Consider the following 112,900-nt stretch of genomic DNA (forward strand, 5'->3'; position numbering starts at 1 on the left):
GCGCTGTGCGTGCACCTGAACCTGCGCGCCGCCGACCGGCGCCAGCAACTGGCCGCGCTGGCCGACTATGCCAAGGCGCACATCCCGGCCGAAGCCGCGCTGATCGTGGCCGGCGACTTCAACGACTGGCGCCAGGAGGCCTGCGGCTACCTGCAGGACACGCTCGGTCTGCGCGAGGCCTTCCACACCGCCCACGGCCGGCTCGCCGCCAGCTTCCCGGCGCGCATGCCGATCCTGACCCTGGACCGCATCTACCTGCGCGGCTTCTCGGTCCAGCAGGCGCAGGTGCACGTCGGGCCGGGCTGGCAGGGCCTGTCCGACCACGCGCCGCTGTCCGCCATCGTCAGGGCCCACTGATGCAGGACAAGCGCGGCAAACTGCTCGACGCCCCGTTCGACTACCTGGCCTGCAAGAACGGCAGCGTGCAGCTGCGCCAGCACGGCCGGGTGGTGAAGACGCTGTCCGGCCGCGAGGCCGCGCGCTTCCTGGCGCGCGCCGCCGGGCTCGACGCGGCGGCGCTGCAATTGCTGCTGGCGCGCGAGACCGGCCAATTCAAGTTCGGCAACGAGAAAGCGCATGCGCTGGCGCGACGGTAACGCGCTGACCCTGCTGCGCAACGGCGCCGAATACTTCCCGGCGCTGCTGGCCGCCATCGACGCGGCGCGGGCCGAGATCCTGCTCGAAAGCTATCTGTACGAGGCCGATGCGACCGGCCGGCTGGTATCGGCGCGGCTGATGCGAGCGGCGCGGCGCGGGGTGAAAGTCTCGCTGCTGCTCGACGGCTTCGGCGCGCGCGACCTGCCGGCCCACCTGGTCCGCGCCTTCGAGCGCGCCGGCGTGCGGCTGCTGCTGTTCCGGCCCGAGACGCGCAGCTTCTTGCCCAGCCTGCGGCGCCAGCGACTGCGCCGCATGCATCGCAAGCTGGCGGTGATCGACGGCGAGATCGGTTTCGCCGGCGGCATCAACGTGATCGACGACCTCAACGACCCCGGCGCCCAGGTGCCGCGCTACGACTACGCGGTGCGCGTGCTCGGCCCGCTGGTGGCCGACCTGCGCGACGCCATGGCGATCCAGTGGCGCCATACCTGCTGGACCCAGTTGAAGCAGGACTGGTCGCACCTGCCCAAGCATTTCCCGGCGCCGGCGCGGCAGGGCGAGATGGCGGCGCGGCTGGCGCGGCGCGACAACCTGCGCCATCGCCGCGACATCGAGCACAGCTACCTGGCCGCGATCGCGCAGGCGCGCCACGAGATCGTGCTGGCCAACGCCTACTTCCTGCCCGGCCTGACGCTGCGGCGCGCGCTGCTGGCGGCGGCCCGGCGCGGCGTGCGGGTGGTGATCGTGCTGCAGGGGCAGATCGACCAGCCGCTGCTGCACTACGCCACCCGCGTGCTGTACCGGCCGCTGCTGACCGCCGGGGTCGAGATCCACGAATACGTGGCCGGCTTCATGCACGCCAAGGTGGCGGTGGTGGACAGCCATTGGCTGACCGTCGGCTCGTCCAATATCGACCCGTTCAGCCTGCTCACCGCGCGCGAGGCCAACGTCGAGGCGCGCAACCTGCAGCTGGCGGCCGAGCTGCGCGCCGATCTGCAAAGCCGGATCGACAGCCATTCGATCGCGGTGACCCACACCACGCTGAACACCGGCCCGTGGTGGCGCCGCGCCCTGCCCTGGCTGGCCTACCAGCTGGTGCGCGGCCTGCTCGGCCTGACCGGCTACGGCCGGCAGGAGTACCGCGAGTAATCCTCGATGCCTTGGCTCGGCCTTCGGCTCACGGCCATGGATTGGCCGTAACAGCCTTGTACAGCCCATGCCTATTCATTTGTCACATTACAGACACAGTCAATTACCCATTTGGCCTAATTGATTCGCATATATTCGTAAACGTCAGTAGCCTCCGGCCTCCCCACGCATTTACATCTATTTACATCGTGGGCGATGGATTCGAATCACCACTCGGAGTGCTACACCATGACTTTGCCCCGTGCCCTGCGGCTCACCCCTCTCGCCGCGGCCGTCGCCGTCTTCGGCCAGGTCGCGCTCGCGGCCGACGCCGATCCGTCCGCTGAACGCATCACGGTCACCGGCTCCAACATCAAGCGCATCGCCAAGGAAGGCCCGGCGCCGGTCCAGGTGATCTCGCGCCAGGACATCGACAAGAGCGGCGTCGCCACGGTGGCCGACCTGCTGCGCAACCTGCCGGCCAACGCGACCGGCAACTACAACGAGACCTTCACCAACAGCTTCTCGCCCGGCTCGTCGGCCATCTCGCTGCGCGGCCTGGGCTCCAAGTCGACGCTGACCCTGCTCAACGGCCGCCGCCTGGCCAACTACGGCTTCGCGCAGAACCTGCAGGAGACCTCGGTCGACCTCAACAGCATCCCGCAGGAAGCGGTCGAGCGGATCGAGATCCTCAAGGACGGCGCCTCGGCCATCTACGGCGCCGACGCGATCGCCGGCGTGGTGAACATCATCCTGCGCAAGGACTACACCGGCCTGCAACTGACCGCCAAGGCCGGCGGCACCACCGAAGGCGGCGCCGAAGAATACGGTGCCTCGATCGCCGGCGGCTTCGGCTCGCTGACCGAGAACCGCTTCAACGCGATGGGCGTGCTGCAGGTGTTCAAGCGCGAGAAGCTGATGTACAGCGACCGCAACGACATCTACAACGACGGCGATGCGCGCGAGCTGGTACCGGGCTCGACCGTGAACTGGTCGTCGTTCAGCGAGTACCCGACCTACCGCAAGCTGTCGAGCGCCGACACCATCTTCGCCGGCTCGACCCGCCCGGCCGCCAACTGCCCGGCCGACCGCATCATCGTGCTGCCCGGCGGCTCCGCGCCGGTCTGCTACACCGACCTGACGCCCTACGGCGTGCTGATCCCCTCGACCGAACGCGTCGGCTTCACCGGCCGCGCGGTGTTCGCACTGAGCGAAGACACCCAGCTGTTCGCCGAGGCGCTGTTCAACCGCAACACCACCGACACCCCCGGCGCACCGCCGACCTGGGGCGCCTCGACCACCTTCTCCAGCAGCGGCGCCAGGCCGTTCCCGCTGACGCTGCCGGTCGGCCACCCGAACAACCCGTACAACCGTCCGGTCGGCCTGAGCTACCGCTTCACCGATATCGGCACCAGCGACTCGACCGTCAAGGCTGACCTGTACCGCCTGCTGGTCGGCGTCAAGGGCAGCTTCCACGACTGGGACTGGGAAGTCGCCGCGCTCGACTCCAAGGGCAAGACCGAGCGGACCCAGGTCAACCTGCTGTCGGTCAGCGGCCTGACCCAGGTGCTGAACGACCGCAGCTACGACTTCCTCGACCACAGCAAGAACACCGCCGCGGTGCTGAACCGCATCCGCGCCAACACCGTGCGCACCGCCGACACCACCTTCCGCCAGGTCGACGCCAAGGTCGCCGGCACGCTGACCGAGCTGCCGGCCGGCCCGCTGCAGCTCGCCGCCGGCGTCGAATTCCGCAAGGAGTCGCTCGACGACGTGTCGTCCGACAACCTGACCAAGTTCGACGTGCTGGGCCTGGGCTACACCACCAACAAGGCCGACCGCGACGCCAACTCGGTCTACGGCGAGCTGAACATCCCGGTGTTCAAGGACGCCGAAGTCCAGCTGGCCGTGCGCCGCGACGACTACGACGACTTCGGCAGCGCCACCACGCCCAAGGTCGCCTTCCGCTTCCAGCCGCTCCGCCAACTGCTGCTGCGCGGCAGCTATACCGAGGGCTTCCGCGCGCCGACCTTCGCCGAGAACGGCACCGGCGTGTCCTACTCGTTCCAGACCATCACCGACAAGCGCCGCTGCGACCTGACCCGCGTCGACCCGAACGACACGAGCAAGGGTTTCAAGATCGACCCGGTCACCGGCCGCCCGTACACCGCGGCGAACTATTGCCAGGGCGCCTCGATCAGCACCCAGATCGAGCCGAACCGCAACGTCAAGCCGGAGAAGTCGCGCAGCTACGCGCTCGGCTTCGTGTTCGAGCCGAACAGCAGCTTCAGCGCCGCGGTCGATTGGTACGACATCCAGCAACGCGACCTGATCATCCGCCCGGCCGGCAACGACGTGGTCAAGAAGGAGCTCGAAGGCAACGCCGACAAGGTGCTGCGCGACGTACCGACCGCCAACGACCAGATCCGCGGCATGCCCGGCCCGATCATCTTCGTCAAGCGCGTGTATGCCCAGCTCGACCAGAAGACCACGGTCAAGGGCATCGACCTGGACCTGAAGGGCCGCACCTCGGCCACCGCCTACGGCCGCTTCAGCGTCAGCTCGAACATCGGCTACACCATCTCGCGCAAGTCGCAGGACGAGCCGGGCGCCGAGCTGGAGTCGACCAACGGCGTCGACGGCAACCCGCGCATGCGCGCGCGCACCAGCTTCGGCTGGAGCCGCGGCGACGTGGACCTGACGCTGAGCCACAACTTCATCGACAACTGGCGCTATACCGAGCCGACGCTGGACACGGTCGAGCACGTGCCGTCGTGGAACACCTACGACCTGCAGGCCAACTACACGCTGTTCAAGAAGACCCGGCTCACCCTCGGCGCCAACAACGTCTTCGACAAGCAGGCGCCGCTGAACGCCAACGAAGGCACGATCCTGTACAACTACACGCTGTACGATCTGCGCGGCCGCTACGTCTACGGCTCGATCTCGCATCAGTTCTGATCGGCCGGGAAGCCGGACGGAGAGCGGCCCGCGCCGGTTTCCGTCCGGCTCGAATGCAAACAGGCTCCTGGAAACAGGAGCCTGTTTTTTTTGGTGCCGATCCCTTTAAGTCCCTTCTTTCGCGCCAACCGGGGCCAGCGTGACGGCCGCCATGGCCGCAGTCGCTACTCGCCGCCGCTCAAGCCGTATTTCTTCACCTTGTCGTACAGCGTCTTGCGCGGCAGGCCGAGCGCCTCGCTGGCGGCGCTGACCTGGCCGCCGGCGCGGTCGAGCGCGTCGACGATCAGGCTCTTCTCGAAACGCTCGAGCAGCGCCGGCAGGTTCAGCGGCGTCTGGCCGGCGGCCGGCTCCAGCAGGCCCAGCACGAAGCGGTCGGCCACGTTGCGCAGCTCGCGCACGTTGCCGGGCCAGGGCTGGGCCATCAGCTCGCGCAGGCGGCCGGCCTCGAGCAGCGGCGCCGGCCGGTTGTAGCGCAGCGCGGCCTGCAGCACGAAATGCTCGAACAGGAGCGGGATGTCCTCGCGCCGCTCGCGCAGAGGCGGCAGCACGATGCTGACCACGTTGAGCCGGTAGTAGAGGTCGGCGCGGAATTTCTGCCGGTCGGCCAGCTGGCGCAGATCGTCCTTGGTCGCCGCCACCACCCGGCAGTCGACCGGCACGCTGGCGTTGCCGCCGAGCCGCTCGATGGTGCGCTCCTGCAGCACGCGCAGCAGCTTCACCTGCAGCGCCAGCGGCATGCTTTCGAGCTCGTCGAGGAACAGCGTGCCGCCGTCGGCATGCTCGACCTTGCCGATGCGCCGCTTGGTGGCGCCGCTGAAGGCGCCGGCCTCGTGGCCGAAGATCTCGCTCTCGAACAGGCTCTCGGGCAGCGCGCCGCAGTTGAGCGCGACGAAGGGCCGCGCGGCTCGGCCGCTGCACTGGTGCAGGCAGCGCGCCACCAGCTCCTTGCCGCTGCCGGTCTCGCCCAGCACCAGCACGTCGGCGCCGGTATCGGCCACGTTGGCGATGGTGCGGCGCACCTGTTCGATCGCCTCGCTGCGGCCCAGCAGCAGGGCCTGGATGCCGTCGCGCCGCTCCAGCTCGCGCCGCAGCTGGCGGTTCTCCAGCACCAGCCGGCGCTTGTCCAGCGCGCGGCGCACCACCTCGACCAGTTGCTCGGACGAGAACGGCTTCTCGATGAAATCGTAGGCGCCGTCGCGCATCGCCTGCACCGCCATGGCGACGTCGCCGTGGCCGGTCACCAGCACCACCGGCAGCTCCGGGTCGAGCGCCGCGGCCCGGGCCAGCAGCTGCAGGCCGTCCATGCCCGGCATCCGCACGTCGCTGACCAGCACGCCGGCGAAGTCGCGGCCGAGCAGGCCAAGCGCCGCCTCGGCGCGGTCGAAGGCGGCGACCTCGAGGCCGGCCAGTTCCAGCGTCTGCGCGCTGGCGTGGCGGATCAGCGGTTCGTCGTCGATGAACAGGACTTGCATGGCGGCCTCGGGATGCGATGGATCAGCCTGCCGGCGCGGCGGGCAGCTCGATGGTGAAGCAGGCGCCGCCTTCGGCGCGGTTGGCGGCGCTCAGGCGGCCCTGGCAATCGCGCAGGATCGACAGCGAGATGGCGAGGCCGAGCCCCAGTCCTTCGCCGTCCTTGGTGGTGAAGAAGGGCTCGAACAGGCGGCCGAGCGCTTCGGCGGCGATGCCCGGGCCATTGTCGCAGACCTCGATGCGGACCCGCTCGCCCAGCGTGTCGACCCGCACCTCGATGCGCGGCGCGGCGATCTCGGCCACCGCGTCGAGCGCATTGCGCAGCAGGTTGATCAGCACCTGCTCGAGCCGCACCTGGTCGCCGAGCACCGCCACGCCCGGATCGGCCAGCGTCAGCTGCAGCGCCACCCGGCGGCGGGCGAAGCGGTCCTCCAGCAGCAGTCGGGCATTGGCCAGCGCCTGCGCGACCGGCACCGCCACGGCCGGCCGGTCGGCGCTGCGCTTACGGGCGAAGGCGCGCAGCTGGCCGGTGATCCGGCCCATGCGCTCGACCAGGCCGGCGATCATGCCGAGGTTGCCGCGCGCCTGTTCGGGGCGGCCGCGGTCGAGCAGGGTCACCGCGTTGTCGGCCAGCGTGCGCATGGCGGCCAGCGGCTGGTTCAGCTCGTGGGTGACGCCGGCCGCCATCTGGCCCAGCACCGCCAGCTTGGCGGCTTGCACCAGCTCGTCCTGGGCCGCGCGCAGCTCGGTCTCGGTGCGCTTGCGCTCGGCCACCTCGCGTTCGAGCGCGCGGTTGCTGTCGATCAGGTCGCGGGTGCGTTCGGCCACCTTGCGTTCCAGCTCGTCGTGGGCGCGCCGCAGCGCCTCGCCGGCCGCCAGGTTGTCGCGGATGCGGCGGCGGCGCTGGCGCCAGTACAGCAACAGCAGCCACAGCGCGATCAGGCCGAAGCCGGTGGCGACCAGGGCGTTGCGCACGGTCTGGCGCAGCGGCGCCAGGTCGGACAGCAGCAGCACGCGCCAGCCGTGGTCGTCGAGCGCGACCGTCTGCGCCAGCCAAGCGCTGCGGCCGCGGCCTTCGGGCAGCGCCACCACGCGCGCATCGGCATCGAGCGCGGACAGCTCGACCAGTCCCAGCGGACTGAAGCTGCGGCGGTCGTACTGGCTGGTCTGGCGGATGTAGTCGAGCGCCGGCGCGGCGACCGGCGCCAGGCTGCGCAGCTTCCAGGCCGGCACCGCCGAGAGGAAGGCGATGCCGGCGCGGTCGGCCACCAGCACGCGGTCGCCGGCGCGCTGCCAGCTGGTCTCGAGCGCATCGAGGCTGACCTTGGCCACCACCACGCCGGCCACGCCGCGCGCATCGAACACCGGCTGCGACAGGAAGTAGCCGGGCTGGCGGGTGGTGGCGCCGACGCCGTAGAAGCGGCCCGGCCGGCCGGCGCGCGCATCCTGGTAGTAGGGCCGGAAGGCGTAGTTGTTGCCGACATAGCTCTGCGGCGTATTCCAGTTGCTGGCGGCGATCGCCTCGCCGTGCGCATCGAGCAGGTAGAGCGCCGACGAGCGGGCGGAGCGGTTGACGGTCTCGAGGTAGCGGTTGACGCGCTCGCGCCGCGCGGCGTCCTGCGGCCGGGCCAGCAGGCCGGCCACGTCGTCGTTGATCGACAGCACGTAGGGCAGGTAGGCGTACTTGTCGACGGCGTTGCGCAGGCTGCCGACATAGACCTCGAGCCGGTGGCCGCCGGCCTGGCGGATGCGCGCCAGCTCGCTCTGCTCGGCCAGCCGCCCGGCCAGCCACAGCACGGCCGCGCCGGCCAGCAGCGCGGCCAGCCACCAGGGCATCCTGCGGGCCAGGCGGCGCGGTTCGGGCATGCGGAGGCGTCCGGTCGGAGTCGGGAGAAGCGGCGCCGCGATCGGGGCGCCGCGAAGATCAGGCGTCGAACAGCTCCTCGGCCGTCGCCACCGCGGTGCCGAGCTTGCCGACCACGATGCCGGCGGCGCGGTTCGACCATTCCATCGCCTGCGCCAGCGGCAGGCCGGCGCCGAGCATGGCCGCCAGCGTGGCGATCACGGTGTCGCCGGCACCGGAGACGTCGTAGACCTCGCGCGCCACGGTCGGCACGTGATGGGCGCCGCCGGCCTCGTACAGGCTCATGCCCTCCTCCGAGCGCGTCACCAGCAGCGCGTCGAGCGCCAGGTCGGCGCGCAACGCCTGGGCACGCGCCTCGAGGTCGGCGTCGTCGCGCCACTTGCCGGTCACCTGGCGCAATTCGGAACGGTTCGGCGTCAGCAGCGTGGCGCCGCGGTAGCGGCTGTAGTCGTCGCCCTTGGGGTCGATCAGCACCGGCTTGCCGGCCGCCCGGGCCGCTTCGATCATGGTGGTGACGTGGGTCAGGCCGCCCTTGCCGTAGTCCGACAGGATCACCACGTCGTGCTCGGCCAGCGCGGCCAGGTAGGCGTCGAGCGTGGCGGCCAGCACTTCGTGGCTCGGGCTGTATTCGAAGTCGAGCCGGATCAGCTGCTGCTGGCGCGCCACCACCCGCACCTTGACGGTGGTGGTGATGCTGGCGTCGCGGAACAGCGAGGCGGCCACGCCATGCTCGACCACCAGACGCTCGAGCGCCGCGCCCGGCTCGTCGGCGCCGACCACCGACAAGAGCGTGGCGCGGCCGCCGATCGCGGCGATGTTGCGCGCCACGTTGGCGGCGCCGCCGGCGCGCTCCTCGGTGCGCCGGACCAGCGCGACCGGCACCGGCGCCTCGGGCGAGATGCGCTCGACGTCGCCGAACCAGTAGCGGTCCAGCATCACGTCGCCGGCGACCAGGACGCGGGTTCGGGCCAGGGACTGGCGGAGGGAATCGTGCTTCATTGCGGGGTCTTTCTAACGATCGGCGGGGCCGGTACCGACCGGCCGCCGCGGCATTCGGTTCCTGCCGGCGCCGGCCGGCAGGACGGGTGGGATCACCGGCCTATGGCGTCGTAGACGAAGCCCAGCTCGCGCATCAGCTTCGGGTCGTACAGATTGCGGCCGTCGACGATCAGCGGCTGCTTGAGCGCCTGCTTGATCGCCTCGAAATCGGGGCTGCGGAATTCCTTCCACTCGGTCGCGATCAGCAGCGCGTCGGCGCCGGCCAGCGCCGCCATCGGGCTGTCCGCGCAACGGATGCGGCCGCCGAGCAGGCGGCCGGCCTCGTGCGCCGCCACCGGGTCGTAGGCGGTGACGGTGGCGCCGCGCGCCAGGAGGCCCTCGATCACGGTCAGGCTCGGCGCCTCGCGCATGTCGTCGGTATTGGGCTTGAAGGCCAGGCCCCACAGCGCGAAATGGCGGCCGCTCAGATCGCCGCCGAGGTGCTTCACGACCTTGGCGACCAGCCGCTGCTTCTGCGCCGCGTTGGCGGCCTCGACCGCGCCGAGCACCTGCAATTCGACGCCGTGCTCGCTGCCGGTGCGGCGCAGCGCCTGCACGTCCTTGGGGAAGCAGGAACCGCCGTAGCCCAGGCCCGGGTAGAGGAAGTGGTAGCCGATGCGCGGGTCCGAGCCCATGCCGCGGCGCACCAGCTCGATGTCGGCGCCGAGCACTTCGGCCAGGTTGGCCAGCTCGTTCATGAAGGAGATGCGGGTGGCCAGCATCGCGTTGGCGGCGTACTTGGTCAGCTCGGCCGAGCGCACGTCCATCACCAGGAGGCGGTCGTGGTTGCGCTGGAACGGCTGGTACAGCGCGCGCAGCAGCTCGGTGGCGCGCTCGTCGTCGCTGCCGACCACGATGCGGTCCGGCCGCATGAAGTCCTCGACCGCGGCGCCTTCCTTGAGGAATTCGGGGTTGGACACCACCGAGAACGGCACCTCGGCGCCGCGCGCCGCCAGTTCCTCGGCGATCGCCGCGCGCACGCGGTCGGCGGTGCCGACCGGCACGGTCGACTTGTCGATCACCACCTTGTATTCGGTCATGCGGCGGCCGATGTTGCGCGCCGCCGCCACCACGTACTGCAGGTCGGCCGAGCCGTCCTCGCCGGGCGGCGTGCCGACCGCGATCACCTGCAGCGTGCCGAAGGCCACGGCCTCGTCGATGTCGGTGGTGAAGCGCAGGCGGCCGGCAGCGGCGTTGCGGCGCACCATCTCCTGCAGGCCCGGCTCGTAGATCGGGATGCCGCCCTCGCGCAGCGTGGCGATCTTGGCCGGATCCAGGTCGAGGCAGAGCACGTCGTTGCCGACCTCGGCCAGGCAGGTGCCGGTGACGAGGCCGACGTAGCCGGTGCCGACGATGGTGAGCTTCATGGGATGTTCCTGTTGCGTTGGTCAGGCGGCGGCCAGGCTGGCGCGGATCGATTCCAGCACCGCGAGCGGATCGGCGCTCTGGGTGATCGGCCGGCCGATCACCAGGTAGTCGGCGCCGGCCGCCAGCGCGGCCTCGGGCGTCATGATCCGGCTCTGGTCGCCGGCCGCGCTGCCGGCCGGCCGGATGCCCGGCGTGACCAGCTTGAAATCCTGCCCGCACAGCTTCTTCAGCACCGAGGCCTCCTGCGCCGAGCAGACCACGCCGTCGAGGTCGCAATCGAGCGTCAGCCGCGCCAAGAGCGGCACCAGCACCGCCGGCTCGGGCAGGCCGAGCTCGGCCAGCGCCTCGCCGTCCATGCTGGTCAGCACCGTCACCGCGATCAGCAGCGGCCGGTGCTGCTGCGCGTCGAGCGCCTCGCGCGCCGCGCTCATCATCTTGCGGCCGCCGAGCGCGTGCACGTTGACCATCCATACGCCGAGCGCGGCGGCCGACTTCACCGCCTGCGCCACGGTATTGGGGATGTCGTGGAATTTGAGGTCGAGGAACACATCGAAGCCGCGCTTCACCAGTTGCTCGACCAGTTGCGGCCCTGCCGCGGTGAACAGCTCCTTGCCGACCTTGAGGCGGCACAGCCCGGGCGTCACCCGGTCGGCGAAGGCCAGGGCCGGGGCGGCTTCGTGGTAGTCGAGGGCGACGAGAATCTTCGGATCGGGATGCGGGCTCATGGTCGGGTTCTCAGCGCGGGTCGGTCGGAGGGTGGAAGGCGGCCGGTGCTGCGAGGCCGGCCGCTGCGGCGGGCGTCGGCACTCAGGCCTTGGCCTGGCCGCGCGCCGGCAGGAAGCTTTCCCACTCGTTGCAGGCCGGGCAATGCCAGAAATACTGGCGCGCCTTGAAACCGCAGGCGGCGCAGTGGTACATGCTGAGCCCGCGCGTGGCTTCCTGGGTCAGGCGCAGCATGGTGTCGGTCTCGGCCCGCCGCTCGGGCGGCGCGTCGGCGGCCTGGGCGGCCAGCAGCTTGACCAGGCCGGCCTGGGTCGGATTGCGGCGCAGCTCCTCGCGCAGCCAGCCGTAGGCCGCTTCGGCGCCCTCGGTCGCGGCGATGCGTTCGTACACCACGTCGAGCATGTCGAGCTCGGGATAGGTCGACAGGAAGCCGCGCAACAGCGCGGTGCCCTCCTCGGCCCGGCCCTGGCGGTCGTAGGCGTCGAGCAGCTTGCGCGCGGCGAACGGCAGGAAGCGGTGATCCTGCGACTCGATCCGCAACCAGGCCTCGATCGCGGCCTCGTACTGGCCTTCGCCGGCGGCGAGGTCGCCCAGGATCAGGTTGGCGCGCACGCACTTGCGGTGCTCGGCCAGCGCCTGCTGCAGGTACTGGCGCGCCTCGGCCGGCTGCGAGCGGGTGATCGCGGCGGTGGCCAGCTCGCAATAGAACTCGGCGATCTCGTGCTGGTAGGTATGGCTGGTGTCGCGCAGCTGCTGGGCCGCTTCGATCGCCTTGTGCCATTCCTTTTCCTGCTGGTAGATGCCGAGCAGGTGGCGGCGCGCGGCGCGGCTCAGGTCGGTCTCGCCGAGCTGGCCGAACAGCTCCTCGGCGCGGTCGAACAGGCCGGCCTTCATGAAGTCGAGCGCCAGCTCGTACTGTGCGTTGTGCTTCTCGTGCTGCTTGAGCTCGGGCCGGCCCAGCAGCTTCTGGTGCATGCGGATCGCGCGCTCGATCTCGCCCTTGCGGCGGAACAGGTGGCCGAGCGCGAACTGTAGCTCGATCGATTCGCTATGGTTGCGGGCCAGGTCGACGAACACCTCGACCGCCTTGTCGGTCCGGTCGTTGAGCAGGTGGTTCAGGCCCTCGAAATACTGGCGCGGCAACAACCGCGAATCGGCGAGCACGTGCTTGATGTCGACGCGCGCGGCCAGCCAGCCGAGGCCGAACACGGCCGGAAACAGGATCAGCCACCAGGCTTCGAATTCCACTTGGGTCCCTTCTGTCGGAGGCGATCGGGGTCAGAGTACCGCGTCGAGCGGCGCGGCCGGCTCGACCCGGTCGGGCAGCACTTCGTCGAGCGGCGCGCTGCCGTCCTTGCGCCGCTGCCGCCGCAATTCCTGCAGCTCGCGCCGCATGCGCGTGTAGGGCAGCACCATGGCCAGCGCGCCGGCCGCCACGCCGAGGGCGAAGGCAGCGAGCACCACCACGATCAGCGGCATTTCCCAGCGCGATGCCCACAGGCCGTGCAGCGTCACCGGATCGGTGTTCTTGATGGCGAAGGCGAACAGCAGCAGGAACAGCACGATCCTGACGAACCAGGCGAGATAGCGCACGGCGGCATCCTCGGAGATGAACGGTGCGCATTTTACCCGAGGGGCCGGCAAAGCAATAAATCAGCGCTGCTGATATTCAATCGGCACAGCCGATGGAATTGGCGGAACCTACCGATCGGCCCGGTGCGCCGAGGCGATCCGCAAAAGATCCGCAAAAGAAAACGCGACGCCCGAAGACGTCGCGTTCCCTATCGGCGGTGGTGCGCTGCGGCCGGCCTTACATCTCGCGGCCGTCCACGCGCTCCCGCAACTCCTTGCCTGCCTTGAAGTGGGGCACGTACTTCTCCGGCACCGCAACCTTGGTGCCGGACTTGGGATTGCGCCCCGTCCGCGGCGGACGGTAGTTCAAGTCGAAGCTGCCGAAACCCCGAATCTCGATCCGCTGGCCACTGGCGAGACTGGTCGCCATCGCGTCGAGGATCGTCTTCACGGCCAACTCGGCGTCCTTCGCCACGAGCTGCGGGTACCGCTCCGCAAGCTTGGCGATCAGCTCGGACTTGGTCATGGGGCTTCCTGAAGACATCATGGCTTACTCGGACTGGTTGCCCGACAGCTTGGCCTTCAGCAGCGCACCCAGGCTGGTCGTACCGGCATTGCCGGCCGATTCGGCGCTGAGCTTGGTCATGGCGCTCGACTCGTCCGACATGTCCTTGGCCTTGATCGACAGGTTGATCGAACGGTTCTTGCGATCGATGTTGATGATCATGGCCTCGACCTGGTCGCCTTCCTTCAGCACCGAACCGATGTTCTCGACGCGGTCGCGCGAGACTTCGGTGGCACGCAGGTAGCCTTCGACTTCTTCGGTCAGCGCGATCACGGCGCCCTTGGCGTCGAGCGACTTGACGGTGCCCTTGACCACGGAACCCTTGTCGTTGGTCGACACGAAGTTGTTGAACGGATCGCCTTCGAGCTGCTTGATGCCCATCGAGATGCGCTCGCGCTCGACGTCGATCGACAGCACCAGGGCCTCGACTTCGTCGCCCTTCTTGTAGTTGCGCACGGCTTCTTCGCCCGGCAGGTTCCACGACAGGTCCGACAGGTGGACCAGGCCGTCGATGCCGCCCGGCAGGCCGATGAACACGCCGAAGTCGGTGATCGACTTGATGGCGCCGCGGATCTTGTCGCCCTTCTTGAAGGTCGCCTGGAAATCGTCCCACGGGTTGGCCATGCACTGCTTCATGCCGAGGCTGATGCGGCGGCGGTCTTCGTCGATCTCGAGGATCATCACTTCGACTTCGTCGCCGAGCTGGACGACCTTGGTCGGGTGGATGTTCTTGTTGGTCCAGTCCATTTCCGACACGTGCACCAGGCCTTCGATGCCTTGCTCGATCTCGACGAACGCGCCGTAGTCGGTGATGTTGGTGACCTTGCCGAACAGGCGGGTGCCTTGCGGGTAGCGGCGGCCCAGGCCCACCCACGGATCTTCGCCGAGCTGCTTGAGGCCGAGCGAGACGCGGTTCTTCTCTTGATCGAACTTGAGCACCTTGGCGGTGACTTCGTCACCGACGGTGAGCACTTCGCTCGGGTGCTTGACGCGGCGCCAGGCCAGGTCGGTGATGTGCAGCAGGCCATCGATGCCGCCGAGGTCGACGAACGCACCGTAGTCGGTGATGTTCTTGACGATACCCTTGACCACGGCACCTTCTTGCAGCGTGGACAGCAGCTTTTCGCGCTCTTCGCCCATGGTCTCTTCGAGCACGGCGCGGCGCGACACGACGACGTTGTTGCGCTTGCGGTCGAGCTTGATGACCTTGAACTCGATGTTCTTGCCTTCGAACGGCGTGGTGTCCTTGATCGGACGGATGTCGACCAGCGAACCCGGCAGGAAGGCGCGGATGCCGTTGATCATCACCGTCAGGCCGCCCTTGACCTTGCCCGAGATCAGGCCGGTCTTGATGGTGCCCTTTTCCAGCGCGTCTTCGAGGTCGATCCAGGCGGCGAGGCGCTTGGCCTTTTCGCGCGACAGCTTGGTTTCGCCGAAACCGTTCTCGATGCTGTCGATGGCGACCTGGACGAAGTCGCCGACCTTGACGTCGATCACGCCCTGGTCGTTCTTGAATTCGTTGATGTCGATCAGCGACTCGGACTTCAGGCCGGCGTTGATGACGACAAACTTGTCTTCGACCGCGACGACCTCGGCGGTGATCACTTCACCGGTGCGCATTTCCTGGCGCGAGAGGCTCTCTTCGAAGAGGGCGGCGAAACTTTCCATCATGGGGGAAACAGCGGTAGTCATGTCGGATATTCCAGATATTCACCCACGATGCTGCCTGTGGGGGTTCGTTGAAAAATGCCCTGGCCGCGTTGCGCGGCCAGGACGCTGGGCCTGCCTCCCGATCTGGCGACGGGAGACCGGCTCGCCCGATCAGCGCGGCAGCAGTTGCCGCCACCAGTCGAGCACGGTCCGGACCGCTTGCTCGACCGTCAATTCGGTCGTGTCGAGCAGCTGGGCATCCGGTAGTTGCTGGAGCGGAGCCACGCTGCGCGCACGGTCGCGCGCGTCGCGTTGCTCGATGTCCTGCAAAATCTGCTGGATTTTAACGGCTTCCCCTTTTGCAATCAACTGCTTATAGCGTCGATCGGCGCGCACCTGGGCGCTGGCGGTCAGAAACACCTTGAGCGACGCGGTCGGGAAAACCACCGAGCCCATGTCGCGGCCATCGGCCACCAGGCCGGGCGGGCGGCCGAAATCGCGCTGGCGCTGCAGCAGCGCGGCGCGCACCGAGGGCAGCACGGCGACGCGCGAGGCGCCCTCGCCGACCGCTTCGGCACGGATGTCCTCGGTCGCATCGTCGCCGTCGAGCAGGATCGCGCCTTCGAGAAAGGCCGCGTCGAGCGTGGCCGCCACCGCCGCCACCGCCGCCTCGTCGTCGAGCGATACGCCGCGCCGCGTCGCCGCCAGCGCGGTGAGCCGGTAGATCGCGCCGGAATCGAGGTAGTGCCAGCCGAGCTTGGCCGCCACGCGGGCGGCGACGGTCCCCTTGCCCGAAGCGGAAGGGCCGTCGATGGCGATCACGGGAATATGGGGATGCGTATCCATCGAAAGGCTCCGGGGCGACGGCGACCTGTGCCTGACGAGGTCGCGGGTTGATTCGAAACGGGCGCGATTCTGCCGCGCAGGGGCGCGCTTGTCGACCTGCCGCCGCCCGCCCCCTGGCGACGACACCGCCGCATAACTCGATGGGCCGGCTCATCGCCGCCGGGTTCCGGCCATTCGGCGGCACGCGCGGCGAATGAAAAAGGCAGCCTGCAGGCTGCCTTCCCCACGACTGGCCCGGCGGCCTATTCGCGCCGCCAGGTCGTCCCCTGCGGACCATCTTCGAGCACCACGCCATGGTCGGCCAGCTCCTTGCGGATGCGGTCCGATTCGGCGAAGTCGCGCGCCTTGCGCGCCTCGGTACGCGCCACGATCAGCGCCTCGATGCGCTCGGCCGAATACTCGCCCTCGCCGCCGGCGCTGGGACCGGCCTGCAGGTACTCGACCGGATCGCGCTGCAGCAGGCCGAGGATGCCGGCCAGGCCCTTGAGCTGGCCGGCCAGCTCGGCCGAGCCGCTGCGGTTCACCTCGGCCGCCAGTTCGAACAGCACGGCGACCGCCTCGGGCGTGTTGAAGTCGTCGTCCATCGCCGCCTTGAAACGGCGGCCGTGCGGGCTGTCCCAGTCGACCGCCGCCCGGCCGGCCGGCGGCGTGTGGCGCAGCGCGGTATAGAGCCGGTCGAGCGCGTGCTTGGCATCGCGCAGCAGCTCTTCCGAATAGTTGAGCGGGCTGCGGTAGTGGGCGCGCACGATCAGGAAGCGCACCGCCTCGCCGTCGAACTGGCGCAGCACGTCGCGGATGGTGAAGAAGTTGCCCAGCGACTTGGACATCTTCTCGCCGGCGAACTGCAGGAAGCCGTTGTGCAGCCAATAGTTGACGTAGGTGTGGTCGTGGCAGCCCTCGCTCTGGGCGATCTCGTTCTCGTGGTGCGGGAACTGCAAATCCTCGCCGCCGCCGTGGATGTCGAAGTGGCTGCCCAGGTGGTGCTCGGACATGACCGAGCACTCGATGTGCCAGCCCGGCCGGCCCGGCCCCCAGGGCGAATCCCAGTGCGGCTCGCCGGGCTTGGCGGCCTTCCACAGCACGAAGTCGAGCGGATCGCGCTTGTGCGGATCGACCTCGACGCGCTGGCCGGCCTGCAGGTCGTCGAGCGACTTGCCCGACAGCTTGCCGTAGCCGGGAAACTCGCGCACCGCGTAGTAGACGTCGCCGTTGGCGGCGGCATAGGCGCGGCCCTTGGCGATCAGCCGCTCGGTCATCTCGATCATGCCGGCCACGTGCTCGGTCGCGCGCGGCTCGTGGGTCGGCGGCAGCAGGTTGAGCGCGGCGAGATCGAGGTGCATGTCGGCGACGGTCTGCTCGACCAATTGTTCGGGCGTGATCCCGCGCTCGAGGGCGCGCTTGATGATCTTGTCCTCGATGTCGGTGATGTTGCGCACGTAGTTGACCGCGTAGCCCGAGGCATGCAGCCAGCGGTAGACGATGTCGAACGCACCCAGCATGCGCGCATGGCCGATGTGACAGAGGTCGTACACCGTCATGCCGCAAACGTACATGCGCACCCGGCCGGGTTCGATGGGCGTAAAGACCTGCTTTTCGCGGGCCAGCGTGTTGTAGACGGTGAGCATCAAGCGACTCCGTGGGGGAAAACATTTCGGGACCGGCGATTCTAGCAAAACCGCCTTGCCGCAAGCCGGCGGCGTAACGGTCGAGCGTGCGTCGCGGCAACGCTCAAACAAATGTCATATTCGGAATTTCTAATTTATACTGCGGGCAGAGCCGAGCTCGGCCGTATCCCGGCGGCAGACCGAACGTCACGGGCCATGGAGATCCGCACGATGAAACCGAGGCAGCAGCCCGCGACCGCCGAAGGCATGCGCGCATGAAGCGGCCCGTTTTCGTCCCTCGCCCGGCGGCGGCCCGGCACGGCCGGCCGGCGAGCCGCCATGGAAAGGCCGCGCGATCGCGCGGCCTTCATTGCCCCGGATTCCGGGGCCGGCGTGCGGCATCGGCGCCGCGTACGGATGCTCAGCCGAGCAGCACGTCGCGCGATACGCCCTGGCGCCGCAACAGCCGGCGCAGGCTTTCCAGCGCTTCGATCTGGATCTGGCGAACCCGTTCGCGCGTGAGCTGCAGGTGCGCGGCCAAGTCCTCGAGCGTACAGATGTCGTAGCCGTTGAGACCGTAGCGGCGCTCGATCACCATGCGCTGCTTGTCGTTGAGCTGCTTGAGCCAGTCGCGCACGTAGCGCTGGATCTCGGCGTTCTGCAGGATCATCTCCGGGCCGTCGTGCTGCTCGTCGGGGATCGACTCGCCGATCGACAGCATCGGGTCGATGTCGAGCGGAGCGTCGAGCGAGGCCATGCGCTCGTTGAGGTTCATGACCCGGCGCACTTCCTCGACCGGCTTGTCGACCTGGTAGGCGATCTCCTCCATGGTCGGCTCGCGGCCCATCTGCGCCTCGAGATGGCGCTGGGCGCGCAGGTAGACGTTCAGTTCCTTGATCACGTGCACCGGCAGGCGGATCGTGCGCGACTGGTTCATGATCGCGCGCTCGATGCTCTGGCGGATCCACCAGGTGGCATAGGTCGAGAAGCGGAAACCGCGCTCGGGATCGAACTTCTCCAGCGCGTGCATCAGGCCGATGTTGCCTTCCTCGATCAGGTCGAGCAGGGCCATGCCACGGTTGATGTAATGCTTGGCGATGTTCACCACCAGCCGCAGATTGTGCTCGATCATCTTCTGCCGGGCCGCGAAATCGCCCTGCACCACGCGCCGCGCCAGGCTGCGCTCTTCGTCCGGCGTCAGCAGCGGGTTATGGCCGATGTCGTTGAGGTAGATCTGCGTGACGTCGCCGGTCGATTCGAGCGGGTAGTGGCCTGCCTCGGCTTCCGGCTGCGCCTCTGACTCGCCTTCGCCTTCGGCCTCGGAGGACTCCTCGTCCTCGTCCAGCAGCTCCTCGTCCAGCATATCCTCTTCGATCGTGTCCATGGATTGGTTCATGATCAGCCCGCCGTTAGATATTTGGATGGATCGACCGGCTTGCCAAAGCGCCGGATTTCGAAGTGCAGCTTGACCTGCTCTGCGTCGCTATTCCCCATTTCGGCAATTTTGTCTCCCTTCTTCACGTTGTCCCCTTCTTTGACCAACAACTGACTGTTATGCGCATATGCCGAGAGATAGGTCTTGTTGTGCTTGATGATGACCAGCTTGCCATAGCCGCGTAAGCCGCCGCCCGCGTACACCACGCGGCCGGCACCTGCGGCCAGCACCGGTTGGCCGGTCTTGCCACCGATGTCGATGCCCTTGCCCATGTCGGAGAACGGGGTGATCACCTTGCCGACCGCCGGCCAGCCCCAGGCGATCTCTTCCTCGGCCGTGGTCGCGGCCGCGGGCTTGGGATCGGCCGCGGGCTTGGAGTCGACCGGCTTGGCTTCGGGCTTGGTGTCCGTCTTCGCTTCGGATTTGCCTTCGGCCTTGGCCTCGGGCCTGGATTCGGTCCTGGCCTGCGCGGCCGGCTGCAGCGGGCCTTCGGCCTGGCGCGCCACGGTGGCGGCATCGCTGCTGTAGGAGAGTTTGAGTGCCTTGGGATAGCCGACGGTCGCCACTGCGGCCGGCGAGGCGGCGCTCGTTGCGGTGGTCGGCGCGGCCTCGGGCTTGGCCGGGCCCGCGGCCGGCGCATCGCCTTCGGGCCTGAGCGGCTTGACGACCACGCCCGAGGGTTCGGCCGAGGCCACGGCCTCGGCGGCAACGGCGGCGCTGCCCGGCTCGGTGAGCTGCAGCACCTGGCCGATCTTGATCAGGTTCGGGTCGGGCAGCTGATTCCAGGCCGCGACCTCGCGGTAGTCGAGGCCGTTGTCGAGCGCGATGCTGTAAAGGGTGTCGCCGGCCTTGACGGTATAGGACTTGCCGCGCGCATCGGCCGGCATGGACTTGGCGACGCCGGACGGCGTCGCGGGCTTGGCGGCCGGGACGGCGCCAGGGCGCGTGCGGTCGACCACGGGAGCGGGGGAACGGGCCGGCCCGGTCGCGCAGGCGACCAACATCAGGGTGGACAAAAGACCGGCGGTACGGCGGACGTTCAACTCGTTACTCCCTCGATTTGGAATGGTCTGTAGCGAGTGGCACGGAAAAGTACCGCACCACGATGACAGTTTTGCTGATGTTAGGCAAGGCCCGGCAGCATGGGCACGAAACGCACTTTTTCGAGTTTCGACTCGACGTAGGAATCTTCAGTACGTTCGATTATTCGCAACTCTTGTTCGGTGTTTCCGATCGGGAACACCATGCGTCCGCCGACCGCCAATTGCTGCAGCAAGGCGTCCGGCACGTAGGTCGGCGCGGCGGCCATCACGATGGCGTCGAACGGCGCCGCCTCGGCGATGCCGATGAAGCCGTCGCCGTGGCGCAGCCGGGTGTTGGTGAGACGCAACTCGCGCAGCCGGGTACGGGCGCGGTCGAGCAGCTGAGCGATGCGTTCGACCGAATAGACGGTCTTGAACAGTTGCGCCAGCACCACGGTCTGGTAGCCGCAGCCGGTGCCGACCTCGAGCACCTTGTCGCGGCGGGCGGCGCCGACCGCCAGCTCGACCATGCGGGCGACGATATAAGGCTGCGAGATGGTCTGGCCGAGGCCGATCGGCAGCGAGACGTCGTCGTAGGCACGGTGCGACAGCGCCTCGTCGATGAAGATGTGGCGCGGCGTATTGCCCATCACGCCGAGCACCTCCTCGTTGCGGATGCCCTGCTGGCGCAGGCGCTCGACCATGCGCGTGCGGGTGCGCGCCGAAGTCATGCCGATGCCGGCGAAGTCGTGCTTCATGCTTGCAACCAGGAGGAGATGAAATCGAGCTGCTTGTAGGCCGTCAGGTCGATCTGCAGCGGCGTCACCGAGACGTAGCCCTCGGAGACCGCCCAGAAATCGGTGTCCTCGGCCGCATCCTGCGCCTGGCCGACCGGGCCGACCCACCAGATGGTCTCGCCGCGCGGATTCTGCGCGCGGATCACCGGTTCGGCCTTGTGGCGCCGGCCCAGCCGGGTCGTGCGCCAGCCGCGCAATTCCTCGTAGGGCAGATCGGGCACGTTGACGTTGAGCAGCACCGCGCCGCGGAACGGCTCGCGGCGGTGGCGCTCGGCCAGTTCGGCGGCGACCCGCGCGGCGGTGTCGAAATGGCGGCCGCCGCGGCGGGCCAGCGAGACCGCGATGGCGGGCAGGCCGAGCAGGTAGGCCTCGGTCGCGGCGGCGACCGTACCGGAATAGATGGTGTCGTCGCCCATGTTGGCGCCGTCGTTGATGCCCGACAGGACCAGGTCGGGCCGGCCTTCGAGCAGCCCGGTGACGGCCAGGTGCACGCAGTCGGTCGGCGTGCCGTTGACGTAGTGGTAGCCGCTCGGCGCGCGCCGCAGGCTCAGCGGCCGGTCGAGCGTGAGCGAATTGGACGCGCCGCTGCGATCGCGCTCCGGGGCGACCACGGTGACCTCGCCCAGCGCGGCCATCGCCTCGGCCAGCGCAGCCAGGCCCGGGGCGAAATAGCCGTCGTCGTTGCTCAACAGGAACTTCATGCGTCTCCCTTGCGCGGCTTGCCAGCCCGGCATCCGCGATGCCGCCGGCCCCCGTGGGCCACCTCGGCATCGATAGCCGAGCAGCGCTGCGCCGCGTCAGAGGCGGCATTTTAGCGTTGCGCCAGCGGCGGCGGAAAGCTGCCGCTTCCGGCCACGCCGGCGAGGCCGTCGCCCCGCTCCGCAATTAGTAAGGCTTCCGGGCCGGAATCGGGACGCGGATAATCGCGCCATCGCACGGCCGCCGCTCCCGGCGGCCATCCATCCGCATTCGAGGTCGAACCATGAACACCCCCTGCCCGGCCGGCTGCTGGCCGCCACCGCCGTCGCGCTCGCCACGCTGCTGTCCGGCTGCGCGAGCGACCGCTCCGCCAATGCCTACCTGCCGTCCGAAGCGCTCAACGAGGCGCGCGTACGCAACGGCGAGGTCGAATCGGTACGGCCGGTGAAGATCCGCTCCGACAGCGACCTGGGCAAGATCATCGGCGCCATCGTCGGCGGCGTCGCCGCCAGCGACAACATCGGCCGCGGCGGCGGCTCGGCCGTGGCCGGCGTGCTCGGCGCCACCGTCGGCGGCGCGGTCGGCAATGCGCTGGGCAAGGAGGTCAACGCCAAGGACGGCGTCGAGATCGTGTTGCAGATGGACAACGACGAGACCATCGCCATCGTGCAGGAGGCCGACGTCGAGTTCGTGCCGGGCCAGAAGGTGCGCGTGATCACCCGCGGCCGCGTCAGCCGCGTGGTGCCGATCCCGCAGCCGGAGAAACCGGCCAGGATCGAGCAGGCGGACGAGCACCTCTACGACAAGTGAGCGCCCGGACCCGATGAGCCGGGCCCGGCGGACGGCCGGGCCATCCGGACGAAATGGATGAAAAAAGGGGCCGGTCGATCCGGCCCCGAATCTTTCCTGCTCGAGGAAGGGGAGAGAAGGAAAGCGGGGTTCAGCCCTGGGCCGGCGCGGCGTCCGGCCGGTGGTGTTCGCGGAAGCGCTCGCGCCGTTGCTCGAAGCGGGCCAGCTTCTGCTTGAAGCGCTCGCTGACCAGGCGCTTCTGCTCGACGGTCAGGCTTTCGTAGACGGCCAGCCACTTGTCGCGCACGGCTTCGTGCTGCTTGCGGCCCTGCTCGCGGATCGCCTCGGATTCGCGGCTCAGGCGGGCCAGGTCGACCACGTCCTTCTTCTTTTCGGCGTCGACCAGCGTCTTCATGCGTTCGCGGTTCTGCCGCATCGATTCGCGGGCGGCGCGGCCGGCCGCTTCGGCATCCTGCCACTGGCCCAGCTGCGCGGCGCTGAGCTTGAGCTCGGCCTTGAGCTTGGCCAGACCGGCCAGCCAGCCGGCCTGGCGATCGCCGTGCGGACCATGGCGGAAATGACGCGGCGGCTTGTCGGCGGCCGACGGCGCGGTCTCGGCGTAGGCGGCGACGGTGACGACGGCCAGCGAAGCGGCCAGCAGATGGGTCAAGGTCTTCTTCATGCTTCGGTCTCCGGTTGGATCGCCGCGGGGCGGCGCACGGTTGCCACTGTAGGCGCCAGAGGTAAAAGAACGATTGCCCCTGGCCGGCACGATGTAATGGTGTGTAAAGCCGGTCGCGCGCCGACACGGTTTTTTACAGCCGCACCGCCCTGCCCGGCCTGGGCCGGACCTTTCGACCGCGACCTGGCGACGATCTGCCGCGGCCGGCCTCAAGTTCGGCGCGAACGTTCCGATAAGTGGACTGTGCAGGCGCCATTGCGCGCCGGCCAGGAAACCGAGGAGCCGCCGCCATGCTGGCAAAGATCAAGACCGACGACCGCGCAAGCGCGATACAGGACCGGGTGCAGCAGCACTATGGCCGGGTCGTGCGCGCAGGCGACGAGGCGAGCCGGATTTCGATCGACCAGCCGGGCAGCCGCGCCGCCAACGATGCCTCGGCCCAGCAGTCGTGGCAGCAGGCGCTGACCGCGGCGATGGACCGCTCGACCGCGCTGATGAGCGCCCAGGCCCAGTTGCAGGCGCGCGAAGCCGAGCTGGCCCGCCGCGAGCAGCAGCTGACCCAGCGCGAGCAGGCCAGCCGCTCGGGCAAGGATGCGCTGCTGATCTCGCTGTTGTTTCCGCGCAGCTGAAAATCCGGACGACTTGGTCCGACTGGAATCCAGAAACAGACAAGGCCGGCGCAATGCCGGCCTTGTCGTTTCCAGGTCGATTCCGAACGGCGTCATGCTCAGCGCCGGCTGAACAGCCAGCCTGCCAGCACCATCAGCAAGGCCAGCGGCACCAGCACCGGCGACAGCGCGAACAGCACCGCCCCGATCGCGAAGGCGCCGGCGAGGCCGAGCAGCAGCGCGACGATCAGCACGACCGCCAGCGCCACCGTCAGGCCGACCAGCGCGGCCAGCACGCCGACCGCGATCGCCAGCAGCACCGCCCCCACCGCCGCGACGCCGCCGACCTGGCCGCCGTCGACCACCACCTCGATGCCGCTGTGGCCGAGCCAGCTCAGCGTCAGCGCGACCACGGCGGTCAGCAGCAGGCCCACCGCCAGCAGGCGGATGCCCCTGCCGTGGCGCGTACGGCGCGGCTGGGCGGGCTTGGCGAAATCGAGGGCGGGTTCGGCGTGCGTCATGATTGTTATCCTGGCTGAAGTGAACGGTCCGCCCGGGTCCCGGCCGGGCGGCGCGTTCGCCGTCGATCTCGAACGCCAGGCCAGCTTAGGCCGCGTCGCCGCGTCGTACGAGGCCGCGCCGATGCAACGCGGCGCGCGCCGGCTGGAATGCGGCGGACGGCGACGAAACGCAAGCGATGCAGGCCGGATGCCGTGGCGGCGAGGAAGCTGCGATAATCCGCGCCTTCATATTCCCGTAACCAATCCTTCATGTTCGACATCTTCAGCGGGCTCGATTTCTGGGTCGTCGTCAGCCTGTGCCTCGCGCTCGGATTCGTGCTGGCCTTCGAGTTCATCAACGGCTTCCACGACACGGCCAACGCGGTCGCGACGGTCATCTACACCAAGTCGATGCCGCCCAATACCGCGGTCGCGCTGTCCGGCCTGTTCAACTTCCTCGGCGTGCTGCTCGGCGGCGTGGGGGTGGCCTACGCGATCGTCCACCTGTTGCCGGTCGAGCTGCTGATCGCGGTCGACACCGGCCACGGCCTGGCGATGGTGTTCTCGCTGCTGGCCGCCGCCATCGTGTGGAACCTCGGCACCTGGTATTTCGGCATCCCGGCCTCGAGCTCGCACACGCTGATCGGCTCGATCCTCGGCGTCGGCCTCACCAATGCCGTGATCACCGGCATCCCGCTGGCCGACGGCATCAACTGGAAGAAGGCGGTCGACATCGGCCTGTCGCTGGTGGTGTCGCCGGTCACCGGCTTCCTGCTGGCCGGCCTGATGCTGTGGCTGCTCAGGCGCTACCTGCCGCTGTCCAAGATGCACAAGACGCCCGAGCTGCGGCGCGAGGTCGACGGCAAGAAGCATCCGCCGTTCTGGAACCGGCTGGCGCTGGTGCTGTCGGCCATGGGCGTGAGCTTCGTGCACGGCTCCAACGACGGCCAGAAGGGCATCGGCCTGATCATGCTGGTGCTGATCGGCATCGTGCCCGGCAAGTTCGTGCTCGACCTCGACAGCACCACCTACCAGATCGAGCGCACCCGCGACGCGGTGGTGCACCTGAGCCAGTTCTACCAGCGCAACAGCGCCAGCCTCGGCGCCTACCTGGCGCTGGGCCGCGGCAACGGCAGCGAGATGCCGGCCCGCTTCAAGTGCGAGCCGACCCAGACCTCGCCGACCATCCTGAGCCTGCTGTCGGTGCTCAACGGCGTGAAGGACTACCGCGACCTGGCGCCCGAGACCCGCGCCCAGGTGCGCCGCAACCTGCTGTGCCTGGACGACACCGCGCGCAAGGTCGGCAAGCTGCCGCAGCTCGACGGCCGCGAGAAGGCGGACCTCGAGAAGCTGCGCAAGGACCTGACCGCCACCACCGAGTACGCGCCGCTGTGGGTGATCGTGGCGGTGGCGCTGGCGCTCGGCATCGGCACCATGGTCGGCTGGAAGCGGGTGGTCGAGACGGTCGGCGAGAAGATCGGCCGCCAGGGCATGACCTACGCCCAGGGCATGTGCGCCCAGATCGTGGCCGCCAGCGCGATCGGCATGGCCAACCTGTTCAGCCTGCCGGTGTCGACCACCCACGTGCTGTCGTCCGGCGTGGCCGGCACCATGGTCGCCAACGGCAGCGGCCTGCGCGGCAGCACCATCCGCAACATCCTCTTGGCCTGGGTGCTGACGCTGCCGGCCACGATGGGGCTGTCGGCGCTGCTGTTCTGGCTGGCGACGACGCTGTTCGTCTGATCGCAGCCGCTGCTGAATGTCAGCCGCTGCTGAATGTAATAAGGCCACGCCGATGCGTGGCCTTATTCATGGGCACCGTGCGTCCGATATGCGGACCATGGGCGAAATGGTCCCGAACGAGCGCCTCGCGGCGGCGAGGACGGGGGCGTAGGCATCGATCAGGGCGCCGCTGCATGAGTCCGAACCGCCGGTGAACACCCGGCATTGCCGGGTGCTCGCACAAACCGACGGGGAACATCGGCCCGCCGTCAGAACTCGTAGGCGACCGAGAAACGGCTCTCGGTATCGAGCCGCCGCGTCAAGCTGTCGACCGGCTCGCTATAGGTCCAGTCGACCCGGAACTTGACCGAGAAATGCTCCGACAACTTGCTCTTGAGCCCGACGCCGAGCTCGGCCAGGTCCTCGTGGCGGCTGTATTCGAGCTGCAGGGTCTGGAAGAAGTCGATGCTGTCGCCGATCGGATAGTCGAACCGGTTGCGCACCACCAGCAGCGGCGCGTTGCTGCGCGTGTCGTCGCTGTGGACGGTGCGGCGGTAGCCCGGCCCGACTTCGAGCGTCAGCTTGCCGCGCTCGAACACCGCGTCGCGCAGGCCGGCGCCGACGATCAGCGAATTGCGGTGCTTGAGGTAGCTGAAACGGTTGTACTTGAGCTCGGGGTCGACGAAGCCGTAGTAGCGGTCGTCGCCGTCGCGCCAGCGCTCGTACTTGGGCGACACCAGGTAGCGCTCGTTGACCAGCTCGACCGCGCCCTCGTCCGAGGCGGCCCGCTCGCGCCGCGCCTCGATCAGCATCGACGAGCGGTCGTGATCGGTGCGCTTGGCCACGTCGAGGTCGACCCGCCAGGCATCGCTGCGGCTGTTGCCGCGCGAGAAATCGGCGCTGGCCTCGGCCTCGCCTTCCCAGCCGGCGTGGGCCGCGAGCGTGGCGGACAGCAAGAGGACGGGCAGGCAGGTACGGATCGGGACGGGCATGGTACGACGGGCGGGAAGACCGGGGAAACGGCGCGGCGAACCGCGCGGGCGAGCCGAAGCATGCCGAAAATCGCCGCGAGCGTCGATGCCGGATACCGGCAGCGCGCGGCGGTCGTGCCGGAAGGCGGCCGGCGGGCCGCGGCGTTTCGCCGCCGCCCACCGGCGGAGCCGGCCTCAGGCGGCGTAGTAGTCGAATACCAGCACCTTGGCCAGCACCGGCTGCAGGCTGGCGACGAAGCGCTGGTGGGCCGGGTGCACGCGGTAGCGCTCGCAGGCGTCCGCATCGGCGAAGGTGAGCAGGAAGGCGTGGCTGAAGCCGCGGTCGAGCTGCTCGGGGCTGACGTTGACGCCGGCCTCGAAGGCCTGCACCTCGTCGATCTCGGCCGGCAGCGCGCGGAACGCCGTACAGGCCGCCTCGACCTCGGCCGGGCCGGCCTCGGGCTTGAAGGCGAACAGCACCAGGTGGCGCAGGGACGGGACCGCCATCATTCGCTCACATCGTAGAAGACGCCGTCGTCGCCGCGGTCGAACGCCGCGCCGACCGGCGACCCGAGCAGCGGCACGATGGCGGCGTCGTAATTGGCGATCACGTTGACGTCGAGCAGGCTGAAGTTCTTCGGATTGTCGATGTAGCGGTCGTCCTCGCCGCCGGTGAAGAAGCGCCAGCCGCTGTCCTCGTCGTCCTCCGGTTCGTCGCGGTACATGTAGCCGATGGTCTGCCCCTCCACCGCGATCAGGTCGGTGACCACACACAGGCCGAGGCCGGTGGCGATGGGGCGGATGTCCTTCGGGTCGATCTTGTAGCGTTTCTGCATGGTGCGGCTCCTGGCGAGATGGCCGCCAGCATACCGCCCATGCGCCGGTTTTGCCCGTATTCGGCTAGCCGACGGGCTCGCCGTCAGACCCGCCGCCAGCCGTCCCAGGCGGTCAGCGCCGCCGCCGTCATCAGCAACAGACCGACCCCCTGCGCCAGCCGGCGGTTGGCTTCCGGCTTGGCCGCCAGCCAGCCGCGCGCCCGCGCCGCCAGGAGCGCCAGGCCGCCGTAGACCGAGACCTGGGTGGCCGCGGTGATCAGCCCGAGCACGCCGGCCTGGCTCCACAGCGCCTGGCCGGGCCGCACGAACTGCGGAAAGATCGCCAGCATGAAGACGTAGGCCTTGGGATTGAGCAGGCTGGTCAGCACCGCGCGGCGGAAACTCTCGACCATGGTGCGGCCGCCGCCGGTGATCTCCGGCGCGAGCACCATGCCGCTGTGCATCAGCGCCCAGCCGATCCAGATCATGTAGCCGGCGCCGATCAGCAGCATCAGGTTGAAGGCCGCCGGCAGCCATTGCAGCAGTGCGCCGATGCCGGCTGCCGTCATCAGCATGTGGCAGACGCCGCCGGCGACGATGCCGGCCACCGCGGCGAAGCCGGCACGGCGGCCGCCGACCAGCGCGCTGCCCATCACGAACGCCATGTCCATGCCCGGCAGCACGATCACGCCGAACACCACCACGAAATACAGCCACAGATTGGCCGCCTCACTCATTGCCGTCTCCCCGTCCAGGTCGCCGCCGCGGGCACCCTGCCCCGGCCGTCGCTGAGCGGCACTCTAGGCGGCAATCAGGACGGATTCCGCCCGGATTGAAACTAGAATGGCCGGCATGACCCGACCCACCACCCGCGTGCTCGCGCTGCTCGAGCTGCTGCAGAACCACGGCCTGATGAGCGGCCCGGAATTGGCGCGCCGGCTCGAGGTCGATCCGCGCACGCTGCGGCGCTACATGGTCGCGCTGGAGGAGCTCGGCATCCCGATCACCGCCGAGCGCGGCCGCGACGGCGGCTACCGGCTGATGCAAGGCTTCAAGCTGCCGCCGATGATGTTCACCGACGACGAGGCGCTGGCCCTGGCGCTGGGCCTGCTGGCCGCGCGCGGACTGGGCCTGGCCGACGCCGCGCCGGCGACCGAGAGCGCCCGCGCCAAGCTCGAGCGGGTGATGCCGGAGCGGCTGCGCCGCCAGGTGCGCGCGCTCGATGCCACGGTGACGCTCGAGCAATCGAACGCCCAGCCGCCCGGCGACAACGTCGCGCTGGCGGTATTGAGCCAGGCGGCGCAGGCGCAGCAACGCGTGCGGCTGCATTACCGCGCGGCCAGCGCCGCCGAGACCGCGCGCGAGGTCGACCCTTACGCGCTAGCCCATCGCGACGGCCGCTGGTATCTGGTCGGCCACTGCCATCTGCGCGGCGGCCTGCGCTCGTTCCGGCTCGACCGGATCGGCGCGGTGCAGCCGCTGCCGGCCAGCTTCCTGCGCCCGACCGGCTTCGACGCGCTCGGCCACCTGGCCGATTCGATCGCCACGCTGCCGCGTGCGCATGCGACGCGGGTACGGCTGCACACCGATCTGGCCGGCGCGCGTCGCGCGGTGTTTTCCTCGCTCGGGGTGCTCGAGGCGGTCGACGGCGGCGTGCTGCTGCACAGCCAGACCGACGACCTGGGCTGGATGGCGCTCCAATTGGCCGCGCTGCCGTTCGGTTTCGAGATCGAGGCGCCGGCCGAGCTGGGCGAGGCGCTGGCGGCGCATGCAAGGGGATTGCTGGCCGGGCCGGCGGCGATGGGTAGACCGGCTGTGAAAGGTGAAATGGTCGTGAAAGGTGAAACGTGAAAGGTGAAAGGTGAAACGTGACCCCATCCCCCTCCCAGCCTCCCCCTTGAAGGGGGAGGAGCAGGACTGCGCCAGTTCTACCGGCCGCGATCGTGCAACCGACTTCGAGGCGCTCCCTTCCCTTCAAGGGGAGGACTGGGGTGGGGATGGGGTTTCACATTTCACATTTCACATTTCACATTTCACATTTCACATTTCACATTTCACATTTCACATTTCACATTTCACATTTCACATTTCACATTTCACATTTCACATTTCACAGCCCCTCAGGCATTGCCCCCGTCATCGCCAGCGTGCACAGCACCTGCGATCCGCCGCTGTTGAGCGGCACCAGCACGCCGTTCAGGTCGACCAGCACGTGCGGCGCGTCGTCCTCCCCCGGCGGGGTGGTGGGGTTGTAGAGATACCAGCCGTCGGCCTGGCGGGCGACGGTGATCGGCGCGGCCTGGATGCCGGCCTGCAGTGCGGCGAAGAAGTCGGTGTACATGCGGATTTCCGGAGACGACGGACGCAGCCGGCAGGCGGCGTCCACTCATCGCTCCAGATGGGTGCGCCGATGGCCGCAATCAAGAGCGCGGCCGCCGCGAACTACTCTTCGAGCAGCGCGCGCTTGAGGTGCTCGGGCACGTCGTACAGCACTAGCGTGTCCGAATGCTTGTCGTAGATCACCGCGCCCGAGCGCAGGCTGCTGCGGTCGAACTCGACCTTCCACTTCGGCGCGCTGGCCTTGAAGCGCACCAGCGGCTTGATCGCGCGGCGGTCGGGCACGAAGCCGCCGGCCAGCTCCAGCGCTTCGTCGCCGAAGGCGCCGCGCAGCCGTTCCGGCGCATCGGGCCAGAGCTGCTCCGCCGCGGCGTCGAGGCTCAGCGGCTCGCCCTCGCCGCCGAGCGCGTCGAGATAGCCGTGCGCACGTTCCATCAACTGGTCGCGCGCTTCCGGCTCGAGCTTCTGCGCCTCGGCGAACCGGCCCAGGCCCTGCACCAGCTTCTGGGTCTCCTTCAGCGCGATCACCACGTCGTTGCAGCCGAGGAAGAGCTTGAAGTACTGCGCCACGTCGGCGCGGCCCTTGAGGAAGCTGATGTAGCGTTCGGCGCCGCGCTGCCAGGCGGTCAGGTCGATGCGGCCGGCCACCCGCAGGCTGGCGAGGTCGAGGTGCGGCTGGTCGACGATCTCCAGCCCGGCGGTGATCGCGCTGCCGACCGTCTCGGTGACCAGCGCCACCAGGAGGCAATCGCTGGCGCCGTTGTGCACCCGCGCGATCAGCACGTAGCCGCCGCTGGCGAGCTGCTCCTGCTCGGCGCGCACCTGCAGGTGCTGCATCATCAGCTGCGCCAGCGTGGCGAAATCGATGCGCTGCTCGATCACGTGCTGGCGCACGAAGCGCGCCATCGGGAAGTTGTCCTCGTCATCCTCGAAACGGCCGTAGCCCTTGCCCAGCCGCTCGGCATAGTGCTGGCAGAGCTGGTCGACCAGGCGCTGCGCCGACGGCGTCAGCGGCATCGGGCCGGCATGCAGCTCGATGGCGGCCGGACCGTGCTGGTCCTTGATCAGCTTGTGGACGACGAGATCGGCGATGGTGTGCTGGAACGGGGTCATGCGCGGCTGGAAACGGGGAAGTGCGGGCCACGATTGTCCCACGCCGGGTGGCGCCATGGCGTCGCGGCGCGGCAAACCGGCTAGAATTTTCCCTCCCCGCCCCGGAGCCCTCCCATGTTCAAGGCATTGCTGGCCGGCCTGGCCGCCCTTTCGCTCTCCACCGCCGCCCACGCGATCGACCTCGCCGACCTCAGCAACAAGGACGCCGGCGCCGGCCTCAAGGAAGCGCTGAGCCGCGCCGCCTCGGCCGCGGTCGGCCAGCTCGGCCGCACCGATGGCTACCTCGGCGACGAACGGGTCAAGATCCCGCTGCCCGGTAATCTGCAGAAGGCCGAGAGGCTGCTGCGCAACTTCGGCATGGGCGACCGCGCCGACGAGCTGGTGACCGCGATGAACCGCTCGGCCGAGCGCGCGGTGCAGGAGGCGCGGCCGATCCTGGCCGACGCGGTGCGCAAGATGAGCTGGCAGGACGCCAAGGGCATCCTGGCCGGCGGTGAGACGGCCGCCACCGAGTATTTCCAGCGCACCACGCGCGACAGCATCGCCGCCAGGTTCCTGCCGATCGTGCAGAGCGCGACCGCCAAGGTGAAGCTGGCCGAGACCTACAACCGCTACGCCGGCCAGGCCGCCCAGTTCGGCCTGATCAAGGCCGGCGACGCCAACCTCGACCAGTACGTCACCCAGAAGGCGCTCGACGGCCTCTACCTGATGATCGCCGACCAGGAACGCGCGATCCGCCAGGATCCGATCGGCCAGGGCAGCAAATTGCTGCAGAAGGTGCTCAGCGCCCGCTGAACCGCGACCTGGCACAAGCCGGCGGATGATGCGATGCAACATCCGCCGGGAACGATCGTTCCGGCCGCGCGTCCCATGTCCGGCGGCCTGCGCCGCCGCGCCGCCTGTTTCGACACCCCATCCCTCAACACCCGGAGCCTCCGAGCCGATATGCGTCGTGCCGACTGGATTGCCTTGCCCCACTGCGGCCTTGCCGCCGCCCTGCTCGGCGCCGCGCCGGCCTGGGCCGCGCCGCCGGCCGACGCCGGCTCGCCGCTGCAGCTGTCGGCCGGCGTGCGCGCAGTGCACGACGACAACCTGACCCGCACGCCCGAAGCCCAATCGGACCGCTACCTCCAGTCCAGCGCCCTGCTCGGCTACGCGCCGCGCTTCAGCGGCCAGCAGCTGAAGCTGGCGGCACAGCTGAGCCACTACGACTACGATCGCCGCAGCGACCTGGACGGCAGCGCCTACGACCTGTCGGCCGGCTGGAGCGGCCGGCTCGGCGAACGCTTCGGCGGCGAACTCGGCCGGCGCCAGCGGCGCGACCGCGTCGACCTGTCGGACGCGCCGGCCAAGGACTGGCTGCGCCAGCGCAACGATCGCGCCGGCCTGCGCTACGGCATCGACGGCGCCTTCAGCGCGGGCCTGGCCGCCGAGCGCGTCGCGCAACGCCACAGCCTGGCCGAACGGCAGCCGCTCGACTACGACGACCGTTCGGCCAAGGCCGACCTGCGCTACCGTTCGGGCCGCGGTTCGGCGGCCAAGGTCACGCTCGCCCAGGGCCGGCGCGATTACCGGATCGGCCCGGCCAGGAGCGGCCCCGGCACGCCGGGACCCGCCCCGCTCGATTACGACTATCGCGAACTCGGCGCCGAAGTCGACTGGCAGGCCGGCGCACGCACCCGCCTCGAAGCCGGGCTGACCCGTTTCCGCCGCGAAGACGCGGCCGGGACCGACGACGGCACCGACGCCAATGCCTCGGCGCACTGGGCGCCGACGGCAAAGCTCGCCTTCGACCTCGGCTACGCGCTGACCCATCCGGCCAGCCGCAACGACTTCAGCGACCCGGCCGAGGAAACCGTGCTGACGGCGGCCGCCAGCTGGCAGTGGCGCGCCAAGGTCGCGCTGCGCGCCAGCGTGCACGCCAACCACCGCGATTACCGCGAACAACCGGCGGGTACCCGGGCGGATCGCCTGCTCGGCGGCAAGCTGGGCATGCTCTACCAGCCGCTGCGGACGGTCGAGGTCGACGCCGAGATCGGGCACGAGCGGCGCGATTCGAACTTCGATCTCTACGATTACGAAGGCGAGATCGTCAGCCTCGGCCTGCGCTACCGCTACTGAGCCGCGCGCGCCCTGCCTACGCCGGCGCGCCCGCCGGTTCATCGCCCGCCCCGGTTCTGCGGAATCCTGATTCCGTCGGCCCTCCCCTCGAACGGGATCACCGCCTGCGCCATGGCCAGCATGTCCTCGACGTGAGCCAGGGTGTAGAAGATCCGCGCCGCCCGGTCATACTCGCCGGCCCGCTCGGGCTTCACGATCAGGATGGGGATGGCGGCCTTGGCGTGGACATTCAGTTCGATCGCGAGCCGTTCGGCGTGATCGGCCTGGATGATGGCCAGGTCGGGCTTGCCGCCGCCGTCGCCGCGCAGGAGCGCGCCGGCATGGGCCGCCGCGTAGGCGGTATAGCCGCGCGCGGCGAAATGATCGGCGATCATGCGCGCGCACCGCGGATCCCCCTGCATCAGCACGCCGACCGTGCAGCGCTCGCGCGGTGCCGGCCGGGTCGTGAGATAGAGATGGGCGACCGTATAGGTGGGCAGGCCCGGATCGGCCTCGGCCAGCGGCATCAGCGCCCAGTTGCCTTTCAGCGGTTCCTGCAGCACCAGCTCGGTGTCGCAGAGCGGCTTCGAGGGCAGCGTGGCCCGTACCGCGGAAACGCAGTATTCGCCGCCGGGCAGGCGCATCGTAGCGCGGACCACGTGGCGGTAGTCGGCTGCCGGCTTGAGCAGATCGGTGTAGTCCACGCCCAGCGCCTGCCCGACGCAGGTCAGGTAGTGCAGGCTGTCGGTGCCTTCGTGCAGGATCTGCCAGCCGGTCTTGTAGGAGATGCCGAGCAGCGTGCTCAGGTAATGCGCGGCACGCAGCCTCGGCGGCCTGCCCGGGCATGCTCGAGGGCGACGCGCAGATTGTGCGCAATCACCCGGTGGATGGGATTGTCCGTGCCCAGACCGCGCTTGCCAGCCATTTTTCCTCCAACTCATGAGTATGGAAGCGGTCTGCGCGATCGGGCGATTCGGCTGCGAAGACGGTGGATTGCCGTCCCATTCCAGCCGGATCCGATTCTCGATTATTCGAAACCCAATTCAATATCGCAAACAGCTTCTTATGCTATTTGAAAAGTTCATCAAGAATATAAACTATATATCACGTGTTTCATTCCATGCAAGCGGATCATCGCCGCTGCACTATTCTTCGTACCGGCAATCGATCGAGGCATCGTTGACGGGCAATTTATTACCTTTTTCGTAATGAATCTCCATGAATACGGCCTGGCGTTTTGGCTATGATTTCAATCACCACATACCCGGCTGCCGTATGGCGATTGCCCGCATCGTCCCCTGCGTGCAATCGAATTATCGGTGACCGGGTATGCGGTCCCTGGCCGGTGGCTGACAAAGCCAAGGGGCACAGCGGCGTGAAACGTGAAGGGGGCCGTTCACACGAGCACCAGGGTTGCAATTCATTCCCGGCGTATTTCCAATCAGATAGACAATTGCAAACTCGCTTTCGAATCCGGGAGCAGGAATATCCCGTTCGGCATTGCGGCAAACCGACGGCGGCATTCGAAGCGAAGGTAGATCCAGGTATCCATACGGCCTCGACGACAAGAAGGCCGATGCTATCCGGCCAGGTGCAGCAGACTTGGCCGGCCTGACGAGGATGGCCAAGATTAGCCATATATTCGTAGCCAGTTCATCTATGTCATTCGATTGAATGGAGGCATCGGCAGAGGCTCGGCTCTGCCGGTCCTTCAATACAGGATCATTCCATGCGAAAACAGGCGGCAAAGCCGATTGAAATCGCAGTGCCGGAGTGTGGATTGCGCGGTCCCGGTCAGCGGCCCCCTCGTCCGTCCGATTCCAGTCGTCGTCGGCCAGGATACTCGCCCGATTCCGGACGAATCGCGGATCTCGTCCCATGAGCGCGCCGAATCCCGGCCGACGGCAGGCCGATCCGGATCTCACCTATGCTTTCGGCGATTTCATGCTGCAGTCCAGGGAGCGCCAGATATGCAATGGGGGCCGTACGGTCCATCTCGGCTCACGCACCTTCGACCTGCTGGTAGCCCTGGTCGAGCGCGGCAATCGCCTGGTCACCACCACGGTCCTGCTCGAGCAGGTCTGGCCGGGCTTGGTGGTGGGCGAAAACAATGTCCAGGCTCATATCTGCATCCTGCGCAAGCTGCTCGGCTCCGCCGCCATCGAGACCGTGCCCGGCCATGGCTATCGCTTCGTCCTGCCCGTCACTGTCCGGCCGGATGCCGCGATCGATGCACCCGGCGGTCCGGCCGCGCCGGGCCGGTGCTTCCCGCTGCTGGGCCGGGAAGACGATATCGCCCAAGTCCGGCAACGGGTGTCGAAGCATCGGCTGGTCACCGTGACCGGTGCCGGCGGCATCGGCAAGACCCGGTTGGCGCAGGCGGTGGCGCAGGCCGTTGCGACCGATTTCGCCGCGGGCGTGGACTGGGTCGACCTGTCGACGCTGACCGACCCCGAGCAGCTTCCCTGCCGGACGGCGGCGGCGCTCGGCATCCGGTGGACCGGCCGGCACGCGCCCGAAAGCGAGCTGCTGCGGGCATTGAAGGATCAAGCCCGGCTGATCGTGCTCGACGGCGCCGAACACCTGCAGCAGCACACGGCGGCGCTGGTCGGCCTGCTCGGCGCGGCGAATCCGCGGCTGCACTTCCTGGTCACCAGCCAGGCGCGGCTGCAACGGGTCGACGAGCAGGTCTTCCGGCTGGCACCGCTGCCGGTCCCCGGCCCGTACGTCACCTCGGACGAGGCGATGGAGCACGGCGTGGTCGCGCTGTTCGTCTCGCGCATCCGCGCACTCGGCTGCCCGTTCACGCTGCATGCGGGCAATCTCGCCGCCGTGCTGGAAATCTGCCGCCGTCTCGACGGCCTGCCGCTGGCACTCGAGCTCGCCGCGGCGCGCGTGCCGGCGCTCGGCCTGGCCGGGCTGGCCCGCCGCCTGGACGAGCGCTTCCAGCTGCTCACCGACGGCAACCGTGGCGCTCCGCCGCGCCAGCAGACGCTGACCGCCGCCCTGGCGTGGAGCTATGGCCTGCTCGATGCCGATGCCCAGCGCATCTTCCTGCGCCTGGGCAGCTGGCCCGGCGCCTTCGGGCTCGACGACGCGATCGCGCTGCTCTGCGACGACGCACTCGACGAATGCCGCTTGATCGACATCCTGGCCGAGCTGGTCGAACGCGCGCTGATCGTCCTCGATGAAGACGATCCGCCCAGCTACAGGCTGCTCGAATCGCCGCGGCTGTTCGCGCAACGCGAGCTCGGGCGCCATGGCGAAGCGGTAGCGCCGCGCTCGGCCGACCCGTATGCGGCGGCCGGCATGCCACCGGATGCAGCGCCGTTTCTCCACGTCCGCCCGGCATTGCCCAGACCGCCATGCCGGCCGCAGCCGCGGCAAGGTGGCGAGCAAAAATAGAAATACGTCGCGGTGGTCCAGTAGCCCCACTTCCCGCTCCCCGGTAAAGTAAGGCGAGGCCACCGGGGGTCGGGCCTGCCGTGCTCGCCACGGTGCCATCGGTCCTCGCGCCGGTACTCCTTAGCTCCGTATTCCTGGTCGAATCCCTTGAGTCCATCCGAACAACCGCCGCACCCTCGCCAGGCCGCCGCCGACGTCAGCTACGTCTTCGGCGGTTTCGAGCTTCAGGTCGGGGAGCGCCGGCTCCATGCCGGGATGGCGCCGGTCCATCTCGGTTCGCGCTCGTTCGACCTGTTGCTCGCGCTGGTCGAGCGCGGCAACCGGCTGGTCACCATGGCGACCCTGCTCGAGCAGGTCTGGCCGGGCCTGGTGGTCGGCGAGAACAACGTACAGGCCCATGTCTCGGCGCTGCGCAAGGTGCTCGGCCCTGCCGCCATCGAGACCGTCACCGGCCATGGCTACCGTTTCACGCTGCCGATCGAGACACGGCGCGGCGCAGTCGCAACCCCGCCGGCCGCACCGCCCGCCCCCGCCGCGCCGCCAGCGGCCGCGGCCACCGCGTCGCCGCCGACCCGGCTGCGCCCGCTGCTCGGCCGCGACGACGAGATCGCCACGCTGTACCGGTTGATGAACGAAAGCCGCGTGGTCACCGTGGTCGGCGCCGGCGGCATCGGCAAGACCAGCCTGGCGCAGGCGGTGGCCCAGGCCAAGCAGGCCGACTTCGAACATGGCGTCGCCTGGGTCGAGCTGGCGCGGCTGACCGATGCCGAGCAGCTGCCCTACCAGCTGGCCGGCGCGCTCGGCGTCGCGGTCAGCGAACAGGGCGTGACCGACAAGCACCTGTTCCGCGAGCTGCGCAACCAGTCGCGGCTGATCGTGCTCGACAACGCCGAACACCTGCGCCAGGGCGTGGCCGACCTGATCGGTGCGCTGTGCGGCGCGAGCGATCGGCTGCATTTCCTGGTCACCAGCCAGACCCGGCTGCAGATCGCCGACGAACAGGTCTTCCGGCTGGCGCCGCTGCCCTTCCCAGACCAGCCGCTGCCGCCCGAGGCGGCGCTCGGCTACGGCGCCGTCGCGCTGTTCGTGTCGCGCGCTCAGGCGCTGAATCAATCCTTCGTGCTCAACGAACGCAATACCCCGGCGGTGCTCGACATCTGCCGCCGCCTCGACGGCATCCCGCTGGCGCTCGAACTGGCCGCCGCGCGCGTGCCGGCGCTCGGCGTGGCGGGCCTGGCCGAGCGGCTGGACGAGCGCTTCCGCCTGCTCAACACCGGCAACCGCAACGCGCCGACGCGCCAGCAGACGCTGGCCGCCACCATGGAATGGAGCTACCGCCTGCTCGGCGTCGAGGAGCAGCGCGTGTTCCGCCAGCTCGGCGGCTTCCTCGGCAGCTTCGATCTGGACGACGTGATCGCGGTGGTGCAGACCGACGGCCTCGACGAATACGGCCTGATCGAGCTGCTCGGCGAGCTGGTCGAGCGCTCGCTGGTGGCGGTCGACCGCGGCGATCCGCCGAGCTACCGGCTGCTGGAATCGCCGCGCATGTTCGCGCTGGCCGAGCTCGAGCGCATGCAGGAGGCCGATGCGCTGCGCCGCCGCCATATCGCCCACTACCGCCGCCATGCCGAGGCGATCTACGCCGCGCTGGATACGCCCGACTGGCCGGCCAAGTGCGAGTGGATCGACCAGCACTACGGCAACCTCTACACGGCGCTGGACGCCGCGCTCAACCACGAGCTGGACCCGCTCGGCGGTACCCTCATCGCGCTCGCGCTCGGCCGCTACTGGCACGAGCGCGCCCACCTGACGGAATCGCGCCAGTGGCTGCTGCTGGCCTATCTGCACCAGGAAGAGCTCAGCGATCCGCTGCGCGCCCGCTTGCTGTACCAGGTCGGTTCGCACTGGATCTCGACCGGCAGCTTCACGCTCGGCGTCGATCCGCTGACCGAGAGCTATGCGCTGTTCAGCCGCCTGCCCGAGTACCGGCGCGAGTGGGCCATGGCCGGCAACGACCTCGGCGTGGTCAAGTTCTACCTCGGCCACTACGAGGAGGCGAACGCGCTGTATACCTCGGTGCTGCCGATCCATCGCTCGATCGGCAACCACCCGGTCGAGGCCGACACGCTGGCCAACATCGCCTACTGCTACCTGGCCACCAACCAGTTCGAACTGGCGCAGGAGCACGCCAAGCAGGTGCTGCCGCTGGTGCAGGGCGACAATTTCCGCCTCGCCTACACGCAGGGCCTGCTGGGCAACTGCGCCTTCGAGCTCGGCGACACGGAAAGCGCGATCGACCACGAGCGACAGGAAATCGAGATCCTGATCCGCTACGGCGAGGGCTCTACGCTGGCCATGGCGCAGCAGCGGCTGGCCAAGTACCTGTGGTCGCTCGGCCGGCGGATCGAGGCGCGCGGCGCCATGGCCGAGGCGCTGACGGTGTTCGCCAATGCGCCGCATCCGACCCTGCTCGGCTACTGCCTCGACACCTGCACCGGCTTCGCCATCTCGCTGGCCCAGTGGGACGCCGCCGCGCAACTGGCCGGCTTCGCCCACGACTGGTTCGCCCGCAACCAGGCCTACCGCGCGCCGGTGCGGCAGCGCCAGCTCGATGCGCTGCTGCCGCAGCTGATCGCCCAGCGCGGCCCGCTGGAGCAGGATCCGGACTACCGCCACGGCGCCACGCTGACCCTGGCCCAGGGCCTGGCGCTGGCGCGCTCGATGCTCGACACGATCGACGAAGCGGCGGCCGGCGACCCGGTGGCCGGCAATCCGGCACCCGGCGATCAGGCAACCGGCAGCCCGGCCGCCGATCCGGCAACAGGCGCCTGAAGCCGGCCCGGGCCACGACAGCCTTGGTCCGGGCGGAGGCGGCGGCTAGAATCCCTGCTCCCCGCTTCAATCCCTCCAGGCCCGCCATGACCACGCCCCAAGCCGCGCTGAACCGTCTGATCGACGGCAACGAACTGTTCTACGACGAGATGTTGTCGGTGATGCGCCAGATCATGACCGGCACCATGTCGCCGGTGCATACCGCGGCCATCCTGATCGGCCTGCGGGTGAAGGTGGAGACGGTGTCCGAGATCGCCGCCGCGGCCACCGTGATGCGCGAGCTGTCCAGCCGGGTGGCGGTGCAGCGGCGCGAGCACCTGGTCGACACCTGCGGCACCGGCGGCGACGGCGCGCATACCTTCAACATCTCCACCACCGCCGCCTTCGTCGCCGCGGCGGCCGGCGCGCGCGTGGCCAAGCACGGCAACCGCGGCGTGTCCTCGTCGAGCGGCTCGGCCGACGTGCTCGAGGCGCTCGGCGTGAACCTGGCGCTGACGCCCGAGCAGGTCGGCCAGTGCATCGACGAGGTCGGCGTGGGCTTCATGTTCGCGCCCAACCACCACGGCGCGATGAAGAACGTCGCCCCGATCCGCAAGGAACTGGGCGTGCGCACGATCTTCAACATCCTCGGCCCGCTGACCAACCCGGCCGGCGCCGACAACCAGGTGATGGGCGTGTTCCATCCCGACCTGGTCGGCATCCAGTGCCGCGTGCTCAAGGAGCTCGGCAGCCGCCACGTGCTGATCGTGCACGGCCGCGACGGCCTCGACGAGATCAGCCTGATCGACCGCACGCTGGTCGCCGAGCTGTGCGACGGCGAGATCACCGAGTACGAATTCGATCCGCGCGACCATGGCTTCGCGCTGTGCGAGCCGGCCGCGCTCAAGGCCGCCGGCCCGGCCGAATCGCGCGCCAAGGTCGAGGCGGTGCTGGCGGCCGAGGCCGGCCCCTGCCGCGACATCGTGGTGCTGAATGCCGGCGCGGCGCTCTATGCGGCCGGCGTGGCCGCCAGCCTGGCCGAGGGCTTCGCCGCCGCGGCCGCGGCGATCGACAGCGGCGCGGCGCGGGCCAAGCTCGCCGCGCTGGTCGAACTGAGCCAGCGCTTCAAGAACTGACCGACGACTCGCAACCCTTCGACGCACTGCGTCCTCCGCGGCCTTCGCGGCGAAAGCATTCCATGTCCGACATCCTGCAAAAGATCCTCCACACCAAGGCCGACGAAGTCGCCGCCGCGCGCCGCGCCAAGCCGCTCGAAGCGGTGCGCGCCGAAGCCGAGGCCGCGCCCGGCGTGCGCGACTTCACCGGCGCGCTGCGCGACAAGTACGCCGACGGCCAGGCCGCGGTGATCGCCGAGATCAAGAAGGCCAGCCCGTCCAAGGGCGTGATCCGCGCCGACTTCCGGCCGGCCGAGATCGCCGCCGACTACGCCGCCCACGGCGCCGCCTGCCTGTCGGTGCTGACCGACGAGCAGTACTTCCAGGGCCACGCCGACTACCTGCGCGCAGCGCGCGGCGCCTGCGCGCTGCCGGTGCTGCGCAAGGATTTCGTGGTGGACGCCTACCAGGTCTACGAGGCGCGCGCGATGGGCGCCGACTGCATCCTGCTGATCGTCGGCGCGCTCGACGCCGGCCATATGCGCGAACTCGAGGCGCTGGCCCATGAGCTCGGCATGGCGGTGCTGGTCGAATCGCACGACCGCGCCGAGCTCGACCGGGCGCTGACGCTGAAGACGCCGCTGATCGGCATCAACAACCGCGACCTGCGCAGCTTCGAGGTCTCGCTCAAGACCACGCTGGACCTGCTCGAACGCATCCCGAGCGACCGCATCGTGATCACCGAATCGGGCATTCTGAAGCCGGCCGATGTCGAGCTGATGCTCGAGCACGAGGTCTACGCCTTCCTGGTCGGCGAGGCCTTCATGCGCCAGCCTTCGCCGGGCGCAGCGCTGGCCGAGCTGTTCGGTTGATCCGCCTGGCGATGGTTCGACGTCGACGCCTGGCGGGCGCCAGCGATGGGGTAGGCAGGTCTTCGCTCGATTTCTCTCCCACGCCCTCGCCTCGCCGTCGCTCGTTTGCCGGCCAAGGACAGCCTCCGGGCCGCTATCTCGGCCAGCAAAGAAAACAAGGCGCTGCGGCGCCTTGTTTCATTTATGCATCCTGCGGTTTTCCCTCATGTTGCAAGGCGTCCACATTCCAGGACTTGTAACAGCGTTGTCACGGCGGCTCCGTATAAAGCGCTCCGTCGCCCCCGGATTGCCGGGGCTGCCGAATCGCAAATCAACAACGGGAGTCTCTCCATGAAAAAGCAACTGCTCGCCATCGCCGTCCTGGGCGCCCTCGCCGCCCCGGCCTTCGCCGACAACAACGTGACCCTCTACGGCCGCATCGACATGGGCCTGGAACGTAGCGACGACGGCACCACCAGCCGCTTCGTGGAACAGAACTTCGCCTCGCGCATCGGCTTCAAGGGCGAGGAAGACCTGGGCGGCGGCCTGAAAGCCCTGTTCCAGATCGAAACCGGCGTGTCGCCGGACGACAGCGCCAACAGCGCCGCCTGGGCCAGCCGCAACAGCTTCGTCGGCCTCAAGGGCGACTTCGGTACCGTGCTGATGGGCAACCACGACATGCCGTTCAAGTCGCTGGACCGCAACGTCGGCACCATGTGGAACCAGACCGACCCGATCGAGCAAGTGGTCAACGGCAAGGCTTCGGCCGGCGCCATCGGTGCCAACTTCCACACCCGCCAGAAGAACGTGGTGCAGTACCACTCGCCGGTGTGGAGCGGCTTCCAGCTCAAGGCCGCGTTCTCGCCCGACGAAGCCAAGGTCGACGGCGGCACGAACAAGCAGGTCTACGGCCTGTCGGCTGAGTACAACGCCGGTCCGTGGAACATCGGCGCTGGTTACGAAAACAAGCAGGACGCCGCCACCAAGGGCAAGGATCTGAGCGCCGTCAAGCTGATCGGCGGCCTGAAGATCGACGCCTTCACGCTGGGCGCCGCCTACGCCAAGCTCGACAACGACAACGGCAGCAAGGTCGACACCTGGGCCCTGGTCGGCAACTACACCATCGGCGCTACCACACTGAAGGCCGCCTACGGCACCGCCGACGAAAGCAAGGGCAACGCCCAGGACGGCACCGCCCTGTGGTCGTTCGAAGTGGACTACTCGCTGTCCAAGCGCACCACGGTGTACGGCTACTACGCCGCCTACAAGAACGACGGCAAGTCCAAGGCCAAGTTCGAGACCGGCGACAACAAGTACGCCCCGGTTGCCGGCGAAGATCCGAGCGTGTTCGGCGTGGCGGTTCGCCACAACTTCTGATCTGCCTGGCGACGGTTCAGCGTTGGCGATGGGTGGGCACCCGGCAAAGCCGGGCTGATTTGGACGGTAGTGGGGAGGCCGGCAGATCTTCGCTCGATTTCTCCCCACTCCCCCGCCTCGCCCTAAGGGCGAGGAGCCTCGCTGACGCTCGTTCGCTGTCCCTGGCGGTCGCATGTGAATCGGGCACGGAGCTTTCTCCGTGCCCGATTCGCTTTTGGGGAAACAGATAAGGCGCAAGAAAACGATGTAGCGCCTTCGGATCTACCTGGCGACGCGTAAGCGTTGACGATTGGCTGGCACCCGGCGAAGCCGGGCTGATTTGGGCAGTAGTGGGGAGGCAGGCCGATCTTCGCTCGATTTCTCTCCCACTCCCCCGCCTCGCCCTTAGGGCGAGGAGCCTCGCTGACGCTCGTTCACTGTCCCTGGCGGTCGCATGTGAATCGGGCACGGAGCTTTCTCCGTGCCCGATTCGCTTTTGGGGAAACAGATAAGGCGCAAGAAAACGATGTAGCGCCTTCGGATCTACCTGGCGACGCGTAAGCGTTGACGATTGGCTGGCACCCGGCAAAGCCGGGCTGATTTGGGCGGCAGTGGGGAAGCAAGCAGGCAGATCTTCGCTCGATTTCTCTCCCACTCCCCCGCCTCGCCCTTAGGGCGAGGAGCCTCGCTGACGCTCGTTCGCTGTCCCTGGCGGTCGCATGTGAATCGGGCACGGAGCTTTCTCCGTGCCCGATTTGCGCTTATAGGGGACGATGCAGCGCCACGATCAGCGCGATGCAGCGGTGTTCCGTAGGAGCGGCTTCAGCCGCGAATCGTGGAGGTGTCGCCGTCGTCATTCGCGGCTGAAGCCGCTCCTACAAAAGCAGGTCGCAGCGGTATCCATGTCGCACCGCCGAATGAACACTGGCCCGGCGCCTGCGCCGCGCTACCAGCGCCGCCACCAGCCGAAACCGAAGCGCGGGCCGTAGTCCCATTGCCGCATGCGTTCTTCCTGGCGCACGTCGTCGAGCTGGGTCTGCTGCATGTAGTCGAGCACCGGCTCGGCGACGCCGGCCTTGTTGAGGCGGACGATGTCGCTGGCGCTCAGGCGGTAGCTGGTGCGGCTGTCGCGGATCATGGCGATCAGCGCGTTGGGGGTGGTGCCCTGCTTGCTCAGCGCGATGACGTCGTCGACCGAGAGCGGCGGCGGCAGGGTGGCGCAGGCGGCCAGCAGGACGGCGGACAGGATGGGTAGCATTACGGTGCGGCGCATGGCGGCTCTCCTCGATCGGCTTTCACCATAGACCCCGGCACGCACGAAAAGTGCATGCGGCCGGCCGCCGACAGCGGCCGGCGCACCGATCCACATCCTGGCGCGGGGGGCTCAGAGGGCCTTGACCGCCCCCGTCACCGCGACCAGCCTGGCCGCCAGTTTCTCGACCTGGCTCTGCTGGCGCGCATCGGACAGCTTGCCGTCCTGGCCGAAGGCCTCGTGCGCGCGGCTGATCGCCAGCGTCTGCGGCAGCGTGCTCACGCCGAGCGTGTGCAGGATGTCGCGCAGGTGGTTGAGCCCGCGCAGGCCGCCCAGCGCACCGGGCGAGGCGGCGGTCAGCAGCGCGGTCTTGCCCTGGAAGGCAGCGCCGGCATCGATGCGCGACAGCCAGTCGAGCGTGTTCTTCATCAGCGAGGAGACCGAGGCGTTGTTCTCCGGCGAGGCCAGCGCCAGGCCGTCGTGCGACTGCAGCAGCGTATTGAGCGCACGGGCGCGCTCGGGCACGCCGTTCTCGCTTTCCCAGTCGCCGTGGTAGAGCAGCATGTCGAAATCGGCCAGGTCGATCAGGCTGGCCTCGCCGCCGGCGTCGCGCACCGCCTGCGCCAGCACGCCGGCCAGCTTCTTGTTGAGCGAACCGCGCCGGGCGCTGCCGGCGAATACCAGGATGCGTGCTGACATGGGGGTCTCCTCGTCAATAGGGTGGATTGGCGGATCGGGTAGCGCTTCAGGCCGCCGGCGCGACGACGGTCTCGGTCGCGATCTCGATGCGGCCGCTCAGGGTCTTGTGCACCGGGCACTTGTCGGCGATCTCGGCCAGCCGGGTGCGCTGCACCTCGGTCAGGTCGCCGACGAACTCGAGCCTGCGCTGCATGCGGTAGACGCCGTCGCGCTCGACGTGGTCGATGGAGACATGCACGTCCTCGAGCGGGAAGCCCTTGCGCGCGGCGTACATGCGCAGGGTGATGGCGGTGCAGGCGGCCAGCGCCGCGTCGAGCAGCTGGTGCGGATCGGGGGCGGTGGTCGAATCGTCGGCATCGGCGAGCCAGCGGGCGGCTTCGACGCTCAGTTCGGTCAGGTAGCTGCCCCCTTCGGATTTGCGGGCTTGGACGGTCATGGCGGGTTCCTCTCGTATCGTTTGCAGCGGATTGTCGTTGGTCTTTGGAGTACCGGCCGGTCGCGGGCTTCATCGTGCGACCGGCCGCGGCGGGCGGCGTTCCGCGGTCAGGCCAGGTCGAACACCAGCACTTCGGCGTCGCGGCCGTCCTCGAACCGCAGCGTGCCTTCACCGGCCAGCAGTGCCGCATCGCCGGCGGCCAGCGCCTCGCCGTTCACCGCGAGCTCGCCGCGCACCAGGTGCACATAGGCGCGGCGACCGGGCGCCAGCGGCAACTCGGCGCGCTCGCCGGCGTCGAACAGGCCGGCGTGGAGGCGTGCGTCCTGGTGCAGCGCCAGCACCCGCTCGCCGCCCTCGGGCGCCGCGATCAGCCGCAGCCGGCCGCGCTTTTCGTCCGGCCCAACGTGGAATTCCTGATAGCTGGCGTCGAGCCCGGTCTGCGAGGGTACGATCCAGATCTGCAGGAAGTGCACCGGCTCCTCGGTCGAGCCGTTGTACTCGGAGTGGTAGACGCCGCGGCCGGCGCTCATGCGCTGCACGTCGCCGGCACGCAGCACCGAGCCGTTGCCCATGCTGTCGCGGTGCTCGAGCGCGCCGGACAGCACGTAGCTGACGATCTCCATGTCGCGGTGGCCGTGGGTGCCGAAGCCGGCGCCGGCGGCGACGCGGTCCTCGTTGATCACGCGCAAGGCGCCGAAGCCCATGTGGGCCGGATCATAGTAGTCGGCGAAGGAAAAGCTGTGATAGGACTTGAGCCAGCCATGGTCGGCATGACCGCGTTCCGCGCTGCGCCGGATGGTGATGGACATGATGCACTCCTTTCAAATGTTTGAATGCCTGGAGTGCATGTTAAGACTGCATCAGTTGCACTGATAGCGGAATGATCTGAGCCGATTGATCCGATTTTTTGAATATAGACGAGGAAGCCGCGATGTCCCCGATCAAGCGTTGCATCCTGGCCGGCAACCGCCAGTCGGCGAAGTCGCTGCGCGGTGCGCAGGCCCGCGTGCTGGCGGCAGCCGACCCGGAAGCGCTGCACGACCTGCGCGTGGCGATCCGGCGCTGGCGCAGCCTGGCCGCGCCGTGGCGGCCGCTGGACGATTTCGCGTCGATCGCGGCGCCGCTGCGCCGGCTCAAGCGCGTCGCCGATCTCGGCGGCCCGCTGCGCGACGCCGAGGTGCAGGACGCGCTGCTGGCCACGCTGGCGCCGGTCGCCGACGCCGGGCTGGAGCGCTGGCAGGAGGAGCGCGCCGCCGAATTGGCCCGCCAGCAGGCCAGGCTGCTGGGACGGTTGCAGGGCAAGCGGCTGGCGCGGGCGATCCGGCGGCTGGAGCGCCGGCTCGAACGCGGCGTCGACGCGGCGCCGAGCAATGAACTGCTGGCGGCGCTGCGCCGGCACGAGTCGGCGCTGGCCGCGCAACTGCGGGCCGACCTGGCGCTGGGCCCGGCGCTGTTCGCCGAGCGGGCGCGCTGGCACGGCACGCGGCTCGACTGCAAGCGGCTGCGCTACCTGCTGGAGGAATACGGCACGCTGCTCGGCGAGGGGCGCGCAGCCAACGCGCTGGCCGCCAAACTGGCGCAGGACGCGCTGGGCGAGTTGCACGACGTCGATGCGCTGGCCGAGACGCTGTACGCAGCCGGCGTCACCGCGCTGGCCGGCCCGCTGGCGGCCTTGCGGCGGCAGCGGCTGGCGCGTGCGCAGGCGGCGCTGGTCGAGCTGTCGGCCTGGATCTGAGGCGGGGTCCGGCGGCCGGTCGCGATCGACCGGGAGAATGCGGCGAAGAAAGGTCGGCCGGTCGGATCCGGCCGGGGGAATCGTGCCGTGCAACCTTTGCCGGCGGCGCGGTCGAACGGAGTGAAGGCTGGTCGAGGCATTCCGGCAGGCGCGGGCCTCCCGGCGGCGGCATCACTCCTCTCCAAAAGAGGTTCGCGGTATGGCGGCAGCGCCATGCCGCGTTTTTTATTCCGCGGCGCCGACGCCGCCGCAGGAGCGGCTTCAGCCGCGAATCGTGTTCGGGGCTCCCATGCCATTCGCGGCTGAAGCCGCTCCTACGAGGAGGCATCGGCATCGGTTCGAAGATCGGCACTGACTCATCTGGCGTGTCGTATCCCGCGCGCCGACACCGCCGTAGGGGCGGCTTCAGCCGCGAATCGCGTTCGCAGCCCAGCCGTCATTCGCGGCCGAAGCCGCTCCTGCACAAGGCCGCAGCCACGGCTGGCGCGGCGCTCAAGCCAGCCAGGGCGACGCCAGCCACAGCAGCGCGGCCGCCGGCACGGCCGCCAGCGCGTCGTCGAGCATCACGCCCAGGCCGCCCTTGACCCGCGCGTCGATCCAGCGGATCGGCCACGGTTTCCAGATATCGAACAGGCGGAACAGCGCGAAGGCGGCGCCCCAGCCCAGCCAGCCCTGAGGCGCCAGCGCCAGCAGCGGCAGCATCGCCACGATCTCGTCCCATACGATGGCGCCGTGGTCGCTCACGCCGAGCGCGCGGCCGGTCCTGTCGCAGACCGGCACGCCGAGCGCGAACAGCGGGATCGCCAGCAGCGCGATCGCCAGCGGCGACAGCCAGCAGGCCAGCAGCAGGTAGAACGGGATCGCCGCCAGCGAGCCGAAGGTGCCCGGCGCGCGCGGCGCCAGGCCGCTGCCGAAACCGAGCGACAGGAGGTGGGCGGGATGGGACAGCAGCAGCTTGAGGTCGGGCTGGCGGGCGGGCATTGCGAAGCGCTTTCGGCCGGGGCTAGTCGAAGTGGTTGAAGCCGGCGCGCGGCAGCGCCAGCGGCTGGCCGGCGGCGTCGCGCACGGTGACGCCCCGGCCGGCCCGCATGGCGCCGATGCGGGCCAGCGGCAGCGCGAGCTCCGCGCCGAGCGCGGCGATGCGTGCGCGCTCGGCCGGCGCGGCGGTGAAGCACAGCTCGTAGTCGTCGCCGCCGGCCAGCCGGGCCAGGTCATAGCCCGGCACGGCCTGCACCGCCGGATCGAGCGGCAGCTGCGGCAGCAGGGCCAGCTCGATCTCTGCGGCCAGCCCGGACGCGCGGGCGATGTGGCCGAGATCGGCCGCCAGGCCGTCCGACACGTCGATCGCCGCCGAGGCGAGGCCGCGCAGGGCCCGGCCCAGCGCCACCCGAGGCACCGGCCGGTCGAGCCGTTCGGCGCAATGGGCCAGGTCGGCAGCGGCCAGCGCCAGCTCGCCGTAGCGCTGCCGCACCGCCAGCGCGGCGGCGCCGGTCGGGCCGGACAGCCAGACGTCGTCGCCGTCGCGCGCGCCGTCGCGGCGCAGCGCCTGGCCCGGCTCGACCTCGCCGAGGATCTGGATCGACATCGCCAGCAGGCCGGAGGTGGTATCGCCGCCGATCAGCTCGGCGCCGTGCGCATCGGCCAGCGCGAACAGGCCGCGCGCATAGTCGGCCAGCCAGCCGGCGTCGGCCGCCGGCAGCGTCAGGCACAGCGTGAACCAGCGCGGCGCGGCGCCCATGGCGGCCATGTCCGACAGGTTGACCGCCAGCGACTTCCAGCCGAGCGAATACGGATCGGCGCCGGCGAAGAAATGGCGGCCCTCGACCATGGTGTCGGCCGCCACCGCCAGCTGCAGGCCGGCCGCCGGCGCGATCAGCGCCGCATCGTCGCCGATGCCGAGCGCGGCGCCCGGCGTGGCGCGCGTGAAGTAGCGGCGGATCAGGTCGAATTCGTCGAGCGGCATGCGCGGCGCGGGCGGACCGGAGGCGGGATCAGCGGCGCTTGTTGCGGCCGGCTTCGACCTCGTCGGCGCGCACTTCGAGCGCCAGCTTGTCGAGCACGCCGTTGACGAAGCGGTGGCCGTCGGTGCCGCCGAAGGTCTTGGCGATCTCGATCGCCTCGTTGATGATCACCGCGTAGGGGGTCTCGGGCTTGGCGGTCAGCTCGAAGGCGCCGACCAGCAGGATGGCGCGCTCGACCGGGCTGACGTCGGCCTCGTCGCGGTCCAGGTGCGGCACCAGCTTTTCCTTGAGCACCGCAGCGTCGCGCATGCAGGTGTAGAAGATCTCGCGGAACAGCGCCTCGTCGGCGCGCACGAAGCTGGTGCTGCTGTCGCGCAGGAAGCGCTCGATGGCGGCGACGCCGTCGCCGGTCAGCTGCCACTGGTACAGGCCCTGCACGGCGAATTCGCGCGCGCGGCGGCGGGCGGACTTCTGCGGGGCTTCTTGGCGTCTTGGGGTTGGGCGGCTTGGCTCATGGGCATTCCTGTCGAAAGAGCAAACGCGGCCGGGGCCGCGCGGGATGGATCGCCGGGAGACGGGCGCTCCCGGAAGGATGGATCGACGGGCGCGGGCGGCGATGGCCCGCGGCCCGACTACAGCTTGAGGCGTTCGCGCAGCGCGGTCTGCAACCGGGCCATCTCGACCGCGACGCGGGCGGCGTCGGTGCCCTTCTCCTGCATGCGCACCAGCGCCTGGTCGTCGTTCTCGGTGGTCAGGATCGCGTTGGCGATCGGCACGCCGAAATCGAGCGTCACCTGGGTCACGCCGGCGCCCGACTCGTTCGATACCAGTTCGAAATGATAGGTCTCGCCGCGGATCACTGCGCCGAGGGTGACCAGCGCGTCGAAACGGCCCGACTTGGCCATGGTCTGCAGCACCAGCGGCGCCTCGAGCGCGCCGGGCACGGTCGCCAGCAGCAGGTCGGATTCCGCCACGCCCAGCCGCACCAGCTCGTCGCGGCAGGCCGCCAGCAGGCCCTCGCAGACGTCGCTGTTAAAGCGGCACATGACGATGCCGACCTTGAGGCCGCGGCCGTCGAGATTGGATTCGATTTCGGGGAGGTGTTCGAAGCGCGGCATGTCAGCCCTTTCGTTCTGTATGTTGGCGCAATAAAGCGGCCAGTGCCGGCCGATCCAGCTGGTCGATCGCGATGCGGACCAGCCAGTCGACCAAGTCGATCTGCGAAAAACGGAGCCACCAGCCATTACCAACTAGGAAGGTGGTCATGCAGGCGGCGGCGGTACGCTTGTTGCCGTCGAGGAAGGGACGATTCTTGGCCAGCGAATGGGCATAGGCCGCCGCCGCCTCGAATACATCGCCGGTATAGCCATAAGTCTGCTGGGCCTGCCCCAGGGCCGAGCGCATCAGCTCGATGTCGCGCACGCCCTGCATCCCGCCGAAAGCCCGGATCTGGTCCTCGTGGACCAGCAATACCAAGGCTTCGGGCAGGAAGCGGACCGGAGCGGTCATCAGAGCTCGGCGAGCTTCTGGAAGGCCGGCCGGTATTGCTCAAGCACTTCCTGATAAGCCGCCCAGCCTTCGGCAAAAGCCTCGTCGACCGGCGTCAGCAGCAGGCGGCCGTTCTCGGGCGTCACCTCGAACTTCTGGCCTTCGGCCAGGTGCAGGCTGTGCACGATCTCGGCCGGAATGGTGGTGACGAAGCTGGAACCGACCTTGCGCAGCACGACTTGGCTCATGGCGACCTCCGTATATACGGTCGTATATATTAGCAAGCCGCCCACGCCCCGTCAAAAACCCCTTATGAATCAGGGCCTACCGAGACCGCTCATGGCTCGACGAAGCCCGTCACCTCGAGCCCGAAACCGGCCATGCTCGGCATCTTGCGCTCGGGCGACAGCAGCTTCATCTTGCCCACGCCGAGCGTCTTGAGCATCTGCGCGCCGACGCCGTAGGTGCGCAGATCCCACTTGGTCGGCTGGTTGAGCTTGAGCTCGGGCAGCGCCCGCGCCAGCAGGTCCTCGCCGCTCTCGTCTCGGTGCAGCATCACCAGCACGCCGCGGCCGGCCTCGGCGATGGCGGCCAGGCTCTGGTAGATGCCCCAGGAATGGCGGGTCTGGCCGGCGTCGAGCCAGTCGAGCACGCTGAGCGGCTCGTGCACGCGCACCAGCACCTCGTCGTCGGGCCGGATCTGGCCCTTGACCAGCGCCAGGTGGGTCGCGGTGCAGCCCTGCTCCTTGAACGCCACCAGGCGGAATTCGCCGGCCGGGGTGGTCACCGTGCGTTCGCCGACCTGGTCGACCAGCGATTCGGTGCGGCTGCGGTAGTGGATCAGGTCGGCGATGGTGCCGATCTTGAGGCCGTGCTGCTCGGCGAACGGCAGCAGCTCGGGCAGCCGCGCCATGGTGCCGTCGTCGTTCATGACCTCGCAGATCACCGACGCCGGCAGGCAGCCGGCCATGCGCGCCAGGTCGCAACCGGCCTCGGTGTGGCCGGCGCGGGCCAGCACGCCGCCCTCGCGCGCCATCAGCGGGAAGATGTGGCCGGGCTGGACGATGTCGGCCGGCCGCGCGTCGCGCGCCACCGCGGCCAGCACGGTGCGGGCGCGGTCGGCGGCCGAGATGCCGGTGGTCACGCCCTCGGCGGCCTCGATCGACAGCGTGAAGTTGGTGCCGTGCGAGGCGCCGTTGCGCGTCACCATCAGCGGCAGCTCAAGCTGGCGGCAGCGCTGCTCGGTCAGCGTCAGGCAGATCAGGCCGCGCGCATGCTTGGCCATGAAGTTGATCGCCTCGGGCGTGACGTGCTCGGCCGCCATCACGAGGTCACCCTCGTTCTCGCGGTCCTCGTCGTCCATCAGGACGATCATGCGGCCGGCGGCGAGCTCGGCGATCAGTTCGGGGACGGGGGAAATGGTCATGTTCAGAATCCGGTGATCAGGCAGTCGAGCGCCGCCAGCAGAGCGGCGCGTTCGGCCGGCACCTGGCCGGCCTTGTTCTTGAGCCGGCGGCGGGGCACGCCGGCGAGTTCGGGGGTAAGCAGCACGTAGCGACCGCCTTCGAAATCGAGCAGCGGCTGCAGCCGTTCGATGGCCGGGCGGCCGTAGTGCATAGCCTCGGTCAGCGGCGCCACCAGCACGGTGTCGAGCCCGTCATGCAGGTCGTGCTGCAATTCGACCAAATAGGGAATCCGCTCAGCGCTGGCCGGGTCCGGATTGTGCCAGACGTCGAACTGCGCCATCACCAGCTCCGCCAGCCGTCGCTGAACACGCCGTGTTCCTCGACGTAGCGGTTGTAGCCCTCGATCGCCTCGCGGTTGGCTTCCTTCCAGCGGCGCGCCTTCTCCTCGCGCACCAGCACGGCGAGATGGGCCTCGAAGGCCTGCGACAGGTTGATGCCGAGCGCCTTGGCCTCGGCCAGCAGCGCGGCGTTGATCGACAGGTTGGCGGCCTTCTTGGCTTCGGCGGCGTATTCGGCGGGCTGTTCGGCGACTCGATTCATGGCAGGCTCCCGGCGCAGGAATGATGCGCATATAGTATGCGCATCGATGCAAGCGCTCAACCTTTGCGCTGCTTGAGCGTGGCGAAAGCGTCGCCGGCCGGCAGCATGCGCTCCAGGTAGCGCGCGATCAGGTCGATCTCGAGGTTCACCTTGTCGCCGACCTTGAGGTTCTTGAGCGTGGTGACCTCGACCGTGTGCGGGATCAGGTTGACCGAGAAGATGCAGCGGTCCTGCACGTCCTTGACCTGGTTGGTGGTCAGCGACACGCCGTCGATGACGATCGAGCCCTTGATGGCGACGTACTTGGCCAGGCTCTTCTCGGCCTGCACCACCAGTTGCCAGCTCTCGCCGACCTGCTGGAACTTCATCACTTCGCCGAGGCCGTCGACGTGGCCCGACACCAGGTGGCCGCCGACGCGGTCGCCGAAGCGCATCGCCTTCTCGAGGTTCACCTCGCGGCCCGGGTCGTCGAGGCCGACGGTGCAGCGCAGCGATTCGGCCGAGATGTCGAACTTGAAGCTGCGCTCGGTCTTGGCCACCACCGTCATGCAGGCGCCGCTGACCGCGATGCTGTCGCCGATGGCCACGTCGGCGAGCGGGAAGTGCTCGCTGACCACCATCACGCGCAGGCCTTCGCCTTCGAGCGGTTGCACGGTGGCGATCTTGCCGGTGGCTTCGACGATGCCGGTGAACATGGAAATCCTTTCAGGGACTGATTGAGCTCAAAGAGTTGGCGAATGGACGGTCGAGACATCCACACCCGAGCAAAGCGAGGCTCCCTCGCGGCGGCGAGGGCGGGGGAGTCGGAATAAATCAAGGGGCGCCGGTGGCCGAGCATGCGCTGACCTCGCGCTCCCGGCTCTGCCGGGAGCCCGTGCTGCAGTTCGATCTGTTGCATCGCCATGCATAACTCATCCAGGCGTTCCTCAGGCCGGCTTGCGGCAGGCCCGTACGGTAAGTGGCCAGGCGACGCGGCGCGGCTGCGCCGGATCGCCCCAGGCGGCCAACAGGCGCTCGCGCAGCGCCGGCAGCGGATCGATGCCCTTGTCGTCTTTATAGCGCTGCGTGGCCGACCAGGTGCCGAGGTAGCCGACCAGCGCGTCGAGCGTCCAGTCGAGCGCCATCTCGAATTCCGGCGCGGCCAGCGGCGCGAACGGCAGTTCCAGGCCGGCGTAGCCCTGCTCGACCCAGCGCCGCTCGGGCGGCCAGTAGGAGCCGACCACCGCGTGGTAGTAGTCCGACACCAGCGCGTCGACGGCCGGCTCGCAGCGGAACACCTCGTAGCACCACACCGCCAGCACGCCGCCGGGCGCCAGCACCCGGCCGGCCTCGGCCAGGAAGGCCGGCAGGTCGAACCAGTGCAGCGCCTGGGCGACGGTGACCAGGTCGGCGCCGCCGTCGGGCAGCGAGCTGCGCTCGGCCGGCTCCTGCCGGTAGTCGATATTGGGGCGCCGCGGCGCATTGGCAAGCTGGCCGGCCGAAGGCTCGGTGGCGATCACCCGGTCGAAGCGCGCGGCCAGCTCCAGCGCGGCCTGGCCGTTGCCGGTGGCGGCGTCCCAGGCCAGGCCATGGGCCGGCGCGACGGCGGCCAGCCAGTCGAACAGCGCGGCGGGGTAGTTCGGCCGGTATTGCGCATAGGCCGCCGACTGGGTGGAGAAATGGTCGTGGAAGCTCATCTCAGGCCTCGCGGAAACGCAGGGTGTAGCGCAGGTCGGCGCCGACCCGGCGCAGATCGGCCACGCGCGGCGCCAGCTTGTCGGCCAGCCGCGCGAGCGTGAAATCGGCCAGATCCTGCGCCGCGCCGCCGAGCAGCACCGGCGCCTGGTAGAGCACCAGCTCGTCGACCAGGCCGCTGTCCAGCCAGGCGCCGTTGAGCCGCGCGCCGGATTCGACCGTGGCCTCGTTGATGCCGCGCCGGCCCAGCTCGGCCAGCGTGGCGGCCAGGTCGACCCGGCCGGCGGCGTCGGGCAGCGCGATCACCTCGGCCCCGGCCGCTTCGAGCGCCGCGACGTGGGCGGCCGGCGCGGCGGCGGTCACCACCAGCGTGCGGCCCTGCGCGGCCAGCAGCCGCGCGGTGGGCGGCAGTTGGCCGCGGCTGTCCAGCACCACGCGCAGCGGCTGGCGGCCCTGCCACGGCTGGCCGTCGAGCTCGCGCACGGTCAGCAGCGGATCGTCGTGCAGCACGGTGCCGCTGCCGGTGAGCATGGCGCAGGAACGTGCGCGCAACCGCTGCACGTCGGCGCGCGCCGCGGGCCCGGTGATCCATTGCGATTCGCCGCTCGCCAGCGCGACCTTGCCGTCGAGGCTGGCGGCGATCTTGAGCCGCAGCCACGGCCGGCCGCGCTCGATGCGGCTGAGGAAGCCCTTGAGCGATTCGCGCGCCTCGGCCGCCAGCAGGCCGGTCTCGACCGCGATGCCGGCCTCGCGCAAGAGGCCGAAGCCGCGGCCGGACACCAGCGGGTTCGGGTCGCCGATGGCGGCCACCACCCGCGCCACGCCGGCCTCGATCAGACCCAGCGCGCACGGCGGCGTGCGGCCGTGGTGCGAGCACGGCTCGAGCGTGACGTAGGCGGTGGCGCCGGCGACCGATTCGCCGCGCGCGGCGGCGTCGCGCAGCGCCATCACCTCGGCGTGGGCGCCGCCGGCCTGCTGCGAATGGCCCTGGCCGATCACGCGGCCGGCCTGCACCAGCACGCAGCCGACGCTCGGATTGGGGGTGGCGAGATTGCGGCCGCCCTCGGCGATGCGCAGCGCGGCGGCCATGTGGCGGTGGTCGGCGGCGTCGAAGCTCATGCGCGGCGCGCCTCGATCAGCTCGGCCAGCTGCGGCGACAGCCTGCGCCGCCAGCGCGCGCCGAGCGCCTCGCCGTGCTTGTTCCACCAGACGCCGGCGAACACGATGGCGAGGCCGATCAGCGACAGCACGAAGGCGAACAGCAGGCTGTTCTTGAACTGGCCCCAGGCCAGGTAGCCGAGATAGCCGGCCACGCCCAGCGCGCCGAACACCACGAAGACGCGGCGCGACAGCACAGCGCCGGCGAAGATCAGGCCGAGGTTGATCAGGCAGTAGCCGAACTTGCCCCATTCGCTGCCCGAATCCATCGACGACAGCGCGCCCCAGAACGCCAGCATGCCGAACAGGTAGAGCCAGAAGGCGTAGTCGCGCGCGTCGCGCCGGGTGGCGAGGTCGATGCGCAGCGCCAGCAGCAGCATGGCGAGGCCGAAGCCGAGCGAGACGAACTTGCGCAGCTCCCACAGCGAGGCGTAGTAGGTCCACTCGTCGTCGCCGGGCACGCCGTAGGCGATCCAGGCCGCCACGTCCATGCTCAGGTACCACAGCGTCACCGCCACCGGCATCAGCATGAAGGGCAGCCGGTAGCGCCACAGCAGGACGGCGGCCGCGGCCAGCGTCGCCAGTTCGAGGAACAGCCAGCGCCAGTCGATGTAGCGGTGGTAGTCGGCGTAGGCGCCGTCGTGGTCCCAGTGCCCGAGCCCGGCCTCGATGCCGTAGACCGCCAGCGGCACCAGCACGATGGCCAGGGTGAACAGGATGCCGGCCGGGATGGCCAGCTGGCGGCGCAGGAACCGGTCGCCCAGCCACCAGGCCAGGAAGCCGTAGCCGACCGCGAACACGGTGAGCAGCCAGGGCCCGGCGACCTGGTAGCCGACGGTCATGAACAGGCTCATCGCGGCGATCGCGATCATGCCGCCGAAGTAGTACAGCAGGTGGGCGAAGCGGAACTGCGGCACCTCGGCCTGGCCGGCGGCGAGGAACTGCCACAGGGCGCCGGCCTGGCCGGGCTGCAGCACGCCGGCCGCCTCGGCGCGATCCAGGTCGGGCCGGGCGAGCTTCATGGCTTCTTGCTCACTTCGCGGATCACGTCCTTGAAGTCGTCGACGTCCTGGAAGCTGCGGTAGACCGAGGCGAAGCGGATGTAGGCGACCTTGTCGAGCTTGGCCAGCTCGGCCATCACCATCTCGCCGATGCGGCGCGAATCGATCTCGCGCTCGCCGAGGCTCAGCACCTTCTGGTCGATGCGGGCGATCGCCTCGTCGACCAGCTGGGTCGGCACCGGCCGCTTGTGCAGCGCGCGCATGAAGCTGACGCGCACCTTCTCGCGGTCGTAGTCGGCCCGGCTGCCGTTGGCCTTGACCACCTGCGGCGGCCGCACCTCGGCCATCTCGAAGGTGGTGAAGCGCTTGTCGCAGGCGCCGCACTTGCGGCGCCGGCGCACGCTGTCGCCCTCTTCCGACAGCCGCGTATCGGCCACCTGGGTATCGAGCGAACCGCAATACGGGCATTTCATGCAGTGTCCTCCTGGCGCGTGGGCGCGCCTTGGGCGGCATTGTAAGTTGAAGCGTGAAACGCCGCTGCGCGGCGTGGTGAAACGTGATTCGCCGCTGCGCGGCATGAGTGAAACGTGAAACTGGTGCGGCGTTGCCGCACCTTAAAACACGCGCCTTGGCTAAATCCGAGCGGCGCAGCGACGAACCACGTTTCACCTTTCACGTTTCACATTTCACCGTCCTTAGTGGTCCCCCACAATCGGGACACCCGCATGCCGCCGAGTGGGAAGCCGTAATGGCGGCGCGGCCACCGCGGGCGGACCATCGCGTCACCCAACGAGGAGACGCCACCATGAAAAAACCGTTCTACCGCATCCTGTACGTGCAGGTGCTGTTCGCCATCGCCGCCGGCATCCTGATCGGCCACTTCGAACCGAAGCTCGGCGTCGATCTCAAGCCGCTGGGCGACGGCTTCATCAAGCTGATCAAGATGATCATCGCGCCGGTGATCTTCTGCACCGTGGTGGCCGGCATCGCCGGCATGCAGGACATGAAGCGCGTCGGCCGCGTCGGCGGCAAGGCGCTGCTCTACTTCGAGATCGTCTCCACCGTCGCGCTGGCCATCGGCCTGCTGGTCGCCAACCTGCTCAAGCCCGGCGCCGGCTTCAACGCCGACGTCACGAAGCTCGACGCCCACGCCATCGCCCAGTTCACCGAGAAGGCGCACGCGATGTCGACCACCGACTTCGTGCTCAACATCATCCCGACCACCTTCGTCGATGCCTTCGCCAAGGGCGACATCCTGCAGGTGCTGCTGATCGCCATCCTGTTCGGCTTCTCGCTGTCGGCCATGGGCGAGCGCGGCCGGCCGGTGCTGAGCCTGATCGAGCAGCTGTCGCACGCGGTGTTCGGGGTGGTCAACATCATCATGAAGGCCGCCCCGGTCGGCGCCTTCGGCGCAATGGCCTTCACCATCGGCAAGTACGGCGTCGATTCGCTGATCCCGATGGCCAAGCTGATGGGCAGCTTCTACCTGACCTGCGCGCTGTTCGTGCTGGTCGTGCTCGGCGCCATCGCACGCTGGGCCGGCTTCTCGATCACCCGCTTCATCGCCTACATCAAGGAAGAACTGCTGATCGTGCTCGGCACCAGCTCGTCCGAGAGCGCGCTGCCGCGGCTGATGCAGAAGCTCGAGCGCCTGGGCTGCGCCAAGCCGGTGGTCGGCCTGGTGGTGCCGACTGGCTATTCGTTCAACCTCGACGGCACCAACATCTACATGACCATGGCGGCGCTGTTCATCGCCCAGGCCACCAACACCGACCTGACGCTGGGCCAGGAACTGACCATCCTCTTGGTGGCCATGCTCACCTCCAAGGGCGCCTCGGGCATCACCGGCGCCGGCTTTATCACGCTGGCCTCGACGCTGGCGGTGGTGCCGAGCGTGCCGGTGGCCGGCATGGCGCTGATCCTCGGCATCGACCGCTTCATGAGCGAATGCCGCGCGCTGACCAACATCATCGGCAACGGCGTGGCCACCGTGGTGGTGGCGAAGTGGGAGAACGCGCTCGACGAGGAAAAGATGCGCAGCGTGCTGGCGGGCCAGGCGCAGCCGGAGGTCGAAGCCGAAGTCCAGCTCGAGGGCAAGGCGCCGGCCGCCTTAGCAGCCTGACAATACCGGCGGATTACACGGGACCTACCGTTTACCCTGATGACGAAAGCCCGCATGGAACGCCCAAGGTGCAATCGGCATGATCCGTAGCGCGTGATCTCAACGGGTGTCTCGCGACACCCGTCGCCCTTGATCGGCAGGGATGCCGGTCATTGCTCCTTGCTGCCTCTCCCCTGAAAAAGCAGCAACTCCCACGGCCGCCAGTGTTTCGTCACGGGTGGCCTTATTTTTTTGCGCCAGCGCCCGCGCCGCCGCGAAGAAGGCCGGGAAATCGCCACCGACCGAGCGGAACAGCGCGCGCCAGGCCGGCACCTTGTCGTGGTAGGTCGCCTGCGAGGCGAAATGCGCATTGTTGGGCAAGGGCGCGAACCAATAGTCGTAGCCCAGGTAGCCGCCCCACTCGGCCTTCAGCGCCGCATAGCGCTCGCCCAGCGCCGCCAGCACCCTGCCCTTCTCTTCCAGTTTCTCGTTCTCGCCCGCTTCGCTGCCGTAGATCGCAGCCAGTTGCCGGCGGCCGTCCTCCATCAGCGCGCGGAAGGCGGCGCGGCGCAGCTCCGCCTTGCGGTAGCCGGCTTCCAGCGCCGGATCGGCGCGCTCGGCCAGCCAGCGCTCGAAGCCCTCGAGCTCGACCGCGGTGGCGAAGGCCTCGTTGAAGGCGCTGTCGTCCTGCACGTAGACCACCTGGTGCGCCAGCTCGTGGAAGATCAGCCGCGCCAGCGCCGTCTCGTCGTAGCGCGCGGTGGTGTTGAGCAGTGGATCGTTGAACCAGCCCAGCGTCGAATAGGCCGGGATGCCGTAGAGGAACACGTCCTCGCCGGCCGCCCGGCGCTCGTCGGCATAGCGCTGGGCGTCGGCCTCGACGTAGTAGCCGCGGTAGGCCAGGCAGCCGGCGATCGGGAAGCAGCTCTCGGTCGGCTGCAGCGACAAGGGCGGCGTGCTGACCACGTTCCACAGCGCATAGGGCCGGCCCAGGTCGGCGTAGCGGGTGTAGCTGGCATTGTCGGGCAGGCCGAGCGCGCTGATCGCGAAGGCGCGGATGCGGCGCGCCAGCCGGAGCTTGTCGGCCAGCGCCGGCGACGTGGCCGGATCGTCGATCACCGCGCCGATCGGCCGCGACTTGTTCATGACTTCGGCCTGGCCGCCGGCGGCCTGGCCGACGTAGGCGATGTTGGCGCAACCGGCCAGCAGGACGGCGAGGAAAGACGGCAGAAAGAAGCGAGGGCGCATGCTACTAGCCTAGCAAACGGATGGGGCGTGGCTGTCGGCCGAGATGTAACCCGGCTTCGGCAGCATGGGGAAGACGGCATTCCAGCTTGGTGGCCGTCGGGTCGGATCGCCCGCAGCTGCGTGTGCGAGGAAACAAGAAAGGTAGAGCCGAACTGGGGGATTCAATTTTGAGACCAGTTACCTGCCAGAACTTCTTGGAAAATATATTTTTACTTATAGTGATACAGTAAGGTCATCAGACTTGGAGCCACTCGAGGTTTGAGGGCACTTCCAGAAACCTACTTTCCGGAATTCTACGCAACTGAAAAATCGACGGGTTACGATGACCAAAGTGCCAGAATTCGAGGTTTCTGGAAGTCCCCTTATGTCTTTACAGATCGAAAGGACGTTATGTTTTACATAGATTTCTTACTGGTATTTGCATATACATTGTGTCTGGATTTGTTCTTAAATAAAATTGCGCCACATTTTTTCCTTGGAAAAAATTGCTACTTATCGGCGGCTTATTTTGTATATTTTTTACGCTGTATGCACTTTTTTCACTGCTAAATGTGCTCAGAGCGATCCGAGCGAGAGATGCATGGAATGGCGAGGCTGAGATATTATGGCCAATTGTATTTATAACAGTATTTAATTTAGCCCTTCGAGAATACACATTACTTGACCCTACTCTCGCCAGGAGTGAGTGTAGCGATGTGAACTATCAAGGATGGTTCGCCTTATTTGAATTTTCTCGAATCTTGGCGATAAATTTTGCTTGTTATTCCTTTTCATGGGCCTGGCTAAGTGTGGTCAGATCTTTTCTTTCAAGGAGGAAATGATAAGCGAAGTAACCGATATTTATAATGAAATAACCAGTGGCGGCTTGCCTTCGCCAAAAAATATCTTGGCAGAAGCTGATCTAGAAGCCATTGCAAGCAACATTGCAATGTTACAGACGCACTTGATCGAGGAGACACTCTTAGCAGGCTGATGAGAAACTCTGCCAGCCAACCATAGAGTGGGGAAAAACAAGCCAAACAGGGCAGAGCCGCTCAAAAATTAAGCGAAATTCGCTCATCTTTTTAGCAAAACGGACAGGTTTCTCGGATTTCCGCGGTTTGGTGGGAACTAGAGAAAGTACGATCAATTCATACAGGAGCGAGAAATAATGATGGTAAATATCCCAGCGATCTGGCAGGCCAAATCAATTTGGCATAAGCTCTTCGCCATGATAGTTATTTTAGGAATGATTTTCGCCTGGAATTTCCATCAAAGATCACAGCATGAATATAGAATCAAGGAGGCCCTTAGAGCATTTGCGCACAGCAACGAGCAAGAAATGGATCTATTCTCGCAGAATGTAAATGCTGAGAGAGTATGTATCCAACATGCTTACGAAGATAAAGATACTCTAGAAAAGAAAATGCAAGGTGAACTATCAATGCTTGAATACATCTATTACACTCCGGACAGCGAGGGGAAATATAATTTAATATTCCTTAGACGCGGGCGAGTACTAAATATAGTTTCCTTATCGAAAAGCAAAGATATGGAGTGGACCCCTTTAAAATTGATCAAAGAATTTTGCTCAAACAGTGGCCGCCTTTTTATTAATCAGACGAACGGGCGAAAAACTTTCTCTTTTGAACAGGAAAGAAAATCATGACACTTATAACCGCAGGCCTGTATTCGAATTACCAGGCTGACAAACGTGGCGGCTTGAAGCAAGGGGAAGCAAAGGGTATTAATGATCAATACGACGCCTATCGACACGCACTATTTTCAGCAATGCTAACGATCCGCTTTGGAGAAGCGTACGCACGTTCCGTCACTGAAGATCATGAAGTAAACGACCCCAATACAGCGGAAGAATCCAACATGGATCGTTGGAACAATGATGTGGGGGTACAAATTGGACTGAGCATTCAACCCGACGAGGATTTGGCACAAAAGGTATACGATGCTGTCAGGATAGGAATCACAATTAATGACCCTATGAATGACTCCCGCAGGTACGGTATAGATCCAATCACTATTGATCTGGATTATTCAGCCCCAGAATTCAACCGCGAAGGCCGCGGCGCCTACGATCAAATCGACGACAAAGTCTCCACCGACTTCAACCGCGCCATCGGCTGGCAACCCCCACGCGACCCGCTCGCCCTCGACCTCGACGGCGACGGCGTCGAAACCACTCCCGCCGACGGCAACATCCTGTTCGACCACGACGCCGACGGCCTCAAGACCGGTACCGGCTGGCTCTCCGCCGACGACGCCTGGCTGGTCCACGACCTCGACGGCAACGGCACCATCGACTCCGGCCGCGAGCTGTTCGGCGTCGATACCCAGGTTCCGGGCGGTACGGCCACCGATGGCTTCGCCGCCGCCCGCATGCTCGACAGCAACGCCGACGGCGTCCTCAGCGCCGACGACACCGCCTGGTCCGAACTCAAGCTCTGGCGCGACCTCAATCAGGACGGCCTCTCGCAGGCCGGCGAACTGCAATCACTGGCCGCCCATGGCATCGCGAGCATCGGCCTGAGCGCCACCCTGCAGAATCGCGACCTCGGCAATGGTAACGTCATCCTATACGGTGGCGAGTACACCCGTACCGATGGCAGCACCGGCCTCGCCAATGCCCACAACCTCGGCCAAGACACCTTCCACAGCGAATACGTCGACCCGCTGCCGGTCAGCGAGGCCGCCGCCGCCCTGCCCGACATGCAAGGCTCCGGCCACGTCCGCAGCCTGCGCGAGGCCATGAGCCAGTCGCCCCAGTTACTCGAACTGGTGCAGCGCTTTGTCCAGGCCGCCAGCAGTACCGAGCAGGCGGCGCTGGCCGGGCAGATCGCGCTGGCCTGGGGCGAGACCAGCCCGCTACAGGCTGAGGCAGTCAAGAGGTCGCCGGACTTTGGAAACTGGCGCCGACCGGCGGTTTTGGTGGCTACAGGCAGATAGAATCTATAACATGCCGGGTTCGTTTTTTAATCCGCCTTTTATTTCACTCACCGGGTGACGAGATGACGAGCGACTTCACAGTTTCCGCATATTTTACATTTAACATTACCACTCTAATCTTAGGCTGCGCATTGATCCTTAAAATCATTGCAGCAAATCCACTGGAAAAAGGGAAATTAAGTCTTTTCAAACCAATAAAAAAAGGATTATTAATTCGCGCATTCCTGTATGTATTAGCAATGATTTTCTTTTCCTACAGCTGCTTATCAATATGGGCTGGATGGGAAGAAATTGAAAGGAGTGGGGGCAATGCATTAACCAACTGGAAGGTTTATGCAGCCATTAGTTTTGGATGTTGGTTCTTATTTTCACCAGCATTAATCCCAGGGATTTTGGCAGCCACAGCATCAATGCACCTAGGTGAGAGGTATACACAACTCTCACTACCCGAAGCCATAAGATTAACCTGTTTAGAATCAGAAAAAGCCAGATTGATTAGACTCATCGCATTAATCTCGGCCCCCGTTGCTGGTTTCTTATTTTTTCTCTTGTTAATTTAAGGATTACAAATGTCAACCGATTGGATTGGACTGAGTGGAACCGTTGAATGGATTCGCACTATTGGACAAGATGGAACAGGTTCATATTTCCAAGAGGATAGCTATGGCGCAGCAATGACGTTGGCAGGTACCTATATATCGGCAGCCGACATGGCTTCTACGTCGGCCAACTTCGGAACTGCTGTCTCCTCACATCTCGCCGCACTTGGCGCACTAATGAGCATGGCAAAAATCGCTCAAGCTATCCAAAGAGGAGATGATGTTTCCGGAGTTGATGTTGCTGGAGCCATAAATGGTATTCTTGGGGCGACAAGCAATGCAGCAAAAATAATGGGCGCGGCAACTGCATCAAACGCAGCTGCCGTATTAGCCGTCGGAGTGACTTCCTACATGGTCACTCGCGGCGTCATGGAGGCCAAGTGGTTTGGTAATGGCAATGGCGGATCTGAATCTCTCGAAGATAAATTACGTCGAGTAACTGAATCCATTTACGATAAAATACATAGAGAGGAACAAAAAACACTATCTTCTCCTATTTCGCTAGATGAAGTTAATGCTGCCCGTAGTGCATTAGGCAAGCCTCCTTTCACACGAGATCAATGGGATGCAATCAAGCGCGGTAAACCTGTCTTGGGCCAATGCCGCATCAACGACAAAGTCTCCACCGACTTCAACCGCGCCATCGGCTACCAACCCCCACGCGACCCCTTGGCCCTCGACCTCGACCTCGACCTCGACGGCGACGGCGTCGAAACCACTCCCGCCGACGGCAACATCCTGTTCGACCACGACGCCGACGGCCTCAAGACCGGTACCGGCTGGCTCTCCGCCGACGACGCCTGGCTGGTTCGCGACCTCGACGGCAACGGCACCATCGACTCCGGCCGCGAACTGTTCGGCGTCGATACCCAGGTTCCGGGCGGTACGGCCACCGATGGCTTCGCCGCCGCCCGCATGCTCGACAGCAACGCCGACGGCCAGCTCAGCGCGGCCGACGCGGCCTGGAACGAACTCAAGCTCTGGCGCGATCTGAACCAGGACGGCATATCGCAGGCCGGCGAACTGCAATCGCTCGATGCCCACGGCGTGGCGAGCATCTCGCTGCACTCATCGCTGCAAGATCGCAATCTCGGCAATGGTAACGTCATCCTGTATGGCGGCGAGTACACCCGCACCGATGGCAGCACCGGCCTGACCAATGCCCTGAACCTCGGCCAGGACACCTTCCACCGCGAATACGTCGACCCGCTGCCGATCAGCGAAGCCGCCGCCGCCCTGCCCGACCTGCAGGGTTCCGGCCAGGTGCGCGACCTGCGCGAGGCGATGAGCCAGTCGCCCCAACTGCTGGCACTGGTGCAGCGCTTCGCCCAGGCCACCAGCAGCTCCGAACAGGCGGCGCTGGTAGGGCAGATCGTGCTGGCCTGGGGCGAGACCAGCCCGCTGCAGGGCGGACAGGATGGCTTCATGCAATGGCAAGACGGCCACGCCTACCGCCTGACCTACGCCGATCGCGACGTGGTGCTGACCGTGCGCGACGGCCAGGACCATGCCGTGCTGCCCTATGTGGAGACGCTGGAACGCTTCAATGGCCGGACCTTGGTCAGCGGGCCTGGCGAGAACGACCCGTTCACCTGGAACGGGCTGCTCCCGCTGGGTACCAGCTCCAACAATGGCTCGATCGCGGACTTGACGTATTACGGCCTGATCGAGCGGCCCCAGCTCGACCTGCTGATGCAGGCCTGGCGGTCGCTGGCCGGCTCGGTCTACCAGGCGCTGGCCGTCCAGACCCGCCAGGCGGACTGGTTCGACCAGGTCGAACTGGTGTTCGACGAGACCGGCGTGCGGATGGACTTCGGCAGGCTCGATGCACAGATCGCAGCCGCAGCCGAGGTCGACGCGGCCGGCGCGCTGCTCGACCTCCTGACCTTCGTCAGTGCACACGGCGGCGACAACCTGGCGCACATGGGCTGGGACTACCGCAGCACGCTGGCCCGCGTGGCGACGCAGGCCGACCCGGCCGCGCTGGCGGATTTGCAGCTGGACCTGAACGAATTCGACCTGGCCGGCGTGAACGGGGCGACCGGCCCGCTGCAGGGCGGTGCCGGCCAGGACGCGCTGTTCGGCGCCGCCGGCCACGACACGCTGGAAGGCGCCGCCGGCAACGACCTGCTGCTCGGTGGCGCCGGTGACGATCGCCTGGTGGGCGGCGACGACAGTGCGAACGACACCCTGATCGGCGGGACGGGCAGCGATTTCCTGCAAGGCGACGGCGGGGCCGACCTCTATGGCTTCCGCCGCGGCGACGGCGCGGACACCATCGAGAGCGCGGTGCACGACGCCGACGAGACCGACACGCTGGTGTTCGGGCCGGGCATCGCGGCAGCCGATCTAAGCTTCCGCCGCGTGGGCAACGACCTGGTCATCGGCTACGGCGCGGGCGACTCGATCACCGTCAAGTATCACTATGGTTCGCCGAACTGGGCCAGCTATGCCGGCCTCAAGCAGGTGGTCTTCGACGGCGGCAGCCTGCAATCCTTGCAGGCCCTGATCTCGGCCAGCGCACTCGTGCTGGGCGACGCCGCGGTCAACAGCGATTTCGGCGCCGCCGCCGACTGGATCGTGGCCGGCGCCGGCAACGACACCATCGCGGCCGGCGACGGCGACAACCGTGTCTACGGCAACGGCGGCGACGACGCGCTGAGCGCGCGCTGGGGCGCCGACCTGCTCGACGGCGGCGCCGGCGACGACCGGCTCGACGGCGACATCGGCGCCGATACCCTGGTCGGCGGCACCGGCAGCGACTGGATGAACGGTGCCAGCGGCAACGATACCTACCGCCTCGCCCTGGGCGACGGCGCGGACATCATCGAGAGCGCAGCGCACGATGCCGACGAGGTCGACACGCTGGTATTCGGGCAGGGTATCGCCGCCGCCGATCTGGCGTTCCACCGCGAAGGCAACGACCTGATCGTCGCCTACGGCGCCGGCGACGCGGTCACCGTCAAGCACCACTACGGCTCGCCGAACTGGAGCAGCTACGCCGCGCTCAAACAGATCGTCTTCGCCGACGGCAGCACGGCCCGACTTGCGGACCTGCTGGCCGACATGGCCATGGCCATGACTGGCACCGACGGAGCCGACTACCCCAGCCTGACCGACGCGCGCGAGGTCTACCGGGCTGGTGCCGGCAACGACACGGTCCAGGCCTATGGCGGCAACGACGTCCTCGACGGCGGCACGGGCAACGACTACCTAGACGGTGGCTACGGCGACGACCTGCTGGACGGCGGCGCGGGCAACGACCGGCTGCTCGATACCGAAGGCGCGGACACCTACATGTTCGAGCGCGGCGATGGCAACGACACGATCAACGACAACAGCAGCACCAGCCAGCCGGACACGCTGCGCTTCGGCAGCGGCATCGGGCTCGACGACCTGACATTCCAGATGGTCGACAAGAACCTGGTCATCCGCTACGGCGGGACCGATACGGTCGCCATCCTCAACCACTACGGCTTCGGCTATCCATGGTACGGCGCCAACCGGATCGAACGGCTGCAATTGGCCGACGGGACCGACCTCGACCTCTCGGCCGCCGTGGCGGCCAAGGGCATCTCCGGTTCATCGGACAGCGAAACCCTGGAATTCGACGACAACGGCACGCTGGCCTGGGCCGGCGGTGGCAGCGATGGCCTGTATGGCGGCAACGGCGACGACAGCTTGTACGGCGAAGGCGGCAACGACCTGATCAATGCAGGGGCGGCGACGACCTACTGATCGGCGGCAGTGGCGCCGACCGATTGTATGGCGTGGCCGGGGACGACCGGCTCGAAGGCGGCGCGGGTGACGACACCCTGTACGGCGGCGCCGGGAATGACCGCTACGACTTCGGCCGGGGCGACGGCAACGACTGGCTGGGCGACAGCGATGGCGATCAGGACACGGTGCGCTTCGGCACCGACGTGACCGGCGAGCAGTTGTGGTTCCGTCGCGCCGGCAGCGATCTGGTGGTCGATGTCGTCGGGACGGACGACCGCCTGACCGTGCAGGACTGGTACCAAGGCAGCGCCTACCGGGTCGAAAGCTTCGAAACCGCCGATGGCAAGGTGCTGCTGCAGAGCCAGGTGGACGCCCTGGTACAGGCCATGGCGGGCCTCACGCCGCCGCCGCTGGGGCAGTTGACGCTGGCGGCCGAGCAGCAGCAGGCGCTGGCGCCGGTGCTGGCTGCCAGCTGGCATTGAGCGTACGGCCCGACGGTAGGAGCGGCTTCAGCCGCGAATGGTCGATCGTAGACAGAACGGCGATTCGCGGCTGAAGCCGCTCCTACGAAGTCCTTCCACCGTCGGTTCCGCTCTCGGTCAGCGCCCCGCCTTGCCCGCCCGAGCAACCACCAGGCCAGCCCGCCCGCCACCAGCCCCCAGAAGGCCGAGCCGATGCCGGCCAGGCTCATGCCCGAGGCGGTGACCAGGAAAGTGATCAGCGCCGGCTCGCGCTGGGCCTCCTCGCGCACCGCCAGCGCCAGGCCGCTGGCCAGCGCGCCGAACAGCGCGATGCCGGCCACCGCCAGCACCAGTTCCTTGGGAAAGGCCGCGAACAGCGCGCCGACCGAGCCGCCGAGCAGGCCCAGCAGCAGGTAGAAGCCGCCGGCCGCCACCGCGGCGAGGTAGCGCTTGGCCGGATCCTCGTGCGCCTCGCGGCCCATGCAGATGGCCGCGGTGATGGCCGCCAGGTTGAGCGCGAAGCAGCCGAACGGCGCCAGCACCAGGTTGACGAAGCCGGTCCAGCCGATCAGCGGCGAGATCGGCGGGTGGTAGCCCGAAGAGCGCAGCACTGCCACGCCGGGGATGTTCTGCGAGGCCATGGTGACCACGAACAGCGGGATGCCGACGCCGATCAGCACGGCCGGCTCGAACACCGGCGTGGTCCAGATCGGGGTGGCGATGTCCCAGTGCAGGCCTTCGGGCCGGATCAGGCCGAAGAAGGCCGCCAGCGCGACGCCGACCGCCAGCACGCCGACCACCGCGTAGCGCGGCGCCAGCCGCTTCAGCACGAGGTAGGTGAAGAACATCGGCAGCACCAGCTCGATGCGGCCCTGCAGCGAGACGAACACGTTCATGCCGAACTTGACCAGCACACCGGCCAGCATCGCCCCGGCGATCGACAGCGGGATATGGCGGATGGCGCGCTCGAACCAGCCGGTGACGCCGAACAGCGTGATCAGCGCGGCCGAGAACACGAAGGCGCCGACCGCCTCGCCCATGCCGTGGCCGGCCAGGCCGGTGGCCAGCAGCGCCGCGCCCGGCGTCGACCAGGCGGTGGCCACCGGCACCTTGTAGCGCAGCGACAGGCCGATGCAGGTCAGCCCCATGCCCAGGCCCAGCACCATCAGCCAGGAGGCGAGCTCGGCCGGCCCGGCGCCGGCCGCCTCGGCAGCCTGGAAGATGATGGCGGCCGAGCTGGTATAGCCGACCAGCACGGTGATGAAGCCGGCGGCCAGGGCCGGCAGCGGGATCAGTCTGGGCATCGATCGTCTCGGTGAAGTCGCTCGCCACCATAGCCCAGCGCGGCCGGCCGCGGCCCGGTACAGCAGGGCGGCCGCGGACGGCACAGTCGGCCCGGCAGCCGCATCGGACGGTCCGTCCGCCGCCGGTCGACCGCGGCGGCCGAAGCCCGCGCAGGGCCGCGACACGACCGGTCGTCGGCGACGAATGTCATTCGAATATGCCGTTGTGTTAACCTCCGCCGCCTTATGACATTGGCAAAACCGCGAACCGGGCCAGAATCCGCCCCGAGGTGATGCGCCGGCGCCTGTTCAGGCCACGCAGATTCGGCCTGTCCGCCGCCTCCCGGCGATGGCCCGCCGGCCCGGTTCCAACCGCTCCGAAGCAAGGAAAGACGATGCGAAAGCGATTCCAGATCAAGCCGCTCTGCAACTGGGTATGCCTGGTGCTCGCCACCTACCCGGCCGCCGGTGCGCTCGCCGCCGAGCCCTACCCCGCGCTGCCGCCCACGCTGTCGACGGCCGTGACGCCGAACATCATGCTGTTCATCGACAACTCGGGCAGTATGGCCGACCCGCCCAAGGCCGGCGAAGCCAAGAAGATCGAGACCGCGCGCAAGGTGGCCACCAACCTGGTGTCGGACCCGGCCAACCGCAAGCTGCGCTGGGGCCTGTTCTCGTTCCACCCGCAGGAGAACGCCAAGGCCGGCATCCTGCAGTCCGCCATCAAGGAGCGGACCGGCGACGCCGAGCTGAAGGAGCTGACCGACAAGATCGCCGGCCTGAACCCGGACACCTGGACGCCCCTGGCCGAAGCCACCTACGAGATGAGCCGCTACTGGCGCGGCATGGACAGCTTCTACTGGAAGAACACCAGCTACACCTCGCCGATCCAGTACCGCTGCCAGAAGAACTTCCAGATCATCATCACCGACGGCGAGCCGACCCAGGACGACACCTTCGCCAGCGATACGCAGGATCCGACGCGCAAGGGCTATTCGAACGCGCTCAACGGCATGACCCGCCACGCCTTCGAGCAGGATCTGCGCGATACCACCGCGCTGGACCTGGACAAGAAGTCGTTCAACGACACGCGCTTCCCGCAGCAGAACGTCAGCAGCTACACCGTCGGCTTCGCGGTCGACTACCCGCTGCTCAAGCTGGCGGCCGAGGAGGCCGGCGGCAAGTACTTCACCGCCACCGGCGAGAAGGAATTGTCCGACTCGCTCAACAACGCGGTAGCCAGCATCGTCTCGTCGACCTCGAACGCCGGCGGCGTGGCGGTGCAGTCCGACGTGCTGACGGCCGGCAACTACGTCTACCAGCCGGTGTTCAACCCGAGCGACTGGCATGGCGAGCTGCGCCGCTACGGCCTTTCCGCCAACGGCACCATCGACTTCGCCAGCAAGCTCGACGCCAACGCCGTGCTCAATGCCCGCAAGACCGCCCGCTCGATCTACACCTCCAAGGTGATCAAGGGCGTCAGCAGCAGCTTCACCTTCGACGACACGAACGGCCTCGTCGCCATGACGGCCACCCAGAAGTCCTTGCTCGGCGCAGACGATACCGAGCGCAAGAAGGTGATCAACTACCTGCGCGGCACCGACCAGACCGGCATGCGCAAGCGCACCAACAAGCTCGGCGACATCGTCGACGCCCAGCCCTCGGTGGTCGGCAAGCCGCTCGGCTATACCACCGACCCCGACTATCCCGCCTTCCAGACCATCCACGCCAACCGCAGCATGGTGTTCATCGGCGCCAACGACGGCATGCTGCACGGCTTCGCCTGGTCCGACATGAGCGAGCTGTTCGGCTATATCCCGGCCGCGGTCTACCCTCACCTGAAGGATCTGACCAAGACCACCTACGGCCAGGCCGGCACGCCGCACACTTATCACGTCAACGGCCAGACCCGGCAGGAAGACGTCAAGATCGGCGACAACTGGACCACCATGCTGGTCGGCGGCCTGGGCCAGGGCGGCCAGGGCTATTTCGCCATCGACGCGACCCGCGCCGACAACTTCGCCAGGGCCGCCGACACGGTGAAGTGGGAGTGGAACGACCAGAGCGACAGTTCGGTCGGCTATACCTTCGCCACGCCGCTGATCTACAACGTGCGCATCTCGGAGAACGAGGTGAAGCCGGCCGCCATCCTGGCCAACGGCTACAACAACGACTACGACGACAGCGCGGTCGGCGGCAGCAAGAACGCCAGCCGGACCTCGGCGCTCTACTTGGTCGACGTCGCCACCGGCGTGCCGATCAAGACCTTCGTGCTGCCGGCCGGCAGCACCGGCCTGTCCTCGCCGGCCGGCGTCGACTACGGCCAGGACGGCATCCTCGACCTCATCTACGTCGGCGACGAGAACGGCAACCTGTGGCGCTTCGACGTCACCGACAACGGCGCCTACAAGATCGAGCCCAAGCTGATCTTCACCGCGCCGGCCAACCAGCCGATCGTGATGCGGCCGGCCATCGTGCCGATCACCGAGAGCACCAAGGGCACGCCAGTCGGCAACATGGTGCTGTTCGGCACCGGCCGGCTGCTGACCGAGGCCGACCGCGGCGACACCAACCAGCAGGCGCTGTACGGCGTGCTCGACAAGCTGGAGGAAAACCCGAAGGTGATCACCCAGGCCTCGCTGGTCGAGCAGACCGTGACCGGCACCGCCACCGTCTCCACGCCCGGCATGCGCGCCGGCAACTACCGCAAGGTGTCGGAAAACGCGCTCGAAGTGACCAGCGAAAAGGAAACCAAGCTCGGCTGGTACATGAACCTGCCGGTGTCGACCGAGCGGCTGGTCGCCTCGCCGCTGGCCTTCAACGACAAGGTGATCTTCAGCACCGGCATCACCTCTTCCAGCGAGAAGTGCCTGCCCGGCGGCAAGGGCTGGATCATGGGCCTGAATCCGCTGACCGGCTCGGTCACCATGGATGCGCGCCGCAAGGTGCCGTACAGCTTTCTCGACCTCAACCTCGACAACAAGGCGAGCTCGGCCGACCAGATCCCGTTCTCCGGCACCAACAGCTACGTCAGCGGCTACGAGATGGACGGCATCCCGACCGAATCGGCCTTCGCCGCCAAGTCGCTCAAGGTCACCGCGCCGGCGGTCGACGACAGCGGCCTGGGCAACGCCGGCGCGGTCATCGCGCTGCGCGAGGCCAACGCGATGGGCGTCTACACCGCCTACGGCCCGAACGGCACCAAGACCGGCAAGCCGATCAAGCGTCCCAATCCGGACGGCGCCGGCCTGTTCGCCAACGGCACGCTGGGCAAGGACGACCTGTCGACCGCCAACCTGGTCAGCCCCAGCAGCGGCGTGAAGATCGAGCGCGTGACCTGGCGGGAGATCGTGCAATGAGCACGCCTGTCCGCAACCGCCGCGGCCAGCGCGGCATGACGCTGATCGAGATGGCCATGGTGCTGGCCATCATCTCGATCGTCGCCGCGATCGCCGCGCCGCCGATGGCGCTGTTCGTCAACGACGCGCGGCTGTCGAGCCAGACCAACCAGCTGGTCGCCAGCCTCAATGCCGCGCGGCTCGAGGCGATCACGCGGCGCACCACGGTCACCGTCTGCCAGACCGCCGCGCCCAACAGCGCCACCGCCTGCTCCACCTCGGGCACCAGCGATTGGTCGAATGGCTGGATCGCCATGACCGCCGGCGGCACGGTGCTGCGCCGCGTCCACCCGAGCCCCAATCTGGTGGTCACCACCACGTCGGCCAGCACTTCCTTCGGCCCGACGCTGGGGAACAGCACGACCGCCAGCTACAAGCTGTGCATCAAGGGCGCCAAGGAGCACGAGGTCCTGGTCGCGCCGTCGGGCCGGGTGACCCAGAAGGTCAACAACTCCGTCTGTTCGTGAGCCTGCGGCGGCGGGCCGGGGCGCGCGCCGCTCCGCCCGGACACGGACGTTTCAACCCAGCAGTACAGGAATACGCAACATGACCCACACGCTAAAGCGGCAACGCGGCATCTCGCTGATCGAGGTGCTGGTGTCGCTCATGATCCTGGCGCTCGGCCTCCTGGGCCTGTCGGGCCTGCAATCGCGCGCCATGCTGACCGGCCAGAGCAGCTACTACCGCAGCATCGCCGCCGACCTCGCGGCCGACCTGGCCGAGCGCATCCGCGCCAACCGCTCGCCCTACCTCGCCAGCGCCGACGCCGACGCGATCACGCTGCCGCCCGACTTCGCCCGCTGTGCGCGCGCAAGCGACGGCACGCTGAGCTGCGGTGCCCAGACCGGCGGCCGCGCCGCCTATCAGGTCGCGGCCGAAATGGCGGCCTGGAACGCCTCGCTCAGCAACAGCCTGCCCAACGCCTCGTTCACGCTCACCTCCGGCCCGGGCAGCAGCACCGGCCTGCTGCGCTACGTGCTGACCATCAACTGGGCCGACAACCGCGGCAAGACCAGCTCCACCGACACGGCGGCAACCAGCTACATCACGGTGATCGAATGATGGCCTATCGCAAGCAGACGGGTTTCACCCTGATCGAACTGATGATCTCGGTGGTCATCGCGCTGGTGGTGCTGCTCGGCGTCTCCAATCTCTACCTCGGCACGCGGCAGACCAACAAGATCCAGACCATGCAGAGCCGGCTGTCGGAGGACGGCCGCTTCGCGGTCAGCATGCTGCAACGGATGATCGGCCAGGCCGGTTACCGCAACAGCCCGAACCTGGCGGTCAACGCCAACCGGCTGACGCCGGGTACCGGCAGCGCCAGCACCACCAGCGCCACCGTGCAGTTCACCGCCGACGGCAACAACCAGATCGGCTGTCCCGGCACCGTCGCCGCGGCCGGCGCGTACACCGCGGTGATCAACTTCGCCGCCAACGCGCTCACCTGCACCGCCGGCGGCACCAGCACCAGCTGGCTGGCCGGCGCCGGCAGCGGCGCCGGCGGCAGCTCGGACGTGGTCGACTTCCGCCTGCAATACGGCGTGGACGCCAACGACGCGGTGCCCGCCACGCCGGCCGACTACGGCTGCGGCGCCACCGCCGCCAACCCGACGCTGCGCGTGCGCGACTGCATCGCCGACAGCTATGTGAGCGCCCTCACCGGCGGCCAGACCAGCGACCAGATCGTCAGCGTGCGCGCCTGCATCGTGCTGCGCAGCGAGCAGTCCGACAGCCGGGTGGTCAAGCGCGCCGCCTACAACAACTGCAGCGGCACCGCCATCGCCAATTCGCAGAACGACGGCCGGCTGTACCGCACCTTCAACACCACCGTCCTCATCAAGAATTTCTGAGCATCGATCATGGCTTGCACACCCACCCGGCAACGCGGCTTCGTCCTCATCGTCTCGCTGATCTTCCTGGTCGCGATCACCGTCCTGGTGGTCGGCGGCATGAAGGGCTCCATCCTGGGCGAGCGGATGGCCGGCAGCCACATGGACCGCACCCGGGCCTACCAGGCGGCCGAACAGGCGCTGCGCCTGGGCGAGGCCGCACTGCAGGCCCGGGCCGACGCCTGCGTCTCGGGCTGTACCGACACCACCGCCCGCTCCGGCATCGGCGCACAGAGCAACACCATTCCGACCGGCTGGACGGCCACCAATGCCTCGATCGGCGTGCGCGACAGCGCCACCACCGGCGCCAACGCCAATCAGACCAAGGCCGAATTCCTGGTCAACCTGCTGCCCGACACCCTGCTCCCGGCCAGCCGGAACGGCTGCAAGGCCTACAGCATCATGGGCCGCGGTTCGGGCCGGGCGGCCGCCACCGCCGTCCTGCTGCAGACCGTGGTCTTCGTCTGCCCCCTCTAGTCCCCAGCCCGCCCCATCCCCGATGAATACGCACATCCAGTCCAAGCGCCGCGCCGAGCGCGGCTTCACCCTGATCGAGCTGATGATGGTGATCGCCATCATCGGCATCCTGGCCGGCGTCGCGATCCCGGCCTATTCCCGGCACCTGATCAAGGTGCGGCGCACCGATGCGCAGCAGACGCTGGTCAGCCAGGCCCAGGCGATGGAGCGCTACTACACCAGCAACGGCCAGTACGTGAGCTCCGGCACCACCTGCGGCCCGGCCAATCCGGCGTCCAGCAGCTACTACGACTTCAGCGCGAACTGCACCGCGACCACCTTCACCCTGACCGCGACGCCGAAGACGACCAACTCGCAGAAGGACGACGGCAACCAGACGCTCGACAATACCGGCGCACGCACGGGGACCTGGGCGGGTTGATGGCCAGGTGCATGTGCGTTTCGCTCCAAGCCAGGGCGGAACGCACTGCCCCGTAGGAGCGGCTTCAGCCGCGAATCGCCGAGTACCTCAATGGCCGCCGCTAGCGCCACGGCCATTCGCGGCTGAAGCCGCTCCTACGGGGCCGCGCCTGCGGCCAAGCGCGCATTGCGCCAAGCCTCGATCACCGCCTTCGGCCGGGTTCACAGATTGCCGATGAACAGGCGCCGCAGCAGCAAGGCCTTCAAGCCATCGGCCTCATCGAGGCCGAGCCGCTCGAGCCAGGCCGGCGGCACCGGCTTGTCGGCGAACAGGCCCTTGAGCGCCGACCGCGCCAGTTCGAGCGGGCTGTCGGCCGCCGCGCGCATGCGCTGCATCACGTCGATCAGCGCCAGCTCGTCGGCGGTGAAATCGGTGCCGAACGGGTAGTCGGGCAACAGCCCGGCCGCCTGCGCCGGCGCCAGCGTGTCCGCCAGCCGCCCGGGCAGGTTGTGGCGATGCTGCTCGGGCAGGCTCCAGTCGGCGTCGAGCTTGCCGTTCACCTTGGCCGCCACGATCAGCTCGTCCTGGAAGCGGCTGTCGGCCACCGCCAGCAGGCGCTTCACCACCTCGCCGTCGGGCTGGCCGCGCAGGTCGGCCACGCCGTATTCGGTCACCACGATGTCGCGCAGATGGCGCGGGATGGTCGCGTGGCCGTACTTCCACAGGATGTTGGAACGCACCTCGCCGGCCGCTTCGCGGGTGGCGCGCAGCAGCAGCACCGAGCGCGCATCGGGCAGCGCGTGCGCCATCGCGACGAAGTTGTACTGGCCGCCGACGCCCGACACCACCTGGCCGTCCTCGAGCGCGTCCGATACCGCCGCGCCGAGCAGCGTGACCATCATGGTGGTGTTCATGAAACTGGCCCGCCGCCGCTGCGCGCGCTTGAGCGCGGTGTCGCCGTCGAGCTGGTTGATGAAGTCGATCCGGTGCATGTCGATCGCGGCGCGCTGCTCGGCCGGCAGCGCATGCAGGCGCCGGTAGAAATCGGCCGGGCCGAGGAAGAAGCCGCCGTGCAGCACCACCCCGCCGGCCAGCCGCTCGCCCAGGAGGCCCGAGCCGATCGCGGCCAGCGCGGCCGGATCGTCGAGCACGGCGGCGTAGCGGCGGCCGTCGAACACCAGCTCGCCGGACTCCAGCCGTACCCCGGCGCGCAGGATGCCCAGGCGCAGCAGGAAATCCACGTCCGCCGCCGACAAGGGCGAGCCGATCCGGCCGGCCTGGCGCAGCGCCACCAGCGTATCGGCCGACACCGCCTCGCCGATGCGGCCGCCGTCGAGCAGCCCCTGCAGCACCGCGTCGTCGTAGACGCGCCGCCGCACGATGCCGGCGTCGATCAGCCGCATCAGGCCGTTGACGAACATCTCCGAGCAACCGTACAGCCCGTCGGCGAAGCGGCCGAGCTCGCGGCCCGCCTCCCCCGCGCCGAGCGCGGCCAGCAGCGCGCGGAACTCGCCGTTGTGCCGCTCGCGCACGATCAGCGCCTGGGCGATCGCGTCGCCGAGCGCGCCGATGCCGATCTGCAGCGTGCCGCCGTCGCGCACCAGGCTGGCGGCGTGGAGGCCGATCGCGTAGTCCTGCGGCGTGACCTTCATGTTGGGCGGCGCGAACAGCCGGTGGCTGGCGGCCGGGTCGGTCACCACCAAGTCGAAGAAGTCCGCGCCGACCTCGGCGTGGTTGGGCATGAAGGGCAGTTCGCGATTGATCGCGCCGACGGTGAGGAAAGCGTGGCCCGGCAGCGCGGCCAGCCGCTCCTTCACCTCGAAGGTCAGGTCGGGATTGCTCGACAGCGAGTAGCGCGGACCGGCCTCGCCCTCGCACACGGCCACCGCCTGCGCCAGGAGGTTGACGCCGTGCAGCGCCATGTCGCGCGCGACGAAGGTGTAGTTGGTCGAGATGTGGCCCTGCTGCGCGGCGGCGTTGCCGAGGTAGTCGCCGGTCTTGAGGAAGAACTCGAGCACCTCGACGTTGGGCGGCAGCGCGCCGGCGCGCAGGTCGTTCACGTAGTCGAGGTCGGGATAGTCGCCGAACACCCGTTCGACGAAGGGCGCCAGGAAGTGGCGCTCGATGTCGCTGTGGCCGGCCGGCTTCTGCAGCGACAGCGCGGTGATGATCTTGAGCCGCCGCGACGGATCGGCCTTGATGCGGCGATACAGCGCGTTGAGCAGGGGATTGGGCTTGCCGATGCCGAGCGGCGTGCCGAGCACGATGTCGCCGGGCAGGCGGGCCAGCACGGCGTCGACGGCGGTTTCGAGGCTGTCGATGAAAACGGGCACGGAGCTTCTCCTGGCTGGAACGCCCGACACCGGGCGCGATGAGTGGAACGGCCGTGGCCGACGGGCATGCAGGTTAACCACCGCGGCCGCGCCGGTCCATGCGCTGGCGCAAACCTCGTGCCGATCGGTCGGGCCGCGATCGGTCGGGCCGCGTCCGGTCGGCCATGCGCCGACACGGGCACCGGCCCGCCGGGACGGCGAACCGGGCCACGTGCTTGCGGCCTGCGTACCGGCCTAGCTGAAATACGGCCGTTCCGATGCGAACAGCAGCCGCTTCGCCCCGTCGCGCCAGGCCGCCGGCGCCGCCTTGCCCAGCACCACGGTGCCGAGCGCGTAGGCATGGCCCAGGCTGAGCGGCGTCAGGTGGCCGAGCTTGCGCCCGGCCGCCGCGCCCTCGCCGGCCTTCAGTGCATCGACGAAGGCCAGCAGCGTGGCCTTCTCGTCCGGCTTCAGGCGGTCGAGCTGGCCGCGGTAGGGGGCGTCGTCGGCATGGGCGCGGATGGCCAGCGCCAGCATCGCCCAGCTGCCGTCCTCGTCCAGGCCGTCCTTGCCGGCGGCCAGCGCGCGCGCCGCCAGGGCCGGCTCGGCGCCGTCCGACGCCGCCGCCAGCCGCAGCAGGCGCATTTCGGCCGCGGCGTCGGCATGCGCCAGGCGCAGGGCCTGGCCGATCTCGCCGCGCGCCAGCGCGGCATAGCCGCGCAGCGGGCTGTCGGCATCGAGCTTGTCGCCGGTCTCGAGCGCCCACATGAAGCCGAGCGCGCGCGACCGCGGCAGCAGGTCGGCCAGGTCGTCGCGGCCCTGCATGCGGCGCACCCGCGCCAGGTCGAGCCCGACCGCGTCGGCCATCGCGGGCAGCTTCGCCAGCACCGCCTCGAACGACTCGCCGGCCTCGCGCCAGCGGCCCTGCTCGGCCTGGCCGTAGCCGTCGGCCAGGGCGAACCAGGCGTTCTGCGGCCAGCGCCGGCGGCCGGCCAGGAAGGCCTGCTCGCGCGCCGCCGCATCGTCCTGGCAGCGCGCCGCCAGGTATTGCAGATCGGCGTCGTCGGGCGCGCGCGCCGCCAGCAGCCGCTGCCGGCCGCAGACCGCCGCGCGACCGGCCTCGCCGGCGGCTTCCTGCTCCAGCCGCAGCGACAGCACCTCGTGCGGATGGTCGTGCAGGCGGCCGGCCAGGATCGCGCCGAAACCGGCGGTCTGGAAGGCATTGCCGAGCCAGTGCATCACGTAGGGCGAATCGGCGCCGTCCCAGCGCGCATGGGCAGCCACCATCGCGGCCCGCTGGGCCGGATCCTGCACCGCATCGAGCGCCAGGTCGGGCGCGCGGTCGCCCAGGCCGGTCAGCACCGTGCGAGTGGCGCTGCCGCCCTTGGTGCTGACCTGGCTCGGCGGCTCGTCGAACAGCACGTCGGCGCTGACCCGCTGCCAGCGGGAGGCGCCGAGCAGCCGCTCCGGCGGCGCGCTGGCGTTGCCGTAGGCGGCGGTCCATTCCACCAGCGGGCCGGCGGCGGCCACGTTGTAGACGTAGTGCGCCAGGCTGCCGTCGAATTCCGGCTCGAAGGCCTCGATCGCCACGCCGTCGTAGGTCGCGCTCCGCACCGTGCCGATGCCGTCGGGCGAGACGTCCAGCCGGGCGGTGCCGTGCGGCGCCACCGCCAGCGCATGGCCGGCGATCTCCACCTGCACCTGCCGCGCCAGGCCGTTGTAGACCGTCACGGTGGCGGTGCCGGCGCTGCCGCCGAAGCCGAGCACCGCGCCGATGATGCCGCCAGCCACCAGCAGCCGGGCGGTGGCGGCCAGCGCGCCGTCGGCGGTCTGGAAGCGCGCCCACCAGCCGATCCTGCTCTGCCGCTGGCGTTCCTGGCCGGGCAGCAGGGTCGGGTATTCGGCCAGCACCGCGCTGGCCGGCGCCGCCGGCGGCACCTCGCCGGCCTCGCGCAGCAGCCGGGCCACCGTCGCCTCAGCCTGCAGCAGCTGGCCCAGCGCCGCCTGGCGCAGCGCGCTCAGGGCGCCGGCGGCGCTGTTCACCCAGCCGTCGATCGCCCGCACCCAGTCGTTGATGTTCTGCTCGCTGGCCGGCGGCAGCTCGAACTTGCCGAGCGCCTCGGGCCAGCTCGCCACCTTCATCCGCTCGAGCAGCGCTGCGTCGGGCTGCACCGTGTCGGCCTGGCCGTAGATGCCGGCCAGGATGCGATGCAGCGCGTTGGCACTGGCCAGTACCCGGGTGACGCCGGCCTTGCCGACCTTGCCGGCGGCGGTCTCGACCGCGATCACGTTGCCCAGCGCACCCTGGGCGTCGCGCAGGTCGGCCTCGCGGTGGTCGGCGTAATGCAGCACGGCGGCCAGGCCGCGCAGATAGGCCGGCCAGCCCTGCCCCAGCTGCTCGGCGGCGGCCAGGTGCGCGCTGCGGCAGCGGCGGTCGTGCTCGAGCAACCGCTCGCGCAGCGCGGCGAGCTCGCGGCCGACCTGGGCGATGGCGGCCGGCAGCTCGGCGCGGCGCAACTGGCGGCCGCGGTGGCGGATCACCCCGTCGGTCGCCTGCATCGCGCCGTCGTGCAGCGATTCGAGCAGCGCCTTTTCCTTCTCCAGCCGGCGCAGCTGTTCCAGCTCCTTGCCCAGCGTCTCCGGGTAGATCGCCGCCAGCGCGTCCGCCACGCTGCCGTCGAGCCGGCCGTACAGCGCGTCGACGCTGGCCGCCTCGCGCACCACCGAGCGGCCGAGGTAGACGCCGCGGTAGAAGCGGTTCAGGTATTCGTGCTGGAACTGCTCGTCCAGCGCCTTCAGCGAGGCCTCGGTGTCGACCGGCTCCGCCTTCTTCTCGGCGCCGCGTACCAGGTGGGCCGACATCCGCTCGCGCAGCTGCTGCGGATCGGCGAACAGGCTCCAGGCGCTGCGCGGATCGATGCCGGCCGGCACGTAGAGGCGCTTGGCGTTGTGCTCGCGCTCGTGGTTGAGCGGATGGGTGGCCCACATTTGCGGCGGCCGGGCGAAATCGACCTCGAACACCCGGTGCGCCTCGGGCCGCTCGGCCGGCAGCGTCGGCGAACGGCCATAGTCGGGCTGGTCGAGCACCGTGCGCATATGGGCGATCACCCGCGACTGGACCGCGAACAGGTCGCGCGTCATGCGGCCCTCGGCGTATTCGCCGTCGGCGAAGGACAGCGTGCGGTCCCAGGCGTCGTCGGCCGCCTGCAGGCGGTGCAGCGCATGGATCAGCGCGTCGCTGCCGGTCAGCGACACCGCCACCAGGTCGGCCTGCATCTCCATTTCGCGCGACAGCGCGCGCTGGGCGATCAGCACCAGCCGGAAGGCGGTCTCGAGCAGCGAGCGGATCGACCAGACGATCAGCGACAGCAGCCAGCCGACCCAGGCGATGCGGAAATCGATGCCCGAGATCGCGCGCAGGAAATCGTCCAGCGCATCGCGCTTGGCCACGATATGGGCGGCGATCTGCTGGGCGATGTAGACCCAGCGGCCGACCGCCATCGAGCGCTGGGCGAAATGGCCGAACTCGTGTGCCAGCACCGCCTTGAGCTCGCCCAGCGTCAGCACGTTGACCAGCGCCAGGCCGATCTCCAGGTTCTTCTTCGACGGGAACAGCAGGTTGAGCACCGACAGGTCGTAGAACACCGCCGCGTTGACGCGCGGCGACAGGTAGACCCGGTGCGGCCGCGGCGCGCCGGCCTCGTCGGCCAGCCGGTGGAGGAATTCGAACAGCTGCGGCTCGTCCTTGGCGCTGACTTCGATGTCCTCGCTCTTGCCGCCGTGCTTGACGAAGAACAGCGCCTTGAGCATGAACACCGCCAGGAAGGCGGCCGGCAGGCCGACCACAAAGCCGATGAAGGCGTGCTCGCCACCGCGGATGGCGCCGCCGAGCAGCTTGTAGGCATGCCAGGCGAACCAGCCCGACAGCGAGCAGTAGAGCAGCACGAACAGCGCGAGGCCGCCCATGGCGAGCCAGGCCTTGCGGCGGTACTGGCGGGATGGCTGGGTGAGGTTGGCCGGCACCGACGCCGGCCCCGGCGGATAAAGGATGTCCAAAGATATCTCCCTGTGCGGCTGGCGCCGCGATCGCACGAATATGTCCAAGCCTGCCGCGCGGGCGGCGGCGCCCTTGTGGCGGGCGACTGGATATTAGGCGGCCGGGAGATGCCGCTTCAAGGACGCCGGACTATTCCATCGCCGCATGGGCCGGACCCGCCGCCCGCGACTTGCCGGCGCGGATCAGCAGCAGCAGCAGCGGCAGCATGGCGACAAAGCTGGCGGCGATCAGCCAGAAGGTAGCGACGAAGGCCTGCACCAGCGCCTGCTGCTGCACCAGCCGCGGCAGCCGCGCCACCCCGGCGGCATCGGGCCGCAGGCCCGGCGGCGCACCGCCGGGTGGTAGGGATCGACGTAGCCGCGCAGGCCGGCCCAGTTCACCTTGGCCGAGTGGTTGAGACAGGTCGAGGCCAGCGAGATGCCGATCGAGGAGCCGACCGAGCGCACCAGGCTGTACAGCCCGGCCACCTCGGGCGCCAGCCGGCCGGGATGGTGGCGAAGGCCAGCGAGGACAGCGGGATGCAGATCAACCCCAGGCCCAGGCCCAGCAGGATCATCGGCAGCAGGATCACCGAACCCGGCGCCTGCGGCGTCAGCCGGATCATCTCGTAGGTGCCGGCCAGGCTCAGCAGCATGCCGGCGCAGATCATGCTGCGCGCGCTGAAGCGGCCGGAGAAGCGGCCGACCAGGCTCATGCTGACGAAGGTGGCGATGCCGCGCGGCATCAGGTAGAGGCCGGCCTCCATGGTCGGGAAGCCGGGCAGGTTCTCCAGGAACAGCGGCAGCAGCTGGCCGCCGTACACGCGCCGACCCGGAACGGCTGCCGCGCCGCGTCGCCCTCGAGCCGGATGCGCACCGGCACGCGCTGGGTGACCTCACCGGCGAGCCGGCACCAGCGTCAGGCTGGCGATCCAGCCGTCCGTGCTGGCCACCACGTGGGTGCGCGCCAGGTCTGGCCGCGCCTGCTCGACCGCCGCTGCGGCAGGCATGAAAAAACCCGGCCGGAGCCGGGTTTTTCGAGACATCGTGCGGGTCGATCAGACCGGCTTGATGTTCGAGGCTTGCTTGCCCTTGGGCCAGTGGTCACGTCGAACGAGACCTTCTGGTTTTCGGCCAGCGACTTGAAGCCGTTGCTTTGGATTTGCGAGAAGTGCGCGAACAGATCGTCGCCGCCTTCGTCGGGGGTGATGAAGCCGAAGCCCTTGGCGTCATTGAACCACTTGACGGTACCGGTTGCCATGATGCGTTTCCTTAGATGGAAGTAATGAAAGATGAGTGCCGACGATCAAACATAAGGAGTGGCGAATCGGGATACCGCTAGGGGTACGAGAACTGCCAGAAAACCTACTACTTGAAGAGCCTGCGGAAGGCGTTGTACGCGAGTTCCGCGCCGTTGGCAATTGCACCTTGTTGCAGTTGCGCGCGCGCCGCGCCGAACGCCCGCCGCGCGGCGGGCCGCCCGGCCTCAGCGCGGCCCGGCCGCGCCGGCCATCAGCCTGGCCCAGCCCTCGGGCCCCAGCGTGCGCAGGGTCGCCATATTGCGTTCGAAGATGTCGGCGGCATCGGGAAAAGCCGCCACCGCGCGGTCGATGCTGGCTTCGCGCAGCAGGTGCAGCGTCGGGTACGGCGCGCGGTTGGTGCAGTTGGTGATGTCGTCGGGCTCGGTGTCGGCGAACTGGAAGCCGGGGTGGAAGCTCGCGATCTGGATCACGCCTTCGAGCTCGTGCTCGGCCACCACGCCGTCGGCGATGTCGAGGAAGTCGTTGAAGTCGAGGAAGTCGCCGAGCACGCCCGGATGGATCAGCAGGGTGGTGTCGATTTCTTCGGCGGAGGTCGTCGCCAGCAGATCGAGCTCGCGGTCGAGGTCGTCGAGCAGACCGTCGAGATGGCGCGCCGGACTGACCACGAAGCGCACCTGCTGCTTGACGTAGACGGACTTGGCGAAGGGACAGAGATTGAGGCCGATCACCGCCTGCTCCAGCCAGTGGCGGGTGGCGGCGACGACCTGTTGCGGATCATGTTGCATATGGCGCGGGTCAAACGAAGGCAAGGCTTGCTATTCTAAGGCCAAGTTCTGGCCGCGCCCCGCGCTTTCCGATGACAACTCCCGCCTCCAATGCCCCGGTCTACATCGTTCCAGCCCAGCTGCGGCTGGGACTCTATGTGCGCCTGGAGCTCGACTGGCTGGAGCATCCGTTCACCTTCAACCAGTTCAAGCTGACCAAGCAGGAGCAGATCGACACCCTGCGCTCGCTCGGCCTCGAACGCATCCGCATCGACCCGCGCCGCAGCGACGTCGAGCCGCTGCCGGTGCCCGACACGCCGCCGGAGCCGGTCCCGCAGGCCGAGCGCGAGCACGAGCTGGCCGCCATCGTGGCCAAGCGGGTCCGGGTCGAGCGGCTGGCGCAGCACCGCGCCGCGCTCAACGAATGCGAGCGCAAGTTCCTCGGCGCCGCGCGCGCCTACAAGGCGATCAACCGCAACCTGTTCGCCCGGCCCGACGATTCGATGTCGCAGGCGGCCAAGCTGATCGGCGCGCTGCTCGATTCGATGCTGACCGACCGCGACATCGCGATCCACCTGATGAACGACAAGCTCGGCGGCGAGGAGATGTATTTCCACCAGCTCAACGTCGCCGTGCTGGCGATGATGCTGGGCAAGCAGCTGAACCTCGAACGCGATCGGCTGGCCGAGCTCGGCATCGGCTCGCTGTTCCACGACGTCGGCAAGGCCGAACTGCCCGAGAAGCTGCTGCTCAAGACCGACCCGCTGACGCCGAGCGAGCGCGACCTGTTGGCGCGCCATACCAGCTACGGCCTCGACATCGGCAAGAAGCTCAAGCTGGCGCCCGAGGCGCTGGCGATCGTGTTCCAGCATCACGAGTACGTCGACGGCAGCGGCTTCCCGCACGCGCTGAACGGCGACGGCATCCTGCCGCTGAGCAAGATCGTCTGCATCGTCAACGACTACGACAACCTGTGCAACCGGCCCAACCCGGGCGATTCGCTGACGCCCTACGAGGCGCTGGCCGCGATGTTCGCGCAGAACCGCAAGCGCTACGACGCGCAGGCGCTCGGCGTGTTCATCCGCTGCATGGGGGTCTATCCGCCGGGCACGCTGGTGCAGCTGTCCAACAATGCGCTCGGCCTCGTCATGGCGGTGAACTCGAGCAAGCCGCTCAAGCCCACGGTGCTGATCTACGACCCGAGCGTGCCCAAGCACGAGGCCATCATCCTCGACCTCGAGTCCGAGCCCGAGCTGACCATCGTGCGCAGCATCCGTCCCGGCCAGCTGCCGCAGCAGGTGTTCGCCTACCTCAATCCGCGCAAGCGCATGACCTACTACTGCGACGCGATGCCGACGCAGCAGCCGGCCGCCGCCTAGATCGCGGGCGGCCGTATTGGCGCATGCGGGCGCTCAGTATCTCCAACGGCAAAGGAAGAAATAGACGACGGTGATCTGCACCGTCACGACGAAGGCGCCGCTGGCGCAGACGCCTGTGGCGCCGGCCAGGAGGCTGGAGGCGAACGGCAGCATCACGCCGGCGCTGCCGAGCGCCTCGATGCCGAACACCACGCCCAGCAGCAGCGAGAAGATCAGCGACCACTTGAGGATGTAGCCGGGCAGGTAGACGCGGCGTTCGCGGTTGTAGCGGTAGGCGGCGGCCTGCTCGAGCAGGTTGCCCTGGTTGACGTCCTTGAACATCCAGAACGGCCACAGATAGAGATAGAGCAGCCAGCTCAGCGACTCGGACTCGATCGAAGAAGCGAAGGAATCAGGCGACATCGACGCGATCTCCTCGGCGGAGGCCGTCGCACGGGCCGGCGCGAGAGCCATGGCGGAACGGCGGCGCACCCCGGTTCTTGCAGTGGGTCTGCTCGATTTCACGATGGTTCACGGCCGCCGACTTTTCATCGCCGTTCGGCGGGAAAACCGCCGCGTCCGGCCATGACGCGCAAATGACGAAGGCCAGCCTCGCGGCTGGCCTTCCCATATCGCGCAACAGCGCGCTTCGCATATCCCGGCCACCTGTCCTGGCGACCTACCCGCCCCCACCTTGCGGCGCTGCGGGCACCCGACTACTTCGCAGAGATATCAAGTTGTTCGACGTTATGCCCAGTGATGCCCCAGCGATACCCTAAATTTCCCCAGTTATTCTGCTTCTCAGCCCCCGGCGCCGCGGCGCCTGGAACGGAGCGAACTGTACGGCTGGCGTATGGTCGACAGCATCCCCTAATCTGGGGATGGGAACACTAAGAAATCCCTAAGTTTTCCCGGCCGGACGCGGCCTGCAGCCTGACTTCGCGGCCAAAGCGCTATGAAGCCGGGACGGTACGCGCCTGCGGCATAATGGCGACTTTCACCTGACCCACTGACGGAGCCGCCATGACCTTTCGGAACGACCTGACGCTGCTGGAAACCCGCGTACTCGGCGTGCTGATCGAAAAACAGCGGACCGTGCCCGACACCTACCCGCTGTCGCTCAATGCGCTGACCGCGGGCTGCAACCAGAAGACCAGCCGCGACCCGGTGCTCGAAGCCAGCGAGGCCGAGGTGGCCGAGGCCATCGCCAGCCTGAAGTCGCGCGCGCTGGTGATGGAGAGCAGCGGCGGCCGCGTCACCCGCTATGCCCACAACGCCGAGCGCGTGCTGCAGGTGCCGTCGCAGTCGGTGGCGATCCTCACGGTGCTGATGCTGCGCGGGCCGCAGACTGCCGGCGAGTTGCGCATCAACTGCGAGCGCCTGCACAAGTTCGCCGACATCTCGGCGGTCGAAGGCTTCCTCGAAGAGCTGTCGACACGGCCCGACGGCGCCTTCGTGGTCGAGCTGCCGCGCCAGGCCGGCGCGCGCGAGAACCGCTGGGCCCACCTGCTGTCCGGCATGCCCGACATCCCGCAGGGCGAAGCGGCCGCCGCGCCCTCTTCCAGCGCCAGCCATGGCCGCTATGCCGAGCTGGAGGCCCGCGTCGGCGTGCTCGAGGCCGAGCTGGCGGCGCTGCGCGCGCAGCTGGCGCCGCTGCTGGGGATTGAGCCGGCGACGGGTGTCGCCCATGCGATGCCGGCATCCCGGCCGTCCACGCGGCACCGCGTCCACATCGTCCAAATGGAAACGGCACGGTCTCGCGACCGTGCCGTCCCATGCCCCCGATTCACTGCAAAGCGAACTACGACTGCGACTGCAACGACTGCCGTCTCAGGCCAGCAGGCTGAACTGGCTGCCCGTGCGGCCCTGTCCGCCGCCGAGCAGGGATTGCACCAAGGCCTGCAATCCGGTTTGCCCGCTGTTGTCCTGCGTTTCCCTGTTCTGCCGCTTGGGCGCGCCGGCCTCGAACTCCGCCATGCTGACCTTGCCGTCGCCGTCGGTGTCGAGCTTGGAGAACGACGGGCCCTTGCTGCCGCTGTCCGAGGTCGACGACACCGACGAGGTGCCGGACGAGGACGACGTACTGCTTTCGCTGCCCTTGCCGCCGTTCAGCGCCTGGGCCAGCACGCCGAACTCGTCCTCGCTGACGCTGCCGTCCTCGTCGCTGTCGAGCGACTTGAACAGCTCGGTGATGCGGTCCTGCCCGCTCGCGCCGCCGGCCGCCTGCGGACCGCCGGCTCCGCCGCCAGGAGGCGGACCGGGCGGCGGGCCGCCCATGCCGCCACCGCCCATGCCGCCGGACTGGCGCATGGCGTTGAACTGGCTCTGCAACTGCGCTTCGAGCTTCTGCATGCCGCTGCTGAACTCGTCCTGGCTCAGCGCGCTGTCGCCGTCGCTGTCCATGTCGGAAAAGCTCGGCGCCTGCACGCCCTGCGATCCCTGGGATCGCTTGGCCTTGTCGGCCTGCTCGGTGAAGGCGGTCAGTTCGGTCTCGCTCAGGCCGCCGTCGCCGTCGCTGTCGATCTTCTCGAACAGCTTCTGGCGCATGGCTGCCGGATCGGGCCGCTGACCGCCCACCGCATAGGACGAGTAGCCGTAGCTCCCGCCCGAGGTGATGGCTGAGGTCATATCGAGGGCTCCTATCGGAAGATGCCAGGCCGCGCCGGACGCCGGCCCGCCGCGACGGGCCGGGCCGGCACCGGCGCGACCCGGTGCGCAGGGTGCGCACGCTGCCGAACTTAGCCAGCCGGCGTAAGCCAATCGTCACCGGCCGGCCGCACGATGTAAGCAGTTGTGTTGCCCTGCCCGGCACGCAACATCTGCTTACAGCGCCGGACCGTTCCGCAACGGTCGCCCGCTACACTGGCCGGCATGAATGCCTGTCACGACCTCCTGCTGGTGGACGACGATCCCGAGCTGCGCGAGCTGATCCGCCGCTACCTCGAGAAGCACGGCCACCGCGTCGCCGTCCTGCCCGACGCCGGCCAGCTCGAACGCCGGCTGGCGCGCCAGCGGCCCGACCTGCTGATCCTCGACCTGATGCTGCCCGGCGAATCGGGCCTGGCGGTGTGCAACCGGCTGCGCCAGTCGGGCGAGGACCTGCCGATCCTGATGCTGACCGCGCGCGGCGACGAGGTCGACCGCATCATCGGCCTCGAAAGCGGCGCCGACGACTACCTCGGCAAGCCATGCAATCCGCGCGAGCTGCTGGCGCGCATCGACGCCATCCTGCGCCGGCGCGGCAACCGGCTGCCGGCCGGCTCGCCCGATCCGAACGGCGGCGTGGTGCGCTTCGGCGACTGCGCGCTCGACCTGGCCACCCGCCGGCTCAGCCGCGGCGGCGAGGCCGTCCCGCTGACCAGCGGCGAGTTCGGCCTGCTGGCGGTACTGGTGCGCCACGCCAACCGGCCGCTCAGCCGCGAACGGCTGGTCGAGCTGTCGCGCGGCCGGGTGGCCGGCGCCTTCGAGCGCAGCATGGACGTGCAGATCTCGCGCCTGCGCCGGCTGATCGAACCCGATCCGGCCCACCCGGTGCTGATCCGCACCATCTGGGGCATCGGCTACCAGTTCGTGCTGGAACCGCCGGCGGAACCGGCCGCGCCATGAAGTTGCGCCGCCTGGTCGACAGCCTGTTCGGCCGTACCGCCCTGGTCCTGCTGCTGACGGTGGCGGCCAGCCATGCCACCGCCTTCCTGCTGTTCCGCTGGATCGGCGAGCAGGACGGCGGGCCGGGCCGCCACGGCGCGATGCTGGTGGAGGCGCTGGTGCGTAGCGAGCGCGCGCGCTGGCAGGCGCTGTCCGGCAGCGAACGCGCGGCCCTGCTGCATGCGCCCGACGACGGCGGCGTGGTCTGGCGCGCCGCCGCGCCGGCCGGCCTGCGGCCGCCGCAGATGCCGCCCGAACGCGACCTCGCGCGCGCCCTGCAGCCGCTGCTGGCGGCCGCGGCCCGGCCGGGCGAAGGCAGCCGGCCGCCGCGCATGTGGCTGCCGCTGCAGCTGGACGACGGCATCCGCTGGCTCGGCCTGCCGGCGGAACTGCGGCGCAATCCGCCGCCGCGGCCCGACGTCTTCCTCAGCGTGCTGATCGCGGCCTTCGGCCTGCTCGGCGCGCTGGTGCTGCTGTGGCCGCTGTACCGGCCGCTGCGCCGGCTGGCCGGCGCGCAGGCGGCGCTCGGCCGCGGCGAGGCGGTGCAGCCGCTGCCCGAGAGCGGGCCGCGCGAGCTGGCCGCGCTGGCCGGCGGCTTCAACCGAATGGCGGCCAGCCTGGCCGAGCTCGAAAGCGAACGGCGCACGCTGCTGGCCGGCGTGTCGCACGATCTGCGCACGCCGCTGGCGCGCCTGCGCATGCGCATCGCCCTGCTCGACGAGACCGACCCGCAGCCCTACGACCGCGACCTGGACGACATCGAGCGCATCACCGAGCAATTCCTCGCCTATGTGCGCGGCGAGGCCGACGACGGCCCGCGCGAGACGCTCGACGTCGGCCTGCTGCTGGCCGACCTGGCCGAACGCTATGGCGCCGCCGCCGGCATCGCGGTGGCCGCGCCGGCCGGGCTGGCGGCGACGCTCGACCGGCTGGCGATCGGCCGCGCATTGGGCAATCTGGTCGACAACGCGCTGACCCACGGCGCGCCGCCGATCGAGCTGCGCGCCGAAGCGCTCGGCGGCGAGCTGCTGCTGAGCGTGCGCGACCACGGTCCCGGCCTCGGCGACGAGGCGCTGCGCGAGGCGATCCGCCCGTTCCGGCGCCTGGACCCGGCGCGCAGCCGCGGCGGCCACTGCGGCCTGGGCCTGGCGATCGCGGCGCGGGTGGCGCGACGCCACGGCGGCGAGCTGGCGATGGCGCGGGCCGACGGCGGCGGGCTGGTGGTGAGCCTGGTTTTGCGTGGGGTGCTGGCCTGAGGCGGCCGCTCGGCGATCGGGCGGGCCTGGTCGACGGCGGCTTTCACCGTGGAGGACGCGGAGGGCGCGGAGGACGCGGAGGAAAAGCACGGCAAGGACTGCACTGCGGGGTGGCATCGTGCCGTAGGAGCGGCTTCAGCCGCGAATCGTGGAGCTTGCCGCGCCGGTGGATGAAACAACCATTCGCGGCTGAAGCCGCTCCTACCGTGATGCCACCGTGCGGTGCGATCCGTACTGCGCTTTTCCTCCGCGTCCTCCGCGGTGAAATCAGATCTTCAAACACCCGCCAGACCCACCGAGCCGCGCCTTCATCTCACCATTCGAGCCGATAGCCGACGCCATACACCGAATGGATCGGATCGAGCCCCGGCAGCGCGGCGGCCAGCTTGCGGCGCAGGTTCTTGATATGGCTGTCGACCGCGCGGTCGTTCACTTCGAGGCCGTCCGGATTGGCCAGGTCGAGCAGCCGCTGGCGCGAGAACACCTGGCCGGGCCGGCCGGCCAGCGCCGCCAGCAGGCGGAACTCCGACGGCGTCAGCACCAGCGCGGCCTCGCCGGCCCAGGCGCGCTGGGCCGCCTCGTCGATGCGCAGCGGCGAAGCCGGCACCGGCGCATGCAGGCCGCAGCGGCGCAGGATGGCGCGCACCCGCGCCACCAGCTCGCGCGGGCTGAACGGCTTGCACAGGTAGTCGTCGGCGCCGAGTTCGAGCCCGAGCAGCCGGTCGACCTCCTCGGCCCGCGCCGTCACCATCACGATCGGCAGCGCCGAGTGCTCGCGCACCGCGCGGCAGACCGCCAGGCCATCGAGGCCGGGCAGCATCAGGTCCAGCACCAGCAGGTCGGGCGGCGCGCGGCGGATCGCGGCCAGCGCCGCCGCGCCGTCGCCGACGACCTCGGCGCGGTAGCCGGCGGCGCGCAGGTAGTCGGCCTCGAGCGCGGCCAGTTCGGGTTCGTCCTCGACCACCAGGATGTACGGTTGCATCAGGCCTCCAGCGGCAGGGTCAGGGTGACGCGCAGCCCGCCAGCGGCGAGGAGGCGAAATCGAGCCGGCCGTGGTGGGCCGCGGCGATGCGCACGCACAGCGCGAGGCCCAGGCCGGCGCCGCCGTGGGCGCGGCTGCGCGAGGCCTCGGCGCGGAAGAAGCGCTCGCCCAGCCGGGCCAGCAGCTCGGCCGGCACCGCCGGCGCGCTGTCCTCCACCACCAGCCGCCAGGCCGCGTTGCCGCGGCCGGCGTTGCCGTGGCCGGCGTTGACGCGTTCGGCACGGATGCGCACCTCGCCGCCGGCATCGGTGTAGCGCGCGCTGTTCTCCAGCAGGTTGCGCAGCAATTGGCGCAGCCGGTCGGCGTCGCCGAACACCGTGGCGGCGCTCTCGGGCGGCTGCAGTACCAGCGCCAGGCCACGCTCGGCCAGCCGCGGCGCCAGCGCCTCGGCCTCCTGCTGCACCAGCGGCCACGGTTCGAGCCGGGCCATGCGGTATTGCAGCTGGCCGACGTCGCTGCGCGCCAAGGCGTAGAGATCGTCGACCAGCTTGCCCAGGATCAGCGCCTGGCGGTGCAGCGCCGCCAGGTTGGCGGCATCGGCCGGCCGCACGCCGTCCTGCAGCGCCTCGGTCTGGGCGCGCAGCACCGCCAGCGGGGTGCGCAGTTCGTGCGAGGTATCGGCCAGCCACTGCCGCCGCGACGATTCGTGCCGCTCGAGCATGGCGGCCAGGTGGTTGAAGCTGCGCGCCAGCTCGCCGAGCTCGTCGCTGCGGGTGATCGCCAGCCGCGTCTCGAAGCGCCCGGCCGCCAGCGCGCGGGCACCGTCCAGCAGCCGGCCGATCGGGCGGCGGAAATGGCCGGCCAACAGCGCGGCGGCGATCACGCTGGCCAGCACGGCCAGGCCGCCGATCAGCGCGATATGGCGCAGCTGGTCGGCCAGGAAGGCCGCCTCGATCGCGTCGGCCGGCTCGACCACCCGCGCCAGCGCCAGGTAGCCGACCACCTGGCCGTCGACCCACAGCGGCCGCCGCGCGCGCACCGGCACGTCGTCGCGGCGGCCGGCCAGCCAGCGGCCGTCGGCGCCGAGCAGGCTGACGCGATCGTGCAGGCTCAGGTGATCGGGCGGCCCGGCCGGCGGCGGGCGCTGGCCGTCGCCGCGCGGCGGCGGCGGACCGGGCCGCGGCCGGCCGGCCACCGTCCGGTCCAGCTCGCGCCGCAGCCAGCGCACGCGCGCCTCGGCCGGTTCGGCCGGCGGCAGGAAATCCCAGTCGCCGGTCTCGCGATAGCGCGCCTGCAACTCGCCGACCAGCGGGTCGAGCCGGCCGAGCTCGATCTGGGCGACGTAGTCGGCGAAGCTGCGCACCACGCTGAGCCGCACCACGGCGATCACCGCGCCGGTCAGCGCGAGCGAGACCAGCAGCACGGCGATGAACAGGCGATAGGCGATAGGCAGGCGCACGGCGCGGATCCAGGTGGGAAAGTCCCGCCGAGCTTAGTGGATGGCCACCGGCGGGCACAGCAAAATAGCACCGCGCCGCTCTCCATACTTTGCCCACAGTCGATGGCCAGACTGGCCGCCGCATCCGCCGACCGAACGGGCCGGCAAGCCGCAACCGACCTCATCGTCCAACTCGACAGGAGCCCCCATGAGACTGCCCTTCTTCCTCGCCCTGGCCACGCTGGCGCTCGCCGCCCAGGCCGGCAACAATCCGCCGCCGCAGGATGGCGGCGGCCCCGGCCAGCCGCAGCGCGAAGGCCCGCCCGGCCCACCGCCCGAGGCGCTGTCGGCCTGCGCCGGCAAGACGGCCGGCAGCGCGGCGCAGTTCACCGCGCGCGACGGTCGGGTGATCCGCGGCACCTGCCAGCTGGTGCTGCTGCCGGCGCGCAACGAGGGCCAGGGCGGCGGCCAGGGCAAGCCGCCGGCGCCGCGCTGAACCTCGCTTCGCCCCTGCCCTGCAGCGACGGACGGCACCGCCTCCCGTCGCGGCGGAACGCCCGGCCGGCCTTGCACCGGCCGTGGCGGAGCCGCGATTTCCTTGTCGCGCCGGGGCCTCCCTCCTATAACCCAGGTGGCGAAATATATCGCTCGCCGCCCGCGGAATCCGCCGCAGGAACCCGGTTCCGGCCTGCATGGCGCCGTCGGGCCGGCCGGGTGGATGGAGGAAACGATGCATCCCAGCGAACCAAGCCGCGCCGCGCCACGGCCCAGCACAGGCCGGCCGTTGCACCGGGCCGGCCTCGCCGCGCTCGCCGCCTGCGCGCTGCTGCCCTGCCGGGCCGAGGAAGCGCATGCCGCCGCCGGCTTCGTCGACCTCTCGCTCGAACAGCTGGCCAATATCGAGGTGACCTCGGTCTCCAAGCGCTCCGAACGGCTGCTCGACGCCGCCGCGGCGATCTACGTGATCACCGGCGAGGCGATCCGCCGCGCCGGCTCGCCCACGCTGGCCGAAGCGCTGCGGCTGGCGCCCAACCTGCAGGTCGCCCGCATCGACGCGCGCAACTACGCGGTGGCCGCGCGCGGCTTCAACGACGCCTTCTCCAACAAGCTCCTGATCCTGATCGACGGCCGGGTGGTCTACTCGCCGCTGTTCTCGGGCGTGTTCTGGGACGCCCAGGACGTGGTGCTCGAGGACATCGACCGCATCGAGGTGATCAGCGGCCCCGGCGCCACGCTGTGGGGCGCCAACGCGGTCGACGGCGTGATCAACATCCTCACCCTGCCGGCCGGCGCCACCCAGGGCGCGCTGGCCAGCGCCGGCCACAGCAGCCGCCAGGACAGCGCCGCGGCGCGCCTGGGCGGCCAGCTCGGCGAGACCGGCCACTACCGGCTGTACGCCAAGTCGTACCGCCAGGACAGCAGCCGTACCAAGAGCGGGCTGGACCGCGACGACGGCATGCGGCGCACGCAGGGCGGCTTCCGCATGGACTGGCGCAACGACGACCGCCTGACCGTGCAGGGCGACGCCTACCGCGGCGAGCTCAGGCAGATCTTCACCGACTACATCGACATCTCGGGCTTCAACCTGCTGGCGCGCTGGAGCCGCACGCTGGCCGACGGCGGCGAGCTGCGGCTGCAGGCCTACTACGACCAGACCCGGCGCGACCAGCCGAACGCCTTCACCGACCGGCTCGACACCATGGACGTCGAGCTGCAGTACGGCCTCAGGCCGACCGAATCGCAGAAGCTCACGCTCGGCGCCGGCTACCGCCTCGCGCGCGACCGCATCGACCCGACCGGCCCGGGCTTCGCCTTCCTGCCCGGGCATTTCGACGCCCACTGGTCCAACCTGCTGGTGCAGGACGAGATCGCGCTCGGCGAGCGCTGGCGGCTCACGCTCGGCGCCAAGTTCGAGCGCAACGACTACACCGGCACCGAGACGCTGCCGAGCGTGCGGCTGGCCTGGCAGCCGAGCGACCGGCAGAGCTGGTGGACCACGCTGTCGCGCGCGATCCGCGCGCCCTCGCGCATCGACCGCGATTTCTACGTGCCGGCCAAGCCGCCCTACCTGATCGGCGGCAGTCCCGGCTTCGAGTCGGAAGTGGTCGACGTGTTCGAGCTCGGCTACCGCGCCCAGCCCACGCCGACGCTGTCCTACTCGGCCACCGCCTACTACAACCGCTACGACAAGCTGCGCAGCACCGAGCTCAAGCCCGGCGGCGGCGGGCTGACCTTCGGCAACAAGATCGGCGGCCACGGCAGCGGCATCGAGCTGTGGGGCAACTGGCAGGCGCTGCCGACATGGCGGCTCGGCGCCGGCCTGGCGGTGCTGGGCAAGAAGCTGGCGCCGGCTCCAGACAGCCTCGACCCCAAGGGCGCCGCCGCGCACGGCGACGATCCGCACAGCTACTGGCGCCTCGATTCGCAGCACGACCTGGGCGAGGGCCGCACGCTGGACCTGATGCTGCGCCGGGTCGGCAAGATCGCCGACGCCGCGGTGCCGGCCTATACCGCGCTGGACGTGAACCTCAACTGGCAGCTGCGGCCGGGGCTGACGGCCTCGGTCACGGCGCTGAACCTGCTCGACGGCGGCCACGTGGAATTCGGCAGCGGGCCGGGCGGGCGGAGCAGGTGCGGGAGGTGTATGTGAAGGTGATGGCGGAGTTCTGAGCGTTCCTCCCGGGTAAAAGGCACCGGTCATCCATCGCCCCCTGCCTGCCACCGCGCAGGCAACGGGGACCGATCCGGCGAATTGGTCGAATAAATCGATCCGGCCAATCGAATTCGCCAAGTACGGCCGTCGATTTTCAAATCGCCGCGTTCAGCACGTAAAATCCCAACGGCATACATCAAACAACGGGACGGATAAGAAATGAACGAGAACGGCATCGACGAGAGCGTCGCCGGGGTGAGCTATTACGATCCGGCCACGCAGACCAGCAGCGTGAACTGGCTGCTCACCGGGTCCAAGTGGGGCGGCGCAATCGGCCAGGGAGCTACCCTGACCTACAGCTATACGACGACTGCTTCGTCGTTTTCGGATTCCTACCAGGCCGACGATGCCGATCACATCGGCGCCGACCTGACCCAGGGGCAGAAACAGGCCATCGAGATCGCACTGGGCCTGTGCTCGGCCTACGCGAACATCAGCTTCAACCTGGTGGCGGATACCGCCTCCGGGGCCGGCGACATCCGCTGGGGCAACTCGCTTTCCGCCAGCAACCCGACGGCCTTCGCCTATTTCCCGTCCCAGGCCCCGAAGCGGGCGACATCTGGTTCGGCCCCGACAATGCCGAGGCCTATCAGGACCCGCTCAACGACACCTACGGGATGATGACGCACATGCACGAGCTGGGGCATGCGCTGGGACTCAAGCACACCTTCGGCGGCGACCTGGAAGCCGACCCACTGCACGACCAGGGCAAGTATTCCATCATGTCGTACACCTTTCCGGGCGGCTATCCGGAGACGTACATGCTGGACGACATCGCGGCGCTGCAATACCTGTACGGCGCGAATCGCACCTGGCATACCGGCAACGACGTGTATTCCTGGGACAACGATGCGCTGGTCTTCGAGACGATCTGGGACGCGGACGGGATCGATACGATCGACGCGGGCAACCAGGCCGAAGGCGTCGACATCCGGCTGCAGGCCGGCACCTTCAGCGAAATCGGCCAATCGATCTGGAACGGGCAGTCGTATACCAACGACCACCTCGCCATCGCCTACGACTGCATCATCGAAAACGCCACCGGCTCCGCATTCAACGACGAGCTGCACGGCAATGCCGTCGCCAACCAACTGATCGGCGGCGCCGGCAACGATCTGCTCGAAGGCCTGGCCGGCACCGACAAGCTCGACGGCGGCAACGGCGCCGATACGCTCGACGGCGGAACCGGGCGGACACCCTGACCGGCGGCAGCGGCAACGACCGCTACCTGGTCGACAACGCCGGCGACGTCGTGATCGAAAGCACCCTCTCGGCAGCCGAGATCGACCTGGTGCAATCGAGCGTCAACTTCACGCTCGGCGCGAACCTCGAGCAGCTGCAACTGCTCGGCGCCGCGGGCCTCAACGGCTTCGGCAACGGCCTGGACAACCTGCTGACGGGTAACGCCGGCAACAACCTGCTCAGCGGCGGCGCGGGCAAGGACACGCTGGTCGGCGGGCTCGGCAACGATACCTACGTGGTCGATTCGACCGGCGACGTCGTCGTCGAGACATCAGCGCTGGCCACCGAGGTCGACACGGTCCGTTCGAGCGTCAATTTCACCCTGGGCGCCAATGTCGAGAACCTCCAGCTGGAGGGCAATGCCGGCCTGAACGGCTTCGGCAATGCACTGGCCAACGTGCTGACCGGCAATGCCGGCAACAACGTGCTCGGCGGCGGCGCGGGCAAGGACACGCTGATCGGCGGACTGGGCGACGACAGCTACCAGGTCGACGACGCCGGCGACCTGGTAGTGGAGACGTCGACGCTGGCGACCGAGATCGACACCGTGCAGTCCACCGTCAACTACACGCTGGGCGCCAACGTCGAAAAGCTGGTGCTGCTCGGCGGTTCCGGCCTCAACGGTTTCGGCAACGGCCTGAACAACGTGCTGAGCGGCAACGCCGGCAATAACCTGCTCAGCGGCGGCGCCGGTGCGGACACGCTGATCGGCGGCGCGGGTTCGGACATCTACCTGGTGGACGACGTCGCCGACCAGGCGATCGAGACCGTCACCGCGGCGCAGGACATCGATACGGTGCGCGCCAGCGTCGACTTCACCCTGGGCGACAACCTCGAGCAGTTGCAACTGCAGGGCGACGCCAACCTGGCCGGCCAGGGCAACGGCCTGGCCAACGCCCTGACCGGCAATGCCGGCCGCAACCAGCTGAGCGGCTGGGCCGGCAACGACACGCTGGACGGCGGCCTCGGCGCCGATACCCTGGTGGGCGGGACCGGCAACGATCTCTACCAGGTCGACAACGCCGGTGACCTGGTGGTGGAAACCAGCAGCCTGGCCGCCGAGATCGACGTGGTCCACTCCAGCGTCAATTTCGCCCTGGGCGCGAACGTCGAATCGCTGCGCCTGCTCGGCGCGGCCGGACTGAACGGCATCGGCAACGCGCTCGACAATCAGTTGACCGGCAACGCCGGCAAGAACCAGCTGAGCGGAGCGGCCGGCGCCGATACGCTCGACGGCGGGCTGGGCGCCGACGTCATGACCGGCGGCCTCGGCAACGACAGCTACTGGGTGGACGACAGCGGCGACATCGTGGTCGAGACCTCGGCGCTCGCGAGCGAGATCGATACCGTCAATGCCACCGTCAACTTCACCCTGGGGGCGAACCTCGAGAAGCTGCAGTTGCAGGGCAGCTCCGGCCTCAACGGCTTCGGCAATGCGCTCGACAACGAAGTGCGCGGTAACGCCGGCAACAACCGCCTCGGCGGCGGCGCGGGGGCAGACACCCTGGCCGGCGGCGCCGGGACCGACGTATTGACCGGCGGGGCCGGCAACGATACCTACCTGTTCGGCCGCGGCGACGGGCTGGATACCGTGGTCGAGAACGACGGCACCGCGGCGAACCAGGACACGGTGCTGCTGCAGGCCGGCATCGCGCTGAACCAGCTGCGTTTCAGCCGCAGCGGCAACGACCTGGAAGTCGGCCTCGCCGACACTACCGACCGCTTGCGCGTGCAGGACTGGTACCTGGGGACCGATCGGCACGTCGAGCGTTTCCAGACCGCGAACGGCGACGTGCTGCTCGACAGCCAGGTCGACGCACTGGTGCAGAGCATGGCGGGCTTCGTCGCCAAGCCGGCGAGCCATTCGATCCAGCCGGCGCGGATCGACGAGGGGATGGCGTTCCAGCTGGCCCCGCACCGGTATCTCGAAAGCCGGCCGATGTTCGGGCAGCTCGAGCGATAGGCAGCGCCGGGGCGGCCGCCGGTTCGGCGGCCGCTCCCCTATCAGCGACAGGGGCTCGGCAGGCCGGTCGATGGAGCCGGCCGATCTGACGCGGACGAGCCGGTGGCTGGAATGCCGGCCACCGGAACGCCGGTCGCCGGATCGCCGGCCGCCGGAACGCCGGTCGGCAGATTTGCATCCATTTGGCCGCCCACCGCCCAGAACCATACAATCCGCGCCCCAGGCGTCGGCGCATCATCCGGACACCGATTATTCCATCGGCATAACAAATATCCGGAGATGCAGCGATGACACGTACCCTCCCCTCCTGGTCGGCCTCGCCCTGACGAGCCTGGCCGCCTCCGCCGCCGACGGCAACCTCCTGCTGCGCATCAAACAGAACAACACGCGCGGCGCCAGCGACTACGAGCTGGTCCATGCCCAGAGCGGCAAGTTCGCCGCCAGCGCCGGCGCGGTCGACAGCAACGGCGCGACGATCGAGCTGGTCGGGCGCGATCGCAACGGCCGCGAGCTGTTCCGCAGCAAGGTGAACAACCCGGGCACGCTGCACGCGGAAGCGTTCGATCCCAAGAGCGGCAAGATCGCCCAAGCCCAGGATATCGTGCTGCCGCAGGCCTTCTTCGAGGTCAGCGTGCCCGACGACAAGGCGCTCGACCATATCGAGCTGAGCAGCCGCGCCACCACCGACATGCGCGGCATGGCGCTGCAGCCGGCCACGCTCAAGCGCATCGACCGCGCCGCGATCGACGGCCAGCTGAGCCGCAGCAAGATGATGACGGCGACCCGCGCGGCGGCCGGCACCGCCGTGCTCTACAACAGCGGCCCATCGGCCAGCCGGATGGACATCGTGCTGATCGGCGACGGCTACACCAGCGGCGAGATGAGCAAGTGGGCCGCCGACGCCCAGAAGGTGGCCAACGGCCTCCTGGCCGATCCGCTGTTCAACGCCAACAAGAACAACCTCAACATCCGCCGCGTCGACGTGGTCAGCAACCAGACCGGCGTCGACGAGCCGGACAAGGGCATCTACCGCGATACCGCGCTGGGCGTGCAGATCGGCTGCTACAACATCGACCGGCTGGTCTGCGCCGACGACAACCTGGTCTACAGCACCGTGGGCACGGTCACCGCGGCCGACGCGCGCGACGTGATCGTGGTGGTGGCCAACTCGACCCGCTACGGCGGCGCCGGCGGCAGCATCGCCACCATGACCATGCACAGCTCGGCCATCGAGCTGGCGCTGCACGAGATCGGCCATACCGCCTTCAAGCTGGCCGACGAATACGACTACGGCACCTGCGACGCCAGCCGCGAGCCGACCGAGGCCAACGTCACGCGCCAGACCGGCCGCAGCGGGACCAAGTGGGGTTCGCTGATCCCGTCCAACGTGCAGGTGCCGACGCCGAACAACTATTACCCGAACGGCACGATCGGGCTGTTCACCGGCGCGCGCTACTGCACCTCCGGCATGTACCGGCCGACCGAGAACTCGCGCATGCGCACGCTGGGCCAGCCCTGGCACGCGGTGAACGAGCGGCGCGCCAATGCGGTGTTCGCCACCTACAACACCGGCGGCGGCAGCTCGACCCCGGTGACGGTGACCGGCTCGCTGGCCAACAAGCAGTGGGTGAGCCTGCCCTCGGCCGGCGCCTACAACAGCACCCAGGGCGGCACCTTCAAGCTGCAGCTGACCGGCCCGGGCAACGCCGACTTCGAGCTGACGCTGTACAAGTGGAACGGCTCGGCCTGGGCCAAGGCGGCCGAATCGACCGGGCCGACCTCGACCGAGTCGATCAACTACGCCGGCAGCGCGGGCTACTACTACTTCGAGGTGAAGTCCTACTCGGGCGCCGGCAACTACTCGGTGACCTACACCTTCCCCAAGTAGATCCGACGCCGTGAATGCGGACGCGCCCCTGAAGGGCGCGTCCGCACTGCCCATCGCCGCCGCCGCTCCAGCAGGAGCGGCGGCGGCCTTCGTTTCAGACCGGCCAGCTCGGCTCCCACGGCAGCAGCGGCGAGGCTTTCTGCGCCTGCAGCCATTTGCGGTAGGCGGACGGATTGACGCCGACCAGCTTGCGGAACTGGCGGCTCAGGAGGCTGTGGTCGTAGAAGCCGCACTGCTGCGCGATGCGGCTCAGCGAGGCCTCCTCGCGCCGCAGCAGCGCGCAGGCGGCACGGATGCGGCTGCGCAGGATCAGGTCGGCCGGGCTGATGCCGTAGATCTTGCGGATGCGGGCGGAGAAACGGGCGGTGTCGAGCCCGGCCAGTTCGGCCAGCTCGGCGATCTGCAGCTTCTCGTCGAAGTGGATCACCATGCGGTCGACCGCCGCCGCCAGCCGAGGGTCGATCAATTCGCCGCGCGACAGCTCGGGCAGATCGCGCGACAGGCACATGATGCCGACCAGTTCGCCGCCGGGCGCGTGCAGCGGGTACTTCTGGGTCACGCACCAGCCGGCCTCGCCGTGCGGGTAGAGCGTGGGATCGAGCTGGTCGAAGATCGGCAGCTGGTGCTTGACCAGCCAGCGGTCCTGCTGGTCGTAGCGCGACGCCATCTCGCCGGGCCAGATCTGCGCCACGGTGCGGCCGCGGATCTCTTCGGCGCGCGCCTTCACCCGCTGCAGCACCGACTGGTTGAAGGAGACATAGCGCCCGGCCACGTCCTTCACCACGTAGGCGAAACCCGGCACGCCATCGAACAGCATCGCGGTCTGCGCCGCGCCGTAGAGATGGGCCGCGTCGCCCTCCCCCGCCGTCCGTTCGCCATACTTGTCCCCAGCGGGCAACCGGCTCGCCATCATGGATGCTCCATTCATGCCACCGTCCTATAAGACGGGTATCAGGCAACCCTGGAAATATGGTATATGGATCGCCCGCTGGCAATTGGGAATACTTCGCAGTTCGACGACCGGTCGTGCGCCGGCCGCCGCCTTCGTCCATCCGCCGCACGGCCATTCCACGCGCCAAGTCCCTCCTGGCAGGGAACAAGACAGGTACTAAGCTGGAATCGAAGCGCGCAGACGCTCCTGTCCAAACCTGCCGGAGACAACCATGAAGCGATCCCCCTCGCCCGCCTGGCGGCGGCCGTCCTGCTTTGCCTCGGCGCAGCCGACGCCGCCGACAAGCCCGCCCGCGTCAACATCTGCACCGAGAACGAAGACTCCTATCCCTGGCTGCAGAAGGACCGGCCCGGCCTCAACATCATCATGATGCGCATGGTGGAAAAGCAGGTCGGCAGCAAGATCGACATCAAGCCGCTGCCGTGGAAGCGCTGCATGGAATCGGTCCGCAGCGGCGAGATGGACGGCCTGTTCAAGATCAGCTTCAAGGCCGACCGCATGGAGATCGGCCACTACCCGATGGCCGGCGACAAGCCCGACGCGACCCGCCGCATGCTGGACGACAGCTACAGCCTGTACCGGCTCAAGGGCAGCAAGGTCGAATGGGACGGCAAGGCGATCCGCAACGCCGACGCGGTCGGCGCGCAGGCCGGCTTTTCCATCGTCGACCAGCTCAAGGGCCTGGGCGTGCGGGTGGACGACGGCGTGCGCACCGCCGACGACAATCTGCAGAAACTGCTGACCGGCCGCGTCTCGGCGGTGGCGCTGCAGACGCTGGAAGGCGACGTCAGCCTGGCCGGCAAGCCCGAGTTCGCCGCCAGGATCGAGCGCGTCGACCCGCCGCTGGTGACCAAGCCCTACTTCCTGATGCTGTCCAAGCCCTTCGTCGCCAAGTACCCGGATTTCGCCAAGGCGCTGTGGGACAGCGTCGGCGCGGTGCGCGAATCGGCCGAGTACAAGACCCAGATGCAGCAGTTCAAGTGACGGCGGCCGGCCGGGACGCGCGTCCCGGCCGGCTCAGCCGAAGCGCTCCACCATGAAATCCACGAAGCTGCGCAGCCGGGGCGAGCGGTAGCGGTCCGGCAGGTAGACCACGCTCATCGGCCGGCTCGGCAATTCGTAGCCGGGGAACAGCCGGACCAGCCGGCCGGCGCGCACGTCGGCCTCGAGCAGGATCGCCGGCTGCAGCACGATGCCCAGGCCGTGCAGCGCCGCCATGCGCAGCGCCTGGCCGTGGTTGACCTGCAGCCGGCCCGACACCGGCACGCTGCAGATGCCGTCCGCGCCCTCCAGCCGCCAGTGCGCCACGGCGGCCGGCGAGAACGACAGGCACTCGTGCCCGCTCAGTTCCTCCGGCCGCAGCGGCGTGCCGCGGCGCGCCAGGTAGCCGGGCGAGGCGCAGATCATCAGCCGGTACGGCGCCAGCGGCCGGGCGATCAGCGCCGAATCGGGCAACGGGCCGATGCGGATCGCCGCCTCGAATCCCTCCTCCACCAGATCCGCCACCCGGTCGCTCAGGACGGCGTCGACGTCGACCTGCGGATGGCGCGCCAGGTAGTCCGCCAGCACCGGCATCAGCGCCTCGGTGCCGAAGCTGACCGGCGCGGTGATGCGCAGGCGGCCGGCCGGTGCGAGCTGCAGGTTCTGCGCCTGAGCATCGGTCTCGGCCACCAGCCGCAGGATCTCCTTGCAGCGTGCGTAGTAGTCCTCGCCGAAGGCGGTGAGGTACTGGCGCCGGGTGGTGCGGTTGAGCAGGCGCATGCCCAGCCGCGCTTCCAGCGTGCGCAGGTGCTTGCCGGCCATGGTCGGCGAGATGCCGCAGGCCACGGCGGCCGCGCTGAGGCTGCCTTTTTCGACGGCCTGGACGTACACCTTCATGCTGTCGAGCAGATCCATTTCAAACCCATGGTTTTCAATCACTGAACCGGAGCGCAGTTTATCGATGCAGGGTTCCGAATGAAACTGGCGCTTCCCTGCTGCCGGCATGAACGCCCCGCCGGCGGTAGCCCAGAGCCGCCTTCCCATTCGGAGAAAAGACCATGAAAGCCATCGAACTGACCGCGCCCGACCTCGGCGCCTTCCGCCGGACCGAGCTGGACGAGCCCCGCCCCGGCCGCGGCGAAGTGCTGGTGCGCCTGCGTGCCGCGGCGCTGAACTACGTCGACGTCGCCATCGCGACCGGCGCCTTCCCCGGCGCCGCCTTCCCGCTGATCCCGGTCGCCGACGGCGCCGGCGAGATCGCCGCGCTGGGCGAAGGCGTCGACGGCCTGGCGGTCGGCGACCGGGTGATCCCGCACTTCATGCCGGACTGGCAGGGCGGCGCCATCGCGCCGCGCCACGTCGCCGCCATGCGCGGCATCACGCGGCCGGGCTCGCTGGCCGAATACGTCGCGGTACCGGCCGCCAGCCTCGTCGCCCTGCCGGCCCACCTCGATTTCGTCCAGGGCGCGACGCTGCCGATCGCCGCCACCACCGCCTGGAACGCGGTGCGCTCGGCCGCGCTGCGGCCCGGCTCGGTGGTGGTGCTGCTGGGCACCGGCGGGGTCAGCCTGTTCGCCCTGCAGTTCGCCAAGGCCTCGGGCGCCACGGTGATCCTCGCTTCGTCGTCGGACGAGAAGCTCGAACGCGCGCGCCGGCTCGGCGCCGATCACCTGGTCAACTACCGCGCCACGCCGGCCTGGGACGAGGAAGCGCTAAAGCTCACCGGCGGCCGCGGCGCCGACCTGGTGGTGGAGACGGTCGGCGGCGCGACTTTCGCGCGCGCGCTCAACGCCGCCGCGATGGGCGGCACGGTGTTCACGGTCGGCTTCGTCGGCGGCACGGCGGCCTCGCTCGACCTGCTGACCATCATCGTCAAGGCGCTGCGCATCGTCGGCAACAACACCGGCTCGGTGGCCGACCTGGCCGAGGCCACCCGCGCCATCGCCGCCCACCGCATCGTGCCGGCGATCGACCGGGTGTTCGGCCTCGACGAAGTCGCCGCGGCCTATGCCGAGCTCGCTGCCGGCGGGCGCCATTTCGGCAAGCTCGCCATCGCGCACTGAGCCGCGCGGGGGCTTCCGGCGGTTCGCGGACGTGGCGCATCCGGCATCGGCGATCGACCTGCACGACGGCGAAACCAAGGCCATCGAGGGCATGACCCACTTCGTGCCGTTCGCGATCTTCCTGATGCCGGCCTCGCAGGGCCTGCCGGCGGTCATCCCGCCCGGCGACGAGCGGCCGGCCCGCCGCCGGGCCGGCCGCCTGCGGGCCTAGCGCTTGGCGCCGGCGCGTTCGCCGGCGATCAGGCGATCCACCAGCGCGAACATCTGCTCGCCGCCGCCGGCCTGGTGCGGCGAAGTCAGGTACTTGCCGTTGACGACGAAGGCAGGCACCTCGTTCAGCCCATAGGCCCGGGTCAGCTGCTTGGCGCGCGCCAGCTGGCTGCCCATGCCGAAGGACTTGTAGATGCCTTCGAACTGCCGGCGGTCGATGCCGCGCTTGGCCACCCATTCGAACAGCGTCATCTCGTCGCGCAGCTCGACCTTGCCGCCGTGGATGGCATCGAACACCGCCTTCTGCTGCGTCAGCAGGCCCATGGTCTTGAGCGTGGCGAACAGCCTGGCGTGCCCGTCCATGTCGCTGCGGCCGTCCCACAGCACGTGCTCGCGGCGGAACACCACGTCCTTGGGCAGGGTCCGCTCCCAGCGGTTGACCAGCGGTTCGAGCTGATTGCAATGCGGGCAGCCATACCAGAAGAACTCGATCACTTCGATCTTGCCGGGTTGCTCGACCGGCTGCGGCGTCTTCAGCCTGGTGACGGGCGTGGCGTCGTCGCCGCCGTGGGCCAGGGCGGATACGCCGAAGAGGGTCAGGCCCAATGCCAGCACGGCACGGCCCAGGAGTCGCTTGGAATGCATACGGGGCTTTCTATGGTCGGGTTGAAACGAATGGGTCCGGCCGGGCGGACCTCGCCTCGCAGCCGCGATCGAACCCGCCGGCACGGGCGGGGAACGGTTCGCGGCACGGCGCGCCAGGCGCCGGTGCACCGGCGGCGGCGTGAGGCCAGGCTTGGCCGCCCTTCCCGTCCGGGCGCCTCGGATTCGAGCGCGGCGGAAAGGGATGGCGCTGCGGCCCGCCGCCCGCGCAAGGCGGCGAGGCCGGAGAATGCTCATCGGGGATGGGCTGCCCGGCAGGGAGCGCGGGCAGCGGGCGCGACGCGGATGAGCGCGATCAGGCCGCCCAGTCGGGGCGGTCGGGCTCGTGGGGGATGGCGTCGGAGAAGTAGGGCTCGATGTGGTCGTGCAGGGCGGCGCGCGCGGCGGGCGGCGCCGGCAGGCGATCCAGGGCCGTCGCGGGCAGCGAGGCGACCCAGCAGGGACCGCATTCCAGATGCGCGTCGGCGGCCTGCGTCGCCCGCCCCTGCTCGTGCGCCTTGGTGGCGCAGGCGATCTGCTGGTAATAGCGCTCGAACCGGGCGCAATGGCCGCCCGGCTCGACGTGCGGCCGGCCCGCGGCATAGGCCAGTTGCCACGGCAGCAGCATCAGCAGGAGGAAGGTGACGAGCTTTTGCACGGCGCGCATCTTAAAACCATCCGGCGGCGGAACGCCAGCCGGGCCGCCGGGTTGCCGGGCATCCGCCTTCCGCCGCGAAGCCGTGCGCTGCTTGGCCGCGGGAGATGCACGCCGGCGCTGACGTCCAGCATGCCGAGCACGGTGCGGAATAGTTGTCGCGGCGCAGCGGCCGGGCCATGGGCATGGAGGAAATACGGCCGGATTGGCCGCAGCGGAGGATTCGGCGCCGCATTCAGATCCGGCTGCTTTGATCGCATATCGAAATCATCGGCCGTTCCACGGAACCGGCACCCATCGAATTGGCCTCCTATTGGCATCAGAAAGTCATCGATTTGTATTATTCGAGCGAATATCGCCGCTCACCATGGCTCGTCCGGAATTTCCCTAGCCCGTCGCATCGCGATTGCGGACGCGAAAAGGAAAACACATGATGCCGGCCAGGCGAGAGGAAACAGGAACCCGGTGTGTTCCGCAGGCGATCCAGCCTGCTCGAGCCGAACCGGAGCGTATATTCGCCAGGTTATTCAATCGATCCCAGCCTTGCAGCCGAGGGCCGCATCGATTGCGCCAACAGGCATTCCGGCTCGATCGACCATTGAAATCCTGGCCACCGGATTCCAGGCCGCCGGCCATACCGGGCTTTATTTATACCGCACTGAAGAAAATAAATAAGAACAATGAATACCGGGGGAAATTCGCAATGAAAGCAATAAAACTGCCAGGCAATGAAACGATCGCCCCGCCCAACTGGGCATTCGGCCGATAAAAAGAAATGGAACAGTGCCGCAGCCCCCCGCCATTCGCCGCGGTGCAGCGGGCTGCCGGCTCGGCCATGCTCGTACCGCAAGCGGCCAAAACGGCAAGGAATAGATCGACATCCCGCAATCCGGGGTCGCGGCACGAGCGCCGGCGGCCTCGCCCCGGGGCTGCGCCGTGCATAGCGCGCGGCGGCACGGCTCCGGTTCATCCCAGCGCGCGCACAGCAGCACAAAACAAGGAGGTCATACCATGCAAAGAATCGGGCAACCCATCGGCCGTCGTCATCGTCGGCTGGCGCTGCCGGGCTGGGTCAGGAGCTTGATCGCCGGCAGCCTGCTCGGCCTGGGCGGCACGTTCGCCGCGGCGGCCGAGGCACCCAAGCCACCGCAGCTGATCATGTTCACCATCGACGACGGCATGACCGAGACCATGATCCACGACACCGAAAAGATCACCGGCGTGCCGTGGACCTACTACCTGAGCGTGACGGCCGGCCAGACCGAAGGCGAGTACGACACGGGCCGGGTCAAGGTCAAATGCGTCGACAAGGGCACCGGCAAATGGCCGCAGCCCAAGCCCGACGTCTGCATCGCCGATCCGGTCTACGTGAAGCGGCAATACGAGCGCGGCCACGAGATCGCGCTGCACACCTATACCCACCCGCCGCTCAAGACCTGGAGCGGCACCCTCACCGAGCAGCAGGTCATCGACGAAATCAGCAGCAATCTCGAATTCATCGAGAACGCCGGCGTACCCGTCAGCGCCGTCAAGGGCTTCAGGGCGCCCTACCTGGCCACCCAGGCCAGCTACGGCGGCGAGCTCGCCCTGGTCAACCAGGCCATGCGCTACCTGCAGAAGGCGTTCACCCGGCATGCCAACGGCCATGCCGACATCGTCTACGACAGCTCCTGGCGCTACAGCAACGAGGGCGGCGCCGATACCCAGGACCACGTCGGCACCTCGCCGATCCTCGGCCTGCGCCGCTGCCTCGCCTCCGGCGATCCGGCCGAATGGGCCATGCGCTATTGCGGCTACGACGACCGCGCCCGCTTCAGCTGGAACACCAACGACGGCAGCTATCCCGCCGACAGCGGCGACTACAACCCGGCCAATTCCTGGCACATCCCGATGGACCTGAAGAAATACCCGGCCACCGCCACCGGCCACCTGGACCTCATGGACACGGTGCAGGGCTATTGCGGCACCCACACCTGCACCGCCCAGACCGCCCGGGACATCTGGTTCAGCAACTTCAGGCGGCATTACGACGGCGACCGGCTGCCCTACGGCATCTACCTGCACGACTCCTCGCTGCAACACGCCGACCAGGTCCAGGGCATGAAGGAATTCGTGACCGAGGTGCACCGGCTGCAGCAGGAGCACAACGACGTCTTCTTCGTCACCGGCTCGCAGGCCATCGCCTACGCGCGCCTGACCCCGGCACAGCGCGAGACCTGCGCCCGGCCGGCTGGGACAAGTTCTTCAAGATCGGCAAGTTCTGGGGCGGCGATGCCGCGGCGACGCCGGCATGCCTGGCCGGCTCGAACCGGCGCTGACAGGGAGAAAGTCGCATCGCCGTGCCGGCCTGGCCGGCCGGGCAGTCCGTCGATTGCACCGGCCGGCCTGCGCCGGCACCCGACATGGCGCAGGAAACGACAGTCCCTCGTCTGACAGGGGCGGGCACGATCGGACCGCTCAGCCGGAGCGCCCGGTCGCACCCGTCCGGCCGGCCGCCGTCGCCCGCGGCAGCAGCAGGCCGGCCACGACGAGGCAGGCTGCCCAGCACAGCCAGGCCGACCACAGCGTATGCGACAGGAAATGCGCGCCGCGCCATTGCTGGCCGATGCCCAGCGCCAGGCCGCAGGCGAAGGCGGCCAGCCAGGCCAGGCGGGTCGACCAGGCCGCGCGGCCGTACCAATACAGGACGAGGCCGAACAGGCCGAAGCCGGTGGTGGCATGGCCGGCAGGGAAGCAGCCCCCCAGCGCACGCCGGCCGGATCGCCGAACCAGGACAGGTGATTCAGCGCCATGCCGCCGTAGCGCTGCAGATCCCACGGGCAATGCACGCCGCTGACCGGTTTGAGCACGGCCACCAGCAGCGGTCCGAGCACCATGCCGAGCGCGACGGCGAGCCAGCGCCGCCGCCGGGCCGCGCAGCGCGGCCAGCACCAGCCGGCCAGCGCGCGCAGCCAGGCCAGCGCGGCCACCAGCAGCATGGCGCGCTTGAGCCAGACATGGCTGAAGCGCTCGAGCCACCAGTTGCCCTGGCCGGCGAAGCCCGCCGCCGGATGCCAGGCGAGATCGGCCAGGCGCCGGTCGAGATCGCTCAGGCCGAACAGCAGCAGCAGGCCCGCGGCGACCGCGGCCATCGCCAGCCAGGCTTGCCGCTGGGCGGCGAACGCATCGCGCAGCTGCCGCACCCACGATTCGCGGCGGCCGCCGGGCGCCGACGCGTCGGCATCCGGCTGCGGCTGCGGCTGCGGCTGCGGCTGCGGCTGCGGCTGCGGCTGCGGCTGCGGCTGCGGCTGCGGCTGCGGCTGCGGCTGCGGCTGCGGAGCGCAGGGTGCGAGGCTGCCGCCGGGATGGGCCAGGCCGCCTTCGGCCATCGGTTCGTGCATGGTTCGGACCTTACTTGCGGCAGTCGGCGGTCAGGTCATCGCCGCGGTCGTACACGCCGGTGCGGATGTCCAGCATGCCGAGCACGGTATGGAACAGCTTGTCGTGGCTCTGCGGCCGCGCCGCGGTACCCCATGCCAGGGACAGCGGCAGGCCGGCATAGAACAGCAGGTGAGGCAGCAGGCCCCAGGCTTCCTTGACGTCGGTACGGAACACGTCGCGCACCATGCTGGTGCCGAAATACACCGGGTCGCGCTGCATGAAATAGCTGGCCATACCGGTGGCCAGCAGCAACACCGTCAGCAGCGGCCTGGCGGTCCAGCGGTTGAGCAGCGGCAGCAGGCAGGCCAGGTGCAGCGCGCACAGGCCGGTCGCGACCGAGGCGACGAACAGCCAGGTGTGCGGCGAGAACGCATCGCGGCCGGCCAGCGCGCCGCGCCAGAAGCCGCCGTTGCAGGCGGCGACGAAGAACATGCAGAGCCACGGCGCCAGCGCCTCCACGCTCAGCACGGGGCGTACGGCGAAGGCGGGCAGCGTGAAGCCGCGAAGCTGCGGCAGGGAGAGCGAGAGGCGCACCGGCGAATCCAGTCGGGAGGGACGCACCGGCATCGATTGCAGCGGGACGGCGGCGTCGGGATCGAATCGACGCCATTTGAAGGCGCGAACCTTAAGGGAACCTTATGTGACGGAACGCACCGGCCGCCATGCCGGATCTGCCAGTTGCGGCCGCGGCACGATCGCGGGCGCGCCGACCTTGTTACGTGGTGTAACCGCGGCGAATTGTCACATTGCGGCGACGCCGGCCGTTCCGATAATGCAGGCCGTCGTCCCGCACGGCATCCGGTCCTCGCGGCAAGACGGTCGGGCATCCGCCCGGCCGCTGCCCGGCCAGGCCACCGGCGGGACCGGCCAGGCCACCGCGGCCGGCGAACCCCGTCGCCGCCGCGAGCGCATCGGCACGGCGCGCCTCGCTTCGGCGGACCGCGCACCGTGGACCGGCGTATCCCGCGCCGCCACGCGACGCTGACACCTGTCGTGCCTGGCGATCCGCAGAGGCCAGGCCACACTGAACGTTGTTCCCAGATCGACCAGAACCCCGGCAGCCCACGAACCGGGGTGGATTCACCAGCATTCCAGAACACCATCGCCATCCAGCCGGGACCTGCCCCGTCGCGTCGCACTGCGCCGCGACGAGGCGCATGCCCCCACGTCCATGCAACCGGGATTCGCCGCCATGCCGCTTCCGCCCCTGGTCTCCCCAGCCGCCGAACTCGACCCGCAGGAGATCGCCCGTTACAGCCGCCACCTGCTGCTGCCCGAACTGGGCATGGAGGGCCAGCGCCGGCTCAAGGCCGCCAGGGTACTGGTGGTCGGCGCCGGCGGGCTGGGCTCGCCGGTGATCCTCTACCTGGCGGCCGCCGGCATCGGCACGCTGGGCATCGTCGAATTCGACACCGTGGACGAATCGAACCTGCAGCGCCAGGTCATCCACGGCGTGTCCCGGCTGGGCCAGCCCAAGGCCGACAGCGCCCGGGCAGCGGTCGCCGAGCTCAATCCGCGGGTCGAGGTCCGGCTGCACCGCCAGCGGCTGGACAACGACAGCGCGCCGGCCCTGTTCGCCGACTACGACCTGATCGTCGACGGCACCGACAATTTCGCCACCCGCTACCTGATCAACGATGCCTGCGTGCTGGCCGGCAAGCCTTACGTCTGGGGCTCGATCTACCGCTTCGAGGGACAGGCCTCGGTGTTCTGGGAACAGGCGCCGGACGGCCGCGGCGTCAACTATCGCGACCTCTACCCGGCGCCGCCGCCGCCCGAGCTGGCGCCGTCCTGCGCCGAAGGCGGGGTGCTGGGCGTGCTGTGCGCGGCGATCGGTTCCATCATGGCCACCGAGGCGATCAAGCTGATCGCCGGCATCGGCGAATCGCTGCTCGGCCGGCTGGCGGTCTACGACGCGCTCGAGATGCGCTACCGCTTCCTGCCCCTGCGCCGCGATCCGCAGCGCCGCCCCATCACGGGCCTGGCCGACTACCCGGCCTTCTGCGGGCTGGACCGGCCGGCCGCGCCGGACGCGGGCCGCTCCATCAGCGCGGCGGCGCTGAAGAAGCTGCGCGACGAAGGCGCCGACTTCGCGCTGCTCGACGTGCGCGAACCGGCCGAGTGGGACATCGTCCGCATCGACGGCGCCCGCCTGCTGCCCAAGAGCCGCCTGCAAGCCGAACCGGATGCGCCGGGCCTGGACCGGGACCTCGCCATCGTCGTCCATTGCAAGTCGGGCGTGCGCTCGCGCCAGGCGGCGGCGCTGCTGCGCGAGCGCGGCTATCGCGACGTGCGCGAGCTCGAAGGCGGCATCCTGGCCTGGATCCGCGAGGTCGAGCCGACCTTGCCGAGCTACTAGGCGGAACGGGCGCCATGCTGACCTTGCCGGAACCGCTGGCCGCCGCGCTGATGGCGCATGCCTGGTCGCAGCATCCGCTCGAGGCCTGCGGCCTGCTGGCCGGGCCGGCCGGCAGCGGCCGGCCGACGCGCCTGGTTCCCATGCGCAACGCGGCGCAGTCGAGCCGCTTCTTCGCCTTCGAGCCGCGCGAGCAACTGCGCGTCTGGCGCGAACTGGAAGCCGGCGACGAGGAAGTCGTCGCGCTCTACCACTCGCATACCGGCTCGCCCGCCTACCCGAGCCGCGACGACGTTCTCTACGCCACCGACCCGGCGCTGCGCTACCTGATCGCCTCCACCGCGCCGCCCTACTCGGGCGGCCTGCGCAGCTTCCGCATCGTCGGCGGCCGGGTCAGCGAGGAAACCATCCGTTTCCTCGCCGCGCCCGCCTGAATCCCCACCCGAGGAGTCCCGCATGCCCATCACCCTCAGCATTCCAACCGTCATGCGCAGCCTGACCCAGGACCAGCGCCTGCTCGACGCCAGCGGCCAGACCGTGCTGGAGGTCATCGACCACGCCGAGGCGCGCTATCCGGGCCTCAAGGCGCGCCTGGTGAACGACGGCCAGGTGCACCGCTACGTCAACATCTACGTCAACGACGACGACATCCGCTTCGCCGCGGGCCTGGCCACGCCGGTGCGGGACGGCGACAGCCTGACCATCCTGCCGGCCGTGGCGGGCGGAGCGCCGGCTTGAACGCGCCCGCCATGCCCCTGGCCGACCTGACCCTGGTCGGACCGTGGGCGCAGCCGCACCCGGCCCATGCCGCGCTCGCCGCTTCGCTGTGCCGGCAGGCCCGCGCGCTGGGCATGCGGGTCCGGGCGCAGCCCGCAGACTCCGCCGGCGCGCTGGCGTTTTCGCTGCGGCTGGCGGAACAGGCCGTCGACTGCCGCATCCTGGGCGGGCTCGACGGTGCGCCGGCCAGCGAATACCTGGTGCAGGCCGCCACCGGCCTGATGTCGGTGCATGGCCGCGCCAACGCCGGAGCGGCGGCGCTCGGTCTCGACTACGTCGCCACGCTGACCGCCACGCTGGCGCTGCAAGGCGCGCTGGCCGCGCTGCTGGCGCAGCGCCGCGGCGCGGCCGTCGACCGCTGCGAGCTGTCGATGGCGTCGGCGGCGCTGCTGGCGGTCGGGCAATACCTGGCCGGCGCGACGGTCGAGGACGGCGCCGAGCGGCTATTGCCCAGCAGCTGCCCGCCGGAGGCGCGGCCGCCCTTCGTCTCGGCCGACGCGGTGGTGTTCGAGCTGGAAACGCTGGATGCCGAGCCCTGGCGCGCCTTCTGGGCCGAGATCGGCATCGCGGCCGACTGCGCCGGCCAGGGCTGGCGCGCCTTCCAGCTGCGCTACGCCAAGGCGGTGGCGCCGCTGCCGGCCGAGCTGGCCGCGGCGCTGTCGCAGCGGCCTTATGCCGACATCGCCGACGTCGCCCGCCGCCACGGCGTGGCGATCTGCCGCCAACGTGCAGGAGCGGAACGCCGCGCCGACGGCGATCTGCCGCCGCCGGACCGGCCGTGGGCCTTCCGGTCGGCCGGCACCGGCGCCGGCGCTGCCGCGCTGCCGCCGCTGCAGGCCGGGCTGCCCCTGGCCGGGCTGACCGTGGTCGAGTCCTGCCGCCGCATCCAGGGGCCGCTGGCCGGCCTGCTGCTGCACCGGCTCGGCGCCGGGGTGGTCCGCATCGAGCCGCCCGGCGGCGACCCGCTGCGCGGCATGCCGCCGATGGCGGGCGATTGCTCGGCCCGCTTCGACGCGCTCAACGGCGGCAAGCGCATCCGCGAGATCGACATCCGCACCGCGGCCGGCCGCGACGCCGCACTGACGCTGGCGGCCGGCGCCGAGGTCTTCCTGCATAACTGGGCGCCGGGCAAGGCCGAGCAGTTGCGGCTCGGCGCCGAAGACCTGCACCGGGCCAATCCGGACCTGGTCTATGCCTACGCCGGCGGCTGGGGCGCGGGCGCGGCGGTCGACCTGCCGGGCACCGATTTCATGGTCCAGGCCTGGTCCGGCGTGGCCGACCGGATCGCCGCCGCCGGCGACGGGCGCGGCGGCTCGCTGTTCACCGTGCTCGACGTGCTCGGCGGCGCGGTGGCCGCGCTCGGCATCGTCGCCGCCTTGCTCGCCCGCTCGCTCGGCCACGGCGGCGGCACGGTCGAGAGCGCCTTGCTGGGCGCCGCCGATCTGCTGACGCCCGGCTCGCCCGAGGCGCCGCCGCCCGCCCTGCAAGGATTGTTCGCCACCCGGTCCGGTCTGCTGGCCATCGACTGCGCCGAACCGGCCAG

General features: G+C 68.8%; 103 protein-coding genes and 3 pseudogenes (2 of these 106 only partly in view). 46 read left to right on the plus strand and 60 right to left on the minus strand.

The window, feature by feature from the left end; translation table 11 throughout:
• The 4 genes from H9L41_RS15170 to H9L41_RS15185 all read left to right on the plus strand — a co-directional run.
• Positions 1–357, plus strand: the 3' end of a protein-coding gene (locus H9L41_RS15170) for an endonuclease/exonuclease/phosphatase family protein (protein WP_028444537.1). The gene continues 390 nt to the left of window position 1, outside the view; the window shows 357 of its 747 coding nt (coding positions 391–747); the start codon falls outside the window, past its left edge; its stop codon occupies positions 355–357.
• Entirely contained in the window at positions 357–596 is a 240-nt protein-coding gene (locus tag H9L41_RS15175) for a hypothetical protein (protein WP_028444538.1), read from the plus strand. Before H9L41_RS15170 ends, H9L41_RS15175 begins: the two co-directional genes overlap by 1 nt.
• Positions 577–1,746, plus strand: coding sequence for a cardiolipin synthase ClsB (gene clsB / locus H9L41_RS15180; protein ID WP_028444539.1), 1,170 nt, complete (start codon positions 577–579; stop codon positions 1,744–1,746). Before H9L41_RS15175 ends, clsB begins: the two co-directional genes overlap by 20 nt.
• A gap of 228 nt (positions 1,747–1,974) precedes the next feature.
• Complete coding sequence (locus tag H9L41_RS15185; RefSeq protein ID WP_028444540.1) at positions 1,975–4,686, plus strand: TonB-dependent receptor; 2,712 nt, start codon at positions 1,975–1,977, stop codon at positions 4,684–4,686.
• A 164-nt stretch (positions 4,687–4,850) separates the two neighbouring features.
• On the opposite strand, the gene H9L41_RS15190 is transcribed toward H9L41_RS15185, so the two are convergent.
• From H9L41_RS15190 to surE, 15 genes are all read right to left on the minus strand, one after another.
• Positions 4,851–6,158, minus strand: coding sequence for a sigma-54-dependent transcriptional regulator (locus tag H9L41_RS15190; RefSeq protein WP_028444541.1), 1,308 nt, complete (start codon positions 6,156–6,158; stop codon positions 4,851–4,853).
• Positions 6,159–6,180: 22 nt separating this feature from the next.
• Positions 6,181–8,022: a sensor histidine kinase gene (locus tag H9L41_RS15195; protein ID WP_034605869.1), complete on the minus strand. Its 1,842-nt coding sequence runs from the start codon at positions 8,020–8,022 to the stop codon at positions 6,181–6,183.
• Between the two features lie 58 nt (positions 8,023–8,080).
• A complete protein-coding gene (gene rfaE1 / locus H9L41_RS15200) occupies positions 8,081–9,019 on the minus strand; it encodes a D-glycero-beta-D-manno-heptose-7-phosphate kinase (RefSeq protein ID WP_051318639.1) in 939 nt (312 codons plus the stop codon).
• 92 nt (positions 9,020–9,111) lie between these two features.
• Positions 9,112–10,425, minus strand: a complete 1,314-nt coding sequence (locus tag H9L41_RS15205; RefSeq protein ID WP_028444542.1) for a UDP-glucose dehydrogenase family protein — start codon at positions 10,423–10,425, stop codon at positions 9,112–9,114.
• Between the two features lie 21 nt (positions 10,426–10,446).
• A complete protein-coding gene (gene pyrF, locus H9L41_RS15210; RefSeq protein WP_028444543.1) occupies positions 10,447–11,151 on the minus strand; it encodes an orotidine-5'-phosphate decarboxylase in 705 nt (234 codons plus the stop codon).
• Positions 11,152–11,233: 82 nt separating this feature from the next.
• Positions 11,234–12,397 carry a lipopolysaccharide assembly protein LapB gene (gene lapB, locus H9L41_RS15215; protein WP_028444544.1) on the minus strand — a complete coding sequence of 388 codons (1,164 nt, stop codon included), beginning with the start codon at positions 12,395–12,397 and terminating at the stop codon, positions 11,234–11,236.
• Between the two features lie 30 nt (positions 12,398–12,427).
• The gene (locus H9L41_RS15220) at positions 12,428–12,742 is read right to left on the minus strand and encodes a LapA family protein (protein ID WP_028444545.1); all 315 of its coding nucleotides are present in this window, start codon (positions 12,740–12,742) and stop codon (positions 12,428–12,430) included.
• A gap of 217 nt (positions 12,743–12,959) precedes the next feature.
• Positions 12,960–13,247 (minus strand): integration host factor subunit beta, encoded by a 288-nt coding sequence (locus H9L41_RS15225; protein ID WP_028444546.1) that lies wholly within the window; start codon positions 13,245–13,247, stop codon positions 12,960–12,962.
• A 24-nt stretch (positions 13,248–13,271) separates the two neighbouring features.
• Positions 13,272–14,954, minus strand: a complete 1,683-nt coding sequence (rpsA, locus tag H9L41_RS15230) for a 30S ribosomal protein S1 (RefSeq protein ID WP_157461854.1) — start codon at positions 14,952–14,954, stop codon at positions 13,272–13,274.
• A 153-nt stretch (positions 14,955–15,107) separates the two neighbouring features.
• The gene (gene cmk, locus H9L41_RS15235; protein WP_028444548.1) at positions 15,108–15,782 is read right to left on the minus strand and encodes a (d)CMP kinase; all 675 of its coding nucleotides are present in this window, start codon (positions 15,780–15,782) and stop codon (positions 15,108–15,110) included.
• 242 nt (positions 15,783–16,024) lie between these two features.
• On the minus strand, positions 16,025–17,407 hold the full coding sequence (cysS, locus tag H9L41_RS15240) for a cysteine--tRNA ligase (RefSeq protein WP_028444549.1): 1,383 nt from the start codon (positions 17,405–17,407) through the stop codon (positions 16,025–16,027).
• 400 nt (positions 17,408–17,807) lie between these two features.
• Positions 17,808–18,770 (minus strand): RNA polymerase sigma factor RpoS, encoded by a 963-nt coding sequence (rpoS, locus tag H9L41_RS15245; RefSeq protein ID WP_211236794.1) that lies wholly within the window; start codon positions 18,768–18,770, stop codon positions 17,808–17,810.
• A gap of 14 nt (positions 18,771–18,784) precedes the next feature.
• Complete coding sequence (locus H9L41_RS15250; RefSeq protein ID WP_028444551.1) at positions 18,785–19,864, minus strand: peptidoglycan DD-metalloendopeptidase family protein; 1,080 nt, start codon at positions 19,862–19,864, stop codon at positions 18,785–18,787.
• An 80-nt stretch (positions 19,865–19,944) separates the two neighbouring features.
• Complete coding sequence (locus H9L41_RS15255) at positions 19,945–20,601, minus strand: protein-L-isoaspartate(D-aspartate) O-methyltransferase (RefSeq protein ID WP_028444552.1); 657 nt, start codon at positions 20,599–20,601, stop codon at positions 19,945–19,947.
• Entirely contained in the window at positions 20,598–21,341 is a 744-nt protein-coding gene (gene surE, locus H9L41_RS15260) for a 5'/3'-nucleotidase SurE (RefSeq protein WP_028444553.1), read from the minus strand. The genes H9L41_RS15255 and surE overlap by 4 nt, the downstream gene beginning before the upstream one ends.
• 442 nt (positions 21,342–21,783) lie before the next feature.
• On the opposite strand from surE, the gene H9L41_RS15265 reads away from it, so the two are divergent.
• Entirely contained in the window at positions 21,784–22,149 is a 366-nt protein-coding gene (locus H9L41_RS15265) for an outer membrane lipoprotein (protein ID WP_187523446.1), read from the plus strand.
• Positions 22,150–22,279: 130 nt separating this feature from the next.
• Here the strand turns inward: H9L41_RS15265 and H9L41_RS15270 are convergent, their stop codons facing one another.
• Positions 22,280–22,810, minus strand: coding sequence for a Spy/CpxP family protein refolding chaperone (locus H9L41_RS15270; RefSeq protein WP_028444554.1), 531 nt, complete (start codon positions 22,808–22,810; stop codon positions 22,280–22,282).
• 290 nt (positions 22,811–23,100) lie between these two features.
• On the opposite strand from H9L41_RS15270, the gene H9L41_RS15275 reads away from it, so the two are divergent.
• Positions 23,101–23,439: a hypothetical protein gene (locus tag H9L41_RS15275; protein WP_028444555.1), complete on the plus strand. Its 339-nt coding sequence runs from the start codon at positions 23,101–23,103 to the stop codon at positions 23,437–23,439.
• Between the two features lie 98 nt (positions 23,440–23,537).
• On the opposite strand, the gene H9L41_RS15280 is transcribed toward H9L41_RS15275, so the two are convergent.
• Positions 23,538–23,939 (minus strand): hypothetical protein, encoded by a 402-nt coding sequence (locus H9L41_RS15280; RefSeq protein WP_028444556.1) that lies wholly within the window; start codon positions 23,937–23,939, stop codon positions 23,538–23,540.
• A gap of 249 nt (positions 23,940–24,188) precedes the next feature.
• Here H9L41_RS15280 and H9L41_RS15285 point away from each other — a divergent pair, with 249 nt between their 5' ends.
• On the plus strand, positions 24,189–25,661 hold the full coding sequence (locus H9L41_RS15285; RefSeq protein WP_028444557.1) for an inorganic phosphate transporter: 1,473 nt from the start codon (positions 24,189–24,191) through the stop codon (positions 25,659–25,661).
• Positions 25,662–25,909: 248 nt separating this feature from the next.
• Here the strand turns inward: H9L41_RS15285 and H9L41_RS15290 are convergent, their stop codons facing one another.
• The 4 genes from H9L41_RS15290 to H9L41_RS15305 all read right to left on the minus strand — a co-directional run bounded on the left by H9L41_RS15290 (position 25,910) and on the right by H9L41_RS15305 (position 28,163).
• Positions 25,910–26,632, minus strand: a complete 723-nt coding sequence (locus H9L41_RS15290; RefSeq protein WP_084299706.1) for a DUF481 domain-containing protein — start codon at positions 26,630–26,632, stop codon at positions 25,910–25,912.
• 174 nt (positions 26,633–26,806) lie between these two features.
• Positions 26,807–27,118 carry a Dabb family protein gene (locus H9L41_RS15295; protein WP_028444559.1) on the minus strand — a complete coding sequence of 104 codons (312 nt, stop codon included), beginning with the start codon at positions 27,116–27,118 and terminating at the stop codon, positions 26,807–26,809.
• Positions 27,118–27,447 (minus strand): DUF2185 domain-containing protein, encoded by a 330-nt coding sequence (locus H9L41_RS15300; protein ID WP_028444560.1) that lies wholly within the window; start codon positions 27,445–27,447, stop codon positions 27,118–27,120. The genes H9L41_RS15295 and H9L41_RS15300 overlap by 1 nt, the downstream gene beginning before the upstream one ends.
• An 83-nt stretch (positions 27,448–27,530) precedes the next feature.
• Positions 27,531–28,163, minus strand: a complete 633-nt coding sequence (locus H9L41_RS15305; protein ID WP_028444561.1) for a LysE family translocator — start codon at positions 28,161–28,163, stop codon at positions 27,531–27,533.
• Between the two features lie 115 nt (positions 28,164–28,278).
• Here H9L41_RS15305 and H9L41_RS15310 point away from each other — a divergent pair, with 115 nt between their 5' ends.
• A complete protein-coding gene (locus H9L41_RS15310) occupies positions 28,279–29,277 on the plus strand; it encodes a helix-turn-helix transcriptional regulator (RefSeq protein ID WP_051318703.1) in 999 nt (332 codons plus the stop codon).
• Positions 29,278–29,536: 259 nt separating this feature from the next.
• Here H9L41_RS15310 and H9L41_RS15315 read toward each other — a convergent pair whose 3' ends face one another.
• The gene (locus H9L41_RS15315) at positions 29,537–29,767 is read right to left on the minus strand and encodes a hypothetical protein (protein WP_187523447.1); all 231 of its coding nucleotides are present in this window, start codon (positions 29,765–29,767) and stop codon (positions 29,537–29,539) included.
• Positions 29,768–29,868: 101 nt separating this feature from the next.
• Positions 29,869–30,876, minus strand: a complete 1,008-nt coding sequence (locus tag H9L41_RS15320) for a nucleoid-associated protein (RefSeq protein ID WP_028444563.1) — start codon at positions 30,874–30,876, stop codon at positions 29,869–29,871.
• A 114-nt stretch (positions 30,877–30,990) separates the two neighbouring features.
• Between H9L41_RS15320 and H9L41_RS15325 the strand changes: the two genes are divergently transcribed.
• Together H9L41_RS15325 and H9L41_RS15330 are read left to right on the plus strand one after the other, a co-directional pair.
• On the plus strand, positions 30,991–31,671 hold the full coding sequence (locus H9L41_RS15325; RefSeq protein ID WP_028444564.1) for a DUF4197 domain-containing protein: 681 nt from the start codon (positions 30,991–30,993) through the stop codon (positions 31,669–31,671).
• 150 nt (positions 31,672–31,821) lie between these two features.
• The gene (locus H9L41_RS15330; RefSeq protein WP_084299708.1) at positions 31,822–32,997 is read left to right on the plus strand and encodes an outer membrane beta-barrel protein; all 1,176 of its coding nucleotides are present in this window, start codon (positions 31,822–31,824) and stop codon (positions 32,995–32,997) included.
• A 38-nt stretch (positions 32,998–33,035) separates the two neighbouring features.
• Here the strand turns inward: H9L41_RS15330 and H9L41_RS15335 are convergent, their stop codons facing one another.
• Entirely contained in the window at positions 33,036–33,917 is an 882-nt protein-coding gene (locus tag H9L41_RS15335; RefSeq protein ID WP_187523448.1) for a hypothetical protein, read from the minus strand.
• Between the two features lie 937 nt (positions 33,918–34,854).
• On the opposite strand from H9L41_RS15335, the gene H9L41_RS15340 reads away from it, so the two are divergent.
• From H9L41_RS15340 to H9L41_RS15360, 5 genes are all read left to right on the plus strand, one after another.
• On the plus strand, positions 34,855–36,381 hold the full coding sequence (locus tag H9L41_RS15340) for an ATP-binding protein (protein ID WP_051318642.1): 1,527 nt from the start codon (positions 34,855–34,857) through the stop codon (positions 36,379–36,381).
• A 147-nt stretch (positions 36,382–36,528) separates the two neighbouring features.
• Positions 36,529–39,213 (plus strand): ATP-binding protein, encoded by a 2,685-nt coding sequence (locus H9L41_RS15345; protein ID WP_157461787.1) that lies wholly within the window; start codon positions 36,529–36,531, stop codon positions 39,211–39,213.
• An 86-nt stretch (positions 39,214–39,299) separates the two neighbouring features.
• Complete coding sequence (trpD, locus tag H9L41_RS15350) at positions 39,300–40,328, plus strand: anthranilate phosphoribosyltransferase (protein WP_028444567.1); 1,029 nt, start codon at positions 39,300–39,302, stop codon at positions 40,326–40,328.
• Between the two features lie 62 nt (positions 40,329–40,390).
• Positions 40,391–41,179 carry an indole-3-glycerol phosphate synthase TrpC gene (trpC, locus tag H9L41_RS15355; RefSeq protein ID WP_028444568.1) on the plus strand — a complete coding sequence of 263 codons (789 nt, stop codon included), beginning with the start codon at positions 40,391–40,393 and terminating at the stop codon, positions 41,177–41,179.
• Positions 41,180–41,509: 330 nt separating this feature from the next.
• On the plus strand, positions 41,510–42,535 hold the full coding sequence (locus H9L41_RS15360; protein WP_051318644.1) for a porin: 1,026 nt from the start codon (positions 41,510–41,512) through the stop codon (positions 42,533–42,535).
• 925 nt (positions 42,536–43,460) lie between these two features.
• On the opposite strand, the gene H9L41_RS15365 is transcribed toward H9L41_RS15360, so the two are convergent.
• The 4 genes from H9L41_RS15365 to H9L41_RS15380 all read right to left on the minus strand — a co-directional run bounded on the left by H9L41_RS15365 (position 43,461) and on the right by H9L41_RS15380 (position 45,710).
• Positions 43,461–43,787, minus strand: a complete 327-nt coding sequence (locus tag H9L41_RS15365; protein WP_028444569.1) for a hypothetical protein — start codon at positions 43,785–43,787, stop codon at positions 43,461–43,463.
• Between the two features lie 111 nt (positions 43,788–43,898).
• The gene (locus tag H9L41_RS15370) at positions 43,899–44,465 is read right to left on the minus strand and encodes an NADPH-dependent FMN reductase (protein WP_028444570.1); all 567 of its coding nucleotides are present in this window, start codon (positions 44,463–44,465) and stop codon (positions 43,899–43,901) included.
• Between the two features lie 46 nt (positions 44,466–44,511).
• Positions 44,512–44,901: an OsmC family protein gene (locus H9L41_RS15375; protein ID WP_028444571.1), complete on the minus strand. Its 390-nt coding sequence runs from the start codon at positions 44,899–44,901 to the stop codon at positions 44,512–44,514.
• 107 nt (positions 44,902–45,008) lie between these two features.
• On the minus strand, positions 45,009–45,710 hold the full coding sequence (locus H9L41_RS15380) for a pirin family protein (RefSeq protein WP_034605872.1): 702 nt from the start codon (positions 45,708–45,710) through the stop codon (positions 45,009–45,011).
• 122 nt (positions 45,711–45,832) lie between these two features.
• On the opposite strand from H9L41_RS15380, the gene H9L41_RS15385 reads away from it, so the two are divergent.
• A complete protein-coding gene (locus tag H9L41_RS15385) occupies positions 45,833–46,636 on the plus strand; it encodes a CHAD domain-containing protein (RefSeq protein WP_028444573.1) in 804 nt (267 codons plus the stop codon).
• Between the two features lie 492 nt (positions 46,637–47,128).
• Here H9L41_RS15385 and H9L41_RS15390 read toward each other — a convergent pair whose 3' ends face one another.
• From H9L41_RS15390 to nrdR, 14 genes are all read right to left on the minus strand, one after another.
• Positions 47,129–47,617, minus strand: a complete 489-nt coding sequence (locus H9L41_RS15390; RefSeq protein WP_028444574.1) for a phosphatidylglycerophosphatase A family protein — start codon at positions 47,615–47,617, stop codon at positions 47,129–47,131.
• A 22-nt stretch (positions 47,618–47,639) separates the two neighbouring features.
• On the minus strand, positions 47,640–48,599 hold the full coding sequence (gene thiL / locus H9L41_RS15395; protein WP_028444575.1) for a thiamine-phosphate kinase: 960 nt from the start codon (positions 48,597–48,599) through the stop codon (positions 47,640–47,642).
• Positions 48,600–48,627: 28 nt separating this feature from the next.
• Complete coding sequence (gene nusB, locus H9L41_RS15400; protein WP_265583804.1) at positions 48,628–49,035, minus strand: transcription antitermination factor NusB; 408 nt, start codon at positions 49,033–49,035, stop codon at positions 48,628–48,630.
• A 194-nt stretch (positions 49,036–49,229) separates the two neighbouring features.
• Positions 49,230–49,715: a 6,7-dimethyl-8-ribityllumazine synthase gene (ribH, locus tag H9L41_RS15405; protein WP_028444577.1), complete on the minus strand. Its 486-nt coding sequence runs from the start codon at positions 49,713–49,715 to the stop codon at positions 49,230–49,232.
• A 1-nt stretch (position 49,716) separates the two neighbouring features.
• A complete protein-coding gene (locus H9L41_RS15410; protein ID WP_034605873.1) occupies positions 49,717–50,106 on the minus strand; it encodes a type II toxin-antitoxin system death-on-curing family toxin in 390 nt (129 codons plus the stop codon).
• Positions 50,106–50,333 (minus strand): AbrB/MazE/SpoVT family DNA-binding domain-containing protein, encoded by a 228-nt coding sequence (locus H9L41_RS15415; RefSeq protein ID WP_028444578.1) that lies wholly within the window; start codon positions 50,331–50,333, stop codon positions 50,106–50,108. Before H9L41_RS15415 ends, H9L41_RS15410 begins: the two co-directional genes overlap by 1 nt.
• An 89-nt stretch (positions 50,334–50,422) precedes the next feature.
• Positions 50,423–51,511: a bifunctional 3,4-dihydroxy-2-butanone-4-phosphate synthase/GTP cyclohydrolase II gene (gene ribBA, locus H9L41_RS15420; RefSeq protein WP_028444579.1), complete on the minus strand. Its 1,089-nt coding sequence runs from the start codon at positions 51,509–51,511 to the stop codon at positions 50,423–50,425.
• Positions 51,512–51,513: 2 nt separating this feature from the next.
• Entirely contained in the window at positions 51,514–51,831 is a 318-nt protein-coding gene (locus tag H9L41_RS15425) for a CcdB family protein (RefSeq protein ID WP_028444580.1), read from the minus strand.
• Positions 51,831–52,091: a type II toxin-antitoxin system CcdA family antitoxin gene (locus tag H9L41_RS15430; RefSeq protein WP_028444581.1), complete on the minus strand. Its 261-nt coding sequence runs from the start codon at positions 52,089–52,091 to the stop codon at positions 51,831–51,833. Before H9L41_RS15430 ends, H9L41_RS15425 begins: the two co-directional genes overlap by 1 nt.
• Before the next feature lie 56 nt (positions 52,092–52,147).
• Entirely contained in the window at positions 52,148–52,786 is a 639-nt protein-coding gene (locus H9L41_RS15435) for a riboflavin synthase (protein WP_028444582.1), read from the minus strand.
• A gap of 231 nt (positions 52,787–53,017) precedes the next feature.
• On the minus strand, positions 53,018–53,767 hold the full coding sequence (locus H9L41_RS15440; protein WP_028444583.1) for a class I SAM-dependent methyltransferase: 750 nt from the start codon (positions 53,765–53,767) through the stop codon (positions 53,018–53,020).
• Position 53,768: 1 nt separating this feature from the next.
• A complete protein-coding gene (ribD, locus tag H9L41_RS15445) occupies positions 53,769–54,884 on the minus strand; it encodes a bifunctional diaminohydroxyphosphoribosylaminopyrimidine deaminase/5-amino-6-(5-phosphoribosylamino)uracil reductase RibD (RefSeq protein WP_028444584.1) in 1,116 nt (371 codons plus the stop codon).
• On the minus strand, positions 54,881–55,945 hold the full coding sequence (locus tag H9L41_RS15450) for a hypothetical protein (protein ID WP_028444585.1): 1,065 nt from the start codon (positions 55,943–55,945) through the stop codon (positions 54,881–54,883). Before H9L41_RS15450 ends, ribD begins: the two co-directional genes overlap by 4 nt.
• Positions 55,942–56,397 carry a transcriptional regulator NrdR gene (nrdR, locus tag H9L41_RS15455; RefSeq protein ID WP_028444586.1) on the minus strand — a complete coding sequence of 152 codons (456 nt, stop codon included), beginning with the start codon at positions 56,395–56,397 and terminating at the stop codon, positions 55,942–55,944. The genes H9L41_RS15450 and nrdR overlap by 4 nt, the downstream gene beginning before the upstream one ends.
• A 332-nt stretch (positions 56,398–56,729) precedes the next feature.
• On the opposite strand from nrdR, the gene H9L41_RS15460 reads away from it, so the two are divergent.
• Entirely contained in the window at positions 56,730–58,046 is a 1,317-nt protein-coding gene (locus tag H9L41_RS15460; protein WP_028444587.1) for a dicarboxylate/amino acid:cation symporter, read from the plus strand.
• Between the two features lie 99 nt (positions 58,047–58,145).
• On the opposite strand, the gene H9L41_RS15465 is transcribed toward H9L41_RS15460, so the two are convergent.
• The gene (locus H9L41_RS15465; RefSeq protein ID WP_084299713.1) at positions 58,146–59,273 is read right to left on the minus strand and encodes an aminopeptidase; all 1,128 of its coding nucleotides are present in this window, start codon (positions 59,271–59,273) and stop codon (positions 58,146–58,148) included.
• 1,150 nt (positions 59,274–60,423) lie between these two features.
• On the opposite strand from H9L41_RS15465, the gene H9L41_RS15470 reads away from it, so the two are divergent.
• The 5 genes and pseudogenes from H9L41_RS15470 to H9L41_RS26245 all read left to right on the plus strand — a co-directional run.
• On the plus strand, positions 60,424–60,921 hold the full coding sequence (locus tag H9L41_RS15470; protein ID WP_157461788.1) for a hypothetical protein: 498 nt from the start codon (positions 60,424–60,426) through the stop codon (positions 60,919–60,921).
• Positions 60,918–62,213 carry an SPM autocatalytic domain-containing protein gene (locus H9L41_RS15475; protein ID WP_187523449.1) on the plus strand — a complete coding sequence of 432 codons (1,296 nt, stop codon included), beginning with the start codon at positions 60,918–60,920 and terminating at the stop codon, positions 62,211–62,213. The genes H9L41_RS15470 and H9L41_RS15475 overlap by 4 nt, the downstream gene beginning before the upstream one ends.
• 62 nt (positions 62,214–62,275) lie before the next feature.
• A complete protein-coding gene (locus tag H9L41_RS15480) occupies positions 62,276–62,773 on the plus strand; it encodes a hypothetical protein (RefSeq protein ID WP_157461790.1) in 498 nt (165 codons plus the stop codon).
• A gap of 630 nt (positions 62,774–63,403) precedes the next feature.
• Positions 63,404–66,550, plus strand: a complete 3,147-nt coding sequence (locus H9L41_RS15485) for a calcium-binding protein (protein WP_187523450.1) — start codon at positions 63,404–63,406, stop codon at positions 66,548–66,550.
• Positions 66,550–66,837, plus strand: a pseudogene (locus H9L41_RS26245) (calcium-binding protein); the annotation flags it as partial. The gene H9L41_RS15485 and the pseudogene H9L41_RS26245, both read left to right, overlap by 1 nt.
• A 5-nt stretch (positions 66,838–66,842) precedes the next feature.
• Here H9L41_RS26245 and H9L41_RS24965 read toward each other — a convergent pair.
• Positions 66,843–68,297 carry a benzoate/H(+) symporter BenE family transporter gene (locus H9L41_RS24965; RefSeq protein ID WP_373282033.1) on the minus strand — a complete coding sequence of 485 codons (1,455 nt, stop codon included), beginning with the start codon at positions 68,295–68,297 and terminating at the stop codon, positions 66,843–66,845.
• A gap of 374 nt (positions 68,298–68,671) precedes the next feature.
• On the opposite strand from H9L41_RS24965, the gene H9L41_RS15495 reads away from it, so the two are divergent.
• From H9L41_RS15495 to H9L41_RS15520, 6 genes are all read left to right on the plus strand, one after another.
• The gene (locus H9L41_RS15495) at positions 68,672–71,635 is read left to right on the plus strand and encodes a pilus assembly protein (protein WP_028444591.1); all 2,964 of its coding nucleotides are present in this window, start codon (positions 68,672–68,674) and stop codon (positions 71,633–71,635) included.
• The gene (locus H9L41_RS15500) at positions 71,632–72,141 is read left to right on the plus strand and encodes a GspH/FimT family pseudopilin (protein WP_051318645.1); all 510 of its coding nucleotides are present in this window, start codon (positions 71,632–71,634) and stop codon (positions 72,139–72,141) included. Before H9L41_RS15495 ends, H9L41_RS15500 begins: the two co-directional genes overlap by 4 nt.
• Positions 72,142–72,220: 79 nt before the next feature.
• A complete protein-coding gene (gene pilV, locus H9L41_RS15505) occupies positions 72,221–72,736 on the plus strand; it encodes a type IV pilus modification protein PilV (RefSeq protein ID WP_051318646.1) in 516 nt (171 codons plus the stop codon).
• Positions 72,736–73,527 (plus strand): PilW family protein, encoded by a 792-nt coding sequence (locus H9L41_RS15510; RefSeq protein WP_028444592.1) that lies wholly within the window; start codon positions 72,736–72,738, stop codon positions 73,525–73,527. Before pilV ends, H9L41_RS15510 begins: the two co-directional genes overlap by 1 nt.
• 9 nt (positions 73,528–73,536) lie before the next feature.
• Complete coding sequence (locus tag H9L41_RS15515) at positions 73,537–74,043, plus strand: pilus assembly PilX family protein (RefSeq protein WP_051318647.1); 507 nt, start codon at positions 73,537–73,539, stop codon at positions 74,041–74,043.
• Between the two features lie 22 nt (positions 74,044–74,065).
• On the plus strand, positions 74,066–74,464 hold the full coding sequence (locus H9L41_RS15520) for a type IV pilin protein (protein ID WP_051318648.1): 399 nt from the start codon (positions 74,066–74,068) through the stop codon (positions 74,462–74,464).
• A 200-nt stretch (positions 74,465–74,664) separates the two neighbouring features.
• On the opposite strand, the gene H9L41_RS15525 is transcribed toward H9L41_RS15520, so the two are convergent.
• The 6 genes and pseudogenes from H9L41_RS15525 to H9L41_RS15550 all read right to left on the minus strand — a co-directional run bounded on the left by H9L41_RS15525 (position 74,665) and on the right by H9L41_RS15550 (position 82,837).
• Positions 74,665–76,776 (minus strand): acetyl-CoA hydrolase/transferase C-terminal domain-containing protein, encoded by a 2,112-nt coding sequence (locus H9L41_RS15525; protein WP_028444594.1) that lies wholly within the window; start codon positions 76,774–76,776, stop codon positions 74,665–74,667.
• Between the two features lie 234 nt (positions 76,777–77,010).
• Entirely contained in the window at positions 77,011–80,811 is a 3,801-nt protein-coding gene (locus H9L41_RS24975) for a M48 family metallopeptidase (protein WP_211236795.1), read from the minus strand.
• A gap of 130 nt (positions 80,812–80,941) precedes the next feature.
• On the minus strand, positions 80,942–81,109 hold the full coding sequence (locus H9L41_RS15535) for a hypothetical protein (protein WP_157461794.1): 168 nt from the start codon (positions 81,107–81,109) through the stop codon (positions 80,942–80,944).
• Between the two features lie 79 nt (positions 81,110–81,188).
• Positions 81,189–81,614: an MFS transporter gene (locus tag H9L41_RS15540; RefSeq protein WP_187523452.1), complete on the minus strand. Its 426-nt coding sequence runs from the start codon at positions 81,612–81,614 to the stop codon at positions 81,189–81,191.
• A 234-nt stretch (positions 81,615–81,848) separates the two neighbouring features.
• A pseudogene (locus H9L41_RS24980) lies at positions 81,849–82,051 on the minus strand (cold-shock protein).
• A gap of 225 nt (positions 82,052–82,276) precedes the next feature.
• Positions 82,277–82,837 (minus strand): DUF1415 domain-containing protein, encoded by a 561-nt coding sequence (locus tag H9L41_RS15550; RefSeq protein WP_028444598.1) that lies wholly within the window; start codon positions 82,835–82,837, stop codon positions 82,277–82,279.
• Between the two features lie 71 nt (positions 82,838–82,908).
• On the opposite strand from H9L41_RS15550, the gene H9L41_RS15555 reads away from it, so the two are divergent.
• Positions 82,909–84,195, plus strand: a complete 1,287-nt coding sequence (locus H9L41_RS15555) for an HD-GYP domain-containing protein (RefSeq protein ID WP_034605874.1) — start codon at positions 82,909–82,911, stop codon at positions 84,193–84,195.
• A gap of 33 nt (positions 84,196–84,228) precedes the next feature.
• Here the strand turns inward: H9L41_RS15555 and H9L41_RS15560 are convergent, their stop codons facing one another.
• The gene (locus H9L41_RS15560) at positions 84,229–84,597 is read right to left on the minus strand and encodes a hypothetical protein (RefSeq protein ID WP_034605875.1); all 369 of its coding nucleotides are present in this window, start codon (positions 84,595–84,597) and stop codon (positions 84,229–84,231) included.
• 600 nt (positions 84,598–85,197) lie between these two features.
• On the opposite strand from H9L41_RS15560, the pseudogene H9L41_RS25825 reads away from it, so the two are divergent.
• A pseudogene (locus H9L41_RS25825) lies at positions 85,198–85,596 on the plus strand (DUF480 domain-containing protein); the annotation flags it as partial.
• A gap of 408 nt (positions 85,597–86,004) precedes the next feature.
• On the opposite strand, the gene H9L41_RS15570 reads toward H9L41_RS25825, so the two are convergent.
• Entirely contained in the window at positions 86,005–86,802 is a 798-nt protein-coding gene (locus tag H9L41_RS15570; RefSeq protein WP_028444601.1) for an EF-hand domain-containing protein, read from the minus strand.
• A 243-nt stretch (positions 86,803–87,045) separates the two neighbouring features.
• On the opposite strand from H9L41_RS15570, the gene H9L41_RS15575 reads away from it, so the two are divergent.
• Positions 87,046–87,780: a response regulator gene (locus H9L41_RS15575; protein WP_028444602.1), complete on the plus strand. Its 735-nt coding sequence runs from the start codon at positions 87,046–87,048 to the stop codon at positions 87,778–87,780.
• Positions 87,777–89,075: an ATP-binding protein gene (locus H9L41_RS15580; protein ID WP_051318650.1), complete on the plus strand. Its 1,299-nt coding sequence runs from the start codon at positions 87,777–87,779 to the stop codon at positions 89,073–89,075. Before H9L41_RS15575 ends, H9L41_RS15580 begins: the two co-directional genes overlap by 4 nt.
• A gap of 313 nt (positions 89,076–89,388) precedes the next feature.
• On the opposite strand, the gene H9L41_RS15585 is transcribed toward H9L41_RS15580, so the two are convergent.
• Together H9L41_RS15585 and H9L41_RS15590 are read right to left on the minus strand one after the other, a co-directional pair.
• Positions 89,389–90,057, minus strand: a complete 669-nt coding sequence (locus H9L41_RS15585; RefSeq protein ID WP_034605876.1) for a response regulator — start codon at positions 90,055–90,057, stop codon at positions 89,389–89,391.
• A gap of 19 nt (positions 90,058–90,076) precedes the next feature.
• Complete coding sequence (locus tag H9L41_RS15590) at positions 90,077–91,516, minus strand: ATP-binding protein (protein WP_187523454.1); 1,440 nt, start codon at positions 91,514–91,516, stop codon at positions 90,077–90,079.
• Positions 91,517–91,703: 187 nt separating this feature from the next.
• Between H9L41_RS15590 and H9L41_RS15595 the strand changes: the two genes are divergently transcribed.
• The 6 genes from H9L41_RS15595 (at position 91,704) to H9L41_RS15620 (ending at position 99,301) form a co-directional block, all read left to right on the plus strand.
• A complete protein-coding gene (locus H9L41_RS15595; RefSeq protein WP_034605877.1) occupies positions 91,704–91,991 on the plus strand; it encodes a hypothetical protein in 288 nt (95 codons plus the stop codon).
• A gap of 234 nt (positions 91,992–92,225) precedes the next feature.
• Positions 92,226–94,145 carry a TOL_0244 family TonB-dependent receptor gene (locus H9L41_RS15600; protein WP_187523455.1) on the plus strand — a complete coding sequence of 640 codons (1,920 nt, stop codon included), beginning with the start codon at positions 92,226–92,228 and terminating at the stop codon, positions 94,143–94,145.
• Between the two features lie 222 nt (positions 94,146–94,367).
• A complete protein-coding gene (locus H9L41_RS15605; RefSeq protein WP_187523456.1) occupies positions 94,368–94,829 on the plus strand; it encodes a zinc metalloprotease in 462 nt (153 codons plus the stop codon).
• Positions 94,826–95,410 carry a M10 family metallopeptidase C-terminal domain-containing protein gene (locus H9L41_RS15610; protein ID WP_187523457.1) on the plus strand — a complete coding sequence of 195 codons (585 nt, stop codon included), beginning with the start codon at positions 94,826–94,828 and terminating at the stop codon, positions 95,408–95,410. The genes H9L41_RS15605 and H9L41_RS15610 overlap by 4 nt, the downstream gene beginning before the upstream one ends.
• Positions 95,411–95,460: 50 nt before the next feature.
• The gene (locus H9L41_RS15615) at positions 95,461–97,413 is read left to right on the plus strand and encodes a calcium-binding protein (RefSeq protein ID WP_187523458.1); all 1,953 of its coding nucleotides are present in this window, start codon (positions 95,461–95,463) and stop codon (positions 97,411–97,413) included.
• A gap of 172 nt (positions 97,414–97,585) precedes the next feature.
• Positions 97,586–99,301, plus strand: coding sequence for a M64 family metallopeptidase (locus tag H9L41_RS15620; RefSeq protein WP_187523459.1), 1,716 nt, complete (start codon positions 97,586–97,588; stop codon positions 99,299–99,301).
• 94 nt (positions 99,302–99,395) lie between these two features.
• Here H9L41_RS15620 and H9L41_RS15625 read toward each other — a convergent pair whose 3' ends face one another.
• Entirely contained in the window at positions 99,396–100,229 is an 834-nt protein-coding gene (locus tag H9L41_RS15625) for an AraC family transcriptional regulator (protein ID WP_084299721.1), read from the minus strand.
• Positions 100,230–100,277: 48 nt separating this feature from the next.
• Between H9L41_RS15625 and H9L41_RS15630 the strand changes: the two genes are divergently transcribed.
• Positions 100,278–101,237, plus strand: a complete 960-nt coding sequence (locus H9L41_RS15630; protein WP_187523460.1) for a substrate-binding periplasmic protein — start codon at positions 100,278–100,280, stop codon at positions 101,235–101,237.
• A 33-nt stretch (positions 101,238–101,270) separates the two neighbouring features.
• Here H9L41_RS15630 and H9L41_RS15635 read toward each other — a convergent pair whose 3' ends face one another.
• Positions 101,271–102,149: a LysR family transcriptional regulator gene (locus H9L41_RS15635; protein WP_028444608.1), complete on the minus strand. Its 879-nt coding sequence runs from the start codon at positions 102,147–102,149 to the stop codon at positions 101,271–101,273.
• A 143-nt stretch (positions 102,150–102,292) separates the two neighbouring features.
• Here H9L41_RS15635 and H9L41_RS15640 point away from each other — a divergent pair, with 143 nt between their 5' ends.
• Positions 102,293–103,297, plus strand: coding sequence for a zinc-dependent alcohol dehydrogenase family protein (locus tag H9L41_RS15640; protein WP_028444609.1), 1,005 nt, complete (start codon positions 102,293–102,295; stop codon positions 103,295–103,297).
• Between the two features lie 31 nt (positions 103,298–103,328).
• Positions 103,329–103,508, plus strand: coding sequence for a hypothetical protein (locus H9L41_RS24985; protein WP_028444610.1), 180 nt, complete (start codon positions 103,329–103,331; stop codon positions 103,506–103,508).
• Here H9L41_RS24985 and H9L41_RS15650 read toward each other — a convergent pair.
• Both H9L41_RS15650 and H9L41_RS15655 read right to left on the minus strand, forming a co-directional pair.
• Positions 103,505–104,152 (minus strand): thiol:disulfide interchange protein DsbA/DsbL, encoded by a 648-nt coding sequence (locus tag H9L41_RS15650; protein ID WP_034605878.1) that lies wholly within the window; start codon positions 104,150–104,152, stop codon positions 103,505–103,507. The two genes, H9L41_RS24985 and H9L41_RS15650, sit on opposite strands and share 4 nt — an antisense overlap.
• 313 nt (positions 104,153–104,465) lie before the next feature.
• Entirely contained in the window at positions 104,466–104,816 is a 351-nt protein-coding gene (locus H9L41_RS15655) for a hypothetical protein (protein WP_028444612.1), read from the minus strand.
• A 999-nt stretch (positions 104,817–105,815) separates the two neighbouring features.
• On the opposite strand from H9L41_RS15655, the gene H9L41_RS15660 reads away from it, so the two are divergent.
• On the plus strand, positions 105,816–107,237 hold the full coding sequence (locus H9L41_RS15660; RefSeq protein ID WP_187523461.1) for a polysaccharide deacetylase family protein: 1,422 nt from the start codon (positions 105,816–105,818) through the stop codon (positions 107,235–107,237).
• A 24-nt stretch (positions 107,238–107,261) separates the two neighbouring features.
• On the opposite strand, the gene H9L41_RS15665 is transcribed toward H9L41_RS15660, so the two are convergent.
• The gene (locus H9L41_RS15665; protein WP_187523462.1) at positions 107,262–107,621 is read right to left on the minus strand and encodes a phosphatase PAP2 family protein; all 360 of its coding nucleotides are present in this window, start codon (positions 107,619–107,621) and stop codon (positions 107,262–107,264) included.
• Between the two features lie 573 nt (positions 107,622–108,194).
• Positions 108,195–108,758: a phosphoethanolamine transferase domain-containing protein gene (locus tag H9L41_RS15670; protein ID WP_028444614.1), complete on the minus strand. Its 564-nt coding sequence runs from the start codon at positions 108,756–108,758 to the stop codon at positions 108,195–108,197.
• Positions 108,759–109,416: 658 nt separating this feature from the next.
• Between H9L41_RS15670 and moeB the strand changes: the two genes are divergently transcribed.
• The 4 genes in view from moeB to H9L41_RS15690 are tightly spaced (at most 22 nt apart) and all read left to right on the plus strand, a layout consistent with a single transcriptional unit that may run on beyond the window.
• Positions 109,417–110,583 (plus strand): molybdopterin-synthase adenylyltransferase MoeB, encoded by a 1,167-nt coding sequence (moeB, locus tag H9L41_RS15675; RefSeq protein WP_028444615.1) that lies wholly within the window; start codon positions 109,417–109,419, stop codon positions 110,581–110,583.
• Positions 110,584–110,597: 14 nt separating this feature from the next.
• Complete coding sequence (locus tag H9L41_RS15680; protein WP_028444616.1) at positions 110,598–111,014, plus strand: M67 family metallopeptidase; 417 nt, start codon at positions 110,598–110,600, stop codon at positions 111,012–111,014.
• A gap of 22 nt (positions 111,015–111,036) precedes the next feature.
• A complete protein-coding gene (locus H9L41_RS15685; protein WP_028444617.1) occupies positions 111,037–111,318 on the plus strand; it encodes a MoaD/ThiS family protein in 282 nt (93 codons plus the stop codon).
• Positions 111,315–112,900: the 5' portion of a CoA transferase gene (locus H9L41_RS15690; protein ID WP_028444618.1), read on the plus strand. Its footprint extends 232 nt past the window's final position; only the first 1,586 of its 1,818 coding nucleotides appear in the window; the start codon lies at positions 111,315–111,317; its stop codon lies off the right edge, out of view. Before H9L41_RS15685 ends, H9L41_RS15690 begins: the two co-directional genes overlap by 4 nt.

This window comes from Chitinimonas koreensis, from assembly GCF_014353015.1.
Classification (GTDB): Bacteria; Pseudomonadota; Gammaproteobacteria; order Burkholderiales; family Chitinimonadaceae; genus Chitinimonas; species Chitinimonas koreensis.

Excerpts from the sequence above, each read along its gene's own strand:
- H9L41_RS15175 (WP_028444538.1), top strand. The coding sequence starts at position 357 with ATGCAGGACAAGCGCGGCAAACTGCTCGACGCCCCGTTCGACTACCTG.
- clsB (WP_028444539.1), top strand. The coding sequence starts at position 577 with ATGCGCTGGCGCGACGGTAACGCGCTGACCCTGCTGCGCAACGGCGCC.
- H9L41_RS15185 (WP_028444540.1), top strand. The coding sequence starts at position 1,975 with ATGACTTTGCCCCGTGCCCTGCGGCTCACCCCTCTCGCCGCGGCCGTC.
- H9L41_RS15190 (WP_028444541.1), bottom strand. The coding sequence starts at position 6,158 with ATGCAAGTCCTGTTCATCGACGACGAACCGCTGATCCGCCACGCCAGC.
- H9L41_RS15195 (WP_034605869.1), bottom strand. The coding sequence starts at position 8,022 with ATGCCCGAACCGCGCCGCCTGGCCCGCAGGATGCCCTGGTGGCTGGCC.
- rfaE1 (WP_051318639.1), bottom strand. The coding sequence starts at position 9,019 with ATGAAGCACGATTCCCTCCGCCAGTCCCTGGCCCGAACCCGCGTCCTG.
- H9L41_RS15205 (WP_028444542.1), bottom strand. The coding sequence starts at position 10,425 with ATGAAGCTCACCATCGTCGGCACCGGCTACGTCGGCCTCGTCACCGGC.
- pyrF (WP_028444543.1), bottom strand. The coding sequence starts at position 11,151 with ATGAGCCCGCATCCCGATCCGAAGATTCTCGTCGCCCTCGACTACCAC.
- H9L41_RS15225 (WP_028444546.1), bottom strand. The coding sequence starts at position 13,247 with ATGACCAAGTCCGAGCTGATCGCCAAGCTTGCGGAGCGGTACCCGCAG.
- rpsA (WP_157461854.1), bottom strand. The coding sequence starts at position 14,954 with ATGGAAAGTTTCGCCGCCCTCTTCGAAGAGAGCCTCTCGCGCCAGGAA.
- cmk (WP_028444548.1), bottom strand. The coding sequence starts at position 15,782 with ATGGATACGCATCCCCATATTCCCGTGATCGCCATCGACGGCCCTTCC.
- cysS (WP_028444549.1), bottom strand. The coding sequence starts at position 17,407 with ATGCTCACCGTCTACAACACGCTGGCCCGCGAAAAGCAGGTCTTTACG.
- rpoS (WP_211236794.1), bottom strand. The coding sequence starts at position 18,770 with ATGGACACGATCGAAGAGGATATGCTGGACGAGGAGCTGCTGGACGAG.
- H9L41_RS15255 (WP_028444552.1), bottom strand. The coding sequence starts at position 20,601 with ATGAAGCACGACTTCGCCGGCATCGGCATGACTTCGGCGCGCACCCGC.
- surE (WP_028444553.1), bottom strand. The coding sequence starts at position 21,341 with ATGAAGTTCCTGTTGAGCAACGACGACGGCTATTTCGCCCCGGGCCTG.
- H9L41_RS15270 (WP_028444554.1), bottom strand. The coding sequence starts at position 22,810 with ATGAAGAAGACCTTGACCCATCTGCTGGCCGCTTCGCTGGCCGTCGTC.
- H9L41_RS15275 (WP_028444555.1), top strand. The coding sequence starts at position 23,101 with ATGCTGGCAAAGATCAAGACCGACGACCGCGCAAGCGCGATACAGGAC.
- H9L41_RS15280 (WP_028444556.1), bottom strand. The coding sequence starts at position 23,939 with ATGACGCACGCCGAACCCGCCCTCGATTTCGCCAAGCCCGCCCAGCCG.
- H9L41_RS15285 (WP_028444557.1), top strand. The coding sequence starts at position 24,189 with ATGTTCGACATCTTCAGCGGGCTCGATTTCTGGGTCGTCGTCAGCCTG.
- H9L41_RS15290 (WP_084299706.1), bottom strand. The coding sequence starts at position 26,632 with ATGCCCGTCCCGATCCGTACCTGCCTGCCCGTCCTCTTGCTGTCCGCC.
- H9L41_RS15295 (WP_028444559.1), bottom strand. The coding sequence starts at position 27,118 with ATGGCGGTCCCGTCCCTGCGCCACCTGGTGCTGTTCGCCTTCAAGCCC.
- H9L41_RS15300 (WP_028444560.1), bottom strand. The coding sequence starts at position 27,447 with ATGCAGAAACGCTACAAGATCGACCCGAAGGACATCCGCCCCATCGCC.
- H9L41_RS15305 (WP_028444561.1), bottom strand. The coding sequence starts at position 28,163 with ATGAGTGAGGCGGCCAATCTGTGGCTGTATTTCGTGGTGGTGTTCGGC.
- H9L41_RS15310 (WP_051318703.1), top strand. The coding sequence starts at position 28,279 with ATGACCCGACCCACCACCCGCGTGCTCGCGCTGCTCGAGCTGCTGCAG.
- H9L41_RS15315 (WP_187523447.1), bottom strand. The coding sequence starts at position 29,767 with ATGTACACCGACTTCTTCGCCGCACTGCAGGCCGGCATCCAGGCCGCG.
- H9L41_RS15320 (WP_028444563.1), bottom strand. The coding sequence starts at position 30,876 with ATGACCCCGTTCCAGCACACCATCGCCGATCTCGTCGTCCACAAGCTG.
- H9L41_RS15325 (WP_028444564.1), top strand. The coding sequence starts at position 30,991 with ATGTTCAAGGCATTGCTGGCCGGCCTGGCCGCCCTTTCGCTCTCCACC.
- H9L41_RS15330 (WP_084299708.1), top strand. The coding sequence starts at position 31,822 with ATGCGTCGTGCCGACTGGATTGCCTTGCCCCACTGCGGCCTTGCCGCC.
- H9L41_RS15335 (WP_187523448.1), bottom strand. The coding sequence starts at position 33,917 with ATGAGTTGGAGGAAAAATGGCTGGCAAGCGCGGTCTGGGCACGGACAA.
- H9L41_RS15340 (WP_051318642.1), top strand. The coding sequence starts at position 34,855 with ATGAGCGCGCCGAATCCCGGCCGACGGCAGGCCGATCCGGATCTCACC.
- trpD (WP_028444567.1), top strand. The coding sequence starts at position 39,300 with ATGACCACGCCCCAAGCCGCGCTGAACCGTCTGATCGACGGCAACGAA.
- trpC (WP_028444568.1), top strand. The coding sequence starts at position 40,391 with ATGTCCGACATCCTGCAAAAGATCCTCCACACCAAGGCCGACGAAGTC.
- H9L41_RS15360 (WP_051318644.1), top strand. The coding sequence starts at position 41,510 with ATGAAAAAGCAACTGCTCGCCATCGCCGTCCTGGGCGCCCTCGCCGCC.
- H9L41_RS15365 (WP_028444569.1), bottom strand. The coding sequence starts at position 43,787 with ATGCGCCGCACCGTAATGCTACCCATCCTGTCCGCCGTCCTGCTGGCC.
- H9L41_RS15370 (WP_028444570.1), bottom strand. The coding sequence starts at position 44,465 with ATGTCAGCACGCATCCTGGTATTCGCCGGCAGCGCCCGGCGCGGTTCG.
- H9L41_RS15375 (WP_028444571.1), bottom strand. The coding sequence starts at position 44,901 with ATGACCGTCCAAGCCCGCAAATCCGAAGGGGGCAGCTACCTGACCGAA.
- H9L41_RS15380 (WP_034605872.1), bottom strand. The coding sequence starts at position 45,710 with ATGTCCATCACCATCCGGCGCAGCGCGGAACGCGGTCATGCCGACCAT.
- H9L41_RS15385 (WP_028444573.1), top strand. The coding sequence starts at position 45,833 with ATGTCCCCGATCAAGCGTTGCATCCTGGCCGGCAACCGCCAGTCGGCG.
- H9L41_RS15390 (WP_028444574.1), bottom strand. The coding sequence starts at position 47,617 with ATGCCCGCCCGCCAGCCCGACCTCAAGCTGCTGCTGTCCCATCCCGCC.
- thiL (WP_028444575.1), bottom strand. The coding sequence starts at position 48,599 with ATGCCGCTCGACGAATTCGACCTGATCCGCCGCTACTTCACGCGCGCC.
- ribH (WP_028444577.1), bottom strand. The coding sequence starts at position 49,715 with ATGCCGCGCTTCGAACACCTCCCCGAAATCGAATCCAATCTCGACGGC.
- H9L41_RS15410 (WP_034605873.1), bottom strand. The coding sequence starts at position 50,106 with ATGACCGCTCCGGTCCGCTTCCTGCCCGAAGCCTTGGTATTGCTGGTC.
- H9L41_RS15415 (WP_028444578.1), bottom strand. The coding sequence starts at position 50,333 with ATGAGCCAAGTCGTGCTGCGCAAGGTCGGTTCCAGCTTCGTCACCACC.
- ribBA (WP_028444579.1), bottom strand. The coding sequence starts at position 51,511 with ATGACCATTTCCCCCGTCCCCGAACTGATCGCCGAGCTCGCCGCCGGC.
- H9L41_RS15425 (WP_028444580.1), bottom strand. The coding sequence starts at position 51,831 with ATGGCGCAGTTCGACGTCTGGCACAATCCGGACCCGGCCAGCGCTGAG.
- H9L41_RS15430 (WP_028444581.1), bottom strand. The coding sequence starts at position 52,091 with ATGAATCGAGTCGCCGAACAGCCCGCCGAATACGCCGCCGAAGCCAAG.
- H9L41_RS15435 (WP_028444582.1), bottom strand. The coding sequence starts at position 52,786 with ATGTTCACCGGCATCGTCGAAGCCACCGGCAAGATCGCCACCGTGCAA.
- H9L41_RS15440 (WP_028444583.1), bottom strand. The coding sequence starts at position 53,767 with ATGAGCTTCCACGACCATTTCTCCACCCAGTCGGCGGCCTATGCGCAA.
- ribD (WP_028444584.1), bottom strand. The coding sequence starts at position 54,884 with ATGAGCTTCGACGCCGCCGACCACCGCCACATGGCCGCCGCGCTGCGC.
- H9L41_RS15450 (WP_028444585.1), bottom strand. The coding sequence starts at position 55,945 with ATGAAGCTCGCCCGGCCCGACCTGGATCGCGCCGAGGCGGCCGGCGTG.
- nrdR (WP_028444586.1), bottom strand. The coding sequence starts at position 56,397 with ATGAAATGCCCGTATTGCGGTTCGCTCGATACCCAGGTGGCCGATACG.
- H9L41_RS15460 (WP_028444587.1), top strand. The coding sequence starts at position 56,730 with ATGAAAAAACCGTTCTACCGCATCCTGTACGTGCAGGTGCTGTTCGCC.
- H9L41_RS15465 (WP_084299713.1), bottom strand. The coding sequence starts at position 59,273 with ATGCGCCCTCGCTTCTTTCTGCCGTCTTTCCTCGCCGTCCTGCTGGCC.
- H9L41_RS15470 (WP_157461788.1), top strand. The coding sequence starts at position 60,424 with ATGATGGTAAATATCCCAGCGATCTGGCAGGCCAAATCAATTTGGCAT.
- H9L41_RS15475 (WP_187523449.1), top strand. The coding sequence starts at position 60,918 with ATGACACTTATAACCGCAGGCCTGTATTCGAATTACCAGGCTGACAAA.
- H9L41_RS15480 (WP_157461790.1), top strand. The coding sequence starts at position 62,276 with ATGACGAGCGACTTCACAGTTTCCGCATATTTTACATTTAACATTACC.
- H9L41_RS24965 (WP_373282033.1), bottom strand. The coding sequence starts at position 68,297 with ATGCCCAGACTGATCCCGCTGCCGGCCCTGGCCGCCGGCTTCATCACC.
- H9L41_RS15495 (WP_028444591.1), top strand. The coding sequence starts at position 68,672 with ATGCGAAAGCGATTCCAGATCAAGCCGCTCTGCAACTGGGTATGCCTG.
- H9L41_RS15500 (WP_051318645.1), top strand. The coding sequence starts at position 71,632 with ATGAGCACGCCTGTCCGCAACCGCCGCGGCCAGCGCGGCATGACGCTG.
- pilV (WP_051318646.1), top strand. The coding sequence starts at position 72,221 with ATGACCCACACGCTAAAGCGGCAACGCGGCATCTCGCTGATCGAGGTG.
- H9L41_RS15510 (WP_028444592.1), top strand. The coding sequence starts at position 72,736 with ATGGCCTATCGCAAGCAGACGGGTTTCACCCTGATCGAACTGATGATC.
- H9L41_RS15515 (WP_051318647.1), top strand. The coding sequence starts at position 73,537 with ATGGCTTGCACACCCACCCGGCAACGCGGCTTCGTCCTCATCGTCTCG.
- H9L41_RS15520 (WP_051318648.1), top strand. The coding sequence starts at position 74,066 with ATGAATACGCACATCCAGTCCAAGCGCCGCGCCGAGCGCGGCTTCACC.
- H9L41_RS15550 (WP_028444598.1), bottom strand. The coding sequence starts at position 82,837 with ATGCAACATGATCCGCAACAGGTCGTCGCCGCCACCCGCCACTGGCTG.
- H9L41_RS15555 (WP_034605874.1), top strand. The coding sequence starts at position 82,909 with ATGACAACTCCCGCCTCCAATGCCCCGGTCTACATCGTTCCAGCCCAG.
- H9L41_RS15560 (WP_034605875.1), bottom strand. The coding sequence starts at position 84,597 with ATGTCGCCTGATTCCTTCGCTTCTTCGATCGAGTCCGAGTCGCTGAGC.
- H9L41_RS15570 (WP_028444601.1), bottom strand. The coding sequence starts at position 86,802 with ATGACCTCAGCCATCACCTCGGGCGGGAGCTACGGCTACTCGTCCTAT.
- H9L41_RS15575 (WP_028444602.1), top strand. The coding sequence starts at position 87,046 with ATGAATGCCTGTCACGACCTCCTGCTGGTGGACGACGATCCCGAGCTG.
- H9L41_RS15580 (WP_051318650.1), top strand. The coding sequence starts at position 87,777 with ATGAAGTTGCGCCGCCTGGTCGACAGCCTGTTCGGCCGTACCGCCCTG.
- H9L41_RS15585 (WP_034605876.1), bottom strand. The coding sequence starts at position 90,057 with ATGCAACCGTACATCCTGGTGGTCGAGGACGAACCCGAACTGGCCGCG.
- H9L41_RS15595 (WP_034605877.1), top strand. The coding sequence starts at position 91,704 with ATGAGACTGCCCTTCTTCCTCGCCCTGGCCACGCTGGCGCTCGCCGCC.
- H9L41_RS15600 (WP_187523455.1), top strand. The coding sequence starts at position 92,226 with ATGCATCCCAGCGAACCAAGCCGCGCCGCGCCACGGCCCAGCACAGGC.
- H9L41_RS15605 (WP_187523456.1), top strand. The coding sequence starts at position 94,368 with ATGAACGAGAACGGCATCGACGAGAGCGTCGCCGGGGTGAGCTATTAC.
- H9L41_RS15610 (WP_187523457.1), top strand. The coding sequence starts at position 94,826 with ATGATGACGCACATGCACGAGCTGGGGCATGCGCTGGGACTCAAGCAC.
- H9L41_RS15625 (WP_084299721.1), bottom strand. The coding sequence starts at position 100,229 with ATGAATGGAGCATCCATGATGGCGAGCCGGTTGCCCGCTGGGGACAAG.
- H9L41_RS15630 (WP_187523460.1), top strand. The coding sequence starts at position 100,278 with ATGGATCGCCCGCTGGCAATTGGGAATACTTCGCAGTTCGACGACCGG.
- H9L41_RS15635 (WP_028444608.1), bottom strand. The coding sequence starts at position 102,149 with ATGGATCTGCTCGACAGCATGAAGGTGTACGTCCAGGCCGTCGAAAAA.
- H9L41_RS15640 (WP_028444609.1), top strand. The coding sequence starts at position 102,293 with ATGAAAGCCATCGAACTGACCGCGCCCGACCTCGGCGCCTTCCGCCGG.
- H9L41_RS15650 (WP_034605878.1), bottom strand. The coding sequence starts at position 104,152 with ATGCATTCCAAGCGACTCCTGGGCCGTGCCGTGCTGGCATTGGGCCTG.
- H9L41_RS15655 (WP_028444612.1), bottom strand. The coding sequence starts at position 104,816 with ATGCGCGCCGTGCAAAAGCTCGTCACCTTCCTCCTGCTGATGCTGCTG.
- H9L41_RS15660 (WP_187523461.1), top strand. The coding sequence starts at position 105,816 with ATGCAAAGAATCGGGCAACCCATCGGCCGTCGTCATCGTCGGCTGGCG.
- moeB (WP_028444615.1), top strand. The coding sequence starts at position 109,417 with ATGCCGCTTCCGCCCCTGGTCTCCCCAGCCGCCGAACTCGACCCGCAG.
- H9L41_RS15680 (WP_028444616.1), top strand. The coding sequence starts at position 110,598 with ATGCTGACCTTGCCGGAACCGCTGGCCGCCGCGCTGATGGCGCATGCC.
- H9L41_RS15685 (WP_028444617.1), top strand. The coding sequence starts at position 111,037 with ATGCCCATCACCCTCAGCATTCCAACCGTCATGCGCAGCCTGACCCAG.